Here is a 115,343-nt window from a genome sequence, read left to right on the forward strand (position 1 = left end):
GGGTGCAGCCTGGGCGGCCGCCGCGGCCGGCTCGGCAGCAGCGCTGGCCGCATCCTCGGGCTTCGCCTCGGCCTCGGCGGGCTCGGGCTCGGCGGCCGGTGCCTCGGGCGCCTCGGCGGCCTCGGGCTCAGCGACCGGTGCCTCGGGCTTCGCCTCGGCCGTGGCGGCCTGAGCCTCAGCCGGGGCCTCAGCCGGGCGGGGGTCGTTGACCGGCTCGGTCACCGTAGCCTTGGCTTCGGTCTCGTTGGCAGCTGCTGCCACTGTTTCGTCGGATTGCTGACTGTGTGTCACCGCTAGAAGTCTTTCGCTTGGAGGGAAATACCGGCACCGCGGCCACGAGGGCCCCGGCTGGCTACTTCAGAGAGAACGAGTCTATCGTGACTGGTTCCACCGGGGCGCCGTCCGTGGCGCTGGCACCCGGTTTTACGCCGGCTGCCGCGATGCTGCTGACGACATCCAAGCCGGACGTAACCTTGCCCACCACGGTGTAGCCGCCGGCGGCGTCGGCCGGGATCACGGTGTCCTTGTAGACGATGAAGAACTGCGTTCCGTTGCCGTACGCGTTTCCGCCGGTCCGTGCGACCGCGATGGTGCCGGCCGGGTACTTGTTATCGGCCGGGGTGTTCTCCAGCGGACCCCAGCTGTAGGCGGGATCGCTGTTGCCGTCGCCGGTCTTGGAGCCACACTGCAGCACACCGAAGGTGTCGGCAGTGGTGAGCCGGTGGCAACTGAGGCCCTTGTAGAAATTCTGGTCCGCGAGCGACTTGAACACGGCGGCTGCCTGGGGCGCCTTCGTACCGTCCAGTTCGATCCCCAGGGTGCCGCGGTTGAGGGCAAGCTCGCCGGAAAAGGTCTTGCCCGCCGCGGTGTCCGGCTTCGGGATATTCGCGCCGTTGCTCGCGCTGGCCGTCGGCGTCGCGGACGCCGACGGGCTGGCCAGCCCGGCCTCCGCGGCCTTGAACTGGTCCTCGGTCGGATTACCCGCAAACACGGTCAGCTGCAGCACGATGGCAAGGACCAGGACAGCGGCACCGCCGGCCGTGGCGAGGATATTGTCCCGCCTCCGGCGTTTGTCCTGCGCCCGGCGCAGCTCACGCTTTGCCTCCATCTGCTGGATGCGCCGCTTGGCTTCGCGGGCGCTCCGTGAACTGGCCGCCAAAAGTCCTCCTGGGTGTAGGGCCGCATCCCGGGCCGTGCCGTGGGCACAGATCCGGGGTGCAGCGCGCAAGCTGTTGGCAACGCTGCCCGCCGCGTTCGCATTAGAGATGCACGCGTCGAAAGCATAAACTGACTGCCGCACACAGTTTATGCACGACCGGCCGGTCGGCGCGCGACGCCGCGGCTGTTCGACCCGCCGTCGTAATCAGAGGAGAAAATTCCACCATGGCACGCACCGCCTCCCTGTCCGGATTCCCCGAGTGGCTTCCAGAGGAGCGGCTGGTGGAACTGCATGTGCTGGACACCCTGCGGCGGACCTTTGAACTGCACGGCTTTTCCTCGATCGAGACGCGCGCGGTGGAAACGGTCGGGCAGCTGCTCCGAAAGGGCGAAATCGACAAAGAGGTTTACGGCCTGAGCCGGCTGCAAGACGACGACGGCGCCGGCGACGCGACAACCGCGGATACTGCCGCCGCGCACAAGGGCGACCCGCACGCGCTGGCCCTGCACTTCGACCTGACCGTGCCGTTCGCGCGGTACGTGGTGGAGAACGCCGGTTACCTTGCGTTCCCGTTCCGCCGCTACCAGATCCAGAAAGTCTGGCGCGGGGAGCGTCCGCAGGAAGGCCGCGCCCGCGAATTCACCCAGGCGGACATCGACATCGTCGGCGACGGCGCGCTGCCGTTCCGCTACGACGTCGAGATCGCGCTGGTGATCGCCGAAGCGCTCGGGGCGCTGCCGATCCCGGACTTCCTGCTCCGGATCAACAACCGCAAGCTCGCCGAAGGCTTCTACAACGGCATCGGTCTTACCGACACCGCCGGCGTACTGCGCAGCATCGACAAACTCGAGAAGATCGGACCGGCCAAGGTGGCCGAGCTGCTCCAGGCCGAGCTCGGTGCCACCGCGGAGCAGGCGCAGGCCGCGCTCCACCTGGCCGGCATCCGCACCCCGGACACCTCCTTCGTGCAACAGGTCCGGGCGCTGGGCGTCAGCAACGACCTGCTGGAGGAAGGCCTTAACGAGCTGGAGCAGGTCATTGCCGCCGCCGTCCAGCGCGCCCCGGGCAAGGTCGTCGCGGACCTCAGCATCGCCCGCGGCCTGGACTACTACACCGGCACCGTGGTGGAAACCGTCCTGGTGGGGCACGAGCAGCTGGGCTCGATCTGCTCCGGCGGCCGCTACGACGCCCTGGCGAGCAAGGGCAGCAGGACCTTCCCCGGCGTCGGACTCTCGATCGGCGTGACCCGGCTGGTATCCCGGATCCTGAGCCAGGACCTGGCCAAGGCGTCCCGTGCGGTGCCCACTGCCGTGCTGGTGGCGCTCAGCAACGACGAAAGCTGGGGAGCGGCGCAGGACGTGGCCGCGCAACTGCGCTCCCGCGGGATCGCCACGGAGGTCGCGGCGAAGGCCGAGAAGTTCGGCAAGCAGATCAAGTTCGCGGACCGCCGCGGCATCCCCTTCGTCTGGTTCACCGACGACGACGGCAAGCACCAGGTCAAGGACATCCGCACCGGCGAGCAGGTCGACGCCGATCCGGCCGTTTGGGCGCCGGCAGCGGAGGACCTCCACGTCAGGATCCTCAAGGGCTAACGGTGTCCATCGCCGTGGCTGCGGCGTAGAATTTGCCTTGCGCGGCTGGGGTTGGCGCAGCGGGATCCACCGAGGAGGATTCGCAATGCAAGACGGAAACTACGCCGTTGATGACGTCCTCGTGGACCCCCAATGGCTGGAAGACCACCTCGGCGATCCGCTGCTTCGGCTTGTCGAAGTCGACGTCAATGCGGCCGCCTATGACGCCGGGCATATTCCCGGCGCCACCCTGTGGAACATCTACCGGGACCTGAAGGACGCCGACTACAAGCTGATGGACCAAGCGGTCATCGGGGACCTGCTGGCGAAGTCCGGGATCACGCCGGACTCGACGGTGGTCTTCTACGGCTACGCGCCGGCAATGGGCTTTTGGCTGATGAAGCTCTACGGCCACGCCGCGGCCCGCATCCTCGACACGTCCAGGACCTCCTGGCAGCAGGCGGGCCGGCCATGGACGACGGAGCCGTCCGCGCCTGCCGTGACCGAATACCCGTTGCCCGGCCCGGACCCGCGGCTCCGGGCCGTACAACCGGACGTGGCGGACGCCGTCGGGCGGCCGGGAATCACCCTGCTGGATGTCCGCACCGGGGCGGAATTCCGCGGCGAACGGTTCTGGCCTTCAGGGGGCGCCGAGCCCGGCGGCCGCGCCGGGCGCATCCCCTCGGCGACGCACCTGGAGATCGACGGATTGCGCACGCCCGACGGCGCCTTCCGCAGCGGCGCAGAGGTGCGCCGGCTCTTCGCGCCGGTGGCGGATTCGGGCGGCGAAGTCATCACGTACTGCACGGTCGGTGCGCGCGCGTGCACGGCCTGGTTCGCGCTCACCTACCTCGCCGGGCGGGAGCAGGTCCGGGTCTACGACGGCTCCTGGGCCGAATGGGGCCGGATGCCGGCCACCCCCGTAGACGCCGGCTGATCTGTCCGGGCCGCTGCGGCCTTTCAAACGGGTAAACTCGAACGGGACCGCTCCAGTAGCGGTCCTGATATCTGTACCTGTTGGACCTGACTTTGATTTTCCCTCTGTCTTCTTCAGAAAGGCGTGCTGTGCTGCGCACACATGACCTCGGATCCCTTCGCTCCGAGCACATTGGACAAACCGTAACCCTCGCCGGCTGGGTCGGCCGGCGTCGTGACCACGGTGGTGTCGCATTCGTTGACCTGCGCGACGCTTCGGGCGTCGCCCAGGTGGTCGTCCGCGAGGAAGAGGTCTTCCACGGCCTCCGCAACGAATATGTGCTGCAGGTGATCGGCACCGTGTCCAAGCGACCCGAGGGCAACGAGAACCCGTCGCTGGCCACCGGGGAGATCGAGGTCATCGCCGAGAAGGTCATCATCCTCAACACCTCGGAGGCCCTGCCGTTCCAGATCGACGAGCACGTCGAAGTCGGCGAAGAGGCCCGCCTGAAGCACCGCTACCTGGACCTGCGCCGGCCGGGTCCGGCCCACAACCTGCGCCTGCGCTCCGAAGCCAACCGGGTGGCGCGCGAGCTGCTGCACCAGGACGGTTTCGTCGAGGTCGAGACCCCCACGCTGACGCGGTCGACGCCGGAAGGCGCCCGCGACTTCGTCGTCCCCGCCCGCCTCGCGCCGGGTTCCTGGTACGCGCTGCCGCAGTCGCCGCAGCTGTTCAAGCAGCTCCTGCAGGTCGGCGGCTTCGAGAAGTACTACCAGATCGCCCGCTGCTACCGCGATGAGGACTTCCGCGCGGACCGCCAGCCGGAGTTCACCCAGCTCGACATCGAAGCCAGCTTCGTGGAACAGGATGACATCATCCGGCTCGGCGAAAACATCGTCAAGGCGCTGTGGAAGCTGATCGACGTCGAGATCCCCACCCCGATCCAGCGCATCACCTACCACGACGCGATGGCCCGGTTCGGCTCCGACAAGCCGGACCTGCGCTTCGGCCTTGAGCTGACCGAGCTCACCGAATTCTTCAAGGACACCAACTTCGGCGTCTTCAAGGCTCCCTACGTCGGTGCCGTCGTCATGCCCGGCGGCGCCTCGCAAGCCCGCCGCGCGCTGGACGCCTGGCAGGAATGGGCCAAGCAGCGCGGCGCCAAGGGCCTCGCCTATGTCCTGTTCAAGGAAGACGGCGAACTTGCCGGCCCCGTGGCCAAGAACCTGACCGAGACCGAGCGCGCCGGCCTCGCCGACGCCGTCGGCGCCAAGCCGGGCGACTGCATCTTCTTCGCAGCCGGCGAGAAGTCGCCGTCCCGTGCCCTGCTCGGCGCGGCCCGCGTCGAGATCGGCCACCGCACCGGCCTGATCAACCCCAGCGACTGGGCCTTCTGCTGGGTAGTCGACGCGCCGATGTTCGAACCGGCCGCAGCAGCCGTCGCGTCCGGTGACGTCGCCGTCGGCGGCGGCCAGTGGACGGCCGTGCACCACGCCTTCACCTCGCCGAAGCCGGAGTTCATGGACAGCTTCGACAAGGATCCGGAGTCGGCCCTGTCCTACGCCTACGACATCGTCTGCAACGGCAACGAGATCGGCGGCGGATCAATCCGTATCCACCAGAGCGATGTCCAGGAACGGGTCTTCGAGCTGATGGGCCTGGCCAAGGAAGACGCCCAGACGAAGTTCGGCTTCCTGCTCGAGGGCTTCAAGTTCGGTGCGCCCCCGCACGGCGGCATTGCCTTCGGCTGGGACCGCGTTGTCGCCCTGCTGGCCGGCGTGGAGTCGATCCGCGACGTTATCGCCTTCCCGAAAACCGGCAACGGCTACGACCCGCTGACCGCGGCGCCTGCGCCGATCACGGCGCAGCAGCGCAAGGAAGCCGGCGTCGACTTCAAGCCGGAAGCCAAGAAGGCCGACTAGCAGCCCACTGTCAGAGGCTCCCCGGGAAACCGGGGGGCCTCTGGTGTTTTGCAGGGTTCTTGCGGAGGACAGATTATGGGCGCAGCAGTGCGCGGCCTCGAGGCGCTGATGGATGTGGCGTGGGCCGCGGCGGAGCGGGAGGAGTCCGGCGGGTGGGTGCTGCGGGCATCCTCCGGCGTGACGCAGCGGGGGAACTCGGTCTGGGCGCCGGTGCCCAGTGACGATCCGCACCGGCTGGTGGCAGCGCTCCGGGACGCCCGGCTCTGGTACCGGGGCCGCCGCCAGCCGCTGATCTTTCAGGTCTTCGAGGACTCCCGCTACGCGGCGCTCAACGCCGTTCTGGACGCCGAGGGCTTCACCCGCCAATCCGAGACCTTGGTGCTGGTCCGGGACGGCGGGATCGACCTGCCGGCTGCCGACGTCCGGGTTGAGGTGTCGGCCGAACCCTCCCCGGAGTGGTTGCGGCTCTGGTGGAGTGTGGACGGCCGTGGCGACGAGACGGCCCTCGCCATCGCCCGCGGCATCCTGGCAGGGTGCCCCTCGCTGTACGCCCTCCTGGGGGATGACGACGGCGTGCCCGCCGCCGTCGGACGCCTTGCCTTGCCCGAAACAGAACCCGGCAGTCCGCGCCGGGGCGGCCTGTACTGCATGGCGACCCGCACGGACGCACGCCGCCGGGGCTACGCCAGCCTTGTCCTGCGGTCCCTGCTCGGCGAGGGGACACGCCTTGGCCTGGCCGGCTACTGGCTGCTGGTCACCGTGGCCAACACCGGTGCCCAGGAGCTCTACGCCAGCGCCGGCTTCGAAACTGCGGGCCGGTACGTCTACCGACAGGAACGCCCGACGCGGCACCTGACGGGCTGCTGAGACCCTACCCTGCGCGCCGTTTCGACGGTTCCCTGCCCCCTCGACGTTTCGCAACGTGGGAGCGGCAGGGAACCGTCGAAGCGGGCGTTGGCCGCCTCCTCTACGCCGGCGGGTCAGTGACCACAATCCGCACGGCGCAGGCGTCAGCGGCGGCCTTCTTCAGGACCGCCGCCCGCGGATCAGGGACGTCGAGGAACGCCAGCCGCACCAGCGCGGCGTAGCGTTTCAGCGCGGGTTCGGCCAGCACCTGCTCGGCCAGGGTGCGGTCCCCGCCCGGGACGAGGTACTCCACGCTGTGGTCCGCGAAAATCCGTGCGGCATGGTCCGCGACGGCCTCCACCAGGGCGTCGGCCTGGTTGGCGCGGCGCCGGGCGAAGCGCTGCTGTGACCAGCCCCCGGCCGCGGTGCGGGACTGCACGTGCCGGGTGCCGGTTTTGCTGGCCAGCACCCGCCCCTCGGACACGACGGCCACGGAGTACCCGCCGCGGCGCACCAGGACCAAGCCAAGGTGCCGGGGCTGGGCGGCGAGGGATGCCAGCCGGGCGACGGGATCTGCGCCACGGCCAGGGCGGCCACCGTCCGGCCACGGCGGGAGCAGCAGGGCGGCGGCGCCGTCGGCCGCCAGCAGCTGCACACCGGCGTCGTGCCGTTCCGTCCGCGGTTCGCCGTGGCTCGCGGCGAACCGCTCCACCCAGCCGGGCAGCCGGGCGCCGGTGACAAAGGCCACGCGGGTCTCGGGGCTGGCCATGGCGCGGGTCTCCGTTGTCGTCACTGCAGGGCGGTGGCCGTGTCAGGCCGGGTAAGGAACTAGAAGTAGCCTATCTATGTGGATGATCTCTTTGGCGCAGGGCAGGACAACGCGTCCGCAAACGACGACGTCGACGCCCAAGAGCCCGGCGGCGACGGCACCCCAAGCGGCACACCCGTCCGCGCCGCGCCGCGCAGCCCGCTCGCGGTCCGGATGCGGCCGCGCAGCCTCGACGACGTCGTGGGCCAGCAGCATCTCCTGGGTCACGGCTCGCCGCTGCGCCAGCTCGCGGCCGGCAGCGACGCCACCGGGCCGGCCGGTCCGAGCTCGCTGATTCTTTGGGGACCGCCGGGCACCGGCAAGACCACCCTCGCGCACGTGATCGCGAAGGGCCCTGGCCGCAAATTCGTGGAGCTCTCCGCCATCACCGCCGGGGTCAAGGACGTCCGCCGCGTCATGGACGAGGCCCTCACCGCGCGCGACCTGTTCAAGACCACCACCGTGCTGTTCCTGGACGAAATCCACCGCTTCAACAAGGCCCAGCAGGACGCCCTGCTGCCGGGCGTCGAGAACCGCTGGGTGGTCCTGGTCGCAGCCACCACGGAAAACCCCTCGTTCTCCGTGGTGTCCCCGTTGCTGTCCCGCTCCCTGCTGCTGACACTCAAGCCGCTCACCGACGCCGACGTCGAAGGGCTGCTGCAGAAGGCCGTCACCGACCACCGCGGCCTGAACGGCTCGGTGGAGCTCGGCGACGAAGCCCTGGCCCACCTGGTGCGGCTCTCCGGAGGGGACGCACGCCGGGCCTTGACCGCGTTGGAGGCCGCGGCCGGCGTCGCGTTCGGGGACGCGGACGACGCCGACGGGCCAGCCGGGGGAGACGGTGAGACGCCGGTAAAAATCGAACTCAAGCACACCGAACGGGCCCTGGACGTCGCCTCGGTGCGCTACGACCGCGCCGGCGACCAGCACTACGACGTCGCCAGCGCGTTCATCAAGTCCATCCGCGGCTCCGACGTCGACGCCGCGCTGCACTATCTGGCCAGGATGCTCGAAGCGGGAGAGGACCCCCGGTTCGTGGCCCGGCGGATCGTGATCTCGGCGGCCGAGGATGTCGGCATGGCCGACCCCACCGCATTGCAGACAGCGGTGGCCGCAGCCCAGGCGGTGCAGCTGATCGGCATGCCCGAGGGCCGCATCATCCTGGCCGAGGCGGTGGTCCACCTGGCCACCGCGCCGAAGTCGAACGCCGCCTACCTGGGCATCAACCAGGCGATCGCCGACGTCCGCGCCGGCCTCGGCAACGGCATCCCCGCGCACCTGCGGGACGCCCACTATCCGGGGTCGAAGCAGCTCGGCCACGGCAAGGGCTACAAGTACGCCCACGACGCCCCGCATTCAGTGGCCAGCCAGCAGTACCCGCCGGACGACCTCGTGGGCCGGAACTACTACCAGCCCACCGCCAACGGCGCCGAACGCGAGATCACCACCCGGCTGGAGCGGCTGCGAAAAATCATCCGCGGCAAATAGCGCAGGTATGGTCCGTGGTAGGATGGTTCGTTGTCTGGCAAGGCACGGACGCACAATCCCTTAAATTATCGGCAGGTTCTGCTGAATCGTGGGTTGGCCCTGTGCCCAGTAGCAAAAGGCAGCGGTTGGCCGATGCTCTCCATCGTGGAGGCCAGTAACACTGACACACCGCAGATATTGGAAGGACACAAGTGGCTAACAACACTCGTGCTCGCCGTACCGCACGCCTCTCGCGTGCACTCGGCATCGCTCTGACCCCCAAGGCCGCCAAGTACATGGAGCGCCGCCCGTACGGCCCCGGTGAGCATGGCCGTGCCCGCAAGAAGCAGGACTCCGACTACGCCGTACGTCTGCGTGAAAAGCAGCGTCTGCGCGCCCAGTACGGCATCCGCGAAGCCCAGATGACCCGCGCCTTCGAAGAAGCGCGCCGGACCAAGGGCCTGACCGGTGAAAACCTGATCGAACTGCTCGAAATGCGTCTCGACGCCCTCGTGCTGCGCGCCGGTTTCGCCCGCACCATCGCCCAGGCCCGCCAGCTGGTTGTGCACCGCCACATCCTCGTTGACGGCATCCGCGTTGACCGCCCGTCTTTCCGCGTCGGTGAGGGCCAGCTGGTCCACGTCCACAGCCGCAGCGAGACCATGCCTCCGTTCCAGGTCGCAGCAGCCGGCGCCCACCGCGACGTCCTGCCGATGGTTCCGGCCTACCTGGACGTCAAGCTCGACGCCCTGCAGGCCCGCCTGGTCCGTCGCCCGAAGCGCTCCGAGGTCCCCGTGACCTGCGAAGAGCAGCTCGTTGTGGAATTCTACGCACGCTAGATCCAGCGCGACACCTTACAAAGAAGCCCGTGGCAAGCGCCGCGGGCTTCTTTGTATGTAAGGTACTTGGGGGAGTTCTCCGTATGCCGTGCGCGGCGGCCGGAGGACACTGCAGGAATCCACGTAGTTTCAAGGAGATGAACGTCTATGTCTGGTGGCGATATTGCCGGCCTGATCGCGGCCGGGGTGTTTGCACTGCTGGTCCTGCTGCTCGCCGTACCCATCCTCAAGCTGGGCGGCGTGTTCGATGAGGTGCGCAGCAGCATCCGCTCGATCAGCGACGGCGCCACCCCGCTCATGGATGAAGTCACCGCCACCGTCTCCACCACCAACCAGCAACTGCAGAAGGTCGACGGGATCGCCGCCAACGTCTCCGACGCGTCGGCCAACATCTCGGCGTTGTCCTCGCTGGTCGCCGCGACGGTCGGCTCCCCGCTGATCAAGGTTGCCGCGTTCAGCTACGGCGTGCGCTCCGCGCTCTCCGCCCGCAAAAAGCCCGCCACCGGCCGTCGCAGCCGCTGACCAGGCTGACAGGAGCTGACATGAACAGAATCATCTGGATGGGCATTGGCGTCGCAATCGGCGTGATCGCCTTCCGCAAGATCACCGCGGCACAGTCCGCACTCGGCCCCGAGGGCCTGAACCGGGCCGTCGGCCGGCTCGCCGACGGCGTCTACGACTTCGCCGACGCCGTCCGCGTTGGCATGCGCGAGCGCGAAACCGAGCTCCGCTCCGCTCTTGGCGTGGACACCGCCGCAGATGCCGGCGCCGGCGCGCCCGCCCGGGATGCGGTCCGGCGCTAGCCGCGAGACAATGAGAAGCACGGCGCCTCCGGGCGCCCCTGCCGGACCGGACCGGCGCAGTCAAGCATTCCCCCGAGGCTGACAGAGCGGCGCCCCGCGCCCCGTACAGCCCCGGAACCAACGACGCTGCGGATATCGACGCAGTGATTGACAACGCAGTGAATGACGCAAGCAGTGCATATTGAAGGGTAAGTAACCACGTTATGAAGTCGCAGGAGATCACCAAGCGCTGGATCGACTTTTTTGTCAGCAAGGGCCACACGGCGGTGCCCTCCGCCTCCCTGGTCTCCAGCGACCCGTCCCTGCTGTTCACGGTGGCCGGCATGGTGCCGTTCATCCCTTACCTGACCGCGCGTGAGGAAGCACCGTACGCCCGGGCCACCAGCGTGCAGAAGTGCATCCGCACCGGCGACATCGAGGAAGTCGGCAAGACCGCCCGGCACGGCACCTTCTTCCAGATGTGCGGCAACTTCTCCTTCGGCGACTACTTCAAGGAAGACGCCATCAAGTTCGCCTGGGAATTGCTCACCACCGGCGTTGACGACGGCGGCTACGGCCTGCCGCCCGAGCGGCTGTGGGTCACGGTCTACGAAGAGGACGACGAAGCCAAGGAACTCTGGCTGAAGAACACCGGCGTGCCGGCCGAGCGGATCCAGCGGATGGGCAAGGCGGACAACTATTGGTCCACCGGCCAGCCCGGCCCTGCCGGCCCCTGCTCCGAGATCTACTACGACCGCGGACCGGCGTACGGCATCGAGGGCGGCCCGCTGGCCGACGAGACGCGGTACATCGAAATCTGGAACCTCGTTTTCATGCAGTACCAGATCGACAATGTCCGCTCCAAGGTGGACTTTGACATCACCGGCGAGCTGCCGAAGAAGAACATCGACACCGGCCTCGGCATGGAGCGCCTCGCGATGATCCTGCAGGGCGTCGAGAACATGTACGAGACCGACCAGGTCCGACCCGTCATCGACAAGGCAGCGGCCCTGTCCGGCAAGGAGTACACCTCCGCCGAGACCCCCGAGGACCCGCACCACACGGACGACGTCCGGATGCGCGTCGTGGGAGACCACATCCGCTCCGCCCTGATGCTGATCGCCGATGGCGTGACGCCCTCCAATGAGGGTCGCGGTTACGTGCTGCGCCGCCTGATCCGCCGCGCCGTGCGCTCGATGCGCCTGCTCGGCGTCGAACAGGCCTGCCTGCCCGAGCTGCTGCCCGCGTCCCGGGACGCCATGAAGGGTGTCTACCCGATCGTGGAGACCGACTTCGACCGGATCAGCCGGATCGCTTACGCGGAGGAGAAGGCATTCCTGCGCACCATCGCTTCGGGCACCGCGCGCCTCGAGGACGCCGTGAAGGAATCCAAGGCCGCCGGCCAGCCGCTCTCCGGCGCCGACGCCTTCGCCCTGCACGACACGTATGGCTTCCCGATCGACCTCACGCTGGAAATGGCGGAGGAAGCCGGGCTCAAGGTTGACGAGCCCGAGTTCCGCAAGCTCATGCTGGAGCAGCGCCAGCGGGCCCAGGCTGACGCCAAAGGCAAAAAGGGCGGCCACGCGGACCTCAGCGCGTTCCAGGAACTGCTCGCCGCGGGGGAGACTGTCTTCACCGGCTACACCGAACTCGCCGGCGAATCCAAGGTCCGGGGCATCCTCTCCGCTGGCCGGAAGGTCTCCCAGGCGTCCACCGGCGATGAAATCGAACTCGTCCTGGCGGAGACGCCGTTCTACGCCGAGGCCGGCGGCCAGGCAGCCGACACCGGGCTGATCACCGGTGACGGCTTCGTCGTCGAGGTCCTGGACGTGCAGCGCCCGATCAAGGGACTGAGCGTGCACAAGGCAATCGTCCGCGAAGGCGAAATCGGTGCCGACTCGCAGGTCCTGGCCGCCGTGGACCGGGAACGCCGGCACGCCGCCGAGCAGGCGCACACCGGCACGCACATCGTGCACGCCGCGCTGCACCAGATCCTTGGCCCGGAGGCGCTGCAGCGTGGCTCCTTCAACAAGGCCGGCTACCTGCGCTTCGACTTCGCCTGGGGCGAAGGCCTCAGCACCGCCACCCGCTCCGAAATCGAGGAAGTCTCCAACATCGCCATCCGGAACAACTTCCAGGTGCAGACCAAGGTGATGGGCCTCGCGGAGGCCAAGGCGCTCGGTGCCATGGCCCTGTTCGGCGAGAACTACGGCAACGAGGTCCGCGTCGTGGAGATCGACGGCGCCTGGTCGCGTGAGCTATGCGGTGGTACCCACGTGTCCAACACCTCGCTGATCGGCAGCTTGTCCCTGCTCGGCGAGCAGTCCGTCGGTTCGGGGAACCGGCGCGTTGAGGCCTTCGTCGGCATGGACGCGTTCCGGCACCTCGCCGCTGAGCGCGCCCTCGTCACGGAACTCACCGAAATGCTGAAGGTCCCCTCCGGCCTGCTCACCGAACGGATCGCCAACACCCTGACCAAGCTCAAGACGGCGGAGAAAGAGCTCGAGCGGCTGCGCAAGGAGCAGCTCACCGCTGCCGCCGCCCGGCTGGTGGGCACCGCCCAGGACGCCGCCGGCATCAAGGTCATTGCGCACGACGCCGGCCAGGTCAGCGGCGCGGACGACCTGCGCGGCCTGGCTCTCGACCTGCGCACCCGGCTCGGCTCGGACGCCGCCGCCGTGGCGGTGGCCGGGGTCAGCAATGACCGCCCCATGATCCTGATCGCCACGAACGAAGCGGCCCGGACCGCCGGTGTCAAGGCGGGTGCCCTCGTGCGCCTCGCTGCCGGCATCCTCGGCGGCGGCGGCGGCGGCAAGGACGACGTTGCCCAGGGTGGCGGCACCGACGCATCCAAGGTCGGCGCTGCCCTCGACGCCGTCGTCGATGCCATCACGAGGCGTTAGCCAGGAACCGCGAATGAGTGAATCGGCAGGACCCGACGGCTATCCCCGCGGTGTGAAACTCGGCGTGGACGTCGGCACCGTGCGGGTGGGCGTCGCGGTGTGCGACCGGGACGGTATCCTGGCCACGCCGCTGCGGACGCTGGCCCGGAACGTGAAGAAGAACACCGATGTGCAGATCCTGGCGAAACTCGCCCTGGAGCTGGAGGCGGTGGAGATTTTCGTGGGCCTGCCGCGCACCATGAAGGGCGAGGAGCACGCTTCTGCGCGAATGGCGTCCGAGTATGCCAAGCTACTGGTCGGTACACTCTCGGAGGCCGGATCCGGATTGCCGGTGAGGTTGGTTGATGAGCGGCTGAGCACGGTGACAGCCCACCGCGATCTGCACCAAGCTGGCATGAGCAGCCGGGACCACCGTAAAGTAGTGGATCAGGTTGCGGCCGCAGGTATCCTGCAGCATGCCATCGATATGCAAAAGGCCAGGGGAACGGATGTGGGAAGACGCGTCAGCGCAGACTTCACTCCGGGGTCACCCGGCGACGGCGCTCAGGCCGTCCCGGTAGTACACACGCATTCTGCAGAACGCATTCTGCACAAAATGGAAGGCTACAGTGAGCCCGGTCAACAATGACGACTCCTCTGGTGCTGCCAATAGCGGCGCCGGCCGCCCGCTGACGCGCAAAGAGATTAGGGCCCAGGAAAAGTACCTGGCCACCCAAGGTCACGACATCATCCCGCCCCAGGCCTTCGAGACCGGGCGCGAAACTCCGGCGGCGGCTGCGGACACCCCTGAGGTCGGCCAGCAGCCGGTCCCCGAGCAACCCGTCCACCACGAGCCCGTGGTCGAGGAGCCGGTCCACGAGGAGCCCGTGGTCGAGGAGCCGGTCCACGAGGAGCCCGTGGTCGAGGAGCCCCACCACGAAGAGCATGTTCTCGACGGCGGCCACGAAGAGCACGTCGTCGACGACGGCGATCCCCACGAATACGCCGGCATGTCGCGCGAGGAAACCCTGCGCCGCGCGAACGAACTGCAGTACGGCAGCCCCTCCGCGCACGGCTACGACTCCCAGCACGCTGGCCTGCCCCCGTCATACGCCGACGATGAGGCCCACCATGTTTACGACGACGAAGCCGGCGACGGCCTGATGACCGGAGCCGCCGCCATTCCCACCGCCAAGGGGCCGTCCAAGAAGGTCCGACGACGACGCCGCGTCCTCGCCCTGGTCGTGACGCTGGCCGTCTTTGTGGCCGCGATCGTCGTCGGAGCGCAGTTCATTAAGCCGCTGCTGGGCGGCAACACGGTGGCAGACTACCCGGGCCCTGGCACCGGTGAAGTGACCATCACGGTGCCGGCCGGCGCAGGCCCCAAGTCTGTCGCCGCCGATTTGCAGGCCAAACAGGTGATTGCGAATCCGGACAACTTCATCAAGGCCTTCGCCGCCTCAGGCGGGGCCCTCAGCCCGGGAACCTTCACGATGCGCAAGGAGATGAACAACGCGGATGCGGTCTCAATCCTCCTGAATAAGGACCAAGCCAAGGTGATGTACTTTGCCCTCAGCGCCGGCATGCGCATCAACGACTCCCTCCAGGCCATCTCCGACGGCACCGGCGTCCCGGTGCCGCAACTCAAGGCGCTCAGTGACTCCCCGGCCCAGCTCGGCGTGCCGGCCAAGGCCAAGAACCTCGAAGGCTTCCTCTTCCCGGGCGAATACCGGTTCCCTGTGGGCACGTCCGCCAAAGACATCCTGAGCAAACTCGTCGGAAGCACCCTTGACGAGCTCAAGGCACAGGGAGTCACCGATCCGGCGAAGCAGTACGACGTCGTCACGGTCGCCAGCATCGTGCAGGCCGAAGGCGGCCAGGCCGATTACGGCGACGTGGCCGGCGCCATCTACAACCGGCTCAAGCCCAACAACACCGAGACGAACGGCCTGATCCAGTCGGACGCCACCGTGACCTACGGGCTGGGAATCCGGAGCTTCCACATCGACGAGGCGCAGAAGGCGGATAAGTCCAACCCGTACAACACGTACGCGAATGTTGGCCTGCCGGCCGGTCCGATTGGATCCCCGGGCAAGACGGCGATCGACGCCGCCGCCAAGCCCAAGACCAACGACTACCTCTACTGGGTGACCATCAACCTGGACACCAAAGAGACGAAGTTCGCCAAGACCCTGGCGGAGCACAATGTCAATGTGGCCAAGTACAACGCCTGGTGCGACGCCAACCCGAACCGTTGCGTGTGACCCTGCGGGCCGCCGTCCTCGGGCATCCCATCAGTCACTCGCAGTCCCCGGCGCTGCACCGCGCCGCGTACGCCCGGCTCGGCGTCAACATCGCCTACGAAGCAATTGACGTGACCGTCGAGGGACTCCCGGCCTTCCTGGCCAGGGTCCGCGGCGACGGCAGCTGGCGGGGGCTGTCGGTGACAATGCCGCTCAAGGCCGCCATGGCCGGTGCGGTCGATGAGGTCCGCGGCGTTGCCCGCGAACTGGGCGTCGTCAACACCGTCGCCTTCGACCCGGCGGCGCCCGGGGACGCCCGGGCCAGGCTGGTGGGTTACAACACCGACGTCGCCGGGATCGTCAACGCACTTCGGTACGCCGGAGCGTCTGCCCAGCCTTCCGCGGCCGTCCTTGGCGGCGGCGGAACCGCGGCCGCGGCCGCGGCCGCCCTGAAGGAACTCGGCGCGCCGTCGGCCACCGTCTACGTCCGGGACGTCAACCGCGCCGCGGAAGTCCGCACGGCCGCTGCCGCCGTCGGCCTCAGCCTGCAGGTGCGGCCGCTTGCCGAGGCGGCCCGGGCCCTCCCCGGTCTCGACGTCGTGATCTCCACTCTGCCGCCGCGGGCTGCGGACGGCCTGGCGGAGCAACTGGCCGGGACGGGCTCGAAGGCGCACGGCGTGCTCCTCGATGTCGCCTACGATCCGTGGCCCAGCCGGATCGCCACCGCCTGGTCGGAGGCGGGCGGCCTCGTGGTCCCGGGCCTTGAAATGCTGCTCTACCAGGCCGTTGAGCAAGTGCGGTATTTCACCGGCCTCGAGGGTCCCGTTCCGGCCGAAGTCATAGATGTGATGTGTGACGCAGTCGGGGCACCTCGGCGGGTGTTCTAGGTGCCATGCATGGCAGGATGGAATCTATGTTGCGTTGGTTGACTGCCGGAGAATCCCATGGTCCGGCCCTGGTCGGAATTATCGAAGGCGTCCCCGCCGGTGTTGAGCTCACCAGCGCCCGGATCGTCGAGGCATTGGCCCGGCGCCGGCTCGGCTACGGCCGCGGCGCCCGGATGAAGTTTGAACAAGACACGGTGACGGTCCTCGGCGGTGTCCGCCACGGATTGACCCAAGGCGGCCCGGTCGCCATCCAGGTCGGCAACACCGAATGGCCCAAGTGGGAACAGATCATGTCCGCTGATCCGGTGGACGCCGACATCCTCGCCGACCAGGCCCGGAACGCGCCGCTGACCCGGCCACGGCCCGGCCACGCGGATTTCACCGGCATGCAGAAATACGGCTTCGACGAGGCCCGGCCGGTCCTGGAACGGGCCAGTGCCAGGGAAACCGCCACCCGCGTCGCCCTGGGCGCCGTCGCGGCCGCCTTCCTCAAGCAGCTGGGCATCGAACTGGTCTCACACACCGTGTCCATCGCCAGCGTGTCCGTTCCGGAAGGCCGGCCCCTGCCGTCCCCGGACGACGTGCTGGCCCTCGACGCGGACCCGCTGCGCTGCTTCGACCGCGAAACCTCCGACGCCATGGTCGCCGAGGTGGACACGGCGCACAAAGAAGGCGAAACCCTCGGCGGCGTCGTCGAAGTCCTCGCCTACGGGCTGCCCCCTGGACTCGGCAGTTACGTGCACTGGGACCGGCGCCTTGACTCACGCCTGGCCGCCGCCCTGATGGGCATCCAGGCGATCAAGGGCGTCGAAGTCGGCGACGGCTTCCGCACCGCCGCACGCCGCGGCTCGGCCGCGCACGACGAAATCGTCAAGGACGCGGACGGCCGGATCATCCGCACCTCCAACCGGGCCGGCGGCGTCGAAGGCGGCATGAGCATCGGCGACGTACTCCGGGTCCGCGCCGCCATGAAGCCCATCGCGACGGTGCCGCGCGCACTCAGGACCGTGGACGTCAGCACCGGTGAGGCGGCCAAGGCCCACCACCAACGCTCGGACGTCTGTGCGGTCCCGGCAGCCGGCGTCGTGGCCGAGGCCATGGTGGCCCTGGTCCTGGCCGAAGCGGTCACGGAAAAGTTCGGCGGCGACTCCGTGCAGGAGACGGCCCGCAACATCAAGGGTTACCTGGACAACATCCCGGCGTCCCTGGACTCGATCGGGCACTAGTGCCGGCCCGCAACGCGCCGCGTGAAACGCCGCCCAAGGAACTGCGTAAAGGATTGAGTGAAGGACTGCGCGAAGTGCTGAAACGCCCGGTCGCCCTGATCGGCCCGATGGCGGTCGGCAAGTCGGCGATCGGTCATCAGCTTGCCCAGCAACTCGGCGCCCGCTTCGTCGATACCGACGTCGAAGTGGTCGCCCGGCACGGCACCATCGCGGAGATCTTCGCCGGTCGGGGCGAGTCCGCGTTCCGCGAACTCGAGGCGCGGGCGGTGGCCCAAGCCGTGGAAGACGCCGCCGACAGCGCCACGGTGATCTCCCTCGGCGGCGGCGCCGTGCTGGACTCGGGCACCCAGCAACTGCTGGCCAACTGCACGGTGGTCTACCTCGAATGCGACGCGGATACCGTCTCGGAGCGGATCGCCCGGAACTCCGGGCGCCCGCTCCTGGCTGGCGACGCGATGGAACGCTGGCGGGTCCTGTTCGCCACCCGGCAGCCGGTGTACGAACGGCTCGCCAATCTGACCCTCGATGTCCGGAGCGGTTCCGTTCCGGACCTCGCAGACCGGCTCCAAGATGCGCTGGCGCAACGGGCAGCGGCCCACACCGGGACGGCCGCCACCCCGGCGGCAACAAAGAAAGTTGAAATGTGAGCACCGAATCAACCGTCATCAAAGTCACCGGCCAGGCAGCGGGTGACAACTACGACGTCGTCGTCGGCCGCCGGCTGCTGGCCCGCCTTCCCGGCCTCCTGGGGGAGCGCGTCAAGCGCGTCCTCGTCATCCACCCGCGCGCTCTGCGGCTCACCGGTGACGCGGTCAGAGAAGAGCTGGCCACCGCCGGCTTCACCGCGCTGACGGCCGAGATCCCGGACGCCGAGGAGGGCAAGCACATCGAGGTGGCCTCGTTCTGCTGGCAGGTGCTGGGCCAGAACGACTTCACCCGCTCCGACGCAATAGTCGCCGTGGGCGGGGGAGCGGTGACCGACCTGGCCGGCTTTGTTGCCGCGACCTGGCTGCGCGGCGTCAAGGTCATCCACATGCCCACCAGCCTGCTCGGCATGGTGGACGCCGCCGTCGGCGGGAAGACCGGCATCAACACCGCCGAGGGCAAGAACCTGGTGGGCGTCTTCCACCCGCCGGCCGGCGTCCTCGCGGACCTGGACACGCTCGACACGCTGCCGAAGAACGAGCTCATCTCCGGCATGGCCGAGGTCATCAAGTGCGGTTTCATCGCGGACCCGGCCATCCTCGACCTGATCGAAAAGGACCCCTCCGCCGTGTCCGATCCCCGCGCGGACACGCTGCGCGAACTCATCGAACGCGCCATCACGGTCAAGGCCCGGGTCGTCTCCGAGGACCTGTTGGAAACCGGACAGCGCGAGATCCTCAATTACGGCCACACCCTGGGCCATGCGATCGAACTCGCCGAACGCTACTCCTGGCGGCACGGCGCCGCCGTTTCGGTGGGCATGATGTTCGCCGCCGAACTGGCGCGCAGCGTCGGCCGGCTCAGCGACGCCGACGCCGACCGGCACCGGAACATCCTGGAAAGCCTCGGACTGCCCATCACCTACCGGCGCGACCGCTGGCAGGCACTGCTGGACGGCATGCGGCGGGACAAGAAGTCCCGCGGCGACCTGCTCCGCTTCGTGGTCCTCGACGGCGTCGCCCGCCCCGGCATCCTGGACGTGCCGGACACCTCGCTGCTCTTCGCGGCCTACCAGGAAATTGCCTCCTGATGATCAGCGACTCCGGCGGCACCAGCGAGTGGCCGGACGGCGGGTTCCCCGGCATCCGGATCAACCCCGAAACCCTCATGCCGCAGCTGGTCAACGAGGACGCCTGCGCGGCGGCACTGGCCGCCTCGACCGACCCCACCGACCTGATCTTCGTGCGCCTCGTGCAGGGCCACCCGGGCGAGGCTGCCGACCTACTGGCCGAGGCCCGCTACAAGGACCCGGACTCCTTCCGGCTGCGGATGTTCGAGGCGGAGGTCCTGCGGGTATCGCACCGCTTCGACCGCGCCGTTGAGCTCTACCGCCAGCTCCTGGCCGAAGCCCACGGCACCCCGGCTGAGGCCGTGGTCCGGCAGCACCTCGGCCGGTCCTATTTCGCCGCCGGCAACATTGCCGCCGCCGTCGAATCCTTCGCCAAGGCGCTGGATCTGCGCGTCGCGGACTCCGCTGACGCCGCCCTGATCTACTCCTCGACCGTGGCGCTGCAGCGCGCCCGGAACGTCCTCGACCTCGCCTGCTGATTGCCCCGTCCGGCGGCCCGTCCGGCAGCAGGCCGGCGGAACCGGTAGAATAGTTTTTGGATTTTTGATAAATACGCGCTGGCAGGCCCGACCGGCATGCCTGCCTGGCATAAGCGGCTGGTGGCTTGAAACCAGCGGACAAAGAAACCAGAGGATATTGTGGCAACGACTAACGACATCAAGAATGGAACCGTGCTGAAGCTTGAGGGCCAGCTCTGGAACATCATCGAGTTCCAGCACGTGAAGCCCGGCAAGGGTGGTGCGTTTGTCCGCACCAAGATGCGCAACGTGATGTCGGGCAAGGTCGTCGACAAGACCTTCAACGCCGGCCTCAAGATCGAGACCGCCACGGTTGACCGCCGCGATTACCAGTACTTGTACCAGGACGGCGCCGACTTCGTGTTCATGGACACCTCGGACTTCGACCAGCTCACCGTCCCCGGCGCAACCGTCGGCGACGCCACCAACTTCATGCTCGAGAACCAGATGGTGAACATCGCCATCCACGAGGGCAACCCGCTTTACATCGAACTGCCGCCGAGCGTCGTGCTGGAAATCACCTACACCGAACCCGGCCTGCAGGGTGACCGCTCCTCTGCCGGTACCAAGCCCGCCACCCTGGAGACCGGCTACGAGATCCAGGTGCCGCTGTTCGTCGAGAACAACACCAAGGTCAAGGTCGACACCCGCGACGGCAGCTACCTTGGCCGGGTCAACGACTAGTGAGCGCCCGCGGTAAGGCCCGCAACCGGGCCCTGGATGTTCTCTTTGAGGCGGAGCAACGCTCCGCTTCAGCCTTCGATGTGCTGCGCTCCCGTCGCGAACAGACGGATCAAATCATCAACCCCTACACCCTGGAGATCGTCGAGGGCGTCGTCTCCCACCAGGCGGCGATCGACGAGTTCCTCGAAACCTATTCGCAGGGCTGGTCGCTGGAGCGCATGCCCTCGGTGGACCGCATCATCCTGCGGATCGGAACCTGGGAGCTGCTCTACAACGACGACGTCCCGGACGGCGTCGCCGTGAGCGAGGCCGTCGCGCTGGCCAAAACGCTTTCCACGGACGAGTCGCCGTCATTCATCAACGGCTTGCTGGGCCGTCTGCAGCAGCTGAAGCCGTCGCTGCTGGCCTGACAGATCGCGCCACAGGCAACATCGGGGCCGGTGGCCGCCTTCGGGCGGGCGCCGGCCCCTGCGCTTGACCGCCCAGACCGGGCCGGATGTGACGGACGCCGCCCTATCCGGACGGGGAGTCGCGGCGGCCCCTGTGGTAATTTGGAGGCGCAAATAATCCTTTTTTAATTCCGTCCCGTGAGGCGGGGAAAGGGGAGACGAGCGTTGACTTCTGTCCCAGAAGCACCGGTTCCGGCCAAGGTCCAGCTCAGCAGGGTTGTCCTCAACCAGGCTGATATCGACCGTGCACTCACTCGTATCGCCCATGAGATCCTCGAGTCCAACAAGGGCTCCCAGGACCTGGTCCTGCTTGGCATTCCGCGGCGCGGCTATCCGCTCGCTGTCCGGCTCGCGGCCAAGATCGCCGCCGCCGATCCCACCGTGGATCCTGCCGCGATTGTGGGCCAGCTGGATGTCACCATGTTCCGCGATGACCTCTCCCACCAGGCCACCCGGCCGCCCTACCCCACCCAGTTGCCCCGCACCGGGATCGACAACAAGGTGGTGGTGCTGATCGACGACGTCCTCTACTCCGGCCGCACCATCCGCGCCGCGCTGGACGCGCTCATCGACCTGGGCCGCCCCCGGATCGTCCGCCTCGCAGTCCTGATCGACCGGGGCCACCGCGAGCTGCCGATCCGCGCCGACCACGTCGGGAAAAACCTCCCCACCTCTTCCGCGGAGAAAGTCCGCGTCCGGCTCGAAGAAACCGACTCGGCCGCCGACGGTCGCGACGGTACACCCGTGAATGAAGTGGTCATCGAGGCCACCGCATGAAACACCTGCTCGCCACCGAAGACCTCGGCTACGCCGACGCGATCCGCATCCTCGATACCGCCGAAGAGATGGCAGCGGTGGGGGAGCGCGAAGTCAAGAAGCTCCCCGCGTTGCGCGGCCGCACGGTAGTGAACCTCTTCTTCGAGGACTCCACCCGCACCCGGATCTCCTTCGAAGCCGCCGCCAAGCGGCTCTCCGCGGACGTCATCAACTTCGCCGCCAAGGGTTCCTCCGTCTCCAAGGGCGAATCGCTCAAGGACACGGCCCAGACGCTCGCCGCGATGGGGGCCGACGCCGTCGTCATCCGGCACTGGGCGTCCGGCGCCCCGCACCGGCTGGCCGCGACCGACTGGATCGACGCCGCCGTCATCAACGCCGGCGACGGCACCCACGAGCACCCCACCCAGGCGCTGCTGGACGCGTTCACCATGCGCCGGCACTGGTCGAAACTCGCCGGCACCCCCTCCGCCGGCGCGGACCTGCAAGGCATGCGGGTCGCGATCGCCGGGGACGTGCTGCACTCCCGGGTCGCCCGCTCCAACGTCTGGCTGCTGCGCACCCTGGGCGCCACGGTGACCCTCGTGGCGCCGCCCACGCTGCTCCCCGTCGGCGTCGAACAATGGCCCTGCGAGGTCAGCTACGACCTCGACGAGACCCTCGCCGGCGGCGTCGATGCGATGATGATGCTCCGTGTCCAGGGCGAGCGCATGAACGCCTCCTACTTCCCGAGCACCCGCGAGTACTCGCGGCGCTGGGGCTTCGACGACAACCGCCTCCGTTCCCTTGACCGGCTGGGCCTCAAGGACACCATCATCATGCATCCGGGCCCGATGAACCGCGGGCTGGAGATTTCCGCGGCCGCCGCCGATTCGCCCCGCTCCACCGTGCTGGCCCAGGTGCGCAACGGCGTTTCCATCCGGATGGCAGCCCTCTACCTGCTGCTCTCCGGGGACACCCGTGGACCTGCCGGCCCGGCCGCCGCCGCACACTCCGCCACTTCGAACAGGGAGAGCCACTGATGGCATCACAGCAACTGGAGACCGGCAGCACCGGTACCTACCTCATCCGGGGAGCCGCGATCCTCGGCGGCGCCGCTGAAGACCTGCTGATCCGCGACGGCCTGATCGCCGCCCGCGGCGCCGGACTCGACGCCGCGGGCGCCACCGTGATCGACGCCGCCGGGCTCGTCGCCCTCCCCGGCATGGTGGACATCCACACCCACTTGCGCGAACCCGGCCGCGAGGACGCCGAAACGGTCGAGACCGGCACCCGCGCCGCGGCCTTGGGCGGCTACACTGCCGTGCACGCCATGGCCAACAGCACCCCGGTGGCGGACACCGCCGGCGTCGTCGAGCAGGTCCTGAGCCTGGGCCGCGCGGCCGGCTGGGTGGATGTCCGCCCGGTCGGTGCGGTCACCGTGGGCCTCGCCGGGGAGCAGCTCGCCGAGCTCGGCGCCATGGCTGACTCCCGTGCCCGGGTCCGGGTCTTCTCCGACGACGGTGTCTGCGTCAGCGACCCGGTCCTCATGCGCCGGGCGCTCGAATACGTCAAGGCGTTCGACGGCGTGGTCGCCCAGCACGCGCAGGAACCCCGCCTTACCGCCGGGGCCCAAATGAACGAGGGCGTCGTCTCCGCGGTGCTCGGCCTCACCGGCTGGCCAGCTGTCGCCGAGGAAAGCATCATCGCCCGGGACGTGCTGCTCGCCCAGCATGTCGGGTCGCGGCTGCACGTCTGCCACGTCTCCACGGCCGGCTCCGTGGAGATTGTGCGCTGGGCAAAGTCGCGCGGCGTCAACGTCACGGCGGAGGTCACCCCGCATCACCTTTTGCTGACGGACGATCTGGTCCGCAGCTACGACCCCGTCTACAAGGTCAACCCGCCGCTGCGCACCGAGACGGACGTCCAGGCCCTCCGTGCCGCGCTGGCGGACGGCACTATCGACGTCGTCGGCACCGACCACGCCCCGCATCCCAGCGAACACAAGGAATGCGAATGGGCTCAGGCGGCAATGGGCATGACCGGACTGGAAACCGCCCTCTCAGTGGTGCAGCACACCATGATCGACACCGGGCTGATGGACTGGGCCGGTTTTGCCCGGGTGACTTCCACCACGCCGGCCGAGATCGGCCGGCTGACAGACCAGGGCCGGCCGCTGGAACCCGGCGAACCTGCCAACGTCATACTCGTGAACCCGGCTGCGCGCTGGACGGTGGACCCTTCTAAGATGGCAACCATGGGCCGTAACTCTCCGTTTGCCGGCCGGGAACTCCCGGGCAAGGTGGTGGCCACCTTCTTCAAGGGTCATCCAACCGTCCTGGACGGGCAGCTGAACACCCCGTACCGGTGGCTCCCGGAGACCGCAGACAACGCAACAGGAACAGCAGCGGCAGGCCGCCCCTGATGGTCAAGGAACTCTCCCTCATCCTCACCCTGGTCCTGGTCGTCGTCGCGCTGGCCCTGATCGGGATCGGCTGGCGGAACCGCCTGCGCCGCCAGGCCGACGTCGAGCCGCTGCCCGCGGTGCCGGCGGAGCTGGGCGCGCCGCTGGCCGGTGCCGACGGCCAGTATGTCGCCTCGACCACCGCCGGTGACTGGCTGGACCGGATCGCCGTCCACCGGCTGGGCCTGCGTACCAACGCCGGGCTCAGCGTCCATCCCGAAGGTGTGCTCTTCGACCGCTCCGGGGCCGGCCCGGTTTTCATTCCGGCCGGCCGGCTGACCGGTGTCCGGCAGGAAAGCGGCATGGCCGGAAAGTTCGTCGAAAAGGACGGGCTCCTCGTGGTCAGCTGGATGCTCGGCAGCCGGGAGCTGGACACTGGCTTCCGCACCCGCCGGGCCGAGGACAAGGCAGCGCTCCTGACCGCCCTCGAAAATTTGATCTCCGCAGCCCCTCAGGCAGAAGCCGATAGTGGAAAGTAAAGACGTGACGGAATCCAACGAAGTGACTGCAACAGAAGTGTCAGAAGAAACAGTGATTGAAAAGACAGTGACAGCAAACGCCGCAACAGCCTCCACCCCCGCCGTGCTCGTCCTCGAGGACGGCCGGATCTTCCGCGGGACCAGCTACGGCGCCACCGGCACCGCGCTGGGCGAAGCGGTTTTCGCGACCGGCATGACCGGCTACCAGGAGACCATCACCGACCCCTCCTACGCCCGCCAGCTTGTGGTGCAGACCGCCCCGCACATCGGCAACACCGGCGTGAACCGGGACGACGCCGAATCCCGCCGCATCTGGGTAGCCGGCTACGTCGTCCGCGACGCCGCCCGACGGCCGTCCAACTGGCGCTCCGAACGCAGCCTCGACGAGGAACTCGTGGACCAGGGCATTGTGGGTATCCAGGGTGTCGACACCCGGGCCATCACCCGTCACCTGCGTGAGCACAAGACCATGCGCGCCGGAATCTTCTCCGGCGAGGCCGCCGGCGCCACGGACAAGGAACTCGTGGCGAGAGTGCTGGCCAGCGCGCCGATGGAAGGCTCCCGGCTCGCCGAGGAAGTCAGCGTCGATGAGGCGTACACGGTTGAGCCCGGCGACTGGGGCTGGGACGGCGAACCGCGGTTCAGCATCGCCGCGATCGATCTTGGCATCAAGCGGATGACCCCGATCCGTTTCGCCGAACGCGGCGTCCGGGTCCACGTGCTGCCGGCCACCGCCACCCTCGAGGATGTCAAGGCTGTCAACCCGGACGGCGTGTTCATGTCCAACGGGCCCGGCGACCCCGCCACCGCCGACAGCCAGGTCAACCTGCTGCGCTCGGTGCTGGATGCCAAGCTGCCCTACTTCGGCATCTGCTTCGGCAACCAGATCCTGGGCCGGGCCCTGGGTTTCGGGACGTACAAGCTCCGTTACGGCCACCGCGGGATCAACCAGCCGGTGATGGACCGCCGCACCGGCAAGGTCGAAATCACCTCGCAAAACCACGGCTTCGCCGTCGACGCCCCGCTTGAGGGCGCCACGCAGGCGCCGGAGGGGCGCTTCGGCCGCGTCGAGGTCAGCCACGTCAGCCTCAACGACGACGTCGTCGAGGGCCTGTACTGCCTGGACATCCCCGCTTTCTCGGTGCAGTACCACCCGGAAGCCGCCGCCGGCCCGCACGACGCCGCGTACCTCTTCGACCGCTTCATCGAGTTGATGGCGGACGCTTCTTCAAAGACTGCCACCGAGACCAAGACTGAGGACAAGAAGTAATGCCCAAGAGAACTGACCTTAAGAGCGTCCTGGTCATCGGTTCCGGCCCGATCGTGATCGGCCAGGCGGCCGAATTCGACTACTCCGGCACCCAGGCACTGCGTGTCCTCAAGGACGAAGGCCTGCGCGTGATCCTCGTCAACTCCAACCCGGCCACCATCATGACCGACCCCGAGTTCGCCGACGCCACCTACATCGAACCGATCACCCCCGAGGTGGTCGAGAAGATCATCGCCAAGGAACGCCCCGACGCGCTCCTGCCCACCCTGGGCGGCCAGACCGCGCTCAACACCGCGATCGCGCTGGACAAGAACGGCGTACTGGAGAAGTACAACGTGGAGCTCATCGGGGCCAACATCGCCGCGATCGAACTCGGCGAGGACCGGGAGAAGTTCAAGGGCGTGGTGGAACGCTGCGGCGCCGAATCCGCCCGCAGCCACATCATCCACACCATCGACGAGGCCCTCACCGCAGCCGTTGACCTCGGCTACCCGATGGTGGTCCGGCCCTCCTTCACCATGGGCGGCCTCGGCTCCGGTCTCGCCTACGACGAGAACGACCTCCGCCGGATCGTCGGCCAGGGCCTGCAGTACAGCCCCACCACCGAGGTGCTGCTCGAAGAGAGCATCCTCGGCTGGAAGGAATACGAGCTCGAGATGATGCGGGACAAAAACGATAACGTGGTTGTCGTTTGTTCGATCGAGAACTTCGACCCGGTCGGCGTGCACACCGGCGACTCGATCACGGTCGCCCCGGCTCTGACCCTGACGGACCGTGAATACCAGCGGCTGCGTGACATCTCGATCGCCGTCATCCGCGAAGTAGGCGTCGACACCGGCGGCTGCAACATCCAGTTCGCCGTCGAACCCGACACCGGCCGCGTCGTCGTGATCGAGATGAACCCCCGCGTCTCCCGCTCCTCGGCGCTGGCCTCCAAGGCCACCGGCTTCGCGATCGCCAAGATCGCGACCAAGCTCTCGCTCGGCTACACCCTGGACGAGATCCCGAACGACATCACGCAGAAGACGCCGGCCTCCTTCGAACCGACCCTCGACTACGTAGTGGTCAAGGTTCCGCGCTTCGCCTTCGAGAAGTTCCCGGCCGCGGACCCCACCCTGACCACCACCATGAAGTCGGTGGGCGAGGCCATGGCGATCGGCCGCAACTTTACCGAGGCCCTGCAGAAGGCGCTGCGCTCCCTTGAGCAGAAGGGCTCCCAGCTGGACTTCGGCCCGGTCCCCGAATGGGAAGTCCCGGAGCTGATCGAAAAGGCCAAGCGGCCCACCACCGAACGACTGCACCAGGTCCAGCGTGCCCTGCTCGGGGGCGCCACCGTGGAGCAGCTGTTTGAGGCCACCAAGATCGACCCGTGGTACCTGGACCAGCTGCAGCTGCTGAACGAGATCTCCCAGGAGATCCGCCGTTCCAGTGCCCTGAGCACGGAGATGCTGCAGCGCGCCAAGCGGCACGGTTTCTCCGACGAGCAGATCGGCGCCCTTACCCACCACTCGGAGGACGTCGTCCGCGGCGTCCGGCAGGCCCTCGGCATCCGCCCGGTCTACAAGACCGTGGATACCTGCGCCGCAGAATTCGCGGCCTACACGCCGTACCACTACTCCTCCTACGACCAGGAGGACGAGGTGGCGCTGCACGCCAAGCCGTCCATCATCATCCTCGGCTCCGGTCCGAACCGGATCGGCCAGGGGATCGAATTCGACTACTCCTGCGTGCACGCCTCGATGGCGCTGCGCAAGGCCGGCTACGAGACCGTCATGGTCAACTGCAACCCGGAAACCGTCTCCACCGACTATGACGTCTCCACCAGACTGTACTTCGAACCGCTCACCCTCGAGGACGTGCTCGAGGTCATCGCGGCCGAGGAGCGCACCGGCGGCGTGATGGGCGTGTTCGTCCAGCTCGGCGGCCAGACCCCGCTCAAGCTTGCGCAGCAGCTCGCCGACGCCGGCGTGCCGATCCTCGGCACCTCACCGGAGGCGATCGACCTGGCCGAGCACCGCGGCGCCTTTTCCCGGGTGCTGGACAAGGCCGGCCTGGTCGCCCCGAAGAACGGCACCGCCGTCTCCTTCGAGGACGCCAAGAAGATCGCCGACGAGATCGGCTACCCGGTCCTGGTCCGCCCCTCGTACGTCCTGGGGGGCCGCGGCATGGAGATCGTCTACGACGAGCCGAACCTCTCGCGCTACATTGCCAACGCCACGGAGATCACCCCGGACCACCCGGTATTGATCGACCGCTTCCTCGAGGACGCCGTGGAGATCGACGTCGACGCCCTCTACGACGGCAAGGACCTGTACCTTGGCGGCATCATGGAACATATCGAGGAAGCCGGGATCCACTCCGGCGACTCCGCCTGCGTGCTGCCGCCGATCACCCTGGGCAACAACGTGATCGACCGGGTCCGGACCGCCACGCGGGCCATCGCCGACGGCGTCGGGGTCCGCGGCCTGATCAACATCCAGTTCGCCCTCGCCTCCGATGTGCTCTACGTGCTCGAAGCCAACCCGCGCGCCTCCCGCACGGTGCCGTTCGTGTCCAAGGCCACCGGCGTGCAGATGGCCAAGGCGGCGGCCCTGATTGGCACCGGCGTCACCATCCACCAGTTGCGCAGCGCCTACAAGATGCTGCCGGAGTCCGGCGACGGCTCCACGCTGCCGATGGATGCCCCGGTGGCAGTCAAGGAAGCGGTCCTGCCGTTCAGCCGCTTCCGCACGCCTGAAGGCAAGGTGGTGGACTCCCTGCTGGGCCCGGAAATGCGCTCAACCGGCGAAGTCATGGGCATCGACAAGCACTTCGACACCGCGTTCGCGAAGAGCCAGGCGGCGGCCAACAACCCGCTGCCCACCGAGGGCAAGGTCTTCGTGTCCGTTGCCAACCGGGACAAGCGCGCCTTCCTGATGGCCGTCAAGCGCCTCTCCGACCTCGGCTTTGAGATCGTCTCCACCGGTGGCACCGCCGACGTGCTGCGCCGCAACGGACTGCAGGCCACGACGGTCCGCAAGGTCGCCGAAGGCTCCAGCGCCGAGGGCGAAGGCACCATCGCGGACCTGATCATCGCCGGCGAGATCGATATGGTCTTCAACACCCCCTCCGGCGGCGAAGCCCGCGGTGACGGGTACGAAATCCGCGCCGCCGCGACGTCGATCGGGATCCCGTGCATCACGACGGTGGCCGAGTTCAACGCCGCCGTCCAGGCCATCGAGGCGATGCGGACCTACGAGTGGTCCGTCACAAGCCTGCAGGAGCACGCAGCGGCCCTCGCCGCCTCCCAGGCGGCAGCCAGGACCGCCGCCGCGGACGCAGTGCCCCAGCATGCCTGAGGCGGGCAGTGCCGGACCGGCCGGCCGGGAGTCCTTTGGCTCCCGGCTGGGCCGTGCCATGGCGGAGCGCGGTCCGCTCTGCGTCGGGATTGACCCGCACCCGGCGCTGCTGCAGCACTGGGGCCTGAACGACGACGCCGCCGCGCTGGAGCGCTTCTCGCTCACCGTACTCGACGCCGTCGCTTCGCTCGCTGCCGCGGTGAAGCCCCAGGTGGCACTGTACGAACGCCACGGCTCGGCCGGCATGGCCGTGTTGGAACGCGTCCTGGCCGCGTCAGCCGACGCCGGGGTGCTCAGCATCGCCGACGCCAAACGCGGGGACATCGGCTCCACCATGGCCGCCTACGCCGACGCGTGGCTGCGCGACGGGTCGGCTCTGGCCGCGGACTCGGTGACGCTGAGCCCGTACCTCGGCTTCGAATCGCTCCGGCCGGCCCTGGACCTCGCGGCGCAGACCGGCCGCGGCGTCTTCGTCCTGGCCCTGACCTCCAACCCCGAGGGCGCCTCCGTGCAGCACGCCGGCGGGGCGGACTCGGTGGCCCGGCGCATTACCCGGGCCGCGGCCGCCGAGAACCTCAGGTACGCCGGTGAGCTGGGATCCGTGGGCCTGGTCGTCGGCGCGACCGTCGGCTCAGCGCTGACGGACCTGAACCTGGACCTCGCGGCGGTCCGCGGGCCGATCCTCGCGCCGGGGCTCGGCGCGCAGGGCGCCACGGCGGCCGACCTGCGGCGCACCTTCGGCAGCGCCTACGGCCAGGTCCTTGGCACCTCCAGCCGGGACATCCTCGGCGCCGGCCCGCAGACCGCGGACCTGCGGGCCGCGGCGCAGCGCACGCTCGATGAACTTCGCGGGGCCTAGGCCGCTCCGCCCGCGGCGGGTTGACGGCGGCGTCGTTCCATTGATTTTCTGCGCCTCCAGAGGGTAGGTTCGGGACAGCTACGCAGGGAGGACCTCAGTGAGCTTGCGACCCCTCACGCCGCAGGAGCGTGCCGATGCCCTGCACAAGGCCGCCGCGGCGCGCTCGGCCCGGGCGGCGGCCAAGGATCGGCTGAAGTCCGGGGAACTGTCGGTCGCGGAGCTGCTCAGTGCGGGGGAGACGGATGAGGCGATCGCCCGGATGCGGGTGGTAGAGCTGCTGGAGGCGTTGCCGGGGATAGGCCAGGTGCGTGCAGCGGCCATCATGGACCGTCTCGGCATCGCCGCCTCACGCCGAGTGCGGGGCCTGGGAATCCACCAGCGCCGGGCGCTGGTAGATTTTATAGACGAGAAATAGCTTGGTCCGCCGAGCTTCCCCCACCGCCCAAAGGAATACGTGAGCAAGAAACCGGGACTGACAGTCCTCGCCGGTCCGACGGCTGTTGGCAAAGGCACCGTGTCCACCTATATCCGGGACAACTATCCCGAAGTCTGGCTTTCAGTATCGGCAACGACCCGCCCGCCGCGGCCCGGTGAGATCGATGGGGTGCATTACTACTTCAAGTCCAAGGATGAGTTTGAGGCCCTCGTGGCGGCCGGGGAATTGTTGGAATGGGCCGTGGTGCACGGGCAGAACACGTACGGGACCCTCAAAAGCACCGTGGACGCGGCGATTGCCGACGGCCGCTCGGTGCTGCTGGAGATCGACCTGCAGGGCGCCCGCCAAGTAAAGCAAGCCGTTCCCGATGCCCAGTTCGTCTTTCTGGCCCCGCCCAGCTGGGAGGAATTGGTGCGCCGCCTGGTGGGCCGCGGCACGGAATCGGCCGAGGAACAGCAGCGACGACTGGAAACCGGTAAAGTAGAACTAGCCGCTGAACCGGAGTTCGATCACACCGTCATCAATGATGACGTTCGTCGGGCAGCGGACGAGCTTGTTTCACTCATGGGGCTGACCCCGCACCCGCACTAACCGCAGGGGCGGATCGGCCCGCTAGAATTTGGAGAATTCGTGTCCACGAACCTTGAAGGCATCATCAACCCGCCGATCGACGAGCTGCTGAAGGCTGCCGATTCGAAGTACGGCCTGGTGATTTTCGGTGCCAAGCGCGCCCGTCAGATCAACGCCTACTACGCCCAGCTGCACGAGGGCCTGTTCGAGTACGTCGGCCCGCTGGTCGACACCAAGCTGAACGAAAAGTCGCTTTCGATCGCGCTGCGCGAAATCAACGAAGGCAAGCTCGTTTCCACTCCGATCGAAGCCGCAGCAGAGTAACAACTCGGCTGCCTGACGGAGGTCACGTGCGCATAGTCCTCGGAGTCGGGGGAGGGATTGCCGCCTACAAGGTGGCGTCGCTCCTCCGGCTTTTTACTGAAGCCGGCCATGACGTCACCGTCATCCCCACCGACGCCGCCACCCGGTTCGTCGGCGTGGCCACCTGGGAGGCCCTGTCCGGGCATCCGGTCAGCAACAGCGTCTTCGACGAGGTGCACACCGTCAACCATGTCCGGCTCGGCCACGAGGCGGAACTGATTGTCGTTGCGCCGGCCACGGCAGACCTGCTGGCGCGCGCCGCCTCCGGACAGGCCAACGACCTGCTGACCAACACGCTGCTGATGGCGGGCGGCCCGGTGCTGATGGCCCCGGCCATGCACACCGAAATGTGGCGCCACCCGGCAACTCAGGCCAACGTCGAGACCCTCCGCAGCAGGGGGATCACCGTGCTGGAGCCCGCCACCGGCCGGCTCACCGGGGCAGATTCCGGGCCTGGCCGGCTGCCCGAGCCGGCGGCGATTTTCGACGCTGCGCTGGCCCTGGCCGGTGCGGCCGAAGTCCCCAACGCGCCGGACCTGCCGGCGTCGGCGTCCGGTTCACCGGCAGCCGCCGGGACCGGGCCGCTGGCGGGGCTCACCGTGACGGTCAGCGCCGGCGGCACCCGCGAACCTCTGGACCCGGTCCGGTTCCTGGGCAACCGGTCCTCCGGCAAGCAGGGTGTGGCGCTGGCTGTTGCCGCCCGGGCGGCAGGCGCCCGGGTCCGGCTGCTGGCAGCCCACATGGAGGTCCCGGCGCCTGAGGGCGTCGAACTGGTGCAGGTCGAGACCGCGCTGGAACTGCGCAAGGCCGCCCTGCACGCCGCCGCGGATTCCGACGTCGTCATCATGGCCGCCGCCGTGGCGGACTTCCGCCCGGCAGACGTCTCCGGCACCAAGATCAAGAAACGCGACGACGCCGCCGACCCCGTGATTTCGCTGGTCCGCAACCCGGACATCCTGCGTGAACTCGTCGAGGTCCGGGACGCGGCCTCCCGGAACCAGTTGATCGTCGGGTTCGCGGCCGAGACCGGCGACGCCGACGGGGACGTCCTCGAATACGCCGCGGCCAAGCTGCGCCGCAAGGCCTGCGACCTGCTGGTGGTCAACCAGGTGGGGAAGGACCGGGTCTTCGGCCAGGACAGCAACGACGTAGTCATCCTTGCGCGCTCCGGCTCCGAACCCCAACAGGCGTCGGGTTCCAAGTCCGACGTCGCCGCCGCCGTGATTGACCGGATCAGCGCCGAGTTGAGCAGGCTTGTCCCGCCCGCCTGAGCGTTGCCGTAATCAAAGTCTCCTTCGCAGGGGGACACACGCCGCCGGACGTCCGTTTTCCAACCAGTAAGGTAGTTGAGTGACTTTACCGCTGCACATTCCAGACTTTCACGGGTCCACGCCCGCCGCGCTCCGGCTCTTCACGTCCGAGTCGGTGACGGAAGGACACCCCGACAAGATCTGCGACCAGATCAGCGACTCGATCCTCGACGCCCTGTTGGCCAAGGACCCGGAGTCCCGCGTTGCCGTGGAAACCCTTGCCACCACCGGCTTGGTGCACGTGGCCGGCGAGGTCACCACTGACGCCTACGTCGAGATCCCGCAAATTGTCCGCGAGACCATCCTGGGAATCGGCTACGACTCCTCGGCGAACGGCTTCGACGGCGCCCGCTGCGGCGTCTCCGTCTCCATCGGCCAGCAGTCCAACGACATTGCCGGCGGCGTCTTCAATTCCCTCGAAGCCCGCGAAGGCCGCCAGGAAGACGACTACGACCTCCAGGGTGCGGGCGACCAGGGCCTGATGTTCGGCTACGCCAGCGATGAAACCCCGTCCTACATGCCGGTCCCGATCTGGCTCGCACACCGCCTGTCCGAGCGTCTGACCGAGGTCCGCAAATCCGGGCTGCTGGACTACCTCCGGCCCGACGGCAAGACGCAGGTCACCGTGGGTTACGACGGCGACCGGCCGGTCTCGGTCGAGACCATCGTGATCTCCAGCCAGCATGCCGAAGGCGCCAGCCTCGACCAGCTCCGGGCGGACCTCGCCGAGCACGTGGTCGACCCGGTCATGGCGCTGTCCAACCTGGACACCTCCCGGTCCCGGAACATCCTCAACCCGGCCGGCGCCTTCGTCATCGGCGGCCCGGTGGGCGACGCCGGACTGACCGGCCGCAAGATCATAGTCGACACCTACGGCGGCATGGCCCGGCACGGCGGCGGTGCCTTCTCCGGCAAGGACCCGTCGAAGGTGGACCGCTCGGCCGCGTACGCGATGCGCTGGGTTGCCAAGAACGTGGTGGCCGCCGGCCTCGCGAAGCGCGCCGAAATCCAGATTGCGTACGCGATCGGCCAGGCCCGCCCGGTGGGCACCTACGTGGAGACCTTCGGCACCGAAACCGTCGACCCCGCCAGGATCAGCGCCGCGATCGCCGAGATCTTCGACCTGCGCCCCCGCGCCATCATCGACGCGCTGGACCTCAAACGTCCGATCTACGCCAAGACGGCCGCCCACGGCCACTTCGGCCGCGAGGATCCGGACTTCACCTGGGAGCGTCTTGACCGGGTCGACGAGCTGAAGGCGTTCTTCAACGCATAGGCCTCGGCAGCGACGTTTAGTGTGCAGGATCTGAACGAGCACCGCTCTGAACGACCACAGCTCTTAAATGTCCCAGCCCTGTGATGTGCTGTAGCCAGGCCGCCAACCGGCGGCCTGGCTACAGTCTTAACTTGCCCGTTGAGTCGATCGCCAACGTTTCCGTGACCAGCCGCTGAAGGGAGGCAGACGCCATGAATCCACCACATGGCCGCCCGGCAGCGCCCGAGGAACCACTCCAGCTCTCGCTGCTGCACGGCTTCCCGGCCTCCGCGGCTGCCGCTGGGCCGGCGCTGGCCGCGGAACTTCCGGTCGCCCGGGTGTTGCTGGAATCGTCCCTCCCGCACCTGGACCGGCCGTTCGACTACAGCGTGCCGGCGGAGCTCGATTCGGCCGCCCGGCCCGGCGTCCGGGTCAAGGTAAAATTCAGCGGCCAGGAACTCGGCGGCTACCTGCTCGAACGCACGGCGGACTCCGACGCGGGCCACCCCCTGGTGCCGCTGTACAAGGTTGTGTCCCCGGTCGCGGTGCTCACCCCCGCGGTGGCCGAACTGGCCGGAAGGGTTGCCGCCCGCTACGCCGGGACCGTCAGCGACGTGCTGCGCGTCGCGGTCCCGCCGCGGATGGCCAGGCTGGAAAAGGACTTCGCGCCCGGCGGCCTCTTGGACCCCGCGCTCTTCGACGCCGCCAACGAGGACCCGGACACCCAGCCCGCGGCTCCGCCGTCCTGCTGGGTGGACTACCACAACGGCCCCGCGTTCCTGCAGCACCTGGCGGCGGGGGAGTCGCCGCGCGCAGTACTGAGCGCCCTGCAGGGGTTCGGTGACCGTGGCTGGCCCCGGCTGGTTGCCGAGGCGGTCGCCGCCGTGCGCCGCTCCGGGCGCGGCGCCGTCGTCGTGGTGCCTGACTACCGCGACCTGGACCGGGCCGAAGCGGCCCTCCTGGAGCTCCTTCCCGCCGGGGATGTCGCCCGGCTCACCGCCGACGACGGCCCGACCCCGCGGTACCGCAGCTTCCTGCGGGTGCTCAGCGGGGCGGCCGGCGTCGCAGTGGGCACCCGCTCCGCCGCTTACGCCCCGGTGCACAACCTGGGCCTCGTGGTCTGCTGGGACGACGGCGACGACCTGCACATCGAGCAACGGTCCCCGTATGCCCACGCACGCGAAGTGCTGCTGCTCCGGGCCGCGCACGAAGGGGCCGCCTGCCTGTTCGCCGGACACGCGCGCAGTACCGAGGTGCAGCGGCTGGTGGAGTCCGGCTGGGCCAGCCCGGTCGAAGCGGGGCGCGCCGTGCTCCGCCGGACCGTGCCGCGCGTGCTCAACACCGCCGACAGTTTCGAGCAGGAACGCGACCCGCTGGCCCGGGTCGCCCGGCTGCCCGGCGCCGCGTGGCGGGCCGCAAAAGAGGGCCTGGAACGCGGTCCCGTCCTCGTCCAGGTGGCGCGTGCAGGCTACGCGCCATCGCTGGCCTGCGAACGCTGCCGGGAACCTGCCCGCTGCACCACCTGCAACGGGCCGCTGGCCATCGCCGGACCGGCCGGGAGTTCCGCGGTGCCGCTCTGCCGCTGGTGCTCGGTGGCGGCCCCCGGGTGGCGTTGCGTGCACTGCAACGGAGACCGGCTCCGCCGCGGGGCCACGGGGGCACTGCGGACGGCCGAGGAACTGGGCCGGGCATTTCCGGGCAAGCCTGTGATTACGTCGTCGGGTGACCGGGTCCTGGCCACAGTTCCGGACGCGAAGGCACTGGTTGTTGCCACAGTCGGCGCCGAGCCGGTCGCGGCGGGCGGCTATGCCGCAGCGCTGCTGCTAGACGGTGACTCGCTGCTGCGCCGGGAAAACCTGCGCGCGGGGGAGGACGCGGTGCGGCGCTGGTTCAACGCCGCCGCACTGGTCCGGCCTGTGGCCGACGGCGGCCTCGTGGTGATCACCGCCGAGGACACGGCCGGGGTCGGTGCCCTGCTGCGCTGGGACCCGGCCGGCTATGCCGGGCGCGAACTCGCCCTGCGGCAGGAACTGTCACTGCCGCCGGCAGTTCGGATTGCGTCCGTGACCGGCGGCCGGACCGCCGTCGCACATTTCGGCCAGGCCGTGGCAGCGGCGCTGGCCAAACAGGCCATTGTGCTGCGGTCGGCCGGGCCCGCTCTGCTGCCGCGCGCCGGCGGGGCCGGCTCCGGGTCGCCGAGGGACGGCGGATCCAGCGCCGCGTCGCCGGGCGCGAGCGATCGGCGCGGCGGCGAAGACGTCCGGACCCTGCTGTTCATCCCTTACGCCCAGGCCACCGAGGCCACCAAAGCCATGCGGGCGGTGAAGGCGGCCGCCGCAGCGAGGCGCACGGACGACCCCGTGCAGCTGCGGCTCGACGGCGTCGACGTGCTGTAGCGGGGCCATTTCGACGGTTCCCTGCGCATTAGACGTCCGCGCGCGTCGAATTGGCACGGAACCGGCGAAACGGCGGGGTTTAGCGGCGTTTGCGACCGCGCAAAGCCACAGCCTCCTCGGCTGCGTCCAGCAGCCTTAGGGCGGACTGATCCCAACTGAACTCGGCCGCGCGCTGCACGGCCCGGCTGGAACGCTGCTTCCACAGTGCCGCGTCCTCCAGTGCGTGCACCGCCGCGGCAAACGCCGACGGTGAGTCCGGGTCGACGTAGCTGACCGCGTCGCCGCCCACCTCGCGGAAGATCGGAATGTCGCTGGCGATCACCGGAGTGCCGTGCGACATCGCCTCCACGAGCGGCAGGCCGTAGCCCTCCGCCTTCGAGAGGCTCACCAGCGCGGTGGTGCGGGCCAGCAGCTCTTCGTATTCGGCATCCGTCACTCCGTTGTGGAACACGATGTTAGCCCCGGCCGGGGCCAGCGCCGCGAGCTCCGCCCGGCGCTCGGGCGTGATCCGGCTCAACAGGTGCAAGGTCATCTCCGGCAGTTCCGCCATGCCCCGGACCATGGTCTCCACGTTCTTGTACGGCATGAAGGAGCCCATGTAGAGCAACGTCTTGTCCGCGCCGGCACCGGGATCCCGCGGCGTTAGCCCCGGCTGCGGGGCGTTGCCGACGATCCGCACCGGACGCTTCGTGAGCCGGTACTTCGCAATCAACGCCTCGGTGGTGGAGCTGATGGTGGCGACGACGTCGGCGCGGTTCAGCAACACCCGCTGCGGCCAGAACGCCTTGTGATACAGCCGCCACAGCACCCGCACCGGGGCCGGCAAGAAACCGGGAGGGGCCGGGTGCTCGTAGTAAATCAGGTCGTGCAGGGTCAGGACCAAGGCGTATTTGCGTCCCCAACTGCCCATCGTCTGCATCGGGCACACCACGACGTCGGCGCCGAGACGGTTGACTTTGGCCGCCACAAACAGCTCCGCCGGGGAAAGCGGGCTGTTGATCAGCGTGTAGGGGACGTCGGGCAGCAGCGCCAGCTGGCGGACATCGCTGATCAGCATCGAAACATCCGCGATTTTGGCGGCGGCGGCGATGAGGCTGGAACCGTAGCGGCTGATCCCGTCGTGATGGTCGAGCCTGGTGAAGCGGGCGTCAATCAGGATTTTCACGCGGCGTGGCCCTTCAGGAAGCGTCGGATGAAGCCCGCGGCGGGTTCCGGGGTTTCATAGTGGATCAGATGCCCGACGCCGGGAATGACTTCGAGGGTTCCGTCCGGCAGCAGTGGAAGCAGTTTGTGCTGGTCCGGCAGGGTGGCGATCTCGTCCTTCTCGCCGGCCACGAGCAGGACGGGCAGCGCGAGCATCGGCGCCACCTCGGCGACGTTGCTGCTGACCGAGGCCTTGAACGCTTCGAGAAGGCTGTCGCGGTCGGCGAAGGCGGAGAAGTACGCGCTGTGCTGGGCGTGGACGAACTGCCGCAGCGCCTTGTCCTTGGTTTTGGCCATGGTCTCGCTCATGACCCGGACAATCAGCTGGTTCCGCAGCAGGGCATTGCCGATGCTGCGGGGAAGCCGAGCCGCCGCCTCGTAGTAGAGCACCGCAGCCTTGGTCATGAGTCCCTTGGGCCCCTCGAGCGCGGGCGCGGCAATGGGATTGATCAGGATCAGTTCGCTGACTGCACCCGGATGCTCCGCCACGAAGTGGCTGGCGATGATCGAACCGAAGGAGTGGCCCAGCAGCACGGTGTCCGGCCCCAGCCCGAGGGCGGCCATGAAATCACCGACGAACCGGCCGTAGCCGCTGACGCTGTGGCCGCCTGGCGGGAAGGCGCCGGAGATGCCGAATCCGGGCAGGTCCGGCATGATCAGGCGCATTTCCGGCAACTGGTCGACGACCCGCAGCAGCCCGTGGTGGTCGCCGCGGAAGCCGTGGATCACCAGTATGGTTCGGGTCGCCGCGGTCTCCTGGACCGGCGCGTAGGTCCAGTAAGCGACGGGAGTACCGTCCAGTTCCACCGTGGCGGAGCTGCTGCGGGTTTCCAGTTCCGTGCTGAGCAGGGGAGGCAAGGGGGATGACTCGGTGGCCACGTGTTCCATTCGGTCGGATCCTAGTTGACGTTGTCGGGGTTCGAGCCGGTGCGGAATCCCCGCTCCAGGCCGGCCAGGGCATCCAGATCCGCGGTGCTGAGGCTGAAACCGAAGATGTCGTGGTTCTCGCGGATCCGGCTGGAGGAGCTGGCCTTGGGGATGACCACGTTGCCCAGTTCCAGGTGCCAGCGCAGGATGATCTGCGCCGCGCTCCGGCGGTGCGCCGCGGCGAGCTCCATTACGACAGGGTCTTCCAGCACCTGGCCGCGGCCCAGCGGGCTCCAGGCCTCCGTGGTGATGCCCAGAGAGGCGTGCAGGGCACGCAGCTCGGCCTGCTGCAGCCAGGGGTGCAGCTCGATCTGGTTGACCGCCGGCACGACTTCGGCGCTTTGGAGCAGACGCTCGAGGTGTGCCGGCTGGAAGTTGGACACGCCGATGCCGCGGACCCTGCCCTCGCGGTACAACGTTTCGAGGGCGCGGTAGCTTTCGGTGAACAAGCCGCGCTTCGCGCACGGCCAGTGGATCAGATACAGGTCCACATATTCGAGGCCAAGCCTGGCGATGGAGTCGTCGAAGGCTCGCAGCGTCGCGTCGTAGCCCTGGTCGTCGTTCCAGAGTTTGGTGGTTACGAACAGGTCCTCCCGGGCGAGCGCAGGGTGCAGTTCGCCGGAGCCGCCCGCGGAGCCGTCAAAGGCGGACAAGGCCCCGATCGCTTTCCCCACACCCGTCTCGTTCCCGTACATGGCCGCCGTATCGAAGTGGCGGTAGCCGGCTTCCAGCGCCGTGGTGACGAGCCCGGCGGCGTCGGCCGGGGGCACCTTGTAGAGCCCGAACCCGAGACGGTCCATCAGCACACCGTTGTTCAAGGTCAGCCGGGGGGAGATTCTCATAGCAACGACTCTACCCAGTCCGAGCAGCCCGGCCGTCAGGACAAGCCGTCAGTGCTGACCAGGCGCCGGGCACTGGCTTCATCGAGGATCAAGTCGGTGGCCAGGCCAGCGGCCAGCGCGCCACGCAGTCCGTTGATCTTGGACGCGCCGGACACCACGCAGATCCGGCGTCGGACCTGCCGGAGCTGGGCGAGGTCCGGCCCGGTGGAGCGCTCATTGAGGGTGATCCCGTCGGATGAGCCGTCGGCGCGGAAGAAGACCGTGGCGACGTCGCCCACGACCTCGGAACCCGCCAGCACGCCGAGGTCATCCTCGTCCAGGTAGCCGCCGGCGTAGACGTGGCTGGGATAGTCGGCGTCGACCGATCCGACGCCGAAGATGGCGATGCTCATCCGCGACTGCAGCCGCAGGATGCGTTGAACGCTACGTTCATTCCACATCGCCTTCTTGGTCGCCGCGTGGTCAAAGAACGCAGGCACCGGGAACTGTTCCACCCGTGCGCCGTAGGCGCTGCCGAAGCGCCGCATGATGTCCGAGGCGTAGGTGATGCCCGTGGTTTGCATATTTCCGGCGCCGTTGAGCTGGACGATGATGCTGTCGTGCGTGAGCTTCCGGGTCAGGTGCCTGCTCACCGCACTCAACGTGGAACCCCACGCCACCCCAATGATCGCGTTCGAATCGACGAGCGGGCCGATCGTCCGGGCTGCCTGCATCGCCACGCGGTCCAGCGTCTCGGCCTCATTGAGCGTGTCCACGACCGGGACGACGTGTACATCGACCTTGTACTGGGCACGGATCATGCTGGCGAGTTCCGGTCCGGTGTCAAGGGGGCTGCGGATCTGGATCTGAACCAGGCCGGTTTCCCGGGCCGCGGAGAGCAACCGGGAGACGGTCGAACGGGAGGTCCGAAGCTCCCTTGCGATGGCGTCCATGGTCAGGTCCTGAAGGTAATACAGCTGGGCGGCGCGGAGGGTATCTGATGGGCGGGTCGGCGACATTCCATTTCCGATCTGCACGTTTGTGCATAGTCCTTGACTCCATTTTCCATTAGTCCAAACAATAGTCTTGAACGGCGACGTGCCCGGTGGCGCGCCGCGCAGTACCAAGCCCCAAGGAGCAGTTTTGGGAAACAAGGATTCATCCGGCCAACCGGCATCGAGCACACCGCGCACATCCGTGCATCGGTTGCGGAGCCGGCCGCACGCCCAGGTGCTCATCATCGGCGGTGGCATCAACGGAGTCGGAACCTTCCGCGACCTGGCCCTGCAGGGCGTGGACGTCGCACTCGTTGAACGGGGCGACTTCTGCCAAGGCGCCAGCGGCGCATCCTCGCACATGATCCACGGCGGCATCAGGTACCTCGAAAACGGCGAATTCCGCCTCGTACGGGAATCCGTGGTTGAACGCAACCGGCTCCTTCGTATCGCCCCGCACTACGTGAAGCCGTTGCAGACCACCATTCCGATCTTCAGCACGTTCTCCGGCATCCTCTCGGCACCGCTGCGGTTCCTCACCCACAAGCAGGGCGCCCCCACCGAACGCGGCGCCTTCCTCATCAAGCTGGGCCTGAGCATGTATGACTTCTTCTCCCGCGACGGCGGCACCGTGCCGCGCCACCAGTTCCGTGGGCGCAAGCGGGCCCTGGCAGAACTGCCGCGGCTGCATCCAGGGATCAAGTACGCCGCGACCTACTTCGACGCCTCCGTCCACAACCCGGAACGGCTCACCCTGGACGTGCTCCAGGACGGCGAGAAGGCCGGCGAAGCAGGCGGCAACGGTGCCCGCGCCAGCAACTACCTCTCGCTCGTCTCGATGGGCGGCGGCCCGGCAGCTGACGGCGCGAAGGCCGGCACCGTCCGGCTCCGCGACGAACTGACCGGCGAGGTCTTCGATTTCAGCGCCGACGTCGTGGTCAACACCACCGGCGCCTGGGTGGACCTTACCAACGAGGCGATGGGCGCCGCCTCGGCCTTCATGGGCGGCACCAAGGGCTCGCACATCGTGCTCGACCACCCGGAACTGCTTGAGGCCTGCCAGGGACGGGAGATCTTCTTCGAGCACACGGACGGCCGGATTGTGCTGATCTACCCGATGGGGGACCGCGTGCTGGTCGGGACCACAGACGTCGACGCCGATATGGCCGAGGACGCCGTCTGCACCGACGCCGAAATCGACTACTTCTTCGACCTCATCGGGCACGTCTTCCCGGACGTGGCGGTGCACCGGGACCAGATCGTCTACACCTTCTCCGGTGTCCGTCCGCTGCCCCGGCACGACGCCACGCAGCCCGGATTCGTCAGCCGCGACTACCGGATCGAGCGCCGCGGCCCCGCCAAGGGCGAAGCCGGCCCCGCCGCCGGCGCGGGACAGCGCGCAGTCGCGGGCGGCGTCGTACTCAGTCTCGTGGGCGGCAAGTGGACCACCTTCCGGGCCCTGGCCGAGCACCTCAGCAACAACGTCCTTGCCGAACTCGGCCTGCAGCGGAAGGTCTCGACGGCGAAACTCGCCATCGGCGGCGGCGCCGGCTTCCCGGACACCGAGGACGGCGTCCAGCGCTGGATCAAGGAGCACATGGCCCCCGGCCGCGATGCGGCCCGGACCGCCGGCCTGCTCACCCGCTACGGAACGCGGGCCGTGGACGTCATGTCCCACCTCGACGCCGGGCCCGACCGGCTGCTGCACTCCACCCGCGAACTAAGCGTGCGGGAACTCGAATTCATGGCACAAAACGAGCAGCTCGGACACCTGATCGACGTGCTGGTCCGCCGCACCTCGCTCGCGTTCCGCGGGCTCGTGACCGGGGAGTTGCTAAACGAAGTCGCCGATATCCTGTCCGGTCCGCTGGGCTGGGACACGGTGGCTCGGACCGCCGAGATCGACCATGCCCAGGAGGTGCTGGAACGTTTCCACGACGTCCAAGTCCACAGCCTGGTCGCCTGACAGTTTGCGTGCCCGGGCGGGTTTGCCCGGGCACGAAGACCGCAGGGCCCTTCCGGGGACCGGCGGTGGCTGGACCGGCAGCGTGAAACCGCTGCCGGTCCAACGGCCCTTCAAACTCGCGAAGGGCTGACAACAGAAAATAGAGGAGTCAAAGATGTCTCTTGGAATTGTTTTCCTGTCCGAAGTATTCGGCACCGGCATGCTGACCCTGCTGGGTTGCGGCGTGGTGGCCAACGTTGCGCTTAAAGGCACCAAGGGCAACAACGGCGGGTTCCTGATGGTCACCTGGGGATGGGGCATCGCCGTCTTCTGTGGCGTCTACGTTGCCGCCAAATCGGGCGCTCACCTGAACCCGGCCGYCACCCTCGGCCTGCTGCTCAACGGCAAGAAGGAGTACGCCCCCGGTGTCGCGGTGGACTTCGGCTCCACCCTGACCTACTTTGGCGGCGAACTGCTCGGTGCTTTCCTGGGCGCGGTCGTGATGTGGCTGGCGCACCGGCAGCACTTCGACGTCGAGCCTGAGCCCGCCAGCAAGCTGGGCGTTTTCTCCACCGGCCCGGCCATCCGCTCCACCCCGTGGAACCTGATCACGGAAATCATCGGCACCTTTGTCCTCGTGTTCGTCATCCTGACCTTCGGCGGGACGCCTTCCGGACTGGGCCCGCTGTCGGTGGCCCTACTGGTTGTCGGCATCGGCGTTTCACTCGGTGGCCCCACCGGATACGCCATCAACCCGGCCCGTGACCTTGGCCCGCGCATCGCCCACGCGCTGCTGCCGATCAAGGGGAAGGGTTCCTCCGACTGGAGCTACTCGTGGATCCCGGTCGTCGGACCGCTGGTCGGCGGCGCCCTCGCCGGCATCGTCGCAGCAGTGGTTCCGATCATCGCCACGGCCGCCGCCTCGTAACGCCGCCCGATTCGCATCAATTCAACCCAGGCCATCTAACCAAGCCCATCAGACAAGGACGTCAGCATGAACCAGTATGTAATCGCCATTGACCAGGGAACGACGAGCACCCGCGCCATCGTGTTCGACCATGACGGCAACATCGTTTCCAGCGGGCAGAAGGAGCACGAGCAGATCTTCCCCAAGGCCGGATGGGTGGAGCACGACCCGGCGGAGATCTGGGACAACACCCGCGAGGTGATCGGATCCGCCCTGTCCAAGGCGAACCTCACGCGGCACGACATTGCCGCCGTCGGCATCACCAACCAGCGTGAGACAGCCGTCGTCTGGGACAAGACCACCGGCAAGGCCGTCTACAACGCCATCGTCTGGCAGGACACCCGCACCCAGCCCATCGTCGACGAACTTGCGGCGGACGGCGGCGTGGAGCGGTTCAAACAGAAGGTCGGCCTGCCACTGGCGACCTACTTCTCCGGCACCAAGATCAAGTGGATCCTGGACAACGTGGACGGCGCCCGCGCCAAGGCGGAGGCCGGGGACCTGCTGTTCGGCAACACGGACAGCTGGGTCACCTGGAACCTGACCGGCGGGACCGACGGGGGCGTGCACATCACCGACGTGACCAACGCCTCCCGGACCATGTTCATGGACCTCGAAACGCTCAGCTGGGATGAGGAGATCCTGGCCGCGTTCGGTGTGCCGAAGTCCATGCTGCCCGCGATCAAGTCCTCTTCCGAGGTCTACGGAACGGTGCACACCTCGCAGCTGCTGCGCGAAGTTCCCGTCTCCGGAATCCTGGGCGACCAGCAGGCGGCGACCTTCGGCCAGGCCGCGTTCGCGAAGGGCGGGGCCAAGAACACTTACGGCACCGGCAACTTCATGATCGTCAACACCGGCGAGGAGATCGTGCACTCCAAGAACGGTCTGCTCACGACCGTCTGCTACAAGATCGGCGACGCGAAGCCGGTCTACGCCCTGGAAGGTTCCATCGCCGTCACCGGTTCCCTGATCCAGTGGCTCCGGGACAACCTCGGTATGATCTCGTCCGCACCGGAGGTGGAAACGCTGGCGAAGACGGTTGAGGACAACGGCGGCGTGTACATCGTTCCGGCCTTCTCTGGCCTGTTCGCCCCCTACTGGCAGAGCGATGCCCGCGGAGTCATCGTGGGACTGACGCGCTTCGTCAACAAGGGGCACATTGCCCGGGCCGCCCTGGAAGCGACGGCATTCCAGACCCGCGAGGTCCTCGACGCCGCCAACGCCGATTCCGGCGTGGACATGGAGGACCTGAGGGTCGACGGCGGAATGGTCGCCAACGACGCGCTGATGCAGTTCCAGGCCGACATCCTGGGCATCCCCGTCATCCGTCCGAAGATCGTTGAGACCACCGCGCTGGGTGCTGCCTACGCGGCGGGCCTGGCCGTGGGTTTCTGGAAGGACACCGAGGAAGTCGGCAAGTACTGGGCGGAGGACAAGCGCTGGGAACCCAAGATGGAAGCCGGTGAGCGCGACCGTCAGCTGCGCCTCTGGAAGAAGGCCGTCACGAAGTCCATGGGCTGGGTCGACGAGGACGTGAAGTAGGCCTTTCGAGCCCCGAAAAGGGGCCGGTGACTCCCGCCCGCCCGCTTCGCGGTGCCCACCACACCATGGCGGGGAGTCACCGGCCCCTTTTCGTCCGATGGGGAGTTTGTCTGTGCGCTAAAGTGGTCCTATGCGTGCGATCACCCTGCTTAGCTAGCCGCCCGGCATCCCGACGAAAACCGGATTGCCGAGCGGCAGCCCCTCCATGTCGAGGGGCTTTTGTGTGTCCGGGAGATTTGCCGGCCCGCAGCAGGGGACCAAGAGATCAGGCAGGACAGTCCTGATCAACAAGATCGAAAGAAAAGAAGAGGCCAGCAGTGAGCGTTCAGCCGGAGACAGAGACCGGATCAGCAGCAGCCGTCGCGAACGATGGCCCCGAAGAGGGTGCCTACAGCTTCGCGGCCATGGAGGCCAAATGGCCCCAGGTCTGGGAGGACCTCAAGGTCTTCACGCCCCTGGATGACGGCTCGAAGGAACGCCGCTACGTGCTGGACATGTTCCCCTACCCCTCCGGGGACCTCCACATGGGCCACGCCGAAGCCTTCGCAATGGGCGACGTCGTCGCTCGTTACCTGCGCCAGCAAGGTTACGACGTGCTGCACCCGATCGGCTGGGACTCCTTCGGCCTGCCCGCGGAGAACGCCGCCATCAAGCGCAACGCACACCCTAGCGAGTGGACCTACGCCAACATCGACACCCAGGCGGCGTCGTTCAAGCGCTACGCCATCTCCGTGGACTGGTCCCGCCGGCTGCACACCTCGGACCCCGAGTACTACCGTTGGACCCAGTGGCTGTTCAAGCGCTTCTACGAGCGCGGCCTGGCCTACCGCAAGAATTCCCCGGTCAACTGGTGCCCCAAGGACCAGACCGTGCTGGCCAACGAACAGGTGGTCAACGGCGCCTGTGAGCGGTGCGGCACCGCCGTGACGAAGAAGTCCTTGAACCAGTGGTACTTCAAGATCACCGACTACGCCGACCGGCTGCTGGACGACATGGACGAGCTGCGCGGCCACTGGCCCGAGCGGGTCCTGGCCATGCAGAAGAACTGGATCGGCCGCTCCGAGGGCGCACACGTCAACTTCGCGATCGAGGCCGACGGCGGGAAGCCCGCCCAGGACGTCACTGTGTTCACCACCCGCCCGGACACCCTCTACGGTGCAACCTTCTTCGTGGTCGCCGCGGACGCGCCGCTCGCCGTCGAACTGGTCACCGACGAACACGCCACGGCCCTTGAGGCCTACCGCGAGCAGGTCAAGGCGCTCTCGGAAATCGAGCGTCAGGCCACCGAACGCGAAAAGACCGGCGTCTTCACCGGCCGCTACGCGATCAACCCGCTCAACGGCGAAAAGCTGCCGGTCTGGGCGGCCGACTACGTGCTGGCCGATTACGGCACCGGCGCCATCATGGCCGTCCCGGCCCATGACCAGCGCGACCTGGACTTCGCCAAAACCTTCGGCCTGCCCGTGCGGGCAGTCCTCGACACGGGTGAGGAAGACCCGGCCGTCACCGGCACTGCGACCGCCGGCGAGGGAACGCTGATCAATTCCGGCGCTCTGGACGGACTGCCCAAGGCCGAGGCCATCCCGGCGGCCATCGAGATCCTGGAGCGGCAGGGCACCGGCGAGAAGTTCGTCAACTTCCGCCTGCGTGACTGGCTGCTGAGCCGCCAGCGCTTCTGGGGCACACCCATCCCGATCATCCACTGCCCGGACTGCGGCGAGGTCCCGGTCCCGGACGACCAGTTGCCCGTCACCTTGCCGGAGAACCTGCGCGGCGAGGACCTGTCCCCGAAGGGCACCTCCCCGCTGGCGGCTGCCGAAGCCTGGGTCAACGTCGAATGCCCCGCCTGCCACGGCCCGGCCAAGCGCGACACCGACACCATGGACACCTTCGTGGACTCGTCCTGGTACTTCCTGCGGTTCGTCTCGCCGGAGTACACCGACGGGCCGTTCGACCCGGCCAAGATCAACGACTGGATGCCCGTAGGCCAGTACGTCGGCGGGGTGGAGCACGCCATCCTGCACCTGCTGTACGCCCGCTTCTTCACCAAGGTCATCCATGACCTGGGCCTGATCGAAGCGGACGAACCGTTCCGCGCGCTGCTGAACCAGGGACAGGTGCTCAACGGCGGCAAGGCCATGAGCAAGTCCCTCGGCAACGGCGTGGACCTGGGCCAGCAGCTGGACAGGTTCGGCGTCGACGCCGTGCGCCTCACCATGATCTTCGCCTCTCCGCCGGAGGACGACGTCGACTGGGCGGACGTGTCGCCGTCGGGCTCCGCGAAATTCCTGGCCCGGGCCTGGCGGCTCGGCCAGGACGTCACCAGTGAACCGGGCGTCGACTTCGCCGGCGGTGACCGTGCGTTGCGCACGGTCACCCACCGCACCATCGCCGACGCCGAGGCGCTGCTGGACCACAACAAGTTCAACGTGGTGGTGGCAAAACTGATGGAACTGGTCAACGCGACCCGCAAAACTATTGACAGAAATACAGGCGCGGACAACGGTGCCGGCGGCGCGGACCCGGCCGTCCGCGAGGCGGTGGAGGCCGTCGCAGTCATCCTGAGCCTGTTCGCCCCCTACACCGCGGAGGACCTGTGGAACGTGCTGGGGCACCCGGCGTCGGTGGCCAACGCGGGCTGGCCCACGCACGATGAGTCCCTGCTGGTGCAGGACACAGTCACCGCCGTCGTGCAGGTACAGGGCAAGGTGCGCGACCGGCTCGAGGTCTCCCCGGGCATTTCCGAGGACGAGCTGCGCGAACTGGCCCTGGCTTCCGACAACGTCCAGCGCGCGCTGGATGGGCGCGGAATCCGCACCGTGATTGTGCGGGCGCCTAAACTGGTCAACGTCGTGCCGGCCTAGCCGGACAGGCCATTCGTCACCGGCCGCCGGCGTCAGCCGGCGGCCGGAACTCTTTCCAGGAGGTGCTTCGTGCCCGACCGTGAGCCCCCCGGCTGGCTGTGGCTGCGCGAGCGCCTCGCCAGGCTGCGCCAGGCCACCAGGCCAGGCGCGGCCCCCGAAGTGTTGCCCGCAGTGGCGCCGCGGACGGCCGTGGTCACCGACTCCGCGGCAGCGCTGCCGGCGGAGTGGGTGCGCGACTTCGCCGCGGACGGCCGCTTGACGGTGGTCCCGATGCCCGTCATGGTGGGCTCCGAGATCTACGGCGAGGGCGAGGACGACATCGCCGAGACTATCGCCGTGGCGCTGGCCAGCGGCGTGCCGGTCCGGACCTCCCGGCCCTCACCCGGCCAGTTCGAACAGGCGTACCTGGCCGCGGCGGCACGCGGCTTCGAGGCAGTGGTCTCGATCCATATCTCCGGCGACCTCTCCGGCACCCCCGAGTCCGCGCGGCTCGCCGCCGCCAGGGTGGGGATTCCGGTGGAGATCCTGGATTCCCGCACCGTTGGGATGGCGCAGGGGATGGGCGTGCAGAGCGCCGTCGTTGCGGCCGCCGACGGCCGGAGCGCGCAGGAAGTCAGTGCGTTCGCCCGGGAGCGGCTGGACCGCACCAGAGTGTACTTCTACGTGCCGAGCCTGGAACAGCTCCGCCGCGGCGGACGGATCGGTCCGGCCGCCTCGCTCTGGGGCACCATGTTCTCGATCAAACCGATCCTGGCGGTCGACGGCGGCAAGGTCGTGCCGCTGGAAAAGGTCCGGTCGGCGGCCCGCGCCATCGCCAGGCTTGAGGAGGTCGCCGCCGCCGATGCGCTGTCCCGACCTAAGGGGGAGGCGAGGATCGCTGTGCACCACTTCGGCAACCCGGCCGAGGCGGAGCAGCTGGCGGAGCGGCTGGGAGCCTTGCTGCCGGAATGTCCTCCGGCGCAGATCAGTTCTCTGCCCGCCGTGCTGGCCGCCCACGCCGGACTCGGGGTGCTGGCCGTGATCGTGGGGGAGAGCAGCACCCCGCTGCCCGTTACCGGCGGCGGCGCCTCGGCTTCCGCGGGCCCTGCGCCACTGTCCACATAGCCGTTCCGGCTCCTGTCGTCGGACGCGCGGGGGTCCCTAGGCTGGGACGCATGCCGCGCCACTGTCCGGGAGCCGAAGCCCGCAGCGGATCGGGGCTGGCCCGGCACCGCTGGGCCGCCAGCCTCGGTCCGGTGCGGGACGCTGACTTGCTCGGCGATGTCCTGCGCGATGAGGTGCTGCGCGATGAGGTGCTGCGCGACGTCGTCCCGGCCGCGGAAGCTGTGCCCCCGAACGCTGCGGCAGCCGACGCCACGGCGCCGGCGGCGTTCCGTTGGCGGACGGGACGGCGTGCCGCGGCGCTGCTGGGGCTGATCTGCGTGCTGCTGGGCGGCTGGTTCTGGTGGCAGGCGGCCGACGGCGCGCCCCGGGTCCACCCCCTCGGGGAGCCTACCGCCGGGCCCGCCGGTACTTCAGGACCGACTGATCCGGCCACTCAAGATCCCGTTGCAGCGGCGGGCGGCAGGATCGTCGTGCACGTCGCAGGCGCAGTGGCCAGCCCCGGCGTGCTGGAGCTGCCGGGCGGGAGCCGGCTCCACGAAGCCATCAGGGCCGCCGGCGGGAGTACGGCCGCCGCGGACCTGGACCGGCTCAACCTTGCCGCCGTCCTTGAGGACGGCCAAAAGATCCACGTCCCGGAGCGCGGCGGCCCGGAAGGTGCTGGCGCCGCCGACGGGGCCGCACCCTCCGTCGGAACTGGTGGAACAGGCACCGAAGGGACAGGAAGCGGCGGCGGCAACGGACCGCCCGCGGCGAAAATCAACCTGAACACCGCCGGGGTCGAAGAGCTGGCCACGCTGCCGCGCGTCGGCCCGGTTTTGGCCCAGCGCATCGTGGACTGGCGTAAACAGCACGGCCGGTTCCGCAGCGTCGAGGAACTGGACGCTGTCGAGGGGGTCGGCCCGAAGCTGCTCGCGGCCCTCCTGCCACTCGTGCGGATCTGACATGTCTGCAGAGCGGCAGCCGCCCCGCTGGCAGTCCTTGCGGGACGCTGCAACCGCATCCATGGCCCGGAACACCGTCCCACCTGGCCAGGGCTCCGGGCAGCCTGCGGCAGGGCCCGCGGGGCCTCCTCACCTGCTGGCAACTGCCAGAACCACCCTGGCCACGCTGGAGCACCGCGTCCGCGAAGCCTTGCGGGCCCGCCGGACCGCCGCCCTTCCGCCGTCGTCCGATGCTTCGTCGGGCAGCCGGCGCCGGACCGACCTTCGGCTGGTGCCCGCGGCGCTGCTCGTCTGGGGGACTGCCCTCGCGGGAGGGTGGCTGGCACCGACGGCCCTTGCCTTCGGCTGCGCCGCTCTGGCCACTGCGGCCGGGATATTGCTGGCGCCACACTGCCGGCGCCGGAAGGCTGGTGCCCGGAGCCTTCGGGGCACCGCGGCCGCGGCCCTGCTGCTCTCGTGCGCGGCCGGCGCCCACGCGGCGGTCGCTTCGGTGCCGCGGAATGAAGGTGGGGTCGCGGAAGCCGTTGCCGCCGGCGCCTCGGTAGTGGCCGAAATCGAGGTGAACGGCACGCCGCGGCGGCTCGCCACCCCGGGCAGGGTGGGGCTGTCGGACCGTTGGGCGGTGCCCGCCACGCTGCTGGTCCTGATCTTTGACGGCCGCCGGGTGGAGGCACATGCCGGGCTCCTCGTGCTGGGCGGGGCGGATTGGGGCGACGCCGCGTCCGGGCAGCGGATCCGTGCCACGGGCAAGCTGAAGCCGTCCGGTGCTGGCGAGGCCGAGGCCGGGATGCTGTCCGCCTCCGCTGCCCCCGTGCGCCTGGCCGCAGCAGGCAGCTGGGACCGCGGCCCGGCAGCTCTGCGGAGCGGCTTCAGCGCCGCCGCCGCCGGGTTGTCCGGTGATGCTAAGGGGTTGCTGCCCGGGATGGTGACCGGCGATACCGGAGCCCTTGATCCGCAGCTCGCCGCTGCCATGAAGACCGTCGGCATGACACACCTGACGGCCGTCAGTGGCGCCAACTGCAGCCTCGTCCTCGGCGTGCTGCTGCTGGCTGCCCGCAGTGTGCGGCTTCCCCGCCCCGCGGCCGCCGGCCTGGCCCTCGGCGGCTTGGGCATGTTCGTGCTCATGGTGGGTCCGGACGCCAGCGTACTCCGGGCCGCGTGCATGGGGGCGATCGGCCTCTCAGCCCTCACCTTCGGCCGGGCAGGTCACGGGCTCAGCCTGCTGTGTGTGGCCAGCACAGCGCTGCTGCTGGCAGAGCCCGCGCTGGCCGCCGACTACGGCTTCCTGCTGTCCGTCCTGGCCACCCTCGGCATTGTCGTGGCCGGCCGGCCGATCATGGGCTGGATGCCGGCCGTCGTGCCCCGCGCCGTCGCCGCCGGCCTCGCGGTTCCACTGTCCGCCCAGTTGTTCTGCGGCCCCGTCATTGTGCTGCTCCAGCCGCAGTTCTCCAGCTACGCCCTGCCCGCAAACCTGGCAGCCGCCGCGCTGGTGGCGCCGGTGACCGTCGCGGGCACGGCGGCTGTTCCGCTGGTTCCGCTGCTCCCGGCCCTCGCGGCAGTCCCCATCGCCGTGGCCGGCGCCTTCGCGACCGCTGTGGCCGGAATCGCCCGCTACTTCGCAGCACTGCCCGGTGCGGTGCTGCCCTGGCCGGAGGGCGCCTACGGGTCGGCCACGATGGCGGCGCTCTCGGTGCTGTCCCTGGCGGGCGTCTGGCTGGTCACCCACCCGGCTGGCGCCGGGCGCCTGCTGCTCAAACTACAGGAGCGCACCGCGTTGTCCCTCGGCCAGATGCTGGATCGCAAGGCCCTCCCTACCGGTGCTGCCCGCAACCGCCCGACACGGCGGGGCCGTCAGCGGGCCAGCCCGTGGGCCGGGCGCCGTGGCTTGGTGGACCGTCCCCGCCGTGGCAGGCTTAGAGTCTGCAAACCAACTTCCCGGAGGATACACGAGTGGCTGCTGCCCAGACCCAACGCACGAGGACGACGGCGACGAAGACCGCCACCTGGCGCGATGTGACCCCGGCGCCGGTGGTGCTGGTGGGCGGCCCCGAGGACTACCTCGGCTCCCGGGCCATGGACCGGATCCGTTCCCAGGTACGCGCCGCCGCCCCTGACGTCGAAGTCACCCGGCTGAACGCTGGCAGCTACGAACCCGGAACCCTGGCCATGAATGTCAGCCCGTCCCTGTTCGGCGAGCAGAAGCTGATCGAAGTCGAAGGCCTGGAGGCTATGAACGATGCCTTTCTCACCGACGGCCTGAAGTACCTGACAAGCCCCGAGCCCGACGCCGTCCTGGTGCTGCGCCACGGCGGGGGAGTCCGGGGTAAGAAACTTCTCGACGCGATCAAGGCGGGCGGCTGGCCCGTGGTTGACTGCCAGCCGCTGAAGAAGGACGCCGACAAGGCGGCATTTGTCACCACCGAGTTCAAAGCCGCCTCCCGGCGGATCGAGCCGGACGCCGTGCACGCCCTGGTCAACGCCGTCGGCGCCCACCTCGCGGAACTCGCCGCTGCCTGCAGCCAGCTGATCGCGGATGCCACCACTGCGGTGGATGCGGACCTGGTGGACCGCTACTACGGCGGCAGGGTGGAAGCCACCGGCTTCAAGGTGGCCGACGCCGCGATGGCCGGCAACGCCCCGTTGGCACTCTCCACGCTTCGCCACGCCCTCGACACCGGAGCCGATCCGGTGCCGATCGTGGCGGCCCTGGCCGCGAAGCTCCGGTCCCTCGCCAAAGTGGCGGGGGCGCAGGGCTCCTCGACGCAGATCGCCAAGCAGCTCGGCATGCAGCCGTGGCTGGTGGAGCAGGCCCAACGTGACGTCAGGCGGTGGACCCCGGAAGGCCTGGCCCGGTCCATCCAGGTCACGGCGGAGGCCGATGCGCAGGTCAAGGGGCTCTCCCGGGACCCGGTCTACGCCGTCGAGCACGCCGTGACGGTGATAGCGGGCGCTGTCCGCCGCTGACCGGCCGCCGCTGACCCGCCGCACGCCCGAACCGGCGCGTGGCGTGCCGGGCTGCCGGAGCGGTTGCCGCTTTAACTGGCTGTGGCCGGCACCCTGAGGGTACCGGCCACAATCATCAGTTCAGTTGAACTGGAAAACCTTAGAGTGCGTTGACCTTTTTGGAGATCGCGGACTTGCGGTTTGCAGCGTTGTTCTTGTGAAGAACACCCTTGCTGACAGCCTTGTCGAGCTTCCGGCTGGCAGTAACCAGTGCAGTAGCAGCGGCATCCTTGTCGGTGGACTCAACGGCGGTGTTGACAGCGCGGATGGCCGTCTTCAGCTCGGACTTGACTGCGTTGTTGCGCAGGCGAGCCTTCTCGTTGGTAAGGATGCGCTTCTTCTGGGACTTGATATTAGCCACGTGTGAACTCTCTTTTTCAATGCGGAAAATGGTCTAGAGGGCTTTCAGATTGGCCATTGACTGAGCGGCGTGGGGATACCTATGGCGACCAACCATCTGTGGCCGTCGACCTGCACGGACACACAGCTGTCAATAATAGCAGAGACGCCGGGCCGGTGGCGATTTCCGGCCTCGGAAGGCGTCAGGACCAGCCGTGCCGGCCGCGCAACGCGGTGGCGATGGTGCCGAACCGCCCGGCGTCGAGGATGGCGCCCTCACGCCGAACATCCCGCGGGTTGATCTGCAGCACGCGGTCCAGTCGGGCCTCACTCGGGCGCCACTGCCGGTCCCAGGGGCCAGTGCCGATGTCGACGTAGTCGTCCGCGCGTCGAGCCTCGCCGTCGTGGTCCTTACTGGTCAGCATCAGTCCGAGCAGGTAGCGGCCGTGGCTCCCCACCAGGAGCACAGGCCGGTCTTTGCCGCGGCTATGGTCCTCTTCGAACGGCACCCAAGTCCAGATGATCTCGCCTGGCTCCGGCAAGCCGTTAGCCGCCGGGGTGTACCGCACCGTGGCTTTCCCCCGGAAGTCGCCGGGGTAGGTACCGGTGAGGCCGCCGGTAGCGCCGGCAGGACGCCCGGCGGGCCGGCGGACCGGGGGCGCGCCGCCACCGAGCCGGTCCAGGAAGCGCAGGGTGCCGCGGAGGGCGTTGCCGAGGGAGCGACGATTCAGGGCCATGGGGCAAACCCTACCGGGATGCGGGGCCACGCCCCCGGACGTGGGAGACTAGGGGGACGAGAAATGCGGCCTGCCCGCAGCCAGGTGGAACAAGCGATTGTCGAACACCGGCTGCCTGAGTCCGCAGTACAGCCCATCAGCATTGCCCATCAGTACAGCCCACAGGTTGTGCCAACAGTAAGGACCCTGCGTGTCTCCCATGGCCCGCACCGCCCCGGTGCCTGCCGCAACAGATCCGGCCCTCATCCGGAACTTCTGCATCATTGCGCATATTGACCACGGCAAGTCCACGCTGGCCGACCGGATGCTTCAGTACACCGGCGTCGTCCAGTCCCGCGACATGAAGGCCCAGTACCTGGACCGGATGGACATCGAGCGCGAACGCGGCATCACCATCAAGTCCCAGGCCGTCCGGATGCCGTGGGAGCTCGACGGCACCAGCTACGCGCTGAACATGATCGACACGCCCGGCCACGTCGACTTCACCTACGAGGTCTCCCGTTCGCTGGCCGCGTGCGAAGGCGCCGTGCTGCTGGTGGACGCCGCCCAGGGCATCGAAGCCCAGACGCTCGCCAACCTGTACCTGGCGATGGAAAACAACCTCACGATCATCCCGGTCCTGAACAAGATCGACCTCCCGGCTGCCCAGCCGGAGAAGTACGCGGAAGAACTGGCGAACCTGATCGGCGGCGACCCGGACGAGGTGCTGCGCGTCTCCGGCAAGACCGGCGCCGGCGTCGAGGTCCTGCTCGATAAGATCATCCGCGACCTGCCCGCCCCGGTCGGCGACCCCAACGCCCCGGCCCGCGCCATGATCTTCGACTCCGTCTACGACACCTACCGCGGCGTGGTCACTTATGTCCGCGTGGTCGACGGCATGCTGCACCCGCGCGAACGCATCCAGATGATGTCCACCCGCGCCACCCACGAACTGCTCGAGATCGGCGTCAGCTCCCCGGAGCCCACCCCGTCCAAGGGCCTGGGCGTCGGCGAGGTGGGCTACCTGATCACCGGTGTGAAGGACGTCCGGCAGTCCAAGGTCGGCGACACCGTCACCAACCTGGCCAAGCCGGCCACCGACTCCCTCCCGGGCTACGCCGACGCCAAACCGATGGTCTTCTCCGGCCTGTACCCGCTGGACGGCACGGACTACCCGGTGCTGCGCGACGCGCTGGAGAAGCTGATGCTTAACGACGCCGCGCTGGTCTACGAGCCGGAAACCTCGGCCGCGCTGGGCTTCGGCTTCCGCGTTGGCTTCCTGGGGCTGCTGCACCTGGAAATCACCCGTGAACGGCTCGAACGCGAGTACAAGCTGGACCTGATCTCCACCGCCCCCAACGTGGAATACGAGGTGACGCTCGAGGACAAGAAGGTCGTCCACGTCACCAACCCCAGCGAATACCCCACCGGCAAGGTTTCCGAGGTCCGCGAACCGATGGTCTCCGCCACCATCCTGGCGCCCAACGAGTTTGTCGGCGCCATCATGGAACTGTGCCAGAGCCGCCGCGGCGTCATGGGCGGCATGGATTACCTCTCCGAGGACCGGGTGGAGATCCGCTACCGTCTGCCGTTGGCCGAAATCGTCTTTGACTTCTTCGACATCCTCAAGTCCAAGACCCGCGGCTACGGCTCGCTGGACTGGAAGGCCGACGGCGACCAGGTCGCCGACCTCGTCAAGGTGGACATCATGCTCCAGGGCGAACAAGTAGATGCGTTCAGCGCCATCACCCACCGGGACAAGGCTTACGCGTACGGCGTGATGATGACCGGCAAGCTGCGCGAACTCATCCCGCGGCAACAGTTCGAGGTGCCGATCCAGGCCGCCATCGGCTCCCGGATCATCGCCCGCGAAAGCATCCGCGCGATCCGCAAGGACGTCCTGGCCAAGTGCTACGGCGGCGACATCACCCGAAAGCGCAAGCTGCTGGAAAAGCAGAAGGAAGGCAAGAAGCGCATGAAGATGGTGGGACGCGTCGAAGTCCCGCAGGAAGCCTTCATCGCCGCCCTCACCACCGAAGAGTCCAAGGACAAGGCCAAGAAGTAGCCATGCCAAGCGTGCTTCCCCTCGGTGATCCGGCGCCGTCGGACGGGCTGCTGCCCGGCCAGGCGCTGGCGGGCGCCGCGGACCGGGCCTTCGGCCTGTACGTGCACATCCCGTTTTGTGCCGTGCGCTGCGGCTACTGCGACTTCAACACCTACACCGCCACGGAGCTCGGCGGCGGCGCCTCGCAGGACGCCTATGCCGGCACCGCTGTGGCCGAGGTGGACTTTGCCGGCCGCGTCCTGACGGCGTCCGGCCTGCCCGAGCGACAGCTCAGCACGGTGTTCTTCGGCGGGGGGACGCCCACGCTGCTGCCCGCCGGGGACCTTGCCCGCATCCTGGCGGCCGCGGTGGACACCTGGGGCCTGGCACCCGGCGCCGAGGTCACCACGGAAGCCAATCCGGACTCCGTCACGCCCGAGTCGCTGCGGGTGCTGGCCGACGCCGGCTTCACCCGGGTGTCTTTCGGCATGCAGTCGGCCGTGCCGCACGTCCTCAAGGTCCTGGACCGCACCCACACGCCCAGCCGGGTGCCGCAGGTGGTGCAATGGGCCCGCGAGGCCGGCCTGGCTGTCAGCCTTGACCTGATCTACGGCACACCCGGCGAGTCGCTGGAGGACTGGCGGTACTCGCTGGAGACGGCCCTGTCCTACGGCCCGGACCACATCAGCGCCTACGCGCTGATCGTGGAGGACGGCACCAAGCTGGCCGCGCAGATCCGCCGCGGCGAAGTGCCGGGGATCGACGACGACGACCATGCCGCCAAGTACGAACTGGCTGACGAGCTGATCTCCGCCGCGGGCCTGGGCTGGTACGAGGTCAGCAACTGGGCCCGCACCCCGGAGCAGGCCTGTCGCCACAACCTGGCCTATTGGCGCGGGGACGACTGGTGGGGCATCGGGCCCGGCGCGCACTCGCACGTCGGCGGGGTCCGCTGGTGGAACGTCAAGCACCCGAGCGCCTATGCAGCCCGGCTGGGGTCGGGCGCCTCGCCCGCGGCCGGCCGGGAAACGCTCGACGCCGAAACCCGCAACGTCGAACGCGTCATGCTCGAGGCCCGGCTCGTCACCGGCCTGGCCATCCCGAGTCTTGGCGGCCTGGGAGACACCGGGCGCCATGCTGTGGCCGGATTGATCGCGGACGGGCTCGTTGAGCCGGGGGCGGCCTTCCAGGGCCGCCTGGTGCTCACGCTCAAGGGCCGCCTGCTGGCCGACGCGGTGGTCCGCCGGATCCTGCCGGACTAGCGCCCTGGCGGGCAGGCTCCTGGTCCGGCTTACCTCTCGTCCGGCCCAGTTCCTGCCGGCAAAACTGTTTGTCCGGCTAGCGCCGGTCTACTTGATCCAGCGGAGGTTGAAGTCGTAGCGGTGCGGCTGGCCGCGGTTGACGTGGATGCCTGCGGCCACGGAGAAGCAGGCCAAGGCAATCCAGATGAGGGTGGCCAGTACCGCGAACAGGTTGCCCACCACCGGGACGAAGACCAACAGGTTGGCGACCACCGCGGCGATTGTGGGGGGCAGCGTAAAGTTCAGCGCTTCCTTCGACTCCTGCGCCGTGAACGGGCCGCGGTCCTTGAAGATCAGGTAGATCAAGAGCGACGGGATGCAGCCGAGGATGCCGCCAAAGTGCGCCAGGGTGGCCCACTGCCGGTCTTCCCGTGCCGTCAGCGGCAGGGCATTTGCGGGCACGCCATGGTACGGCGACTGGCCATGGCCGGCCTGATGGTCCGTGTGTTCGCGTGCGTTTTCTGCCACGTGTCGTCCTTTGGATTGCGGTGGAGCGTTGGTACCGGGAGAAGCCGCGGCCGCAACAACAATGCAACGGCCGCCGTACCCAGAATACTGGCATGGACCGCGAAGTGAAGCACGGAGAGCCGGTCAGGGCACCGTGAGGAAGTCGATGACCTCTTCGACCCGGCCCAGCAGGGAGGGCTCCAGGTCCGCATAGCTGCGGACGGCGCCGAGGAGTTTTTGCCAGCCCAGGCCAACGTCCTCCTTGGTGCTGTGCGGCCAGCCAAACGCCGTCAGGATGCCGGTCTTCCAATCAATGCCGCGGGGAATTTCCGGCCACCGTTCTATCCCCAGCACCGCCGGCCGGATGGCCTGCCAGACGTCCACGTAGGGGTGCCCGACGATCAGCACGTTGCCGGCGGCGCCGGGGGAGGCCATGACGGCGTCGGCGATGCGGGATTCCTTCGAGTTGGGGACGAGGTGGTCCACCAGCACGCCAAGACGGCGGCCCGGGCCGGGCCCGAAATCCTGCACAGCGGCCGTGAGGTCGTCGATGCCGTGCAGCGGCTCGACTACGATGCCCTCGACCCGGAGGTCGTCGCCCCAGACCTTTTCGACGAGTTCGGCGTCGTGCTTGCCTTCCACCCAGATCCGGCTGGCCTTGGCCACCTGGGCGCGCTGGCCGGCCACCCGGACGGATCCGGAGGCGGTGCGGGTGGCGACGGCGGCGCCGCCGGCAGGGAGCCGCGGCGCGGGCGGCATCAACCGGATCGGCTGGCCGTCCAGCAGGAAACCGAAACCCAGCCGGAAGGAGCGGGACTTGCCCCGCCGGTCCTCAAGGGCCACCACGTGCATGCCGCCGGACTTCTCCACCCGGGTTACGGCGCCCACCCAACCGGATTGAACGTCTTCCAGCACCATGCCGCGTTCCACCGGGATTTCGGGCAACTGGGCTTTGGCGGGCGCGGAGAGCTCTTGCGGGCCCCAATTTTGGTACGACATCGGCTACACACTGCTTTGCACTCGAAAAGTTTGAACTCGGAAAATAGCTTGCGAAATAGTTGGGCCGGGATCCCGTGATGTGTCCGGAAACACCGGTCCGACGGCAGGGCCCGCAGTGAATCCAATGCTAACAACGCGGGACTCATATTAGACTGGTTAGCACTTAGGCATGTCGAGTGCTAACCGTGGGTGTTGTCGGGCCGGTCCTTCCCGGCCGCCCGGCACCCGGTGAACCGGATAAGGGTCGATTGGAGGTGGGGCGTGAGCGAGCCACGGAAACTCGAAGTGCTGCGCGCCATCGTCGAGGACTATGTTCACTCCCGTGAACCCGTAGGATCCAAGGCGCTGGTGGAGCGGCACCATCTGGGCGTCTCCAGTGCCACGATCCGCAACGATATGGCGGCCCTGGAAGACGAGGGCCTGATCACGGCGCCGCATACCAGCGCCGGCCGGATCCCCACCGACAAGGGCTACCGCCTGTTCGTGGACCAGATTTCGGCCGTCAAACCGCTGTCCCCGGCGGAACGCCGCGCCATCCAGGCCCTGCTGGAGGGGTCCGATGACCTTGACGATGTGCTGGACCGGACCGTGCGGCTGCTGGCGCAGCTGACCAACCAGGTCGCCGTCGTGCAGTACCCACTCCTCAGCCGGGCGCGCGTTCGGCATATCGAGTTCGTCCTGCTGGCTCCGCGCAAGGTGCTGACCGTGCTGATCGTGGACAGTGGCAAGGTGGAGCAGAGGGTGATCGACGTTGGCCAGGATTTCGGCGACGAGGCCCTTGCGGAAATCCGCAGCTTGTTCTTGTCCAGGCTTTCCGGCACGCCCTTGAGCCTGCTGCCGCAGTCGCTGCAGGCCGTGGCGGACAGTTGCCCGCCGGTGCGCCGCACCGCCGCCCGGGCCTTGGCCCGGGGACTCGAGTCGCTGGCGGCGAGCAGCCGTGAGGAACGGATGGTCATGGCCGGGACCGCCAACCTGGCCCGCTCCAACGTGGATTTCCCGTTGAGCATCGGACCCGTGCTCGAGGCACTCGAGGAACAGGTGGTGATGCTCCGGCTGCTCAGCGACATGGCGCAGGACCCGCGCGGCGTCACCGTGAGCATCGGACGGGAAAACCCCTACGACGGACTTTCCGAAGCCTCCGTGGTCGCCACCGGCTACGGCCCGGATGCCACGGCCAAGGTCGGGGTACTCGGACCGACCCGGATGGACTATCCCACCACCATGGCCGCCGTCCGTGCGGTGGCCCGCTACCTTTCCAGGATCCTCGGGCCCTAAGGGTCCGGCCCGGGCGCGAACCCCACGCATCACACTTCTTGCCCATTACCGGCAGTACAACCAGGAAGAGATACACATTTTGAGCAGCCACTACGACGTTCTTGGAGTCTCCCGCGAAGCGACGGGGGAAGAGATCAAGAAGGCCTACCGCAAGCTGGCGCGAACCCTGCACCCGGATGTGAACCCCGGTGACGACGCGTCCGAACGCTTCAAGGCGGTGACGCACGCCTACGAGGTGCTGTCCGACCCGCAAAAACGCCGGATCTATGACACCACGGGCAACGAGAACGGCAACGACAACGGCTTCGGCGGCGGCTACGCCGGCCAGGGCTTCGCCTTCCAGGACATCTTCGAATCGTTCTTCGGCGGCGCCGGCGGCCAGGCCGGCCCGGCGTCCCGGGTCCGCCGCGGCCAGGACGCCCTGATCAGCGTCAGGATCGAACTCCGCGACGCCGTCTTCGGCGTCAACAAAAAGCTCGAAGTCGACACCGCCGTGACCTGCCCGACGTGTGAAGGCTCCTGCTGCCGGCCGGGCACCCACCCTGAACGCTGCGACATCTGCGGCGGCAGCGGCCAGGTCCAGCGCGCGGTGCGTTCCATCCTCGGCCAGGTCATGACCACCGCTCCGTGCGGCAGCTGCGAAGGCTTCGGCACCGTGATCAAGGATCCGTGCAATGAATGCGCCGGCCAGGGCCGCATCCGCAGCCGCCGCTCACTCACCGTGAAGGTCCCCGCAGGCGTCGCCACCGGCACCCGCATCCAGCTCTCCGGGCAGGGTGAAGCGGGACCGGCCGGCGGACCGTCCGGAGACCTGTACGTGGAGATCCGGGTCAACAATGATGCCACCTACGTCCGCGAGGGCGACGACCTGCATGCCAGCCTCAACATCCCGATGACCGCCGCGGCCCTGGGCACGGAGCTGACCCTCGAAACCTTCGACGGCGAACAGGAAATCGACGTCAAGGCCGGCACCCAGTCCGGCGAGGTCATCACGCTCCGCGGCCTCGGTGTGACGCACCTGCGCGGCTACGGCCGGGGCGACCTCAAGGTCCATCTGCAGGTGGACACCCCGGCAAAGCTCGACGCCGCCCAGGAGGACCTGCTGCGCCAGCTGGCCAAACTCCGCGGCGAGCAGTTCACCGAGGGCAAGCTGGCCGCCAGCGGCGGCGTCTTCGCCAAGCTGCGGGACCGGCTCGGTAACCTGTAGCGGTGAGTAACCCGGTCTTCTTCACCCCGGCAGGAAGCCTCGACCAGCAGGTTCCCGGCGCAATCTTCGTCCTCGAAGGTCCCGAAGCGCGCCACGCGGTGACCGTCAAGCGGCTGACCGTGGGGGAGCCGGTCGACCTCGCCGACGGTGCGGGCAAGCGCCTGACCGGCACCGTCACCGCCGTCGCGCCCCAGGAGCTGACCGTTCAGTGCAGCGGGGTCAGCTCGGAGCCCCGGCCCGATGTCCGGCTGGTGCTCGTGCAGGCACTCGCCAAGGGGGACCGCGACGAACTGGCCGCCGAAACCGTGACGGAACTGGGAATCGACGCCGTCGTCCCCTGGCAGGCGGAGCGGTCGATTGTGCGGTGGAAACCCGAACGCGCGGCGAAGGCCCACGCCAAGTGGCAGTCGGTGGTGACGGCGGCCGCGAAGCAGGCACGCCGCGCCTGGATCCCGGAGGTCCGCGCCGCCGTCGACGGCGCCGGCCTGCAGGCCGCCGTCGCGGCCGCGGATCTGGCGGTGATCTTGCACGAAGACGCGGTGCGGCCGCTGCGGCAGGTGCTGGAAGCCTGGCACCGGCCACAGCACAACGACGGCGACGCCGGCGGACCCCGCGAGGTGCTGCTGATTGTGGGACCCGAGGGCGGCATCAGCCCCCGCGAGGTCACCCGGCTGTGCGATGCCGGAGCAGTGACCGCCCTGCTGGGCCACCACGTGCTGCGCTCCTCCACCGCGGGTCCCGCCGCCACTGTGTTGGCCAGCGACATCCTGGGACGCTGGTAGGGCGCCAGGCCTCAAGTTTCAGGCAGTCACGGCCCGGCCGGGCAGGCCTTCCGGCACTCCCTAGTGCACGGTGAAGCCGCGGGTATCCACGTTCAGGTCCGGGACGTTGCTGCCCGGATCGATCTGCGAGACCCGCGCCTCATAGCTCCCGGGCCCCAGGTTCACCGCAATGTTAAAGAGGCCGGTGGCGGCGGCATCTGCCGTGACCGTCCCGTTCAGGTAGGGGGTCTTGGCGGTGCCGTCCACCCGCAGGATCTCCCAGTGCAGCTTGCCGGCCGGGACGGTGCTGCGGCCGGAAATCTTCACCGCGCCTTCGGGGAACTGGACGCCCTCCTGCGGATCGATAATCCAGACCGGCCCCACCATCCCGGCGCTGCGGGATGTGGGGGAGCCCAACCGGACCCGGTTGAAGGCGACGTAGTCGGTATGTCCGTCAACGAGGATCACCACCTGGATCTGCTGCCCGGTATCGGTTAGGCCGGCGCTGGCAGCGGCCGCGGTGGCGGTGTAGACGAGTTGCTGGATGGCGCGTTCGGCCATGTCGGCGTCCAGGTTGCTGTTGAACGCGTCGGCGGAGACGTCCACCGTGATGACATTCTTGCCGGAAATTGAGGTAGCGAGCTTCTTCGGGTTCTGCCAGGGGGTGAAGAAATCCGGGTCCAGCGGCTTCTGGGACATCATCACCCGCAGCGCCCGGGTCACGGGGTTGTCCTGATCGGACGCGTCCCGGAACTCGCGGTACAGGAAGACGTTGTTGTTGCTGCGTCCGATCCAGTACACCGGAGTCTTGTTCGAAGCCTGCGAAGATTCGAGCGGCGCGCTGGTGGTGGCGACGCCGGCAGCCGGGCCCGGCACCGTCAGGGACGGAGTGTCCGAATTCGTGATGCCCGGCTGGGAGGTTGCCACGCAACCGGACAGCGCCAAGGCAACGGGCAGCACCAGCAGCAGGACGCCGCGGTACGCGCGCCGGCCCACTTCCGCCTTGTTCGTTCCACCCTGGCTGATTGCAGTTTTCCCTTCGCTGTGTGCCGGTGACCTCGGTGCCGCTCGTATTGCCCGCACTGGGGACAGCGGCCGCGGCCCCGGGATGGCCCAATCCAGCATTACACAGGGCGCCGGAGCTCCGGACGGCTTTACGGCCCGCCCGGCGAACTGCAACGTGAACGATATGAGGACGATATGAAGTTGATACCTAACTCCCGGGCGGCACCCAGCCGCCGAGGTGCGAGGCTGTGCTGGCGTAAGATAAGAAAACCATTTCCCAACTGGAGGGGACCAGAGGCCCACGGGCCACCACCATGACTGAAGCAGCCAACGGCAAGGCACGGATCAGCCCGGGCGGACGCACCGCAGGGGACTTTCCCCACTCCCTCCCGGGTTTGCGGACTGAGGTGGTCCTGTTCGACAACTCCGACCAGATGGTGCAGTCCCTGGGCAGCCACGATGAAGCCCTGCGCTTCATCGAAAGCCAATTCCCCGCCGTCGACTTCCATGTCCGCGGCAATGAGCTCTCCATCAGCGGCCCGGCCGCCGAGGTCCCGCGGATCATGCGGCTACTCAACGAGGTCCGGGGCCTGGTGGCGCGCGGCACCGTCATCACCCCCTCGGTACTGCAGCAGCTCGTGTCACTGCTGCGCAGCCAGTCCCTGCAGAACCCGGTTGAAGTGCTGACCCACAACATCCTGTCCAGTCGCGGGAAGACCATCCGGCCCAAGACCTTGAACCAGAAGAACTATGTGGACGCGATTGACGCGAACACGGTGATTTTCGGCATCGGCCCGGCCGGCACCGGCAAGACCTACCTCGCCATGGCCAAGGCCGTGCAGGCCCTGCAGCAGAAGGAAGTCAGCCGGATCATCCTGACCCGGCCGGCCGTCGAGGCCGGGGAGCGGCTGGGTTTCCTGCCCGGCACGCTCAGCGACAAGATCGACCCGTACCTGCGTCCGCTGTACGACGCGCTGCACGACATGATGGACCCGGAATCGATCCCGCGGCTGATGGCCGCCGGCACGATCGAGGTGGCGCCGCTGGCGTACATGCGCGGCCGCACGCTCAACGACGCGTTCATCATCCTGGACGAGGCCCAGAACACCACACCCGAGCAGATGAAGATGTTCCTCACCCGGCTGGGCTTCGGCTCCAAGATGGTGGTCACCGGCGATGTCACCCAGGTGGACCTGCCCTTCGGCACCCGCTCCGGGCTGCGCATCGTCGAAGACATCCTGCAGGGCATCGAGGACGTCAACTTCACAGTCCTGGACGCTTCCGACGTCGTCCGCCACCGGCTGGTGGGCGACATCGTGAACGCCTACAGCATCTGGGACGAGACACAGAGGAACCGGGTCAAGCATTCTGTCGCCCGGGATAACCGGGGGGAGCACGCATGAGCATCGAGGTCAACAACGAGTCCGGCGTCACGGTCGACGAAGCCGAGCTGGTGGCGCTGGCGCGGTTCGTTTTCGAACGGCTGTTCATCCACCCGCAGGCGGAGCTGTCCATCCTGCTGGTCGACGAGCCCGCGATGGAGAAGCTGCATATCGAGCTGATGGACGAACCAGGATCCACGGACGTGCTGTCCGTGCCGATGGATGAGCTCACCCCCGGTACGCCGGACAAGCCAACCCCGCAGGGCATGCTGGGCGATATTGCAATCTGCCCCCAGGTGGCCGAGGTGCAGGCGAAGAACGCCGGGCATTCCACCCAGGACGAGATGCTGCTGCTGACTACCCACGGCATCCTGCACCTGCTCGGCTTCGACCACGCGGAACCGGAGGAAAAGGAGGAGATGTTCGGGCTCCAGCGCGAACTTCTTGCCGGCTTCACCGGCAGGGACGCCCCGGCAGAGACGATTCAGTGACCCCACTGATCCTGGCCGGCATGGCGCTGGTCTTCCTCGGCTTTGCGGCCGTACTGACCGCGGCCGAGGCCGCCTTCAACTTCCTTCCCCGCCACGACGCCGAGCACGCGATCCTGCATAGCCGCGGCACTGCGCTGAAGCGGATCATGGCCCAGCCCGTGGCCCACATGCGGGCCCTGCGGTTCTGGCGGGTCTGGTTCGAAATGGCCTCCGCGGTGGCCGTGACCGCGCTGCTGCACAGCCTGCTCGACAACGTCTGGCTCGCCGGGCTGGCCGCCACCGGCATCATGGCCCTGGTCGGCTTCGTCATCGTCGGCGTCTCGCCGCGCCAGCTGGGCCGGGTGCACTCCGCCGAGGTCGTCCGCTATTCCGCCCCGCTGATCCGCTGGCTCTGCTGGGTGCTCGGGCCGATTCCGGGCTGGCTGGTCACCCTGGGCAGCGCCGTGGCGCCCGGGGCGCCCGCAGACAACGAAGCTTTCTTCAGCGAAGAGGAGTTCCGCGAACTCGTCGAACGCGCCACCGAGTCCGACGTCATCGAGGACAATGAGGCCGAATTGATCCAGTCGGTCTTCGACTTCGGCGACACGCTTGTCCGCTCCGTGATGGTGCCCCGGACCGACATTCTGAGCATCGACTCCGGCTCCAGCCTGCACCGGGCCATGTCACTATTCCTGCGCTCGGGCTACTCCCGGATCCCGGTCATCGGAGACAACACCGACCAGGTCCTCGGCATCGTCTACCTCAAGGACGTGGCCGCCGTGATCCATAACCTGGCCCCGGGCGAGGAACCGCCGGTGGTCGATAAGCTGGCCCGCGTGGTCCGCTACGTGCCGGACTCGAAGCCGGTGAGCGAGCTGCTCCGTGAGCTGCAAAAGGAATCCACCCATGTCGCGATCGTCATCGACGAGTACGGCGGCACCGCCGGCCTCGTCACGCTCGAGGATCTGATCGAGGAAATCGTCGGCGAGATCGTGGACGAATACGACACCGAGGCCGCGGAAGCCGTGGACCTCGGCGACGGTAGCTACCGGGTCAGCGCCAAGATGAGCATCGATGACCTCGGGGAACTCTTCGACCTGGAACTCGACGACGACGAGGTCGACACCGTGGGCGGCCTGCTCGCGAAGGCGCTCGGCCGGGTGCCGATCGTCGGCAGCACCGTCGCCGTCGACGGCGTCACTCTCCGGGCCGACCGGCTCGAAGGCCGCCGCAACCGCGTCAGCCACATCATTGCGGCCGCAGCGCCGAAAGCAGAAACTGACCTTGAAGACCTTTTCGACGAGGCCGAATCAACGCAACAGGGAGTTCCACGTGAGCAAGCAGAATAAGTCCGACGGCGAAGCGCCCTTCGGCGGTTACCGGGCCGGTTTCGCGGTGCTGGTGGGACGACCGAACGCCGGCAAATCCACCCTCACCAACGCCCTCGTCGGGCAGAAGGTCGCCATCACCTCGGCCAAACCGCAGACCACCCGGCACACCATCCGCGGCATCGTGCACCGCGACGATGCACAGCTGATCCTGGTCGACACGCCGGGCCTGCACCGCCCCCGCACGCTGCTGGGCAAGAGGCTCAACGAGCTCGTCGCGGACACCCTGGCCGAGGTCGACGCGATCGGCTTCTGCCTGCCCGCCAACGAAAAGATCGGCCCCGGGGACAAGTACATCGCCGCGCAGCTCGCCGCCGTCGGGAACAAGCCGGTGATCGCCGTCGTGACGAAGGCGGATACCGTGGACCGCCAGGCACTGACCGAGCAGCTGCTCGCCGTCGCTGCTCTGGGCCGCGAGGTGCTGGGCGAGGAAGGCTGGAAGGACATCGTCCCGGTCTCCGCCACTGACGGTTTCCAGGTCGGTACCGTCGCCGACGTGCTGATCAGCCACATGCCGCCGTCGCCGCCGCTTTACCCGGACGGGCACCTGACGGACGAGCCGGAAGCGGTGATGATCGCCGAACTCATCCGCGAGGCTGCCCTCGAGGGCGTCCGCGACGAGCTTCCGCACTCCCTGGCCGTGGTGGTCGATGAGATTGTCCCGCGTGAGGGCCGTCCCGAGGACCGGCCGTTCCTGGATGTCCGGGTCAACCTCTACGTGGAACGGCCGTCACAGAAGGCCATCATCATCGGCAAGGGCGGCGCACGCCTCCGCGAGGTCGGCACCACCGCCCGCAAGGCGATTGAAGCCCTGCTCGGGGCCCGGATCTACCTGGACCTGCACGTGAAGGTCGCCAAGGACTGGCAGCGCGATCCCAAGCAACTGGTCAAGTTGGGCTTCTAAGTCCGAACAAGGCCGGCGGGGGCGGCGCCCCGCTTGCCGACAGCGTGACCGGGCCGGGGAGAGAACCCGCGGTCCGGCTCCGGCATGCCCGTCGGGGTTTTCCCAGTTTGGGGCACTAAAATAGCTAGACTCCCGTTCGCTAAGGAAGGCACCACCAGTGGCTCGACCCCGTGACAAGCGCGCCGACGGAACCGGCCCCCCGGTTCGGTCCGGCGCCGCTGCCCGGCACACGGCAGATGATTCCGTCGGGCCCGCGCGCCACCTCGGTGCCGCCCGGCGGATACCGGTGTGGCTGAAGGCCACCACCATCATCATCTCGGTGCTCCTCGTCGGTGTCATCGCGTTCGGCGCCTACTGGTTCATCCGTTTGCAGGGAAACATCTCCACCCAGGCGCTCGGCGCCGGCAACGCCCGGACCGAGGCCGCCCCCGACGACGCGACCGGCCGGATGCAGATCCTGATCCTCGGTTCGGATACCCGTGACGGCAAGAACTCGCAGTACGGCGGCGCAGCGGATTCCACCGGCTACGGCCACTCCGATGTCATGATGCTGATGGACATCTCCGCAGACAACAAGCGGGTCAACGTCATCAGCTTCCCGCGGGACCTTCTGGTGGACATCCCGAAGTGCAAGGACCCGAAGACCAACCAGGAGTATCCGGCCCAGACCGGGGTCATGATCAACGCGGCGATGTCCGAGGCCGGCATCGGCTGCGCGGTGGACACCGTCAACAAACTCACCGGGCTTGAGATCGACCACTTCATGATGGCCGACTTCAACGCCGTGAAGGAACTCTCGAATGCCGTCGGCGGCGTCGACGTGTGCGTCAGCGACGCCATCTTCGACCCAGACTCCGGGCTTCGGCTGCCCAAGGGAACGTCCTCAGTGCAGGGCGAGCAGGCGCTCTCCTTTGTCCGCACCCGGCACGCCTTCGGCGACGGCGGCGACCTGGGCCGGATCAAGGCCCAGCAGGGGTTCCTGAGTTCCCTCACCCGCAAAATCAAGTCCGACGGCACCCTCACCAACCCGGCACGGATGCTCGGTATCGCGGACGCGATCACCAAGAACCTGACGATCGACGACGGCCTGGCCTCCGTCCCGACCCTGCTGACCGTCGCGAACCGGCTGAAGACCATCGACGTCGGCAAGGTCGCCTTCGTGGCTACTCCGACAGAGCCCGCGGCGTCTGACATCAACCGGCTGCAGCTGGCGGAGCCCGCCGCGTCGCAGCTGTTCGCGGCGATGCGCAAGGACGTGGACCTGACAGACCCCACCGCCACCCCGACGGCCGCCGCGGGCGCCACTGCCGGTGCCTCGGCCAGCGTCCAGCCGACGGCCAGCCAGACGCCTGCCGCGCCTGCCTACAACAAGGCCCTGCAGCCCGTCACCGTGGCCAACGGCTCCGGCGACCCGGCGCGGGCCAAGGAACTGCTGGCCGCGCTCAACGCGGGCGGCTTCACCCAGACGGGCCAGCTGACCGCCAAGGCCGTGGCGACCACCGCCGTGTACTACGGCGCGAACTTCGCCGACGTGGCCGCGGACGTGGCCACGCTGCTGGGCATCCCGGCCTCGCAGGTACTCCCGGCAGCCGGCGTCGCGGGCGTCCAGGTCTACGTGGGCAGCGACTACACCGGCGGGGCCCAGCAGGCGGACGCGCCGGTGGCCTTGCCCAAGGACATCGTCAACCAGACGGCCGGCGATACGGTCTGCCAGCAGGCGAACCCAGCGCTGATCACGCGCTAGCCCCAGGGGCCGGCGCTACCAGATGCTGACGCGCTCCCCGGGCGCCAGCCACATGCCGTCCTGCTCCGAAGTCCCGAACGCCGCGTGGAAAGCATCGAGGTTCCGGGCGATGTCGTTGGTGCGGAACTCATTGGGGGAGTGCGGATCGGTGGCGAGCCGCCGGACCGCCTCCTCGCTGCGGATCACCTGCCGCCAGATCGCTGCCCAGGAAGCGAAGAAGCGCTGGGCGCCGGTCAGCCCGTCCAGCACCGGCGGCTCCTGCCCGTCGAGGCTGAGCAGGTACGCCTTGTACGCGATGGCCAGACCGCCGAGGTCGCCGATATTCTCGCCCAGCGTCAGCTTGCCGTTCACATGCTGGCCCGCTGCCTCCGCCGGGGAGAGGGCGTCGAACTGCGCCACGAGCTTCGAGGTCAGCGCCTCGAAAGCCGTCCGGTCCGCCTCGGTCCACCAGTTCCGGAGCAACCCGCTGCCGTCGTACTGCGAGCCCTGGTCATCGAAGCCGTGGCCGATCTCGTGGCCGATCACCGCCCCGATGCCGCCGTAGTTCACGGCGTCGTCGGCGTCGGCGGTGAAGAACGGCGGCTGCAGGATGGCGGCCGGGAAGACTATTTCGTTGAGCAGCGGGTGGTAGTAGGCGTTCACCGTCTGCGGTGTCATCAGCCACTTCTCCCGGTCCACGGGTTTGCCGACCTCGTCCAGGTGCCGGTCCACGTCGGCGCTGTGCGCGCGTTCCACGTTGCCCAGCAGATCCGCCGGGTCGATCTCGACCGCTGAGTAGTCGATCCACTTGTCCGGGTAGCCGATCTTGGCGCGGAAGGAATCCAGCTTCTTCAGGGCCTCCAGCTTGGTCTCTTCACCCATCCAGGCCAGGTCCGAGATGGAACCCCGGTACGCCTCGGTCAGGTTACCCACCAGCGCGCGCATCGACGCCTTGTGGCTTTCCGGGAAGTGCCGGGCCACGTAGATTTGCCCGACGGCCTCGCCCAGGGCGGCCTCGACGACGGCGACGCCCCGCTTCCAGCGGTCCCGGTTGCGGGGGGTGCCGCTGAGCGTGGTGCCGTAGAAGGCAAAGTTCGCGTCTACGAACGCGGCGGAAAGATAGGGTGCCGCCGCGCTGACCACCCGCAGGGCGAGCCATTCCTGCCAGACGGCCAGCGGCACCGATTCCAGCAGCCCCGCCGCGCCCGCGAAGAAGTCCGGGGTGCTGACCACCAGCTCGCTCCGTTTCTCCGGGGCGATGGCAGCGGCATCGAACCAGGCGGAGAGCAGCGGAAAGAGCTGAGCGACCTCCTCGGCCGACTTCAGGTTGTAGGTCTTCTGCGGGTCGCGCAGCGTGACCTTGTCCCAGTGGTGCGAGGCGAGGGACGTCTCCAGCTCTATAACCCGGGCGGCCGCCGCGTCGGCGTTGGCGACGCCGGCCAGCCCGAACATGGTGCCGATGTGCTGGCGGTAGGCCTGGACAATCGGCGCGAACTTCTCGTCGCGATAGTAGGACTCATCCGGCAGCCCCAGGCCGGCCTGGCCGGTGTAGAGCAGGATCCGGTCCGGGTTGCCCGCATCCGGTGCAGGGTAGATGTAGAACAGCCCGGAAACGTCGGCCCGGAACAGCCGGCCGGCGAGCTGGACCAGTTCGGCCACTGAACCGGTGGCGAATACCTCGGCCAGCCGTGCGCGGATCGGCTCCGAGCCTTTGGCCTCCACTGCGGCTTCGTCCATGAAGCTGTTGTACAGTTCGCCGATCTTGCGTTCGATCCCGGTCGCGGCGTCGCCCCGGCCGGCCGCCGCCAGGATGATTTCCTTGACGGCCACTTCCGAGTCGTCGCGCAGCGCCGTGAACGTGCCCTCCAGCGGCCGGTCGTCCGGTATGGCGGTGCTCTTCAGCCAGCCGCCGTTGAAGTGCCGGTAGAGGTCGTCCTGGGGGCGGACTCCGGCGTCAATAGAGGTCTGGTCGATCCCGGAAAGCGGCACTGCTGCTCCTTCGAAGGGGGAGCTGTACTCGGCCTGGGACCGGTACAGCGTCTGCATGGTGGACGTGTATGAGGTATGGCCCCTTCATCTTACGCACCCGTGTTACTGTGAAAATGTGCGTGCAGAACTGCTCCTTCTTAGCTGCCGCAGCGAGGCCTCGGACGCAATCCAGCGCTAGGCCAACCCTCGCTGCGGAGTTAGTGTTGCCCCGGCCTCCCCTCAACAGGAATCAGAGAATAGGCCCCGAAAGTCATGCGAAACGCACAGCAGCCCTCAGGAATGCCAGTCCACCGCTACGTCCCGTTCCAGGACCTGATCACGGTCGAACTGCCGGACCGCACCTGGCCCGACAAGGTCATCACCAAGGCCCCCCGCTGGTGCGCGGTCGACCTGCGTGACGGCAACCAGGCCCTGATCGATCCGATGAGCCCGGCCCGGAAGATGAAGATGTTCGACCTGCTGGTCCGGATGGGCTACAAGGAGATCGAAGTCGGCTTCCCCTCCGCCTCGCAGACGGACTTCGACTTCGTCCGCCAGCTGATCGAGGGCAACCACATCCCGGACGACGTCACCATCCAGGTGCTGACCCAGGCCCGGGAACACCTGATCGAGCGGACCTACGAGTCCTTGCTCGGCGCCAAGCAGGCCATCGTGCATCTGTACAACTCGACGTCGGTGCTGCAGCGCCGGGTCGTCTTCAACCAGGACGAGGACGGCATCCTCGACATCGCGCTGCAGGGCGCCCGGCTGTGCAAGAAATACGAAGAGACCCTCGAAGACACCCACATCACCTACGAGTACTCGCCCGAGTCCTTCACCGGCACCGAGTTGGCCTACGCCGTGCGGGTCTGCAACGCGATCGCGGACGTCTTCGAGGCCTCCGCCGACCGCCAGGTCATCATCAACCTGCCGGCCACCGTCGAAATGGCGACGCCCAACGTCTACGCCGACTCCATCGAGTGGATGAGCCGCCACCTGCACCCGCGCGAGGGCATCATCCTGTCCCTGCACCCGCACAACGACCGCGGCACAGGTGTCGCAGCGGCCGAGCTGGGCTACCTGGCCGGGGCCGACCGGATCGAGGGTTGCCTCTTCGGCAACGGCGAACGGACCGGCAACGTCGACCTGGTCACCCTGGGCCTGAACATGTTCGTGCAGGGGGTCGACCCGATGATCGACTTCTCCGACATCGACGATGTCCGCCGCACGGTGGAGTACTGCAACCAGCTGCCCGTGGCGGAACGCTCGCCCTACGGCGGCGACCTGGTGTTCACCGCCTTCTCCGGTTCGCACCAGGACGCCATCAAGAAGGGCCTCGAAGCCCTGGAGAAGGACGCCGCAGCCGCCGGCAAGGACGTGGCGGACTACGAATGGCAGGTCCCGTACCTACCGGTCGACCCCAAGGACCTCGGCCGCAGCTACGAGGCGGTGATCCGGGTCAACTCGCAGTCCGGCAAGGGCGGCGTCGCCTACCTGCTCAAGAACGAGCACAACCTGGACCTGCCGCGCCGCGCGCAGATCGAATTCTCCGGCGTGATCCAGCGCCGCACGGACACGGTGGGCGGCGAAGTCAGCGGCGCCCAGCTGTGGCAGGTGTTCCAGGACGAATACCTGCCCTCCGCCGCGGCGGAAGCCCAGTGGGGACGCTACGCCCTCGGCGCGGTCAGCACCGAGTCGGACGAGGACGGCGTCATGACGTTGACCGCCGCGCTCAAGGTGGACGGCAAACCGCTGCGCCGCACCGGGACCGGCAACGGCCCGATCGCGGCCCTGCTGAGCATCCTGCGGGAGGACGGCGTCGACGTCCGCGTGCTGGACTACAGCGAGCACGCCCTCTCCGAGGGCGGCAGCGCCCAGGCCGCCGCCTACGTCGAATGCGCCGTGGGGGAGCGGGTGTTGTGGGGTGTCGGGATCGACGCCAACACGTCCATGGCGTCGCTTAAGGCAGTCATTTCGGCCGTCAACCGCGCCATCCGGGACGCCCGCGCCTGAGCGATCCCGCCGCCACCCGCTGCGCCGCCGGATCACCGACGGCGCAGCGTGGGGTTTTCCGATGGCGGCGTTTCCCGACAGTCAGTGCGAAGATTAGCTGTGGCCCAACCTTCCTCCTTTGCCGCCCGCGCCTACCGCGACGACGCCGTGGTCCTGCGCACCCATAAACTGGGCGAAGCGGACCGCATCATCACCCTGCTCACCAAGCACCACGGCCAGGTCCGGGCGGTCGCCAAGGGGGTCCGGCGCACCAGCAGCCGTTTCGGTGCCCGGCTCGAGCCGTTCATGGTCGCGGACCTGCAGCTCATCTCCGGACGCACCCTGGACGTGGTGACGCAAGCCGTCGCGAAGGGCGCCTACGGCTCCAGCATCGCCGCCGACTACGGCCGCTACACCGTCGCAGCCGCGATGACCGAGACCGCGGAGAAGCTCACCGACGTCGACGGCGAGGCGGGAACGGCGCAGTACAACCTGCTGGTCGGGGCACTGGCTTCGCTGAGCCGCGGCGACCACGCCGCCGAGCTGATCCTGGATTCCTACCTGCTCCGTGCACTGTCCACCGGCGGCTGGGCGCCCAGCTTCACCGACTGCGCCCGTTGCGGCGCGCCCGGGCCGCACACCGCGTTTTCCGCCCCGCTGGGCGGCATGGTCTGCCCGGAGTGCCGGCCGCCGGGCTCGCCCGCGCCCGCCGCGGAGACAGTGCTGCTGCTGGGAGCGCTGCTGACCGGCAACTGGCCGGCCGCGGACGCGTCCCAGCCGGTGCACCGCCGCGAAGCGGCCGGGCTGGTGGCAAGCTACCTGCAGTGGCATCTGGAACGTGTCCTGAAATCCCTCAAACATGTGGAGCGAACGTAAAAGTGGCATTGGGAAGAAGCTTGGGAAAAAACCTGGAGAAGAGCCAGGCGAAGCAGGCGGGCGTCCGCCGGCGGAGCGCCCCGGTGGTGGCGCCCTACCCGCATGCCTCCGGCGCCGTTCCGCCCGCCATCCCCGCCGAGTTCATTCCCCGGCACGTCGCGATCGTGATGGACGGCAACGGCCGCTGGGCCAACCAGCGCGGCCTGCCCCGGATTGAGGGCCACAAGGCGGGCGAGCCCGCCCTGCTTGACGTCATGGCCGGGGCCATCGAACTGGGCATCGAGCACGTCAGCGTCTACGCGTTCTCCACCGAGAACTGGCGCCGTTCGCCCGAGGAAGTGCGCTTCCTGATGGGATTTAACAAGGACGTGCTGCGTCGGCAGCGGAACCAGCTCGATGAGTGGGGCGTCCGGATCCGCTGGTCCGGGCGGCGGCCCAAGCTTTGGGGCTCGGTGATCCGGGAGCTCGAAGAGGCCGAGGATTACACCCGGGCCAACACCACCTGCACCTTGAACATGTGTGTTAACTACGGTGGCCGGGCGGAAATCGCGGACGCCGTCTCCGCCATCGCCGAAGAGGTCGCCACCGGCCGGCTCAAACCCGGTGCCATCACCGAACGGACCATCCAGAAGTATCTGGACGAGCCGGATCTGCCCGACGTGGACCTGTTCCTGCGCAGCTCCGGCGAGCAGCGGCTCTCCAACTTCATGCTCTGGCAGTCCGCCTACGCCGAATTCGTCTTTCTCGACACGCTGTGGCCCGACGTGGACCGCCGCACCCTGTGGGACGCCGTCGAAATCTACGCCAGGCGGGACCGCCGCTACGGCGGGGCGGTGGACGCCGCGGCGCCGGCCGCTCCGGCCGGCCCGGCCTGAGTCCGGTACAGGTCCAGCCAGAGCAGCAAGTCGCCGTGGGCTTCCTCCCGCACTCCGCGGCGGGAGAGGAAGACGTCGTGGATGGCGCCCGGGTAGCGGAAGACCGCGGCCCGGCGGCCCAGCCCTAGGGCCCGGCGTGCCGTCTCCTCCACGTCGATCACGGCGTCGACGTCCATCAGCGCTTCGGACCATTCGGCCTGGATCCGGGTGCGGCCGGAGAGCATCACCAACACCGGTGAAGTGATGTCAAGCCGCCGCTGCACGGCCGCGTGGCCGGCCAGGACCGCCTTCGTCCAGCCGGGCCGGATCGGGAACGATGCCCTCGGCCGCCAGTGCGGGTCCAGGTCCCATTCGCCGTGGGACGTGCTGCTCACGCTGTCCCAGTAGCCGGGCATGCCGGGCAGCAGCAACGGCCGCCGCGGGTCCGCTCGCGCCAGCGGTTCCACCAGCTGCATGGCGATGTTGCGGATCAGGCTGCTGCCCTGCAGCTCCAGCCACGGCGCATTCAGGATCAGGGTGCCCAGTGCCCCCGGATTCCGGTCCGCCCACAGCGCCGCCACCAGGCCCCCCAAGGAATGCGCGAGCAGGTGGACCGTCGGCGCGCCGGAATGGCCGGTGCGGGCGGCGACGTCGGCCGTGATGGCGGCAAGGGCGGCCGCGAGGTCCTCGTCGTAGACCGCCAGGTCGGCCGTGTAGCCGGGGGTCTGCCAATCCCGCAGGCTGCGCCCGAACTTGCGCAGGTCCAGGGCATAGAAGTGGAAGCCGCCGGCCACCAGCCGCTCGGCGAGTTCGGTTTGCAGGAAGTAGTCGGCCCAGCCGTGCAGGTAGAGGACCACGTTCGGCGGTGCATCCGTGGCCGGGCGGCCCGGGGCGGCAGAACGCACCAGGGTGGCGACGACGGGCCCTTCGTCGTCCGGGCACAGGCCCAACTCCAAGGACTCGAAGCGTCTTCCCAGCGCATCCTCCTGCCAGCGCGGCTGCGCCGCGGGGCCCCTCACGCCTGGACCTCTCACGTCCGGACCCCTCACGCGGTGCCGCCGTCGGCCGGGCCGTAGGCGCGGATCCAACGAGCCAGCCGCGCGTAGGCGTCGGCGCGGACTGCCGGCGCCGAGAGGAACACATCGTGCAGGGCGCCGTCGATCCGTTCCAAGGTCACGGTGCGTCCCAGGCTCAAGGCGCGCAGGGCGATCGTGTTGACGTCCAGGACCGCGTCGGAGCGCCGCATCGACTCCTGCCAGAACATGCCGTTGGCGCTGGCGCCGGAGATCAGCACCAGGATGGGCGCATCGATCTTCAGCCCCCGGGCCACCCGGGACTGGCCGGCCAGGACGGCGCTGAGCCAGCCGGCCCGCACCGGAAAGGCCTGCGGTGGCCGGTAGTTGTCATCCAGGAGCCATTCGCCTTCGGCGGCGCTGCTGATGCTGCGCCAGTAGAAGGCGCGCTCGGGGAGCCTGATCACGGACTCGGGCCGGAAGCGGGCCCACGGCCCCAGCATGGTCTTCGCGGCCCGCCGGAGGGCCGGGCTGCCGTGCATTTCGAGCCAGGGGCTGTCGAGGACAAGCTGGGCGACGCCTCCCGGGTGCCGGCTTGACCACAGGGCCGCGATGAGTCCGCCGGTGGAGTGCCCCATCAGGGTCACCGGCGGGGACGGTGAGCCCTTCGGTCCCAGCGCTTCGATGATGCCGAGCGCGGCGGTGATCTCGGCGTCGTAGTCGGCCAGATCCGCCACGTAGCCGCCGTGGGTGCCGGGCCGCAGGCTCCGGCCGTGGTTGTGCATGTCTAGCGCGAAGAACGCGAAGCCCTGGCCAGTCCAGAACTTCGCGAGCTCCTCGTTGAAGAAGTAGTCGCTCCAGCCGTGCAGGAACAGCACCGCCCGCCGCGGAACCCGGCCGGCGCCGGCGGCGGGGACGTGCCGCACCAGCGTGGCCGTGCGTACGACGCCGTCCGGACCTGCCGCCTCGAAGGCGCAGGCCGCGAAGTCGTCGCCCAGGATGTCGGTGTGCCACTCCACCGGTGTTCTCCCCGAACCCCGGTCAGAGGGCGGCGGCCGCGGCGCGGCCCGCCGCCCGGCCGGAGAACAGGCACCCGCCCAGGAAGGTCCCTTCCAGAGCGCGGTAGCCGTGGATGCCGCCGCCGCCAAACCCCGCGGCCTCGCCGGCGGCGTACAGCCCGGCCACCGGCCACCCGGAGCCGTCCAGAACCCGCGACTGCAGATCCGTCTGGATCCCGCCGAGGCTCTTACGGGTCAGGACGGAGAGGCGCACCGCCAGCAGGGGCCCGTGCTTGGGGTCGAGCATCGGGTGCGGCGGTGCGACCCGCATGATCCTGTCAGTGGTGAACCGCCGGGCCGCCCGGATGGCCGCGAGCTGCGGATCCTTCCCGAGCCCGCTGGCGAACTGCCGGTCCCGTGCCCGGATCAGCCGGTCGAGCTCGCCGGGCTCGATCAGCGGCGCCCCGGTGAGCGCGTTCATCTTCGCGGCGAGGTCCGTGGGGCTGCCGGCCTGCAGGAAGTCCACGCCCCGGTCCAGGAAGCGTTCCAGCGGGCTGTCCCCGGACGGTTTGAGACGGGCTGCGAGGAGCGGGACGTCCTTGCCCGTCAGGTCGGGGTTCTGCTCGGATCCCGAGAGGGCAAACTCCTTCAGCGCGATGGCCTTGTTCAGCACGAACCAGGAGTGGGTGTGCCCGGTGCCGAGGATATGCCGGAGGGCGCCGAGTGAGTCAAAGCCCGGGAACAGCGGCGCCGGGAGCATCCGGCCCGTCGCGTCGAGCCAGAGCGCCGAGGGCCCGGGCAGGATCCGGATGCCATGCCGGGGCCAGACCGGGGAGTGGTTGTGGACGCCTTCCGGGTAGTGCCACATCCGGTCGCCGTTGATGAGGCGGCCGCCGGCGCGGTGAACGGCGTCGAGGAAGCCGCCGTCCACCGACGCCGGCACGCCGCTGAGCATGGAGGCGGGAGCATCCCCGGCCGGCCACTGCCGGCGGACCGCCCCGTGGTTCCCGCCGATGCCGCCGCTGGTTACGACCACGGCCCCGGCGGCGGCCTCGAAGGCGCCGGCGGCGGTGCGGGAAGACTGTTCGCCGCGCGCGGCGGCGCTTGCGGCGAGCACCTCGCCCCGCACACCGCTGACCCGGCCCGCCGTCGTCGTGAGTTCGGTGGCCCGGTACCGGAAGTGAAAGGACACCCGGCCGGCGGCTTCGCCTTCGCGCAGTTTGGCAAGGAACGGCTCGACCAGTGCCGGGCCGGTGCCCCAGGCGACATGGAACCGGGGCACTGTGTTGCCGTGGCCATCCGGGCCATAGCCGCCGCGCTCGGCCCACTGCACGAGTGGAAACAGTCCGACGCCGAGGGACGCGAGCCAGGCGCGTTTCTCGCCGGCCGCGAAGTCTACGTAGGCTTCGGCCCACTGGCGGGCGAGGGCATCCTCGGGACGGTCGAAGGCGGCCGAAGAGAGCCAGTCGGTGAGGGCCAGTCCGGCGTTGTCGCGGACGCCGAGCCGCCGCTGTTCGGGTGTGTTGACCAGGAAGAGGCCGCCGAAGGACCAGTGCGCCTGGCCGCCAACGGAGGCTTCGGGCTCCTGGTCCAGGACCGCCACCCGCCGGCCTGCCGCATACGCCTGGGCCGCGGCCACCAGCCCGGCGAGCCCGGCGCCGACAACGACGACGTCCGCTTCGATCCGGTGGCTGGGGGCTGCATCGTCGCTGGTCATGGCTTCATGCTAGTGCCCGTCGGGGTTCCTCTTGCCGCGATTGGTGTGTCCGGTTCGGGCCGGGATTTTGGTTTGCGCAGCAGGAACCGGAAAACTAGGGGCATGCGCGTATATCCCACCTTCTTCCGGTTTGCCTTCTCCTGGATGGACGCCGAGCGCGCCCACCGGATTGGGTTCCGGGCCATCCGGCTGGCCAACCGTTGCGGCGCCGGCCGGCTGCTGCAGCGCCTCACCGCCCCGGCGCCCTCGCTGCGGACCGAGGCCTTCGGCTTGACGTTTCCGTCCCCGTTCGGGCTGGCCGCGGGGTTTGACAAGGAAGGCCACGGGATCGAGGCACTTACCGACCTCGGCTTCGGCCATGTCGAGGTGGGCACCATCACGGGGCAGGCGCAGCCGGGCAATCCTGCCCCGCGGCTCTTCCGCCTGGTCCAGGACCGCGCGGTGATCAACCGGATGGGCTTCAACAACGACGGCGCCGCGGCCGTGGCGCCGCGGCTGCGCTCGGCACGCGCCGCCCTGCAGCGCCGCTATCCCGCGGTTCGCCCGGTGATCGGCGTCAACATCGGCAAGAGCAAGGTGGTGGAGCTGGAGGACGCGGTGGCGGACTACCTGGTCAGTGCCCGCAGCCTGGCCCCGGCGGCGGACTACCTGGTGGTCAACGTCAGTTCCCCGAACACGCCCGGGCTGCGGCTGCTGCAGGACGTCGAATCCCTGCGCCCGCTGCTGGCCGCCGTGGGGGAGACGGCAGACACCGCGGCCGGCCGCCACGTGCCGTTGCTGGTGAAGATCGCGCCGGACCTCAGCGACGACGACATTGACGACGTCGCCCGGCTGGCCCTTGAGCTGAAGCTGGACGGCATTATCGCCACCAACACCACTGTTGCCCGCACCGGCCTGGTCTCCGGCGCGGAACGCATCGCGGCGTGCGGGGCCGGCGGTCTCTCCGGCGCCCCGCTCAAGCAACGTTCGCTCGAAGTGCTGGCCCGGCTCAGGGCCGTGACCGGCGGCGCGATCACCCTGGTTTCGGTCGGTGGCGTGGAGTCCGGCCAGGACGTCCGGGACCGGCTCGCGGCCGGCGCCACCCTGGTGCAGGGTTACACCGCGTTCCTCTACGAGGGCCCCTTCTGGGCGGCGCGGATCAACCGTGAGCTGGCCAAGGCGCCCAGCCGCCGCTGACGGGGCAGGTGCAAACAGGGCCGCGCGGCAGAAAAGCCCCCGGCAGTTCAAAAACTGCCGGGGGCTTCAGTCTGGCCAAGTTCTACACTGGCGGAAGTCAGGCGGGGTACTCGCCGCGCTTGACTTGGGGCTTGGGAAGACGCAGGCGGCGGAACTGCAGGGAGCGCATCGAGCCGTACCAGACGGTGCCGCGCTCAACCTCGTCGAACTTCTCACTCAGGCGCGCCTTGAGCTTCCGGGAGAGGATGAAGACGTCCACGAACACCGCCAGGAACATGACCCAGAAACCACCGAGGACGTAGATCATCTGCTCGCTGCTCGCCGGAACCAGGAGCGAAATGACGACAAACACGAGGGCACCGAACATCAGGTACTCGCCCAGGCTGAACCGGGCGTCGACGTAATCGCGGGCGAAGCGTTTCTGCGGGCCCTTGTCCCGGACCGGCAGGAACTTCTCATCCCCGGTGTCCATGGCGCGGCGCATCTTGAGGCGCTGGTCCGCAACCGCGGTGCGCTCGGCCGCCCTGGAGGCCTTCCGGTCCTCCGGAACCAGCGGCCGCTTGCGGGCGGCCACCTGGGCGCTCCGCTTTGGTGTGGGCGCGCCCTTGCCGATGACGGCGTTCCGGGCTGCTGCCTCGGCCACTTGCTGGTCAACTACGTCCTGCGCCGAGGGCGCTTCCTTTTTACGTCCAAACACCCATACAGAATACCCTGCGGGGGCGGGCCCGAGACCCAGCCCACAGCGGCCCCCGCACGGGTAGTGTTTTGGCCATGACTTCATCTTCCGCGGGGATCCCGCAGCCCTCAACCGTCGGTTCGATCAATGCCGATGCCCTCCGCCACGCCGTCACCGATTCCTTCGACGCCACGGTCGCACAGCTCAAGGAACTCGTAGCCATCCCGGGCATCGCCTGGCCCAGCTTCGATCCTGCTCCGCTGAATGCCAGCGCCGACGCCGTCGCCGGACTGGTCCGCGCCAGCGGGTTCGAGGACGTCCGGATCCTGCGCTGTGACAAGGAGGACGGCACCCCCGGCGGCCCGGCCGTCGTCGCACGACGTCCCGCCGCGGCCGGGAAGCCCACCATCCTGCTCTACGCCCACCACGACGTCCAGCCCACCGGCGACCTGGCGCTCTGGGAGACCGAGCCGTTCACCGCCGTCGAGCGCGACGGCCGGCTATACGGCCGCGGCGCGGCGGACGACAAGGCAGGCATCCTCGCGCACGTCGCCGCTTACTCCGCCGTGACCCGGGTGCTGGGGGAGGAGCTGGGCCTGGGCGTGACCTTCTTCTTTGAAGGTGAAGAGGAAGCGGGATCGCCGACCTTCCGCGCCTTCCTCGAAGCCCACCGGGAACTGCTGCGCTCGGACGTGATCGTCGTCGCCGACTCGTCCAACTGGAAGGTAGGCATCCCGGCCCTCACCACCAGCCTGCGGGGCCTGGTGGACGGCACCATCGAGGTGAAGGTCCTGGACCACGCCGTCCACTCCGGCATGTTCGGCGGACCAGTCCTGGACGCCCCGACGCTGCTGGCCCGGCTGATCGCCACCCTGCACGACGATGAAGGCAGCGTCGCGATCGAGGGCCTCGTCGGCCGCGACGACGTCGCCGTCGACCTCACCGAGGAGGAGTACCGCGCCGACGCCTCGGTGCTCGACGGCGTGCGGCTCGCCGGCACCGGAAGCATCGCTTCGCGCCTCTGGACCAAGCCCGCGCTGTCCATCATCGGTTTTGACGCGCCCGCCGTGGACGTCGCCTCCAACACCTTGCTCCCGCGCGCCCGCGCCAAGTTCAGCCTGCGGCTCGCCCCGGGCCAGGATCCGGCCGAGGCCATGGAGGCAGTACGCCGGCACGTCGAATCACACGCGCCGTTCGGCGCCGAAGTGGTGTTTACCCCGGGGGAGACCGGCAGCGCCTTCAGCACCGACACCACATCGGCCGCCGCCAGCATGGCGATGTGGGCCCTCGGCGAGGCCTGGGGTGTACCGGCGGTCGAGACCGGGATCGGCGGTTCCATCCCGTTCATCGCCGACCTGACCGAGCTGTACCCGGACGTGCAGATCCTCGTCACCGGCGTGGAGGATCCTGACTCGCGGGCACACAGTGCCAACGAGTCGCTCCACCTGGGCGACTTCCGGAACGCGATCATCGCTGAGGCGCTCCTGCTGGCCCGGCTGAACGCGGAGGGCCTGGCCTGAGCTGGCCGCAGATACTGCCGTCGGTCGGCTGCCACGCTTTTCGCGTTTGTCGGGGAACACCCAGCCGGCATGGACGGTTACGTCAGGAGTTAGAGCTACACCGCGGATCGACGTAGCATGTAGCTATAGCCCATACCGTTAAGTAGGGGCGGGCGCCGCGCAGGCGGAGCCGCCACGACCGTCGTAAGAAGGTAGGCCATGAGCACTACAACCAATGAACACAGCGCCGACACCACCGTCCAGGCGGACCAGGAACTGGCCAGCCACGAGGTCCAGCTGACCGACGTCGCGGCCGGCAAGGTCCGCAGCCTGCTGGAACAAGAGGGCCGCACTGATCTTCGCCTCCGCGTGGCCGTGCAGCCCGGCGGATGCTCCGGACTGATCTACCAGCTGTACTTCGACGAGCGCCTCCTCGAGGGCGACGCGGTCCGCGACTACGACGGCGTCGAGGTGGTCGTCGACAAGATGAGCGTCCCCTACCTGAGCGGGGCCAGCATCGACTTCGAGGACACCATCTCGAAGCAGGGATTCACCATTGACAACCCGAACGCCGGCGGATCCTGCGCCTGCGGGGATTCCTTCCACTAAGGACTAAGGCCGGGCCGCCAGCCCGGCCTTAGTGCCGTCCGGGGGTGGTTGACTACAACCCGAAAATCGCCCGCCACGCACGGCGCGGACATGTGGGCGAAAACTCGTGCGGAGCGGTAAGCTCTACACCGAGTAGTAAAACTTTTAGTGTGCCCGGAACGCTGCGGCGGCCGGGCGACAGCAACAAGTAGGAAGGGCCGTCTGTGAGTTCGCAGAACCGAACCGGCAGCCGACGCAAACAGATCACTACGATCACTGGCTTGGCACTAGCCGGCGCGTTGGCTTTGACTGGATGTTCACCAGAGGTACAGAAAGGGTGGCTGCCCACTGAGCGTGGCACCACCAACCACACTGACCGCATCATGGACCTCTGGGTCAACTCATGGATTGCCGCCCTTGTCGTGGGTGTCATCACCTGGGGTTTGATGATTTGGTGCATCGTCGCGTACCGGCGGCGGAAGGGGACCGTCGGGTTCCCCCGTCAGAACAGCTTCAACCTGCCGCTCGAGGTCTTCTACCTGACGATTCCGGTATTCATGGTCCTGGTGTTCTTCTACTTCACCGACCGTGACCAGCAGGCGATCGACAACCGCGACCAGCCGGCCGACGTCGTCGTTGACGTCCGAGGCAAGCAGTGGGCGTGGGACTTCAACTACAAGAAGGGCGACGTCATCACCGACGACGTCCACGAGGCCGGCGTCCAGGCGCACCTCACCGGCAACGACGTGGACAAGGAAAAGCTGCCCACGCTGTACCTGCCGGTCAACAAGTCGGTTGACGTGGAGCTGAACTCCCGCGACGTCATCCACTCCTTCTGGGTTCCCGCCTTCCTGCAGAAGCGCGACATGATCCCGGGCAAGACCAACTACATCCGGTTCACCCCCACCAAGGAGGGGACCTACGACGGCAAATGCGCCGAACTCTGCGGTGAGTACCACTCCGAGATGCTGTTCCGTGTGAAGGTCGTCTCCGAATCCGAGTTCAAGTCTCACCTGGACCAGCTGCGCCAAAGCGGCAACACCGGGCTGCTCGGCGACGAGTATGACCGTAACCCGGCCCCGACCCCGACCGCGACTAAGTAAGGGGAGCGCGACGTGGCAACAACCTACTCTCAGCCCTCAGGGACCCTTGAGGCTCCCGTAGTACCCAAATCCAAGGGACGCATCGTCGTCAACTGGATCACCTCGACCGACCACAAGACCATCGGGTTCATGTACCTGATCGCGTCGTTCGTGTTCTTCTGCTTCGGCGGCGTGATGGCCCTGCTGATCCGGGCCGAGCTTTTCGAACCGGGAATGCAGATCCTGCAGACCAAAGAGCAGTACAACCAGCTCTTCACGATGCACGGCACCGTCATGCTGCTGATGTTCGCGACACCGCTGTTCGCCGGCTTCACCAACGTGATGATGCCGCTGCAGATCGGTGCTCCCGACGTCGCTTTCCCTCGGCTGAACGCGCTGGCCTTCTGGTTCTTCCTCTTCGGCTCCACGATCGCCGTCTCCGGCTTCATCACCCCGCAGGGCGCAGCCTCGTTCGGCTGGTTTGCCTACGCGCCGCTGTCGAATACCACCTTCAGCCCGGGAATCGGCGGTGACCTCTGGGTCTTCGGCCTGGCCCTCTCGGGCTTCGGCACCATCCTGGGTGCCGTCAACTTCATCACCACCATCATCTGCATGCGTGCCCCGGGCATGACCATGTGGCGGATGCCGATCTTCACCTGGAACGCGCTGATCACCTCCATCCTGGTGCTCATGGCATTCCCGCCGCTGGCCGCTGCCCTGTTCGCCCTCGGTGCGGACCGCCGCTTCGGCGCACACATCTTCGATCCCGAAAACGGCGGAGCCGTGCTCTGGCAGCACCTCTTCTGGTTCTTCGGCCACCCCGAGGTGTACATCATCGCGCTGCCGTTCTTCGGCATCGTCTCCGAGATCTTCCCCGTGTTCAGCCGCAAGCCGATCTTCGGCTACAAGGGCATTGTCTACGCGACGATCTCCATCGCTGCCCTCTCCGTAACGGTGTGGGCACACCACATGTACGTCACCGGATCGGTCCTGCTGCCATTCTTCTCCTTCATGACGATGCTGATCGCGGTTCCCACCGGCGTGAAGTTCTTCAACTGGATCGGCACCATGTGGCGGGGTTCCATCACCTTCGAAACCCCGATGCTGTGGAGCATCGGCTTCCTGGTGACGTTCCTCTTCGGCGGCCTGACCGGCATCATCCTGGCCTCACCGCCGCTGGACTTCCACGTCTCCGACTCCTACTTCGTGGTGGCCCACTTCCACTACGTGGTCTTCGGCACCGTGGTGTTCGCGATGTTCGCCGGCTTCTACTTCTGGTGGCCCAAGTGGACCGGCAAGATGCTCAACGAGCGGCTCGGCAAGATCCACTTCTGGATGCTGTTCCTGGGCTTCCACGGCACCTTCCTGATCCAGCACTGGCTCGGCGTCGAGGGCATGCCCCGCCGCTACGCGGACTACATGCCGCAGGACAACTTCACCTGGATGAACCAGTTCTCGACCTATGCGTCCTTCCTGTTGGGCGCCTCGCTGATCCCGTTCTTCTGGAACGTGTACATCACCTGGCGCAGCGACCAGAAGATCATGGTCGATGACCCTTGGGGCTTCGGGGCCTCGCTCGAATGGGCGACGTCCTGCCCGCCGCCGCGGCACAACTTCACCTCGCTGCCGCGGATCCGCTCGGAGCGTCCTGCCCTGGACCTGCACCACCCCGAGCTCGCCCAGCACTACACCGCCGCCTCGCCTGCCCCGGCGGCAGCGACGCTCGGTAACGCCGACCAGAAGGATCAAGCGCTGTGAAGATCGAATCACGGATTTTTGGACTCGGAGCCTTCTTCTTCATCCCGGTCTCGGTCATCTACGGATTCCTGACGCACTGGTCCGAGTGGGTCGGCATCCTTGGGGTGCTGCTGCTCGGCGGCCTGGCCGGAATGATCGGCGCCTACCTGGGCTTCACCGGTCGACGCGTGGGCATGCGCCCGGAGGACCGCAGCGATGCGGAGATCCACGAGGGTGCCGGCGAGCAGGGCCACTTCAGCCCTTGGAGCTGGTGGCCTCTGGTCCTCGGCCTGGCCTGCGCCGGTGGTTTCCTGGGGATTGCCATTGGCTTCTGGATCACCTTCATCGCCGGTGGCCTGGCTATCGTCGCGCTCATTGGCTGGGTCTACGAATACAGCCGCGGAGACCACGCACACTAGTACACGCACTCGATCGACGACGGCGGGCCCCACCAAATGGTGGGGCCCGCCGTCGTTTGCGTGTGTGCTGCGGCACCGCGCTGTGCCGGGCGCGCGGGACGGCCGGGTCAGCCCGACTGCGACTCCAGCAGGGCGCACAGCGCCGCCAGGACGCGCTCAGCAGTCCCGGGGCCGGCGCCTGCCGGGACGGCCTCGGCAGCAACGGCCAGCTCCACTTCGCACCCGCAGGAAAAATCCTCGGTCATGACCTCCAGCAGGGAACGGGCATCGACGCCCGGCCGGCCCTGCTTACTGATCGTGACGGGCAGTCCGCTCTGCGTTACGGCGCGGACGAAGGCCGCCGCCGGCCGGGCGTGCAGTCCGACCGACGCCTGGACGACCGCCTTGCGTGCTGGCAACTGTGCTCCCTTATCGGAGGTCGCCGGGCAGGCCGGCAATGGGTGCTGGGGTGGGCCGGACGTCTTCGCGCCGCGGCCGCCGTTTACGGCCTTCCCAGCGTAGCCGGGGGAGGAGCGGTGAGCGAACCCGGACACGCCTGTGGTCTAGACCTGAGGGCGCCGTGACCTACGCTTTAGGTATGAAGCACTTCAGCAGGCCTTTCCGTGGAATCTAAGGCGGCCCGGATGGCCGGCGAGATTGACCGGCACAGCGGCGTCCCCATTTACGTGCAGCTCCGGGAGATCCTCCGCGCGCACATCGCGAGCGCGTGTCCGCCCGGATCGGCGCTCCCCTCCGAACGGGACCTCTCGGAACGGTTTGGTTTGGCCCGGATGACCGTGCGCCAGGCCATCGACGCGCTCGTCGGCGAAGAGGTGATCGAGCGCGTCGTCGGCCTGGGCACCTTCGTGCGCAAGCCCAAGCTGGACCTGCAGGTCAAACTCACGTCCTACAGCGAGGAAATGCAGCGCCGCGGCATGGTTCCGGCGGCCAAGGTGCTCAGCTTCGAACAGATCGGCGCCAGTGCCTTCCTGGCCCGGGAGCTGCAGCTCGAGGAGGGGACCCAGGTGGTTCGGTTCCGGCGCCTGCTGCTGGCCGACAATGAGCCCATGAGCGTCGATGAAAACTTCATCCCTGCGCACCGGGTGCCTGGGCTGCTCGACGGCGAGCCGCCGACATCGCTCTACAACGTGCTGAGCGAGCGCTACGGCCTGGTCATGGAGTGGGGCGAGGACATGATCGAGGCGACGGCGGCGTCGCCGTCCACGGCCCGCCTGCTGAATGTCGAGGTCGGGTCGCCGCTCCTGAAGATCCAACGGCACGCCTTTGTCGCCCGCGCCATGGTCGACTACTCCGTCTCCTATTACCGCGCCGACCGCTACAAGCTCTGGGTGCCCCTGCAGCGGCCCGGCGTCCGGCCGACGCGGAACTACGCGAACGGCTACCGCCCCTGACCCGTCGGTCGCGGTGGAACGCACAAAAGGCCCGGTCCTGGTGGACCGGGCCTTTTCGCTGACTCTGGCGGTGCTTAGTGGCTGAGGCTCTTCTGCTCAGCAGCCACATCGATCGCCTCGTGCTCGCCGTGGTGGCTGTGCGCCGCCGCGAGCTCGGACGGGGTTGCCGGGGCGACCCGGTCCTCGAAGAACCACTTGGAGAGCATCGCGCGGCGCTTCTCCTTGCGGTCGACGACGCCGTTGCTGTTCGGCTGGGCCGGCAGCACGGTCGGGGATTCGAAGCCGACCAGCTTGTAACGCTTGTACTCGTCCAGCGGGGCGTGCACCTCGATGAACTCGCCGTGCGGCAGCCGCACGATGCGGCCGGTCTCCCGGCCGTGCAGGGCAATCTCCCGGTCCTTGCGCTGCAGGGCCAGGGCGACGCGCTTGGCAACGATGAAGCCGAGGATCGGTCCGATGAAGAACAGCGCGCGCAGCCAGTACGTGACGTCGTTCAAGGACACGTGGAAGTGCGTGGCGATGAGGTCCGAACTTGCGGCGGCCCACATCACGCAGTACCAAACGAAACCGGCGACGCCGATGCCCGTCCGGGTCGGGGCATTGCGGGGACGGTCCAGGACGTGGTGCTCGCGGTCGTCCTTGGTGATCCAGCGTTCGATCCACGGGTAGGTAAACATCACGGTGAACAGGATGCCCGCCGGGACCAGTGCCGGCAGCAGCACGTTGAAGCTGAACATGTGGCCGAACCAGATCTGCTCGACGTGCCAGTTCCCGAAGGTGCCCGGCATCAGGCGCAGCGCGCCGTCAACGAAGCCGATGTACCAGTCAGGCTGGGTACCGGCCGAGACAGGGGAGGGGTCGTAGGGACCGTAGTTCCAGATCGGGTTGATGGTGAAGAACCCGGCCATCAGGGCGATGACACCGAACACGATGAAGAAGAAGCCGCCAGCCTTCGCCGCGTAAACCGGGCCGAGCGGGTAGCCGACGACATTGCCGTCGTTGCGTCCCGGGCCGGGGTACTGGGTGTGCTTGTGCACGACCACCATGAACAGGTGGGCGGCGATCATCAGCAGGATGAGCGCGGGGACCAGCAGGATGTGGAGCATGTACAGCCGCCCGATGATGGCGGTGCCGGGGAATTCTCCGCCGAACAGGAAGAACGAGATGTACGTGCCGATGACCGGGATGGACTTGATCACGCCGTCGATGATGCGCAGGCCGTTGCCGGAGAGCAAGTCATCGGGGAGGGAGTAGCCGGTGAAGCCGGCAGCCATGGCCAGGATCAGCAGGACGCTGCCCACCACCCAGTTCATTTCACGGGGCTTGCGGAAGGCGCCGGTGAAGAAGACGCGCAGCATGTGCACGCTCACCGAGGCGACGAACAGCAGGGCCGACCAGTGGTGGACCTGGCGCATGAACAGGCCGCCGCGAATATCGAAGGAGATGTTCAGCGACGAGTTGTAGGCCACCGACATTTCGACGTTGTTCAGCGGAAGGTAGGAACCCTGATAGTGGGTTTCGGCCATCGACGGGTCGAAGAAGAACGTCAGGAAGGTACCGGAGAGCAGCAGGATGACGAAGGAATACAGCGCCACCTCGCCGAACATGAAGGACCAGTGGTCGGGGAAGACCTTACGGCCGAATTCCCGGAGAATTCCGGATCCTCCGACACGCTGGTCAACGAAATCGGTGATGCGGCCGCCCTTGGTCTTGGCGACGAAAGTGGGGGTGTCAGCTGTTGATGTTGCGCTCATGCTCATCACGCTCCCAGTAGCTAGGTCCGACAGGTTCTTTGAAGTCGCTCGTGGCGTAAAGGTAACCCTCGTCGTCGACGGCGATGGGCAACTGCGGGAGCGGACGGCTGGCCGGGCCGAAGATAACCTTGCATTCCTGGGTCAGGTCGAAGGTTGACTGGTGGCACGGGCACAGCAGGTGGTGGGTCTGCTGCTCGTACAACGCAACAGGGCAACCAACGTGGGTGCAGATCTTGGAGTAGGCAACGATGCCGTTGTAGCTCCAGTTCTCCCGGCCCGCGGAGGGGTTAAGGGAGTCGGGGTTCAGGCGCATGAGCAGGACGACGGATTTGGCCTTCTCGTTCAGTTTGCCTTCTTGCAGCTCGTTGAGGCCTTCCGGAATCACGTGGAAAGCCGAGCCGATGGTGACGTCCGCTGCCCTGATGGGGGTGCCATCGGGGTCGCGGGTGAGACGCTTGTGCTTGCCGTCCACCGGCGCCCACATGGTGTGCGCCAGCGTCTTGTCCGGCCGCGGGCCCAGGTCGCCGAAGACCGCCAGGGCGGGCAGCGGAGCCAGCGCGACGGCGCCAAGCAGGGTGTTGCGGATCAGCGGGCGGCGCTTGATGCCGGTTTCCTCGACGATGTCGTCGACGATCCGGACGGCGGCCAAGCGGTCGTCTTCGGTCCGGATGGCGTGACGCTCTTCGGAAACCTCGTGGTCCGGCATGAGGGCCTTGGCCCAGTGCACGATGCCGGTGCCGATGCCGAGCATGGCAAAGGCGGTGCCGATGCCGAGCAGGGTGTTCTGCAGCCGGATGGTGCCGATCGAGGAGTCAGGTCCTAGATCGATGGCGAAGTACGCCACCAGGAATATCAGGGTGCCAACGACCGAGGCACCGAACAGAATGGCCACCTGCCGTTCCGCTCGCTTCGCGGCTCTCGGGTCCGTGTCGGCCAGGCGCAAACGATGCGGGGGAATTCCAGGATCCTGGAACTTCTCCACCTCATTCTGACCAGCCGTAGCTACGGTGCCCGAGTGGTTCGGACTGCCGTCACTATGGTTGCCCATAATTCGCCTCATCCTTCTCTCGTCTCGACCAGCGTCGAGTTAGTTTTCAATTCGACCTGCTGACGGATCAGCAGACAATTCTTACAGGTGACGCGGGTGTCTAGGACGTCCGCGAAGTCAGCCAGATGGTGAAGGCGATGATTACGCCCAGGCCGGCAATCCAAACAAACAGGCCTTCGGAAACCGGACCCAGACCGCCCAGGTCGTTGCCGCCCGGGGAGCCGTTGGATTCAATCTGCTTCAGGAACGTGATGACGTCGCGCTTGCCCTCGGGCGAGATGTTGGCGTCGGAGAAGACCGGCATGTTCTGCGGGCCGGTCACCATGGCCTCGTAGATGTGCTTGCCGGAGACGTCGGCGAGGGCCGGAGCGAACTTGCCCCTGGTCAGCGCGCCGCCGGCTGCAGCAGCGTTGTGGCACATGGCACAGTTGGTGCGGAACAGTTCGCCACCCTTGGCGGCATCACCCTTCTCGTCGAGGACACCCGCTTCGGGGATGGACGGGCCGGGGCCGAGCGAAGCAACGTACGCCGCAAGCTGGTGGGTCTGCTCATCGTTGAACTGGGCGGGCTTCTTGTAGGCCTGCGGGCCGTTCATCTGCATGGGCATACGGCCGGTGCCAACCTGGAAGTCAACGGCGGCGGCGCCGACGCCAACGAGCGACGGACCCGTGGCTGAGCCGCTGGCACCCATGCCGTGGCAGGTGGCGCAGTTAGCGGCGAACAACTTGCCGCCTTGCTCTGCGTCGCTTGCACTGAAGCTGGTGGTGTCGGCCTTGGCCTGGTTGACGGTGGTGGCGACGGCGTACAGCCCACCAGTGATGAGGAGTCCCATCAGCAACAGGGCTACTGCTGCCAGTGGGTGACGTCGCTTCTGCGAAAGTGCCTTCACGTGGTGGTTCCTTTTTTCGATCCTGCGTGGGCTCCGGGAGCCGCTTGTTGAAATTCTGCCTCTTGTAGAAAGAGAGTCAAGGCTTGGCTACTTGAGGACGTAGATGACCAGGAAGAGGCCGATCCACACGACGTCGACGAAGTGCCAGTAGTAAGAGGTGACGATCGCCGAGGTTGCCTCAAAGTGCCCGAACTTCTTCGCCGCGAAGGACCGCCCGATGATGAGCAGGAACGCCACGAGGCCGCCGATCACGTGCAGGCCGTGGAAGCCGGTGGTGATATAGAACGCGGAGCCATAGGCATTCGAAGAGAGCGAGACGTGCTCGGAGACGAGCATGGCGTACTCGGTCGACTGGCCGGCCACGAAGAACGCACCCATGATGAATGTGAGCGTGAACCACTCGTTCATTCCCCAACGGGTGAAGCTCAGGGGCCCGCCAAGCCTGCGCGGCTGGAGCCGTTCGGCGGCGAAGACGCCCATCTGGCAAGCAAAAGAACTTGCCACAAGGACGATGGTGTTTACGAGCGCAAACGGGAAGTTGAGCTTGGCTGTCTCTTCAGCCCACATCTGTCCGGAAGTCGAACGGAGTGTGAAGTACATGGCAAAGAGACCGGCGAAGAACATCAACTCACTGGACAGCCAGACAACGGTTCCAACGGAAACCATGTTCGGGCGATTCAGCGTCGGGTGCGCCGGGGTACTGGGGGCATGGGTCGCAGATGTCACATAGACATTATGTCTGTAAAAGTCCTGAGTGCCCAACGCAAACCGCGTTTCGGAAGGACTTTTTCTACAAAGACGCGAAATTGCGCGGAAAAGTTCCCCGGCCCCCTCACATTGGGCATTGCGGCCACCGGCTCGATAGCATCAGAACGTGACTTCTCAGGCATCTGCTCAGGCGGTAGGAAAGACTTGGCCGCGTCTCATCGGCGCCCTTATCAACGGAACGGACCTAACCGCGGACGAGACTGAGTGGGCCATGGGTTCGATCATGTCCGGCGAGGCCAGCCCCGCGCAGGTGGCCGGCTTCCTGGTCGCACTGCGGTCCAAGGGTGAGACCGTGGACGAACTGGCGGGACTGGTCGAAGCGATGATCACCAACGCCAATCCGATCGAGATAGCGGGCGAGAAGCTCGACATCGTCGGAACCGGCGGAGACCAGCAGAACACAGTCAATATCTCGACGATGGCCGCCCTGATCTGTGCCGGTGCGGGGGCCAAGGTGGTTAAGCACGGCAACCGTGCGTCCTCGTCCACCTCCGGTTCCGCCGACGTCCTTGAGGCGCTGGGCGTGCGGCTGGACCTGCCGATTCCGCGGGTGGCCCGGAACGCGGAGGAAGCCGGAATTACCTTCTGCTTCGCCCAGGTGTTCCATCCCTCCATGCGGCACGCCGCCGTCGCGCGCCGGGAGCTCGGCGTTCCCACCGCGTTCAATTTCCTGGGCCCGATGATCAACCCCGCCAACGTGCAGGCCTCCGCCGTCGGAGTGGCCAATGAACAGATGGCGCCCCTGGTAGCCGGGGTGCTGGCCAAGCGCGGCAGCCGGGGACTCGTGTTCCGCGGCAACGACGGCCTTGACGAACTGACCACCACCGGCCCGTCCCACGTGTGGGAAATCCGCAACGGCGAGGTCGTCGAGCAGATTTTCGATCCCCGCGAGCTGGGGATCCGCCAGGCGACGCTGGCCGAACTGCGCGGCGGGGACGCCGTGGCCAACGCCGCCGTCGTCCGTGCCGTCCTGGCCGGCGAGCCCGGTCCGGCACGCGACGCCGCGTTGCTCAACGCCGCCGCCGGGTTGGTAGCGTTCGACCTCGACGCCGTCGGTCCGCTCACCGAGCGGATGGCCGCTGCCATGAAGCGGGCCGAAGAGTCGATTTCCTCCGGTGCGGCGGCCACGGTGCTGGACCGGTGGGTGGCCCTAACCCGGGGCTGAGGTCCGTCGGCCAATAGTGCTGCGGCCGCAAGGCGCAGTTGCAAAACGCAGCCGCAAAACGCAAAAGCGGGGCCCGGCTGGTTTGCCGGGCCCCGCTTCTGTCTGTGCCTGTTACTCGAAGCCGAGGGCGAAGGCCGCGTCGAGGTCGTGCTGCGAGTAGGCGCGGAAGGCGATCTGGGTGGTGGTGTGCACCACGGCCGGTACCTTGGAGAGCTTGTCCGCTATGACATCGGCCAGGTCCTCGTGCTTGGCGACCCTGGCGATGGCAATCAGGTCCCATTCTCCCGTGACCGAATAAACCTCGCTGATGCCCTGAATGGCGGAAATCTCTTCCGCGGTCTCGGGGATACGGGAGGCCTCTGTTTTGATCAGGACGATAGCGGTGACCACGTGTAAACCTTTCGGGACCTGTTGCGCCGGTTCTGGCTTCTTGCTTGCCCCAGGAGGGCCGGACCATGTGCTTGCTAGCCTAGTCCATCAGCTCCGCTGACGGCGGCCCCGGAGCCGCGTTGCCGCTGCCGCCAGCGCCCGGTAGCCCAGCAGGAACACGCCGAGGCTGAGCAACGCCACGATCACGAAAGGCAGGACCACTGTCTGCCCGGTAACAGCGCGGAGCGCCATGCCGACAGCCACCGTGCCGATCCAGACGGCGACGCCCGCCGGCCACAGGGCGAGCGGCCCGCGCCACAGACGCAGGGCCAGCCACGCTACGGCGGCGCCCGCGAGGAACGGCCACGCCGTCGCGAACACGCCGGTGATGATGTCGCCGCGCTGGTGGGCATCCCGGCCGATCGCGGCGAAAAGCAGGATCAGGACAGCATCGGCGGCGGCTGCGGCCACCACGGGGCGCGGAGCCGACGACGGGTGCGGCGAGGGGGAAGTCTTAGGGGACATGCTTCCAGCCTAGCCGCGCCCGTTGCCCTGCGAATGCCACGGGGCTAGGCTCGGCTCACGTTCCAACCAGGAGGAGACGGCCATGACCACGCTGCCGGATCGGCCCAACACGGCATTGCTGGTGATCGATGTGCAAAACGGCGTGGTGCAGGGTGCGCACCAGCGCGACACCGTTGTCGCCAACATCGCCGCACTGGTGGAGAAGGCCCGGGGTGCAGCGGCCACGGTCGTCTGGGTTCAGCACAGCGACGAACGGCTGGAGCGGGGGAGTGAGGCATGGCAGTACGTCCCCGAACTGGACCCGCGGGAGACGGAGCCGCTGGTGCACAAGTCGTACGCCGATGCCTTTGAGGGAACGGTCCTTGAAGAGGTGCTCGCCGCCGCCGGCGTTGGACACGTGCTGGTGGCCGGCGCGCAAACCGACGAGTGCATCCGGTCCACGATCCACGGCGCCTTCGTCCGCGGATACGACGTGACACTCGTGGCCGACGCCCACAGTACCGAAGACCAGACCGCCTGGGGCGCGCCGCCGCCAGAGCTGGTGATTGCACACACGAACCTCTACTGGCAGGACCAGCGGGCGCCCGGCCGCACGGCAGGGGTCACAGCGACCGAAGCGGTGACCTTCGGCGCCGCTGGCAACGTTCCTGCCGGCCCGTGACCCTGGCGGGGGAGCGGTGGGAGCGGCCGCTAGCTGTACTCAGCTAGCGGCTGTCGCTGGCCGGCTGCGGTGAAACCCCCGCGGAGGCGGTCCGTCTTGTCATGGCGGGATCAGGGGGACGCGTCCACCGGCTGCGGGCCCCATCCGCGGGCTCCCTGCTGGACCGGAACAGCGGTGGAGGGAAAGATATACACGGGGTCAGCAGGAGGATCATCTGCAGCCGGCCACAGCGCCCCGCGCAAGTACCTTCGGGCCCGTAGTGAAAGGACAACGATGGATGTCACCGATGTGATTCTTAACGACCACCATGACCAGCGCCGCATGTTTGCGATCCTGGATGAAATGCAGGTTTCCCCGGCCTCCGACCTCGAGGCGGTCTGGTCCCGCCTCCGCATCCTGCTGGAGGTCCACGCGAAGGCAGAGGAGGAGTTGTTCTATCCCGAACTTCTCGCGCTGGGGGCGGGTGCCGGCGGGAAGGACTCACCGGAGGATGAGACGACCGACGCAATTCATGACCACAACGAGATCCGGGACGCCATCGCCGGGGTGCAACCACACCCGGCCGGCTCGCCGGAGTGGTGGCATGCGGTGGCGAAGGTAAACGAAGTCAACGGGGACCACATGGCCGAGGAAGAACGGGAGGGGCTGACCGATTTCCGCCGCCACGCCAGCCTGGATCTCCGCCACAGCCTGGCTTTGGCGTTTTGCTCCTTCGAAGCAGCCCATGCCGGTGGATTTACGGGACACGACGTGGACCCCGACACCTACGTCCGAGAGAACAAATAGTAGTCATCGATTTGCGGCGGATCCCGGCGTCGACGGTGCGCGCAGTCCCCGTCCCAAATCAGGTGGTTTGGGACGCCGCCGCAGACGGTTCGAGGTCCGAGAGGGTGAGCGGGTGCGCGGGGGAGTCCGGGAAGGGAAAGGCAGTGGTGATTCCAAGATCCGGACCCACGTGCACCAGCTCCCCGGGCGCCACCGCGTGCCAGCCCGGGTTGTGATCCATCGGTTCCGTGGCGACCAGGACGTGTGGGGAACGGGCGAGGTCTTCACTGCGGGCGCGGATACGGTGGCTCCGGGCTTCCAGCGGAGCCGCCGGTCCGTAGACGCCCGCAGGGTCGCTTTGCAGGATGTAGAGCTCGTGGGTGGCCGGGAACCTGACCGCCCAAAGATCCGTCGCCGTCGTCAATATGAGGTTCAGGCTGTAGACCGGCAGTCGCTCGGCGATCCACGTGATGGCCCGGGTGATGCCTTCCGTAACGTCCCCGCCAGCCCTGCGGCTCTCGGCGGTAATAAGGGCGAAGAGCCGTTCACTGTCGGTCTCGCCGTGAACGAGGTCCGCGACCCCGAGCCCGGTCAGGTGTTGATCGAGCTGTCCGAGCCCATGGAAGGCGCCGTTATGGGCGAAGAGCCGGCCGTCCTGCTCAAACGGATGCGTGTTGACCAGCGTATGCGCGCCGGTGCTGGCGTAGCGCACGTGGGCCAGGAATGTGGTGCTCTTGAGGTTCCGGGCCTCGCGTGCAAAGGCGTGGTCCTCCCAAGCGGCGAACGGCTGCTTGGCCACATGTGCTCCACCTTCGGCGTCAAAGGTGCCGATGCCGGTACCGTCGGGCTCCTTCCGGCTCTGATTTGAGAGACTGTCCGGGGCGTCCAGGAGCCAGAACGTTGCACGGACCGGTTGGGGGCCTGCATGCAGTCCAAACAGTCGGCACACGTTGTGGTTCCTTTGTCGGTGTCTGCTGGCTAGTGGTGGAAAGCTTGCGTTGTGCCGCTGGAGGGCATCGGCGTGGTGAGCGCGTCCAGGTAGGTGACTTCCTTTTCCAGGTCCGCCAGGAAACTCGAGGCCAGGTCGCGGGTGAAGCCGTTACGGACAACAATCCGTTGGACGGTGATCTCGCTCAGTCCGTCGGGCAGCGGGTAGGCCGGGACGAGCCAGCCGTTCATGCGCAGTCGTTCGGAGAGGTGGTGCAGGTTCCAGTTGCTGGTGTGGCCCTCGCTGAGTTGCCACGCGAAAACCGGGATGTCGGATCCGTCGCTCCACAAGGTGAAGGGCTCCATCGCCCCGATTTCGCCGGACAAGTAGAGCGCAACGTCCCGGGACGTTGCCTGGACCGACCGGTACCCGGCGAAGCCGAGGCGCAGGAAGAGGTAGTACTGCATGAGGACCTGGGCGCCGGGTCGGGAGAAGTTCAGCGCAAAGGTGGGCATGTCCCCGCCCAGGTAGCTGACGTGGAAGACCAGGTCGTCGGGGAGCGCTTGTTCGTCCCGCCAGACAACCCAGCCCAGGCCGGGGTACACCAAGCCGTACTTGTGGCCCGACGTGTTGATCGAGGCGACCCGGGGGAGCCGGAAGTCCCAAATCGTCTCCGGCTGCAGGAAGGGCGCAATCATGGCTCCGGAGGCGCCGTCGACGTGAATCGGAACGTCCAGGCCGCGGCGGGCCTGGATGACGTCCAGGGCCGCCGAGATTCTCTCGACTGGTTCGTAGGCGCCGGTGTAGGTGACGCCCATGATGGCAATGACACCGATGGTGTTCTCGTCGACATACGCGTCCAGGTCGTGGCCGTCCAGCGTCTGGTGTTCCTCCGACACCGGAACGTAACGGGCCTCCACCTCCCAGTAATTGCAAAACTTCTCCCAGCACACCTGCACCGCGGAGCTGAGAACCAGGTTGGGTTTGTCCGTAGAGAGTCCGGCGGCGCGGCGGGCGTGCTGCCACCGGCGCTTCAAGGCGAGCCCGCCGAGCATGCAGGCCTCGGAGGATCCGATCGTGGACGTGCCGATAGTTGCGGCCGGATCGGGCGCGTTCCACAGGTCCGAGAGCATCCGCCAGCACCGCGTTTCGATCAGTGCAGTCTGCGGGTATTCGTCCTTGTCGATCATGTTCTTGTCGAACGTCTCGGCGTAAAGCTTCACCGCTTCGGGTTCCATCCACGTCCCAACGAACGTGGCCAGGTTCAGCCGGGAGTTACCGTCCAGCATCGCCTCGTCGTGGACAACCTGATAGGCAGTCGAGGGGAGGGACTCCCCGTCGGGAATCGTAAAACGCGGAAAGGTGGTGGATTCGCCCGGCCGGCTGAACAACGGGTTCAACTCGATGACCGTGTCGTGATCCTGAGCCGATGTCCGGTGTGACCTGCTCATGGTTCGCTCCCTAGAATTTCCTGCGGCGGCGGCGCGGTCTGCCCCGGCTCACGCTACCGGCAGCATGCACAGAACCCAAGCCGTGCCCACCAGCACTGAACCTGCAGACCCCCGGGATCGTCTATTAGTCGAGCCGGACGTCCCTGTCGGGCGCTATCCGAGGAGAGCACGATGAAGAATCCCCGCCCAGTGTTGGTCAGCGCAACTCTGGGCGCCACCCTGCTGCTGGGAGCCTGCTTTGGCGGACAACCGGTGGCTCCGTCGCCAGGTCCGTCCACCGTCACGACAGGTCCAGCCGCCGTAACCCCGTCTCCGCAGCCCAAAGCGGGGACAGCGTATCCGGACCCAACACCGCCGCCGGTTGTTGCCCCGCCCGCGCCGGCCGTCCCAACACCGCCGCCGGTTGTCGCCCCGCCCGCGCCACGTGCACCGATGGGAAACGACCATGACGCGGACAACAACGGCGGCGCGGGCGACGGTGACGGCAACAAGTAGGGGTCGGGTGCGCCGCACCCCCGAGTGCGCGGGGCCAGCGGGCCGCAACAGGACCGGACTCTGCCTGGCAGGCGGTCGACTCCTATCCGGCCAGGCAGGTGGCGCCGAGACTGACCGCTAGCCCGGCGAATGCAGGAGCCGCGACTAGCCGCCGGCGCTGGTGGCTTGGCAGGTCTGATCGTTAGCCGTCTGGGCGACCACGCCGCCGGAGTCCTGGGCCGCCGGCGGGGTTGGTTTTGTGCCGGTTGTGAAATCCTCGCCGGCGTAGAACTGGACGCCCTGGACACCTGGCACCTGCTGAACGCTCGTGGGCGGAAGACCGAAAATCCCGGCGATGTCCGCGGCGACGTCGGCGAAGCCGGCCCCGTAGTACACCATGCTTTGCGCGCGGGGCTGGGCCTGGATCCGCGCAAGCTTGGTGAACCCGGCCCCGGTGATGAGTGCGCCGATTTCGCTGCTCCGGCCCGTCACGCTGGTCCCGTTGGCCACCGTGACGGGCTGGAGCGCCTTGTTATAAGCCGGCGCTGCGGCCGTGCTGGGCGAATCCGTGGACGGGGCAGCTGCAGGGGCACTCTGGGTCAGGTCGGCGCTGCGGCGCAGGGCGGCGAACAAATCCGTGGCCGCGGGTTCGTTCAGGGCCAGCCGGTTTGGATCCGACGGGGCAGGCACGGTGGGAACGGTGATGAAGTTAACCTTGGCTGGATCGATGTTCTTGAGCCGGCCGGCGAGGGTCAGCATCGTGGGGACCGAGGCGAGCCCGTCATCCACCGTCAGGTTCTTGGTCATGGTGTCGGCGATGCTGAGGACCTTCTGGGGGTCGCCCAAGGTCCCTTCCGTCTTCAGTTTGCGGGTGAGGGAGGCCAGGAAAGATTGTTGGGCCTTGATTCGGCCCAGGTCTCCGCCGTCGGCAAAGGCGTGACGGGTGCGCAGGAACGCCAGGGCCTGGTCACCCTGGACCTTGGACGTCCCCTTGGGCAGTCGGAGGCCGGAGTCAGGGTCGGAGACGGCAGTGTTGACGCAGACGTCGACGCCGCCGACTGTATTGGAGAGTTCCTTGACGGCATTGAAGTCGGCCATCATGAAGTGGTCCACTTCCAGACCGGTGAGTTTGTTTACCGTGTCCACGGCGCAGCCGATGCCGGCGTCGGCCATGGCGCTGTTGATCATGACGCTGCGGCGCGCTTGGTGTTGCTGGTTGGTGGTGTGGTCAGTGCAGGCCGGCACGTCAACAAGAAGGTCCCGGGGAAAACTGATGACGTTTACGTTGTTGTTGTCGGCGGAGATATCCAGCAACATCATGACGTCTGACTGCCCGTACCCCGAGGAATCGGCCGTGCTCCCGTACTGCCCGTTCTTCCCGGTCCTCGTGTCACTTCCCAGGACGAGGATCTGCAGGCGGTCCTTGCCGTCATCGACTGGCCCCTCAGTCCGGACGCCGCCGGCACCGAGTGCGGAGGTGGTGATATTCGACTGCAGGCGCCACAGCCAGTAGCCGCCGAAAGCCAGCACTCCCAGCAGCAGCACAGCTGCGGCGATGCCCGTGATCTTCACCCAGCGGGGCCGACGCCGACCTGCATGATTGCGGCTGCCCTCAACCAGGGTGCCGTATCCAGGGTAGGGGACAGGGGAGGACCGTTCCGATTTCGGGCCAGGCATATTAGGACTCACTGTGATTACACCTCTCCGGGGACCTTGCAACCCGCCCATGATACTGACCGCTACTGGGAGCTTCCTTCATGCGGCGTTGGCGGTGTTGCGCGGGACAACGGATGAGGCAGAACACAACCAGAGATAAGAAGAACGGTTTGGCTGTTGCGGCGACCTTTGCCCTGGAAGTGGCCGGAATTAGCACTACTTGACATAATGTTGATTATCGGCACTTATTCAGGGGCGCCGGGAGGGGGTCCAACCCAACAGACCCTTGGACCCTTCCGCGGCGAAATTGCCGGGCCTACACTCGAATACCTGATCTCGAGCAAGAGGAAGAAGTCAGGCATGCGGCTCGTCGTCGATCTCACCAAATGCCAGGGTTACGCTCAGTGTGCTTTTCTTGCGCCGGACGTTTTCACCATCCAAGGCGACGAGGCACTCACTTACGACCCCGACCCCGACGCCGCACAGCGCACCAGGATTCGGCGGGCCGCGGCGGCCTGCCCGGTTCAGGCCATTCAGCTCGAAGAGCTGGACGGCTCGGGCGAACCGCCGCAAGGTCCGGCCGGAACGGGCCCGCTGCGGCCAACTCTCGCGACAGGGACGCTTCCCGGTGCAGCTGCCGGCGTCCAGGGTAACGGCGGCGCGTTCAAACGGAGCGGACGGATCGTCATCGTCGGTGCTTCGGTGGCGGGCCTGCATGCAGCGGAGCGGCTCCGCGAGGAAGGGTTTGCCAGCTCGTTGACTCTCGTCGGCGAGGAACCGCACGAGCCCTACGACCGGCCCCCGCTCTCCAAACAGGTGCTCGCCGGGTCGGTGCCGTCGGCGGACACCTCGCTCCCCCGCCACCGGGACATTGATGCCCAGTGGCGGCTGGGTGTCGCTGCGACCGGCCTGAATCTGGCCGGAAAGCAGGTGCAGCTCGCCGACGGCGCACGGATCGGATTCGACAAGCTGCTGATCGCCACCGGCGTGCGCGCCCGCCCTTGGCCCAATGCGGCGGAGGCCGCGCTGGCAGGCGTCCTGACCCTGCGCACCAGGGAAGATTCTGCGACACTCCGGGCGCTCCTGGCGGCGCGTCCCCGCCGGGTGCTTGTCATCGGCGCCGGCTTCATCGGTTGCGAAGTCGCGTCCGTGTGCCGCGAACTCGGCCTGCCGGTCACCGTGGCCGAAGCCGGCTCCGCACCGCTCAGTGCAGCGCTTGGCGGGGTGATCGGCGGAATCGCGGGGGAAATTCAGCTGGAAAACGGCGTGGATCTGCGTTGTGGCGTCCGGGTTGTGTCCCTCGAAGGCGACGCCGGCGGCCAGCTGCGCCGGGCCCAGCTGTCGGATGGCAGCTCACTGGAGATCGACGTGGCGGTCGCGGCGCTGGGGGCGGTCCGCAACGTCGAATGGCTCGCCGATTCCGGACTGGCCTGCGGTCCGTGGGGCGTTGCGTGCGACGCCGGCTGCCGAGCCTTCGACGCCAACGGCCTGGTCACCGACGACGTCTTCGTCGCCGGTGACGTTTCTCGCGCGCCGCAGCCGATGTATGGCTACCAGTTCCTCGCCGTCGAGCACTGGGGCAACGCGATCTCGCAGGCGGAAGTCGCGGCGCACAACATGGTCAGCGGCGAAACGGAACGGTGGCCGCACTTGGCGGTACCCAAATTCTGGTCCGTCCAGTTCGGTACCGAAATCAAGAGCGTCGGTGTGCCCTCAGCCGCAGACCAGGTCGCGATCGTCCAGGGATCCGTGGCGCTGCGGCGTTTCGTGGCCGCCTATGGCTACAAGGGCCGCATCGTGGCGGCCGTGGCGTTCAACCAAAACAAGTGGCTCGAATTCTACGAGCCGCTGATCGAGCAAGCCGCTCCCTTCCCGCCGTCGTTCCACCACGTCGACTGCCCAGACGGCGGGCAGCCGGTGCCGGCCGGCTTCCAGCCGGCGTTCTCCCCCACCCAGGACGCGACCGTCGTCGTGACCGGTCACTACCCCAATGAACGCCGTGCCCGACTCACCCAGCCCCGCCGTCCGTGACACCCCGCCGTGACACACCAGCGCTCCGGCACTCACTGCGGCGAAAACCGTCCCACCCCCAAAGGAGGCTTCACGATGACCGAGCCTAACGTCTGGGAGCAGATCCTCGACTACTCCAACCGGGCCAACCCGTACCCGCTCTACGCCGAGCTCCGCCGGACCCCGGTGACGCGGTTGCCGGACGGGACCTACCTTGTGAGCACCTACGCGGAGATCGCCGCGCTCCTGCACGACCCGCGGGTCAGCTCCGACATCACCCGCAACCCCGCTGCCGCCGCGGCCGGTGTCACCGCAGGCGGCGGCAGCGGCGAGGACGCTGAGGGCGCCGGCCCCGGCATGACGCCCACCTTCCTCAGCATGGACCCGCCGGATCACGATCGATTCCGCCGGCTGGCCATGCGCCACTTCGGACCGCCTACGACGCCGGGCCGGGTCGCCGGGATGGAAACGCGGATGAGGGACATCGTCGCCGGGCTGATCGACGACATGGCCGGCCGCCGCAGGATCGACGTCGTCGACGACCTGGCTTATCCGCTCCCGGTCACCGTCATCTGCGAGCTCCTGGGCGTGCCTGCCGGTGACGAACGGCGCTTCCGGATCTGGGTGGACATTGCGCTGCAGTCAACGGATCCCCGGCTTGACCCGGAAACGCAGCAAAAGAAGAGGGCCGAGGCCGGTGCGGAACTGCGCTCGTACATGGAAGAGCTGGTCGAAGCCCACCGGCAATCGCCGGGCACCGACCTGCTCTCGGCGATGGCGGCCGACGACGGCCCTGAAGGCCGCATGGAGGGCGACCAGCTGGTCAGCACCGGGCTTCTCCTGCTCATCGCCGGACACGAAACCACCGTGAACCTCATCTCCAACGGCGTCCTGACCCTGCTCCGCCACCCGGAAGAGCTCCAGAGACTGCGTGATGACCCCGAGCTGGCGATCCCCATGGTCGAGGAGCTCCTGCGGTACGAACCGCCCGTGCATTTCGTCCCGTTCCGCACCGCCCTGGACGACATCGACGTCGCCGGGACGACCATCCCCGCAGGCTCCTCGTTCACGCTGCTGCTGGCCGCAGGCAACCGCGATCCCGCCCACACCGCCGACCCCGACGTCTTCATTCCGGGCCGGCGCAACAATCAACACCTCGGCTTTGGCGGCGGCATCCACCTCTGTTTCGGCGCGCCGCTCGCCCGGTTGGAAGCCCAGATCGCCCTGGGTGAATTTGCCCGCAGAGTCGGGAACCCGCAACTGGTCGACGACCCGCCCCCGTACCGGCCGAGCCCGTTCCTGCGCGGACCGTCCCACCTTCTGGTGGACATCGGCGGGATTGCGCCCAAGACAGGCGGTCAGGCCGCTCCGACGTAGGCCGCCAGATGCTCACCGGTGAGGGTCGACCTGGCGTCGACCAGGCCGGCGGGCGTGCCCTCGAACACGATCCGGCCGCCTTCGTGGCCCGCGCCGGGGCCTAGGTCGATGATCCAGTCGGCGTGCGCCATGACTGCTTGGTGGTGCTCGATGACGATCACCGACTTGCCCGAGTCGACCAGCCGGTCCAGCAGCCCCAGGAGGTTCTGGACGTCGGCAAGGTGCAGCCCGGTGGTCGGCTCGTCGAGGACGTAGACCTCGCCCTTCTCTGCCATTTGGGTGGCCAGTTTGACGCGCTGCCGCTCGCCGCCGGACAGTGTAGTGAGCGGCTGGCCGAGCGCGAGGTAGCCGAGCCCCACGTCCACGAGCCGGCCGAGGATCTTGTGGGCCGCCGGCGTCCGGGCCTCCCCGTCGCCAAAGAACACGTCGGCCTCGGTCATCGACATTGCCAGCACCTCGGCGATGTTGCGGCCGCCCAGGGTGTATTCCAGGACTGACGCTTGGAACCTCCTGCCCTCGCAGTCCTCGCAGGTGGACTCGACGGTAGCCATGACGCCAAGTTCGGTGAAGATGACGCCCGCGCCGTTGCAGGTGGGGCAGGCGCCTTCAGAGTTGGAGCTAAAGAGCGCCGGCTTCACGCCGTTGACCTTGGCGAAAGCCTTGCGGATCGGCTCGAGGAGGCCCGTGTACGTCGCCGGGTTGCTGCGCCGGGAACCCTTGATGGCACCCTGGTCGATCACCACGACACCGTCGCGGCCGGCGACCGACCCGTGGATCAGTGAGCTCTTGCCCGACCCCGCGACACCGGTGACGACGCAAAGGACGCCGAGGGGAACGTCGACGTCGACAGCCTTGAGGTTGTGCGTCGAGGCGCCACGCACCTCGAGCGTGCCGGACGGCTTCCGCACCGAGTCCTTGACGGCCGCCCGGTCGTCGAGGTGGCGGCCGGTGATGGTGTCACTCTGCCGCAGCCCTTCCACGCTTCCCTCGAAGCAGACACTGCCGCCTTCGGTGCCTGCGCCGGGACCGAGGTCAACAACGTGGTCAGCGATGGCGATGGTCTCCGGCTTGTGCTCGACGACGAGCACGGTGTTGCCCTTGTCGCGCAGCTGCAGCAGCAGCTGGTTCATCCGCTCGATGTCGTGCGGGTGCAGCCCGATCGTTGGCTCGTCAAAGACGTAAGTGATGTCCGTGAGGGACGAGCCGAGGTGCCTGATCATCTTGGTGCGCTGCGCCTCGCCGCCGGACAAGGTGCCCGCTGGCCGGTCCAGCGAGAGGTAACCCAGCCCGATGTCGGCGAACGAGTCGAGCAGGTGCTGCAAACCGTGGAGGAGCGGTGCGACCGAGGGCTCGTTGAGTTCGCGGACCCAGCCGACGAGGTCGCTGATCTGCATCCCGCAAAGGTCAGCAATGTTTTTGCCCCGGATCTTCGCGGACCTGGCCTCGGGGCTGAGCCGCGTGCCGTCGCACTCGGGGCAGGACTGAAACGTGATGGCGCGCTCCACGAAGGCCCGGACGTGAGGCTGCATCGCTTCCACGTCCTTGGAAAGCATCGATTTTTGGATCTTGGGGATCAGCCCCTCGAACGTCAGGTTGATGCCCTCGACCTTGATTTTGGTCGGTTCCTTGTACAACAGGTCATGCATTTCCCTTTTCGTGAACCTAGCGATCGGCTTGTCCATATCGAAGCCGGCGCCGCTGAAGATGCGGCCGTACCAGCCGTCCATGCTGTAGCCGGGAATCGTCAGGGCACCCCCCGCTAGCGACTTGCTGTCGTCGTAGAGCGCCGTGAGGTCGAAGTCGGAGACCGAGCCCATGCCCTCGCATCGCGGACACATGCCGCCCAGGTAGACCGCGTTCTGCACCACGCTTTGCTCGACCCTGCCGCCCTTCTCGGTGCTCATCACCCCGCTGGCCTTCCGCGTCGGGACGTTGAAGGAGAAAGCCGTCGGGGGCCCCACGTGCGGGGACCCCAGCCGGCTGAAGAGGATCCGCAGCATCGCATTCGCGTCGGTGGCGGTGCCGACGGTGGACCGGGGATTCGAGCCCATCCGTTCCTGGTCAACGATGATCGCCGTCGTCAGTCCCTCGAGGAGGTCGACATCCGGCCGGGACAGCGTCGGCATAAAGCCCTGGACGAAGGCGCTGTACGTTTCGTTGATCATCCGCTGCGACTCCGCGGCAATCGTGGCGAACACGAGCGAGCTCTTCCCCGAGCCGGAGACGCCGGTAAAGACCGTCAACCGGCGCTTCGGGATTTCCAGGCTGACGTCCTTGAGATTGTTTTCCCGCGCGCCCTGCACGCGGATCAACTCATGAGTATCGGCGACGTGCTGCGCGGGCGGCCGCGTCTCCGCCTGCCCCGTTCCGGTGGCCGTGCTCATCTTGTCTCCCTTTGTGCGGCGGCGCAGTGTCTGCGGTTCCGACGGCGCCGCCCGGCTCGTTGTGACCAGCTTAGGGCAGTCGGTGGACTGACTTTCCGCTGCCGGGAATCCATTGTGATATCCGGCGGCCTCACTGAGAATGAACCATGACGGTCTACCTGAAGTCCCTGGAAACTGCTGTCCCGCCCACCGTGTTGGTCCAAAGCGAAGCGCGCGAGGTGTTTGCCGCCCAGCCAGGGCTCAGCAGGCTCGGCTCCCGGCTCGTCAACACCTGCTTTGACTCCGCGGCAATCGACACCCGCTACACCGCCGTCGGGGAACTGACCACCCGCAGCCGGGCCGAGAACCCGCAGTTCTTCGACCCGGCCACGGGCCTGCTGCTGAGCCCCAGTACCAAGGTCAGGAACGACATCTTCGCCACCGAGGCCACCAAGCTCTTCATCGCGGCGGCGGAGCAGGCGGTTGCCGCCTGTGCTGGCATCGTTCCCGGGGACATTACGCACCTGATCACCGTCTCCTGTACGGGGTTTTTCAACCCCGGACCGGACTACAAGATTGTCCGCGCACTCGGACTGAACCCCGCGGTGCAGCGCTACCATCTCGGCTTCATGGGCTGCTACGCCGCCTTCCCGGCCCTGCGGGCCGCCAAATCGTTTTGCGACGCCAATCCGGAGGCCGTGGTGCTCGTGGTCTGCGCGGAACTCTGTTCCCTCCACGTCCGGACGTCCAACGACCCGGACACCATAATGGGGTCCGCGCTGTTCGCCGACGGCGCCGCCGCCGCCGTCATCAGCGCCCGGGACATACCGGACCAGCCCGCGCTGCTGAGCCTGGACCATTTTGAGACGGTCCTGACCCCGGTCGGCGAGGAGGCGATGGCATGGAACATCGGGGACGAGGGCTTCGAAATGGTCCTCGGCACGTATGTCCCGCACATCATCGACGACCACATTGTCGGCGCCCTCGAACCGCTCCTGGCCAGGGATGCGTCGTTGAGCGGGCTCCCCTACCGGGACATCCGGCACTGGGCCATCCATCCCGGTGGCCGCAGCATCCTGGACAAGGTGCAAGCCAGGCTGGAGCTCAGCGATGAACAGCTGCTGCCGGCCCGGGAAACCCTCCGCAACTACGGCAACATGAGCAGCGCCACGGTCTTGTTCGTGATCCGGCACATCCTGGATCTCCCCGCGGGCGCGGAGGCGGACGGTCTCGGAAACCGGCAGGAAACGGACGACGCCGACGGCGGCGAACGCATCTGTTCGATGGCTTTCGGGCCAGGCCTGACGGTGGAGACCGCGCTGTTCACCAAGATCACCGCACCGCGGGACGCCCGTCCCGCCGACGCCGACGACGCCGCCGCCGACGCCGCGCACGCTTCGCCGCGAGGGATCCTCCGGCCGGAATCAGCCCTGGCCTGAGCGGCGGCATCATGCTGCTGCTGCGAAACCGCGCCGTAAGCGCCGTCGAGGAGATGGACCGCGACGACTGCGATCCCGCCCGGCTGGCCCGGACCTACGCCCAGTTTGCCGTAATCAACCGCGCAGTATCCGGCTGGAGGGGGATCTACCGGCAGCGTCTCAGGCCGCTGCTGTCCGCGGAATCCGGCACCTCCCTGCTGGACATTGGCTGCGGCGGCGGCGACGTGGCCGTGCTGCTGTCCCGCTGGGCGGCCCGCGACGGGCTTCGCCTCACCGTCACGGCCATCGACCCGGACCGCCGGGCTGCGGCATTTGCCGCACGCCGGCGCCGGCGCGCCGGCGTGACCTTCCGGCGGCAGACGGGGGCCGAGCTGCTGCACGACGGTGGCCACTTCGACGTCGTGGTGTCCAACCACGTGCTGCACCACCTGCGATCCGACGAGCTGGCCGGCTTCCTCGCCGAGTCCGCCGCCCTGAGCACCGGCACTGTTATCCACAACGACCTCCGCCGCAGCGCGGCCGCCTATGCGCTGTTTTTCGCGGGCGCCTTGCCTTTCCGCGGCTCCTACATCAGGCAGGACGGCCTGACCTCGATCCGGCGCAGCTACACCCTGGCCGAATTGCGGACCGCCGCTCCCCCGGGCTGGACCGTGCAGTCGCGCTCCCCGTTTCGGAACCTGCTCATCCTCGAGCAGGGCCGCGGGCGCAGCGCCGGGGCCGGCGCATGACCGACGTCGTAATTATCGGCGGCGGCCCGGTGGGGCTGTTTATGGCCGCTTTGTTGCTGCAGGACGGAGTCGACGTCACTGTGCTGGAGCAGCGGACCGGCCCGGAGCCGCACTCGAGGGCCATCGGCATCCATCCGCCGGCCCTGGAAGCCCTGGCGCGGATCGGGGTGGCCGAGGAGCTGGTCCGGCGCGGTGTCCCGATCCGGCACGGCCTCGCCATCAGCGGCGGCGCCACGCTGGCGCAGATGTCCTTTGCCCGGGTTTCCCAACGCTTTCCCTTCGTGCTGTCCCTGCCGCAGGGCTCAACCGAGGCGGTCCTGGCACAACGGGTGCACGGGCTCCGACCGGAAGCCCTGCGCCGCGGCGTGCAGGTCACGGGGCTGCACGACGACGGCCGCCGGGCCACGATTGAAGCGTGCGTGGACGGATCCGCGGTCAGCTATACGGCGCGCCTGGTGATCGGTGCCGACGGGGTGCGGTCTGTGGCACGGGCGGCACTCGGCGCGCCGCTGCGGCGCAGGCAATACCCGGACCGGTACCTGATGGGCGACTTCGCCGACAGCACGGGTCTCGGGCCGACGGCAGCGCTCTTCCTGGCCCGCGACGGGATCGTGGAGTCGTTTCCGCTGCCGGGGATGTTACGGCGGTGGGTGGTCCGGCTGGGCCCTGCCGGGGCCGCGCCGGACGCCGCGTGGCTGGCCCGGGAAGTCCGGCGGCGGACCGGCGTCGGCGTGGACGCGGGGAGCAACAGCATGCTCAGCGGTTTCGGCGTGCGTTCCGGTCTGGTCCGCCGGATGGTCACCGGACGCGGCATCCTGATCGGCGACGCGGCACACGAGATCAGCCCGATTGGTGGCCAGGGCATGAACCTGGGCTGGCTCGACGCACTGGCACTGGCACCGCTGGTGCCGGCAGCCGTGGCCGGCAGCAGCGCCGGCAGCAGCCTTGCGGCGTTCGAGCGGAACCGGAGGCGGCAGGCGGTCCGGGCCGTGCGGCAGTCGGAGATCAACATGGCGCTGGGCCGGCCGCTGCGGGGTGGGCTGCTGGCCGCGCGCGACGGCGCCGTCGCCGCGGTCGCCGCCGTTCCAGCCGCCAACCGGATGGTGGCCCGCCGCTTCACCATGCAGTAGCCGCAGCGGCAGCGGACGGTGAACGCATGCCGGCCGTACCGACGGCCGGTACCGCGGCCTACACTGGCCGCATGGGCAGCCTTCCCCCGACCCTCCGCTGGTCCGCCGTGGTGCTGGCCGTGCTCGCGTCCGTCTCGTGCAGCGCAGCGCCCGGCAGTGTCACTTCAGGCGCCGGCACGTCTGGCGCAGTCACTGGGGGCGCCGCCGCCCCGGGCAGCACGGCCAGCGGCAGCGGATCGCCGTCTGCGTCGGCCGGGTCCGGTCCCCTGACCGCGGCGATCAACCAGTTCCGCGACAACTACAGCAAGCAGATCATCGAGATCCAGCTGACCAATACCGGCAGCGAACCCGTCACCGTGCTCGCGGCCGGGCTGAAGAGCCCGCTATTTGCTGCCGGCATCAACTGGACGTCGGCGGCAGCCGGAACGGAACTGCCGCCTGGCCAGACCAAAAGCCTGCCCGCCCAGCTCCCTGCCGCGTCCTGCGGTCAGGCCCCGCAGTCCAGCCAGGCCCCGCAGTCCAGCCAGGCGGCGCCACCGGCCGCCGTCGTCGAGGTCCGGCTCGCATCCGCCGGGGCCACGGGCATCCCGGTCACGGCGGCCGCGGTGGACCCCTTCGGTGTCCTGGCCCGGAACAATGCCGAACTGTGTGTGGCCCAGGCCGCCGCCGCGGTCGCCGACATCCGGCTCAGCCCGGACCTCGAACTCGCACCGGGCGGCCGGACCGCCGTCGTGCGGCTCCTGGTCACCCCGCAGAACCCGTCGGGCGGCGCTGCCGGGGCAGACGGGACCCTGACCATCAACAGTGTCGGCGGGACTACGCTGCTGGAAGAGGATCCGGGCGTTCCCTGGCCCAGCGGGGTGCGCGTCGACGCCACCGGACCCGGGCGGGAGCTGCGGCTGGGCATCCGCCCGGCACGTTGCGACGCGCACGCCGTCGCGGACGACAAAGTAGGAACGCTGCTGCCGGTGCGGGTGACGGTCGCCGGCCGGGACGGAGAACTCAAGATTGATGCCGGCGCTCAACTGCGCGGACGCATTTACGATTTCGTCACTTCCGCATGCGGACACCAGTAGTCTGTTTCCATGTCCCCAGACACCAGGAACCCCACTGGCCACAACGCCCCCACCGCGGATGTCAGCGCCGAGCGCATCCAGGAAATTGTTGACCAGGTCCTGAACGCCGGGGTGTTGCCGCCCATCGTTCAAGTGGGCCACCCGGTGCTCCGCCAGCAGGCGGTCCCGTTCACGGGCCAGCTCGACGACGACGAGCTGGGCCGGCTGATCGACCTGCTGCGCCGGGTCATGCACAAGGCGCCGGGTGTCGGCCTCGCTGCACCCCAGATCGGCATCCCCCTGCAACTGGCCGTCCTGGAAGACCGGTTCGACGTCGACGCCGAAGTCGCGGCGGTCCGTGGCCGGGAAGCCTTGCCGTTCTTCGCCATGCTTAACCCGCGCTATGAGCCGCTGGGCACGGCGCAGAAGGCCTTCTACGAGGGGTGCCTGTCGCTGAACGGGCTGCAGGCGGCCGTGCTGCGTCCCGAATCCGTCCGGCTGGACTTCACCGCGGTGGACGGCACTGCGCAGCAACGTGACTTCACCGGCTGGCAGGCACGCATTGTGCAGCACGAGACCGACCATCTGCACGGCATCATCTATCTCGACCGGGCGGAGTTGCGTTCGCTCAGCAGCAACGCCGAATACACCGAGCGCTGGGCCCAGCCGGACATCGCACACGCCCGGCAGGGCCTGGGGTTCTTGCCGGACGAACCCGCCGGTTAGTCCGCCGGCGCCGGGTTGGCCGCCGTCGGGAGATGGCGGGACCACCACTGCAGGATCTGATCGAACCGCTGCCGGCGGTGATGCGGAGTGCCGGCGCGGGACAGCTCGTGGTTTTCGCCGGGGAAGACCAGGAAGGCGGCCTCCACCCCGAGTTGCTTGAGTGCGGTGAAATAGCGCTGGCCCTGCTCCACCGGGCAGCGCAGGTCCTCCTCGCTGTGGATCACCAACGTTGGCGTTTGAACCTGGTCCACCCGGGCCATGGGGCTCTGCGCCGCCATCTGTTCGGCCGAACGCCCGGTGTACTCGCCGCCGAAGAACCAGCCGATGTCAGAGGACCCCGTGAAGCTCACAGGATCCAGGAATCCGCGTTCCACGATGGCGGCCTTGAAGCGGTGATCCTGGCTGATGGTCCAGGCCGTCAGGTAGCCGCCGTAGGATCCGCCCATGATGCCGAGGGCGTCGCCGTCGAGGCCCTCGAACTTCTGCAGCGCCCCGTCCAGGAAGGCCAGCACATCGTCCATATCGACCGTTCCCATGCGTTCCTTGATGGCGCGGCCGTGGGCCTGGCCGTAGCCGGCGGAGCCGCGCGGGTTGCACATCAGCACGGCGTAGCCCGCCGCCGCGTAGACCTGGGCCTCGTCGAAGAGCGCGCCGGTGAACTGGGCGAAAGGGCCGCCGTGGATGTTGAGCAGCACCGGGTGCGGCCCGTCCCCGGCCGGGCTGACCAGCCACCCATGGACCGGATAGCCGTCCGCGGCTGCGAAGGTGAGTTCCTGCGGCGCGATGATCCCGGCCTCACGAAGCGGCGCCGAGAAGTCGGTCAGCACCCGAAGCTTGCCGCCCTCAGAGACTGCCACGTCCCCGGCGGTCTCCGCGTCGGCGAAGCTCAGGATCAGGGTTCCCGCGTTCTCGGCGGCGCCGGTGACCACCCGCTCGTCGTCGAGTACGACACTGCGTTGCCCGCCGGGGCCGAACTCCAGCAGTTGGACGGTGCCGCGTGCGTTGTTCAGAACCAGCACGCCGTCTGCGCCGCGCAGCTCGATCCCACTGCCGCCCAGGTCCGTGGACTCCGGATCGCTCAGCCTAACGGCGTCGCCGCCTGCCGCCGGAATGACGTACAGCGCAGTGTTACGGGCTACGAAATCCAGACCCGCGGCGCCGATGTCCTGGGCCGCGAAGTACAGCCACCGCCCGTCCCGGCTCTGCCGGACCGCCCCGACGGAAAGCCTGCCGGTGTTGCCGCTGCCGGTGCTCACGGGCTCGGGGCCGCCTCCCCCGCCCCCAGGTTCAACAGGGATCCGGTAGATGCCGCTTACCAGGTCATTGTCGCGGCCCTCGTGCAAGGCGGCGACGAAGTAGACGGCGCGGCCATCGGTGCTGAAGCTGGCGCCGTCGTGGTCGGCGGGGGCCGTGGTCAATGCGCGTACAGCCGGCAGGCGCCCGTCACCGTCGCCGCCCTCGGCGGCCTCGGCCGCCTTGACGGCTTTGAGCGCCCGGCCGGCGGGGGCCACCGCGGGTTCCTCGGCCAGGCGGGGGACGTCGATGATGTGGAGCTGGAGGGGTTTGTCCGCTGTGTAGCCGACGCCATTCATCCGGTACTGGTAGTCCGTGATCAGCCGGGCGTCTTCTCCGCCTGCGGCCACCCCGTCGACCGTGCCGTACCGGCCGTCCTCCGGTTTTCTGGCGCTAAAAACGATGCCGCGGGAATCCGGGGACCAGGCGAAGGCACTCACGCCCAGCGGTGCGTCGGTCACGGGAACGGGCTCGCCGCCGGCGGCCTCGACGATGTGCAACTGCGGCTTGCCGCCCGGCACGGCACGGAGGAACGCCAGCACCCGCCCGTCCGGGGAGAAATCCGGTGCCGTGTCACGGAAGCCGCGGGTGAGCCGCCGCGGAGGGAGCGCCGGATCCACCGGTACCTCCCACAACTGGCCCACGTAAGCGTCGGCGTCGAAATCGGGGCGCACCACGGACACGACGGCCCGGGAGCCGTCCGGGTGCACGGCGGGAGCCGAAACGGACTTAAGCAGGGGAAGATGTTCGGGTTTCACGAGTGCGAGCCTAGCCGCTGCCGTCCGGGAGGTGAAATACCTCACACCGGCGCGCCGCTGCGCGCAGCGGCGGCCGGCAGCCCGGCGATGGCCGCGGCCGGCGGCCCTACGATGGAGTCTATGCCCGCAGCCTCCCTTGCCCTCCTCGTGTGTCCCGTGTGCAGGAGTCCCTTCGAGCCGGGCAGTGGCGGCAGGTCCCTTGTCTGCCGCGCCGGCCACAGTTTCGACGCCGCCAAGCAGGGCTACTTCAACTTCCTGACCGGTAAAGGCACGGTGTTCGAAGCCGACTCCGCCGACATGGTGGCGGCCCGTTTCGATTTCCTGTCGGCCGGTCATTACCGGGGATTGGCCGGCGCCGTCGCCGACCTCGCTGCGCCCTTCCTGGCCGGCGCCGGAACCGCGGTGCTGGATGCGGGCACCGGCACCGGCCACTACCTTCGTGCCGTGCTGGACCGGATTCCGGTGCCGGCCGTCGGCCTCGACATCTCGAAATTCGCGCTGCGCCGGGCGGCGCGGCTGAACCCGGAGGCGCTCAACCTCGTCGGCGACGTGTGGCAGCCGCTTCCGCTGGCGGACAACGCCGTCGACGTCGTCACGGTCGTCTTCGCACCGCGCAACGCGACCGAGTTCGCTCGCGTCCTGCGCCCGGGCGGCCGGCTGATCGTGGTCACGCCGCGGCCGGGACACCTGGCCGAGATCGCCGGGCAGACCGGCATGCTGGGCATCGAACCGGCCAAGGAGGAACGCCTCGCGGCCACGCTGGCCGGGCGCTTCAGCGCCCACCCCGGACGGGAGTTGGACCTGACGCTGAGCCTGACGCCCGCGGATGTCGCCAACTTGGCTGTCATGGGGCCGGCCGGGCACCACCTGGACCGGGATGCCCTGACCGCGAGGGTGGCGGCTCTGCCCGCACGCACCGCCGTCTCGGCCCGGTTCCGGATCAGCCTCTTCGAGCCGCTGCCCGCGCAGGAGGAGGCCGGGGATTCAGCCCCCAGGTAACGAGTTGGCCACGTTCGCTGGCTGATAATGGCAGCCCGCCCGCTCCCCTGCTGTCCGGCCTAGGATGGAAGCACGTGACGGGGTCTGCGCCTGCGACCCCGGGCTGAGCGTCAAGGGGGACGAGATGTTTGAATGGCTGGCCGACAACTGGTGGGCCCTGTGGCTCACGGTCTTCCTGGTGTTCGCCGTGGTGGAGATGCTGACCCTCGACCTGTTCTTCATCATGCTCGGCGGCGGCGCCCTCGCCGGCCTGCTCTCCGCATTCGCGGGAGCCGACCTCTGGCTCCAGATCGTCGTCTTCAGCGTGATCTCGCTGCTCATGATCGGCTTCGTGCGGCCCGTCGCGCTCAAGCACCTGCGCAGCAGCCCGGCCGACCAGCGCAGCAACGTCGAACGCCTGATCGGTGAATCCGCGCTCGTCATGGAGCCCGTCAGCGCCAACGGAGGCTTGGTCAAGATCGGCGGCGACGTCTGGACCGCCCGCTCGGACAGCGGCGTCCTGGCCGCCGGCCAGCGCGCCGTCGTCCGAGCCATCGACGGTGCCACCGCCGTCGTCGTCCCGCAGCCGGATTCGGCAGCGGAACGGGAAACGACAGCGCAGTAGCCACAGAAAAAGCTGCCCCGAGGGGCAGACATCCTTCCTGCCGCCGCCACCGGCCGCAGGGGCAGCGGCAGACGAACTGCCGTCGAAGAAGCAAAACCACATATCTGGGGAAAAAGGTGATGTATGGATATCGCAGTCGCAATAGTGCTGCTGGTACTCGTTGCGTTCGTAATAATCGTGCTGGTGCGCTCGGTGCGGATCGTTCCGCAGGCCCGCGCCGGCGTCGTGGAACGCCTGGGCAAGTACCAGCGGACGTTGAACCCCGGCCTCACCATCCTGATTCCCTTCGTCGACCGGCTGCTGCCGTTGCTCGACCTGCGCGAACAAGTGGTCTCCTTCCCCCCGCAGCCGGTGATCACCGAGGACAACCTCGTGGTCTCCATCGACACCGTGGTCTACTTCCAGGTGACCGACGCGCGGGCCGCCACGTACGAGATTGCCAACTACATCCAGGCAGTCGAACAGCTCACCACCACCACGCTGCGCAACGTGGTCGGCGGGCTGAACCTCGAAGAAGCCCTGACGTCCCGTGACCAGATCAACGGCCAGCTGCGCGGAGTCTTGGACGAGGCGACCGGTCGCTGGGGCATCCGGGTCTCCCGGGTGGAGCTGAAGGCGATTGACCCGCCCCACTCCATCCAGGACTCGATGGAGAAGCAGATGCGGGCCGAACGTGACCGCCGCGCAGCCATCCTCACCGCCGAAGGCACCAAGCAGTCGGCCATCCTCACCGCCGAAGGCCAGCGCCAGTCTTCGATCCTGAAGGCCGAAGGTGACGCGCAGGCGGCGATTTTGCGGGCCGACGGTGAGGCGCAGGCCATCCAGAAGGTCTTCGACGCCATCCACAAGGGCAACCCGGACCAGAAGTTGCTGGCCTACCAGTACCTGCAGACGCTGCCGAAACTTGCCGAAGGCAGTTCCAACAAGCTGTGGATTATCCCCAGCGAGGTGGGCGAGGCACTCAAGGGCATCGGCAGCGTCCTGGGCGGGGTCAACCCGGGCGGGGCGTCAGAAAGCGCGCCGGAGGGCTAAGCCAGGCGGCACGACGGACAAGATGGGGAGGCATCCGCCGCGGCGGGTGCCTCCCCTGTCCGTTTCAGGAGCGCAGCTTTCGGGAGCGCAGCTTCCAGGCGCGGCACGTTCGGGAGCAGCGGCCCTGAAGCCGCTACGCCGGGGGTGCTGGCGTCGACAGGTAGTCTTCGATGGCGTCCGCGGCGGCAGTCGATCCGCCGGCTGAACGGACGTGTTGGCTCATGGCCTGCAGGTTGCGCCGGACTTCCGGATCCCGGTTGAGGCCGGCGGCGGCGGTCAGGATCAGTGCGGCTGAGAGCCCTTCCGCAGGCAGGCGGCGGCCCAGATGCAAGTCCTCGACGCGCCGGGCATTCGCTTCCTGTTCCGGTTGCAGCGGATAGGCCAGCAGGGGCACCCCGAAGTACAGCGCCTCCATCGTGGAATTCATCCCCGTGTGGGAGAGGAAGACGTCGGCGTGCCGCAGGACCTCCAACTGCGGAAAGGCAGGACGGATGTCGACGTTTCCTGGGATTGGCCCCAGCTCCGATACCTCGACTCGGTCGCCGATCGCCATGGCTACCTGCCAAGGGCTGGCGGCGAAGGCCTGAAGGCACATCCGGAAGAAGTCCGGACGGTCGTTCAGCGGCGTGGTCCCGAGCGAGATGAACACCA

General features: G+C 68.0%; 101 protein-coding genes and 1 pseudogene (1 of these 102 running past the window's edge). 72 read left to right on the forward strand and 30 right to left on the reverse strand.

From position 1 onward, the window contains the following. Together AC1DGI_RS12975 and AC1DGI_RS12980 are read right to left on the reverse strand one after the other, a co-directional pair. Positions 1–291: pseudogene (locus tag AC1DGI_RS12975) on the reverse strand (hypothetical protein); the annotation flags it as partial. Between the two features lie 61 nt (positions 292–352). Then, positions 353–1,159 carry a peptidylprolyl isomerase gene (locus tag AC1DGI_RS12980; protein ID WP_441403594.1) on the reverse strand — a complete coding sequence of 269 codons (807 nt, stop codon included), beginning with the start codon at positions 1,157–1,159 and terminating at the stop codon, positions 353–355. Between the two features lie 224 nt (positions 1,160–1,383). On the opposite strand from AC1DGI_RS12980, the gene hisS reads away from it, so the two are divergent. The 4 genes from hisS to AC1DGI_RS13000 all read left to right on the forward strand — a co-directional run bounded on the left by hisS (position 1,384) and on the right by AC1DGI_RS13000 (position 6,435). After that, a complete protein-coding gene (gene hisS / locus AC1DGI_RS12985) occupies positions 1,384–2,751 on the forward strand; it encodes a histidine--tRNA ligase (RefSeq protein ID WP_476899140.1) in 1,368 nt (455 codons plus the stop codon). Between the two features lie 85 nt (positions 2,752–2,836). Beyond that, entirely contained in the window at positions 2,837–3,667 is an 831-nt protein-coding gene (locus AC1DGI_RS12990; RefSeq protein WP_476899141.1) for a sulfurtransferase, read from the forward strand. Between the two features lie 128 nt (positions 3,668–3,795). Beyond that, positions 3,796–5,568 (forward strand): aspartate--tRNA ligase, encoded by a 1,773-nt coding sequence (aspS, locus tag AC1DGI_RS12995; RefSeq protein WP_476899142.1) that lies wholly within the window; start codon positions 3,796–3,798, stop codon positions 5,566–5,568. Between the two features lie 75 nt (positions 5,569–5,643). Next, positions 5,644–6,435, forward strand: a complete 792-nt coding sequence (locus tag AC1DGI_RS13000) for a GNAT family N-acetyltransferase (RefSeq protein WP_476899143.1) — start codon at positions 5,644–5,646, stop codon at positions 6,433–6,435. Positions 6,436–6,535: 100 nt separating this feature from the next. Here the strand turns inward: AC1DGI_RS13000 and AC1DGI_RS13005 are convergent, their stop codons facing one another. Further along, positions 6,536–7,183 carry an acVLRF1 family peptidyl-tRNA hydrolase gene (locus tag AC1DGI_RS13005; protein WP_476899144.1) on the reverse strand — a complete coding sequence of 216 codons (648 nt, stop codon included), beginning with the start codon at positions 7,181–7,183 and terminating at the stop codon, positions 6,536–6,538. A gap of 78 nt (positions 7,184–7,261) precedes the next feature. Here AC1DGI_RS13005 and AC1DGI_RS13010 point away from each other — a divergent pair, with 78 nt between their 5' ends. The 27 genes from AC1DGI_RS13010 (at position 7,262) to AC1DGI_RS13140 (ending at position 36,466) form a co-directional block, all read left to right on the forward strand. Next, complete coding sequence (locus tag AC1DGI_RS13010) at positions 7,262–8,710, forward strand: replication-associated recombination protein A (protein WP_476899145.1); 1,449 nt, start codon at positions 7,262–7,264, stop codon at positions 8,708–8,710. Between the two features lie 191 nt (positions 8,711–8,901). After that, the gene (gene rpsD / locus AC1DGI_RS13015; RefSeq protein WP_354236491.1) at positions 8,902–9,528 is read left to right on the forward strand and encodes a 30S ribosomal protein S4; all 627 of its coding nucleotides are present in this window, start codon (positions 8,902–8,904) and stop codon (positions 9,526–9,528) included. 147 nt (positions 9,529–9,675) lie between these two features. Next, positions 9,676–10,050, forward strand: coding sequence for a DUF948 domain-containing protein (locus AC1DGI_RS13020; protein WP_476899146.1), 375 nt, complete (start codon positions 9,676–9,678; stop codon positions 10,048–10,050). 20 nt (positions 10,051–10,070) lie between these two features. Next, positions 10,071–10,331, forward strand: a complete 261-nt coding sequence (locus AC1DGI_RS13025) for a DUF6167 family protein (RefSeq protein WP_441401508.1) — start codon at positions 10,071–10,073, stop codon at positions 10,329–10,331. A gap of 203 nt (positions 10,332–10,534) precedes the next feature. Continuing rightward, a complete protein-coding gene (gene alaS, locus AC1DGI_RS13030) occupies positions 10,535–13,213 on the forward strand; it encodes an alanine--tRNA ligase (RefSeq protein WP_476899147.1) in 2,679 nt (892 codons plus the stop codon). Between the two features lie 13 nt (positions 13,214–13,226). Beyond that, positions 13,227–13,841, forward strand: a complete 615-nt coding sequence (gene ruvX, locus AC1DGI_RS13035) for a Holliday junction resolvase RuvX (protein ID WP_476899148.1) — start codon at positions 13,227–13,229, stop codon at positions 13,839–13,841. Further along, complete coding sequence (mltG, locus tag AC1DGI_RS13040; protein ID WP_476899149.1) at positions 13,822–15,456, forward strand: endolytic transglycosylase MltG; 1,635 nt, start codon at positions 13,822–13,824, stop codon at positions 15,454–15,456. Before ruvX ends, mltG begins: the two co-directional genes overlap by 20 nt. Continuing rightward, the gene (locus tag AC1DGI_RS13045; protein ID WP_476899220.1) at positions 15,453–16,322 is read left to right on the forward strand and encodes a shikimate dehydrogenase; all 870 of its coding nucleotides are present in this window, start codon (positions 15,453–15,455) and stop codon (positions 16,320–16,322) included. Before mltG ends, AC1DGI_RS13045 begins: the two co-directional genes overlap by 4 nt. A gap of 26 nt (positions 16,323–16,348) precedes the next feature. Continuing rightward, positions 16,349–17,548, forward strand: a complete 1,200-nt coding sequence (aroC, locus tag AC1DGI_RS13050; RefSeq protein ID WP_476899150.1) for a chorismate synthase — start codon at positions 16,349–16,351, stop codon at positions 17,546–17,548. A gap of 107 nt (positions 17,549–17,655) precedes the next feature. Further along, positions 17,656–18,195: a shikimate kinase gene (locus AC1DGI_RS13055; protein ID WP_476899221.1), complete on the forward strand. Its 540-nt coding sequence runs from the start codon at positions 17,656–17,658 to the stop codon at positions 18,193–18,195. Further along, on the forward strand, positions 18,192–19,283 hold the full coding sequence (gene aroB, locus AC1DGI_RS13060) for a 3-dehydroquinate synthase (RefSeq protein WP_476899151.1): 1,092 nt from the start codon (positions 18,192–18,194) through the stop codon (positions 19,281–19,283). The genes AC1DGI_RS13055 and aroB overlap by 4 nt, the downstream gene beginning before the upstream one ends. Then, the gene (locus tag AC1DGI_RS13065) at positions 19,283–19,801 is read left to right on the forward strand and encodes a tetratricopeptide repeat protein (protein WP_476899152.1); all 519 of its coding nucleotides are present in this window, start codon (positions 19,283–19,285) and stop codon (positions 19,799–19,801) included. Before aroB ends, AC1DGI_RS13065 begins: the two co-directional genes overlap by 1 nt. 159 nt (positions 19,802–19,960) lie before the next feature. Further along, a complete protein-coding gene (gene efp / locus AC1DGI_RS13070; protein ID WP_024368580.1) occupies positions 19,961–20,524 on the forward strand; it encodes an elongation factor P in 564 nt (187 codons plus the stop codon). Beyond that, positions 20,524–20,934 (forward strand): transcription antitermination factor NusB, encoded by a 411-nt coding sequence (gene nusB, locus AC1DGI_RS13075; protein WP_441402995.1) that lies wholly within the window; start codon positions 20,524–20,526, stop codon positions 20,932–20,934. The genes efp and nusB overlap by 1 nt, the downstream gene beginning before the upstream one ends. 204 nt (positions 20,935–21,138) lie before the next feature. Continuing rightward, positions 21,139–21,750: a bifunctional pyr operon transcriptional regulator/uracil phosphoribosyltransferase PyrR gene (gene pyrR, locus AC1DGI_RS13080; RefSeq protein ID WP_441402994.1), complete on the forward strand. Its 612-nt coding sequence runs from the start codon at positions 21,139–21,141 to the stop codon at positions 21,748–21,750. After that, positions 21,747–22,769, forward strand: coding sequence for an aspartate carbamoyltransferase catalytic subunit (locus tag AC1DGI_RS13085; RefSeq protein WP_476899153.1), 1,023 nt, complete (start codon positions 21,747–21,749; stop codon positions 22,767–22,769). Before pyrR ends, AC1DGI_RS13085 begins: the two co-directional genes overlap by 4 nt. Continuing rightward, the gene (locus AC1DGI_RS13090; RefSeq protein WP_476899154.1) at positions 22,769–24,151 is read left to right on the forward strand and encodes a dihydroorotase; all 1,383 of its coding nucleotides are present in this window, start codon (positions 22,769–22,771) and stop codon (positions 24,149–24,151) included. The genes AC1DGI_RS13085 and AC1DGI_RS13090 overlap by 1 nt, the downstream gene beginning before the upstream one ends. Beyond that, on the forward strand, positions 24,151–24,669 hold the full coding sequence (locus AC1DGI_RS13095) for a PH-like domain-containing protein (protein ID WP_476899155.1): 519 nt from the start codon (positions 24,151–24,153) through the stop codon (positions 24,667–24,669). Before AC1DGI_RS13090 ends, AC1DGI_RS13095 begins: the two co-directional genes overlap by 1 nt. A 37-nt stretch (positions 24,670–24,706) precedes the next feature. Then, complete coding sequence (gene carA, locus AC1DGI_RS13100) at positions 24,707–25,939, forward strand: glutamine-hydrolyzing carbamoyl-phosphate synthase small subunit (RefSeq protein WP_476899156.1); 1,233 nt, start codon at positions 24,707–24,709, stop codon at positions 25,937–25,939. Then, entirely contained in the window at positions 25,939–29,277 is a 3,339-nt protein-coding gene (gene carB / locus AC1DGI_RS13105; RefSeq protein WP_441401262.1) for a carbamoyl-phosphate synthase large subunit, read from the forward strand. Before carA ends, carB begins: the two co-directional genes overlap by 1 nt. Further along, entirely contained in the window at positions 29,270–30,136 is an 867-nt protein-coding gene (pyrF, locus tag AC1DGI_RS13110; RefSeq protein ID WP_441401264.1) for an orotidine-5'-phosphate decarboxylase, read from the forward strand. Before carB ends, pyrF begins: the two co-directional genes overlap by 8 nt. A 97-nt stretch (positions 30,137–30,233) precedes the next feature. Next, positions 30,234–30,551, forward strand: a complete 318-nt coding sequence (gene mihF, locus AC1DGI_RS13115) for an integration host factor, actinobacterial type (protein WP_441401266.1) — start codon at positions 30,234–30,236, stop codon at positions 30,549–30,551. Between the two features lie 39 nt (positions 30,552–30,590). Further along, a complete protein-coding gene (gene gmk / locus AC1DGI_RS13120; protein ID WP_476899157.1) occupies positions 30,591–31,163 on the forward strand; it encodes a guanylate kinase in 573 nt (190 codons plus the stop codon). 39 nt (positions 31,164–31,202) lie between these two features. Then, complete coding sequence (gene rpoZ / locus AC1DGI_RS13125; RefSeq protein WP_138769242.1) at positions 31,203–31,466, forward strand: DNA-directed RNA polymerase subunit omega; 264 nt, start codon at positions 31,203–31,205, stop codon at positions 31,464–31,466. A 26-nt stretch (positions 31,467–31,492) separates the two neighbouring features. Then, positions 31,493–32,776, forward strand: a complete 1,284-nt coding sequence (locus AC1DGI_RS13130) for a bifunctional phosphopantothenoylcysteine decarboxylase/phosphopantothenate synthase (RefSeq protein ID WP_476899158.1) — start codon at positions 31,493–31,495, stop codon at positions 32,774–32,776. 79 nt (positions 32,777–32,855) lie between these two features. Further along, positions 32,856–34,091: a methionine adenosyltransferase gene (metK, locus tag AC1DGI_RS13135; protein WP_441402798.1), complete on the forward strand. Its 1,236-nt coding sequence runs from the start codon at positions 32,856–32,858 to the stop codon at positions 34,089–34,091. A 191-nt stretch (positions 34,092–34,282) separates the two neighbouring features. Continuing rightward, complete coding sequence (locus AC1DGI_RS13140) at positions 34,283–36,466, forward strand: primosomal protein N' (protein WP_476899159.1); 2,184 nt, start codon at positions 34,283–34,285, stop codon at positions 36,464–36,466. Between the two features lie 79 nt (positions 36,467–36,545). On the opposite strand, the gene AC1DGI_RS13145 is transcribed toward AC1DGI_RS13140, so the two are convergent. Genes AC1DGI_RS13145 through AC1DGI_RS13160 form a run of 4 tightly spaced genes read right to left on the reverse strand, consistent with a single transcriptional unit; the run spans position 36,546 to position 40,436 of the window. Then, a complete protein-coding gene (locus AC1DGI_RS13145; RefSeq protein ID WP_476899160.1) occupies positions 36,546–37,631 on the reverse strand; it encodes a glycosyltransferase family 4 protein in 1,086 nt (361 codons plus the stop codon). Continuing rightward, the gene (locus AC1DGI_RS13150) at positions 37,628–38,557 is read right to left on the reverse strand and encodes an alpha/beta fold hydrolase (RefSeq protein WP_476899161.1); all 930 of its coding nucleotides are present in this window, start codon (positions 38,555–38,557) and stop codon (positions 37,628–37,630) included. Before AC1DGI_RS13150 ends, AC1DGI_RS13145 begins: the two co-directional genes overlap by 4 nt. 11 nt (positions 38,558–38,568) lie before the next feature. Then, on the reverse strand, positions 38,569–39,438 hold the full coding sequence (locus tag AC1DGI_RS13155) for an aldo/keto reductase (protein ID WP_476899162.1): 870 nt from the start codon (positions 39,436–39,438) through the stop codon (positions 38,569–38,571). A 35-nt stretch (positions 39,439–39,473) separates the two neighbouring features. Then, positions 39,474–40,436 (reverse strand): sugar-binding transcriptional regulator, encoded by a 963-nt coding sequence (locus AC1DGI_RS13160; RefSeq protein ID WP_476899222.1) that lies wholly within the window; start codon positions 40,434–40,436, stop codon positions 39,474–39,476. Between the two features lie 124 nt (positions 40,437–40,560). Here AC1DGI_RS13160 and AC1DGI_RS13165 point away from each other — a divergent pair, with 124 nt between their 5' ends. From AC1DGI_RS13165 to holA, 8 genes are all read left to right on the forward strand, one after another. After that, positions 40,561–42,378, forward strand: coding sequence for a glycerol-3-phosphate dehydrogenase/oxidase (locus tag AC1DGI_RS13165; protein ID WP_476899163.1), 1,818 nt, complete (start codon positions 40,561–40,563; stop codon positions 42,376–42,378). Positions 42,379–42,532: 154 nt separating this feature from the next. After that, positions 42,533–43,285, forward strand: a complete 753-nt coding sequence (locus AC1DGI_RS13170) for an MIP/aquaporin family protein (protein WP_476899164.1) — start codon at positions 42,533–42,535, stop codon at positions 43,283–43,285. Between the two features lie 66 nt (positions 43,286–43,351). Continuing rightward, a complete protein-coding gene (gene glpK / locus AC1DGI_RS13175) occupies positions 43,352–44,866 on the forward strand; it encodes a glycerol kinase GlpK (RefSeq protein WP_476899165.1) in 1,515 nt (504 codons plus the stop codon). A 317-nt stretch (positions 44,867–45,183) separates the two neighbouring features. Next, on the forward strand, positions 45,184–47,730 hold the full coding sequence (gene leuS, locus AC1DGI_RS13180) for a leucine--tRNA ligase (protein ID WP_476899166.1): 2,547 nt from the start codon (positions 45,184–45,186) through the stop codon (positions 47,728–47,730). A gap of 69 nt (positions 47,731–47,799) precedes the next feature. Then, positions 47,800–48,834, forward strand: a complete 1,035-nt coding sequence (locus AC1DGI_RS13185) for a DegV family protein (RefSeq protein ID WP_476899167.1) — start codon at positions 47,800–47,802, stop codon at positions 48,832–48,834. Between the two features lie 50 nt (positions 48,835–48,884). Further along, positions 48,885–49,775: a ComEA family DNA-binding protein gene (locus tag AC1DGI_RS13190; RefSeq protein WP_476899168.1), complete on the forward strand. Its 891-nt coding sequence runs from the start codon at positions 48,885–48,887 to the stop codon at positions 49,773–49,775. 1 nt (position 49,776) lies between these two features. Then, positions 49,777–51,792 carry a ComEC/Rec2 family competence protein gene (locus AC1DGI_RS13195; protein ID WP_476899169.1) on the forward strand — a complete coding sequence of 672 codons (2,016 nt, stop codon included), beginning with the start codon at positions 49,777–49,779 and terminating at the stop codon, positions 51,790–51,792. Next, positions 51,726–52,739 carry a DNA polymerase III subunit delta gene (gene holA, locus AC1DGI_RS13200; RefSeq protein WP_476899170.1) on the forward strand — a complete coding sequence of 338 codons (1,014 nt, stop codon included), beginning with the start codon at positions 51,726–51,728 and terminating at the stop codon, positions 52,737–52,739. The genes AC1DGI_RS13195 and holA overlap by 67 nt, the downstream gene beginning before the upstream one ends. Before the next feature lie 139 nt (positions 52,740–52,878). On the opposite strand, the gene rpsT is transcribed toward holA, so the two are convergent. Both rpsT and AC1DGI_RS13210 read right to left on the reverse strand, forming a co-directional pair. After that, entirely contained in the window at positions 52,879–53,139 is a 261-nt protein-coding gene (gene rpsT, locus AC1DGI_RS13205; RefSeq protein ID WP_230119666.1) for a 30S ribosomal protein S20, read from the reverse strand. A gap of 181 nt (positions 53,140–53,320) precedes the next feature. Beyond that, a complete protein-coding gene (locus AC1DGI_RS13210) occupies positions 53,321–53,854 on the reverse strand; it encodes a type II toxin-antitoxin system PemK/MazF family toxin (RefSeq protein ID WP_476899171.1) in 534 nt (177 codons plus the stop codon). Between the two features lie 190 nt (positions 53,855–54,044). On the opposite strand from AC1DGI_RS13210, the gene lepA reads away from it, so the two are divergent. Both lepA and hemW read left to right on the forward strand, forming a co-directional pair. Continuing rightward, the gene (lepA, locus tag AC1DGI_RS13215) at positions 54,045–55,898 is read left to right on the forward strand and encodes a translation elongation factor 4 (protein ID WP_476899172.1); all 1,854 of its coding nucleotides are present in this window, start codon (positions 54,045–54,047) and stop codon (positions 55,896–55,898) included. 2 nt (positions 55,899–55,900) lie between these two features. After that, positions 55,901–57,139: a radical SAM family heme chaperone HemW gene (hemW, locus tag AC1DGI_RS13220; protein WP_441401828.1), complete on the forward strand. Its 1,239-nt coding sequence runs from the start codon at positions 55,901–55,903 to the stop codon at positions 57,137–57,139. An 87-nt stretch (positions 57,140–57,226) separates the two neighbouring features. Here hemW and AC1DGI_RS13225 read toward each other — a convergent pair whose 3' ends face one another. Continuing rightward, positions 57,227–57,646 carry a DUF4870 domain-containing protein gene (locus AC1DGI_RS13225; protein WP_441401829.1) on the reverse strand — a complete coding sequence of 140 codons (420 nt, stop codon included), beginning with the start codon at positions 57,644–57,646 and terminating at the stop codon, positions 57,227–57,229. Between the two features lie 123 nt (positions 57,647–57,769). Beyond that, positions 57,770–58,624, reverse strand: a complete 855-nt coding sequence (locus AC1DGI_RS13230; RefSeq protein WP_476899173.1) for a DUF3097 domain-containing protein — start codon at positions 58,622–58,624, stop codon at positions 57,770–57,772. A gap of 261 nt (positions 58,625–58,885) precedes the next feature. On the opposite strand from AC1DGI_RS13230, the gene hrcA reads away from it, so the two are divergent. The 3 genes from hrcA to AC1DGI_RS13245 all read left to right on the forward strand — a co-directional run bounded on the left by hrcA (position 58,886) and on the right by AC1DGI_RS13245 (position 61,888). Then, positions 58,886–59,899 (forward strand): heat-inducible transcriptional repressor HrcA, encoded by a 1,014-nt coding sequence (hrcA, locus tag AC1DGI_RS13235; RefSeq protein WP_476899174.1) that lies wholly within the window; start codon positions 58,886–58,888, stop codon positions 59,897–59,899. A 79-nt stretch (positions 59,900–59,978) separates the two neighbouring features. Beyond that, a complete protein-coding gene (gene dnaJ, locus AC1DGI_RS13240; protein ID WP_441401832.1) occupies positions 59,979–61,106 on the forward strand; it encodes a molecular chaperone DnaJ in 1,128 nt (375 codons plus the stop codon). Between the two features lie 2 nt (positions 61,107–61,108). Then, on the forward strand, positions 61,109–61,888 hold the full coding sequence (locus AC1DGI_RS13245) for a 16S rRNA (uracil(1498)-N(3))-methyltransferase (protein ID WP_476899175.1): 780 nt from the start codon (positions 61,109–61,111) through the stop codon (positions 61,886–61,888). A 60-nt stretch (positions 61,889–61,948) separates the two neighbouring features. On the opposite strand, the gene AC1DGI_RS13250 is transcribed toward AC1DGI_RS13245, so the two are convergent. Then, positions 61,949–62,863: a GerMN domain-containing protein gene (locus AC1DGI_RS13250; protein ID WP_476899176.1), complete on the reverse strand. Its 915-nt coding sequence runs from the start codon at positions 62,861–62,863 to the stop codon at positions 61,949–61,951. Positions 62,864–63,186: 323 nt separating this feature from the next. Here AC1DGI_RS13250 and AC1DGI_RS13255 point away from each other — a divergent pair, with 323 nt between their 5' ends. From AC1DGI_RS13255 to AC1DGI_RS13275, 5 genes are all read left to right on the forward strand, one after another. Beyond that, on the forward strand, positions 63,187–64,275 hold the full coding sequence (locus AC1DGI_RS13255; RefSeq protein ID WP_476899177.1) for a PhoH family protein: 1,089 nt from the start codon (positions 63,187–63,189) through the stop codon (positions 64,273–64,275). Then, on the forward strand, positions 64,272–64,745 hold the full coding sequence (gene ybeY, locus AC1DGI_RS13260) for an rRNA maturation RNase YbeY (RefSeq protein ID WP_476899178.1): 474 nt from the start codon (positions 64,272–64,274) through the stop codon (positions 64,743–64,745). Before AC1DGI_RS13255 ends, ybeY begins: the two co-directional genes overlap by 4 nt. Continuing rightward, on the forward strand, positions 64,742–66,073 hold the full coding sequence (locus AC1DGI_RS13265) for a hemolysin family protein (RefSeq protein ID WP_441402331.1): 1,332 nt from the start codon (positions 64,742–64,744) through the stop codon (positions 66,071–66,073). Before ybeY ends, AC1DGI_RS13265 begins: the two co-directional genes overlap by 4 nt. Continuing rightward, the gene (era, locus tag AC1DGI_RS13270; RefSeq protein WP_476899179.1) at positions 66,057–67,016 is read left to right on the forward strand and encodes a GTPase Era; all 960 of its coding nucleotides are present in this window, start codon (positions 66,057–66,059) and stop codon (positions 67,014–67,016) included. The genes AC1DGI_RS13265 and era overlap by 17 nt, the downstream gene beginning before the upstream one ends. A 157-nt stretch (positions 67,017–67,173) precedes the next feature. Continuing rightward, on the forward strand, positions 67,174–68,760 hold the full coding sequence (locus AC1DGI_RS13275; protein ID WP_476899180.1) for an LCP family protein: 1,587 nt from the start codon (positions 67,174–67,176) through the stop codon (positions 68,758–68,760). A gap of 15 nt (positions 68,761–68,775) precedes the next feature. Here AC1DGI_RS13275 and AC1DGI_RS13280 read toward each other — a convergent pair whose 3' ends face one another. Beyond that, the gene (locus AC1DGI_RS13280) at positions 68,776–70,728 is read right to left on the reverse strand and encodes a M13 family metallopeptidase (protein WP_476899223.1); all 1,953 of its coding nucleotides are present in this window, start codon (positions 70,726–70,728) and stop codon (positions 68,776–68,778) included. Between the two features lie 252 nt (positions 70,729–70,980). Between AC1DGI_RS13280 and leuA the strand changes: the two genes are divergently transcribed. From leuA to AC1DGI_RS13295, 3 genes are all read left to right on the forward strand, one after another. Continuing rightward, positions 70,981–72,720: a 2-isopropylmalate synthase gene (leuA, locus tag AC1DGI_RS13285; RefSeq protein WP_476899181.1), complete on the forward strand. Its 1,740-nt coding sequence runs from the start codon at positions 70,981–70,983 to the stop codon at positions 72,718–72,720. A gap of 99 nt (positions 72,721–72,819) precedes the next feature. Then, positions 72,820–73,575 carry a DNA repair protein RecO gene (gene recO / locus AC1DGI_RS13290; RefSeq protein ID WP_476899182.1) on the forward strand — a complete coding sequence of 252 codons (756 nt, stop codon included), beginning with the start codon at positions 72,820–72,822 and terminating at the stop codon, positions 73,573–73,575. Between the two features lie 20 nt (positions 73,576–73,595). Beyond that, on the forward strand, positions 73,596–74,450 hold the full coding sequence (locus tag AC1DGI_RS13295) for an isoprenyl transferase (protein WP_476899183.1): 855 nt from the start codon (positions 73,596–73,598) through the stop codon (positions 74,448–74,450). On the opposite strand, the gene AC1DGI_RS13300 is transcribed toward AC1DGI_RS13295, so the two are convergent. From AC1DGI_RS13300 to AC1DGI_RS13310, 3 genes are read right to left on the reverse strand one after another with little or no spacing between them, the layout of a single operon-like run. Continuing rightward, positions 74,396–75,448, reverse strand: a complete 1,053-nt coding sequence (locus AC1DGI_RS13300; RefSeq protein ID WP_476899184.1) for an alpha/beta hydrolase — start codon at positions 75,446–75,448, stop codon at positions 74,396–74,398. The genes AC1DGI_RS13295 and AC1DGI_RS13300 overlap by 55 nt on opposite strands. 26 nt (positions 75,449–75,474) lie before the next feature. Then, positions 75,475–76,461, reverse strand: coding sequence for an alpha/beta hydrolase (locus AC1DGI_RS13305; protein WP_476899185.1), 987 nt, complete (start codon positions 76,459–76,461; stop codon positions 75,475–75,477). 22 nt (positions 76,462–76,483) lie between these two features. Next, positions 76,484–78,157, reverse strand: a complete 1,674-nt coding sequence (locus tag AC1DGI_RS13310; RefSeq protein WP_476899186.1) for an FAD-binding dehydrogenase — start codon at positions 78,155–78,157, stop codon at positions 76,484–76,486. 102 nt (positions 78,158–78,259) lie between these two features. Here AC1DGI_RS13310 and AC1DGI_RS13315 point away from each other — a divergent pair, with 102 nt between their 5' ends. Further along, positions 78,260–79,333 carry a quinone-dependent dihydroorotate dehydrogenase gene (locus AC1DGI_RS13315; protein ID WP_476899187.1) on the forward strand — a complete coding sequence of 358 codons (1,074 nt, stop codon included), beginning with the start codon at positions 78,260–78,262 and terminating at the stop codon, positions 79,331–79,333. 97 nt (positions 79,334–79,430) lie between these two features. On the opposite strand, the gene AC1DGI_RS13320 is transcribed toward AC1DGI_RS13315, so the two are convergent. Further along, entirely contained in the window at positions 79,431–80,030 is a 600-nt protein-coding gene (locus AC1DGI_RS13320; protein WP_441402959.1) for a DUF3043 domain-containing protein, read from the reverse strand. A gap of 74 nt (positions 80,031–80,104) precedes the next feature. On the opposite strand from AC1DGI_RS13320, the gene AC1DGI_RS13325 reads away from it, so the two are divergent. The 5 genes from AC1DGI_RS13325 (at position 80,105) to AC1DGI_RS13345 (ending at position 85,334) form a co-directional block, all read left to right on the forward strand. After that, a complete protein-coding gene (locus tag AC1DGI_RS13325) occupies positions 80,105–81,529 on the forward strand; it encodes a M20/M25/M40 family metallo-hydrolase (RefSeq protein WP_476899188.1) in 1,425 nt (474 codons plus the stop codon). A 198-nt stretch (positions 81,530–81,727) separates the two neighbouring features. Further along, positions 81,728–82,117, forward strand: coding sequence for a HesB/IscA family protein (locus AC1DGI_RS13330; RefSeq protein ID WP_354236247.1), 390 nt, complete (start codon positions 81,728–81,730; stop codon positions 82,115–82,117). Positions 82,118–82,320: 203 nt separating this feature from the next. After that, on the forward strand, positions 82,321–83,199 hold the full coding sequence (gene ctaC, locus AC1DGI_RS13335) for an aa3-type cytochrome oxidase subunit II (RefSeq protein WP_441403585.1): 879 nt from the start codon (positions 82,321–82,323) through the stop codon (positions 83,197–83,199). 12 nt (positions 83,200–83,211) lie between these two features. Beyond that, on the forward strand, positions 83,212–84,936 hold the full coding sequence (gene ctaD / locus AC1DGI_RS13340) for an aa3-type cytochrome oxidase subunit I (RefSeq protein WP_476899189.1): 1,725 nt from the start codon (positions 83,212–83,214) through the stop codon (positions 84,934–84,936). Then, complete coding sequence (locus tag AC1DGI_RS13345) at positions 84,933–85,334, forward strand: cytochrome c oxidase subunit 4 (protein WP_476899190.1); 402 nt, start codon at positions 84,933–84,935, stop codon at positions 85,332–85,334. Before ctaD ends, AC1DGI_RS13345 begins: the two co-directional genes overlap by 4 nt. A gap of 107 nt (positions 85,335–85,441) precedes the next feature. Here the strand turns inward: AC1DGI_RS13345 and AC1DGI_RS13350 are convergent, their stop codons facing one another. After that, entirely contained in the window at positions 85,442–85,732 is a 291-nt protein-coding gene (locus AC1DGI_RS13350; protein WP_441401840.1) for an HPr family phosphocarrier protein, read from the reverse strand. 225 nt (positions 85,733–85,957) lie between these two features. Between AC1DGI_RS13350 and AC1DGI_RS13355 the strand changes: the two genes are divergently transcribed. Then, positions 85,958–86,725: a GntR family transcriptional regulator gene (locus tag AC1DGI_RS13355; protein ID WP_441401839.1), complete on the forward strand. Its 768-nt coding sequence runs from the start codon at positions 85,958–85,960 to the stop codon at positions 86,723–86,725. Positions 86,726–86,799: 74 nt separating this feature from the next. On the opposite strand, the gene qcrB is transcribed toward AC1DGI_RS13355, so the two are convergent. From qcrB to ctaE, 4 genes are all read right to left on the reverse strand, one after another. Further along, on the reverse strand, positions 86,800–88,479 hold the full coding sequence (gene qcrB, locus AC1DGI_RS13360; RefSeq protein WP_476899191.1) for a cytochrome bc1 complex cytochrome b subunit: 1,680 nt from the start codon (positions 88,477–88,479) through the stop codon (positions 86,800–86,802). Beyond that, positions 88,457–89,527, reverse strand: a complete 1,071-nt coding sequence (gene qcrA, locus AC1DGI_RS13365; RefSeq protein WP_441401837.1) for a cytochrome bc1 complex Rieske iron-sulfur subunit — start codon at positions 89,525–89,527, stop codon at positions 88,457–88,459. Before qcrA ends, qcrB begins: the two co-directional genes overlap by 23 nt. Before the next feature lie 100 nt (positions 89,528–89,627). After that, positions 89,628–90,416: a cytochrome bc1 complex diheme cytochrome c subunit gene (gene qcrC / locus AC1DGI_RS13370; protein WP_476899192.1), complete on the reverse strand. Its 789-nt coding sequence runs from the start codon at positions 90,414–90,416 to the stop codon at positions 89,628–89,630. 87 nt (positions 90,417–90,503) lie between these two features. After that, a complete protein-coding gene (gene ctaE / locus AC1DGI_RS13375; protein ID WP_441401835.1) occupies positions 90,504–91,178 on the reverse strand; it encodes an aa3-type cytochrome oxidase subunit III in 675 nt (224 codons plus the stop codon). A gap of 112 nt (positions 91,179–91,290) precedes the next feature. Here ctaE and trpD point away from each other — a divergent pair, with 112 nt between their 5' ends. Continuing rightward, positions 91,291–92,349 (forward strand): anthranilate phosphoribosyltransferase, encoded by a 1,059-nt coding sequence (gene trpD / locus AC1DGI_RS13380; protein WP_476899193.1) that lies wholly within the window; start codon positions 91,291–91,293, stop codon positions 92,347–92,349. 111 nt (positions 92,350–92,460) lie between these two features. On the opposite strand, the gene AC1DGI_RS13385 is transcribed toward trpD, so the two are convergent. Further along, positions 92,461–92,739 (reverse strand): Lrp/AsnC family transcriptional regulator, encoded by a 279-nt coding sequence (locus tag AC1DGI_RS13385; protein WP_441403582.1) that lies wholly within the window; start codon positions 92,737–92,739, stop codon positions 92,461–92,463. 87 nt (positions 92,740–92,826) lie between these two features. Then, positions 92,827–93,243, reverse strand: a complete 417-nt coding sequence (locus AC1DGI_RS13390) for a DUF3054 domain-containing protein (RefSeq protein WP_476899194.1) — start codon at positions 93,241–93,243, stop codon at positions 92,827–92,829. Between the two features lie 82 nt (positions 93,244–93,325). Between AC1DGI_RS13390 and AC1DGI_RS13395 the strand changes: the two genes are divergently transcribed. Then, positions 93,326–93,904 carry a cysteine hydrolase family protein gene (locus tag AC1DGI_RS13395; protein WP_476899195.1) on the forward strand — a complete coding sequence of 193 codons (579 nt, stop codon included), beginning with the start codon at positions 93,326–93,328 and terminating at the stop codon, positions 93,902–93,904. Between the two features lie 273 nt (positions 93,905–94,177). After that, positions 94,178–94,690 carry a hemerythrin domain-containing protein gene (locus AC1DGI_RS13400; protein ID WP_476899196.1) on the forward strand — a complete coding sequence of 171 codons (513 nt, stop codon included), beginning with the start codon at positions 94,178–94,180 and terminating at the stop codon, positions 94,688–94,690. Positions 94,691–94,748: 58 nt separating this feature from the next. Here AC1DGI_RS13400 and AC1DGI_RS13405 read toward each other — a convergent pair whose 3' ends face one another. From AC1DGI_RS13405 to AC1DGI_RS13415, 3 genes are all read right to left on the reverse strand, one after another. After that, complete coding sequence (locus AC1DGI_RS13405; protein ID WP_476899197.1) at positions 94,749–95,618, reverse strand: class II glutamine amidotransferase; 870 nt, start codon at positions 95,616–95,618, stop codon at positions 94,749–94,751. A gap of 29 nt (positions 95,619–95,647) precedes the next feature. After that, positions 95,648–97,048, reverse strand: a complete 1,401-nt coding sequence (gene gad / locus AC1DGI_RS13410) for a glutamate decarboxylase (protein WP_476899198.1) — start codon at positions 97,046–97,048, stop codon at positions 95,648–95,650. Between the two features lie 639 nt (positions 97,049–97,687). Beyond that, positions 97,688–99,094 carry an LCP family protein gene (locus tag AC1DGI_RS13415; protein WP_441403464.1) on the reverse strand — a complete coding sequence of 469 codons (1,407 nt, stop codon included), beginning with the start codon at positions 99,092–99,094 and terminating at the stop codon, positions 97,688–97,690. A gap of 444 nt (positions 99,095–99,538) precedes the next feature. On the opposite strand from AC1DGI_RS13415, the gene AC1DGI_RS13420 reads away from it, so the two are divergent. Beyond that, positions 99,539–101,209, forward strand: a complete 1,671-nt coding sequence (locus AC1DGI_RS13420; protein WP_476899199.1) for an FAD-dependent oxidoreductase — start codon at positions 99,539–99,541, stop codon at positions 101,207–101,209. A 75-nt stretch (positions 101,210–101,284) separates the two neighbouring features. Further along, entirely contained in the window at positions 101,285–102,565 is a 1,281-nt protein-coding gene (locus AC1DGI_RS13425; RefSeq protein WP_476899200.1) for a cytochrome P450, read from the forward strand. On the opposite strand, the gene AC1DGI_RS13430 is transcribed toward AC1DGI_RS13425, so the two are convergent. Beyond that, on the reverse strand, positions 102,547–104,949 hold the full coding sequence (locus AC1DGI_RS13430) for an ATP-binding cassette domain-containing protein (protein WP_476899201.1): 2,403 nt from the start codon (positions 104,947–104,949) through the stop codon (positions 102,547–102,549). The two genes, AC1DGI_RS13425 and AC1DGI_RS13430, sit on opposite strands and share 19 nt — an antisense overlap. A gap of 146 nt (positions 104,950–105,095) precedes the next feature. Between AC1DGI_RS13430 and AC1DGI_RS13435 the strand changes: the two genes are divergently transcribed. The 5 genes from AC1DGI_RS13435 (at position 105,096) to AC1DGI_RS13455 (ending at position 110,006) form a co-directional block, all read left to right on the forward strand. Next, positions 105,096–106,367 (forward strand): type III polyketide synthase, encoded by a 1,272-nt coding sequence (locus AC1DGI_RS13435; protein ID WP_476899202.1) that lies wholly within the window; start codon positions 105,096–105,098, stop codon positions 106,365–106,367. Positions 106,368–106,378: 11 nt separating this feature from the next. Continuing rightward, complete coding sequence (locus AC1DGI_RS13440; protein WP_476899203.1) at positions 106,379–107,095, forward strand: class I SAM-dependent methyltransferase; 717 nt, start codon at positions 106,379–106,381, stop codon at positions 107,093–107,095. Further along, positions 107,092–108,225: an FAD-dependent oxidoreductase gene (locus AC1DGI_RS13445; RefSeq protein ID WP_476899204.1), complete on the forward strand. Its 1,134-nt coding sequence runs from the start codon at positions 107,092–107,094 to the stop codon at positions 108,223–108,225. Before AC1DGI_RS13440 ends, AC1DGI_RS13445 begins: the two co-directional genes overlap by 4 nt. Before the next feature lie 71 nt (positions 108,226–108,296). After that, positions 108,297–109,301 carry a hypothetical protein gene (locus AC1DGI_RS13450; RefSeq protein WP_476899205.1) on the forward strand — a complete coding sequence of 335 codons (1,005 nt, stop codon included), beginning with the start codon at positions 108,297–108,299 and terminating at the stop codon, positions 109,299–109,301. 9 nt (positions 109,302–109,310) lie between these two features. After that, positions 109,311–110,006, forward strand: coding sequence for a peptide deformylase (locus AC1DGI_RS13455; RefSeq protein ID WP_476899206.1), 696 nt, complete (start codon positions 109,311–109,313; stop codon positions 110,004–110,006). Here AC1DGI_RS13455 and AC1DGI_RS13460 read toward each other — a convergent pair. Next, positions 110,003–112,057, reverse strand: coding sequence for a S9 family peptidase (locus AC1DGI_RS13460; protein WP_476899207.1), 2,055 nt, complete (start codon positions 112,055–112,057; stop codon positions 110,003–110,005). The genes AC1DGI_RS13455 and AC1DGI_RS13460 overlap by 4 nt on opposite strands. A gap of 120 nt (positions 112,058–112,177) precedes the next feature. Here AC1DGI_RS13460 and AC1DGI_RS13465 point away from each other — a divergent pair, with 120 nt between their 5' ends. The 3 genes from AC1DGI_RS13465 (at position 112,178) to AC1DGI_RS13475 (ending at position 114,692) form a co-directional block, all read left to right on the forward strand. After that, positions 112,178–113,056 (forward strand): methyltransferase domain-containing protein, encoded by an 879-nt coding sequence (locus tag AC1DGI_RS13465; protein ID WP_476899208.1) that lies wholly within the window; start codon positions 112,178–112,180, stop codon positions 113,054–113,056. A gap of 124 nt (positions 113,057–113,180) precedes the next feature. Further along, positions 113,181–113,660, forward strand: a complete 480-nt coding sequence (locus tag AC1DGI_RS13470) for an NfeD family protein (protein WP_441401777.1) — start codon at positions 113,181–113,183, stop codon at positions 113,658–113,660. A gap of 123 nt (positions 113,661–113,783) precedes the next feature. Next, positions 113,784–114,692 carry an SPFH domain-containing protein gene (locus tag AC1DGI_RS13475; RefSeq protein WP_441401778.1) on the forward strand — a complete coding sequence of 303 codons (909 nt, stop codon included), beginning with the start codon at positions 113,784–113,786 and terminating at the stop codon, positions 114,690–114,692. 133 nt (positions 114,693–114,825) lie between these two features. Here AC1DGI_RS13475 and AC1DGI_RS13480 read toward each other — a convergent pair whose 3' ends face one another. After that, positions 114,826–115,343: the final stretch of a macrolide family glycosyltransferase gene (locus AC1DGI_RS13480; protein ID WP_476899209.1), read on the reverse strand. The gene runs 730 nt beyond the window's last position; the window shows 518 of its 1,248 coding nt (coding positions 731–1,248); its start codon lies off the right edge, out of view — the gene reads right to left on this strand; it ends in the stop codon at positions 114,826–114,828.

The sequence above is a fragment of the Arthrobacter sp. 05N428_2 genome (genome assembly GCF_056397065.1).

Excerpts from the sequence above, each read along its gene's own strand:
- glpK (WP_476899165.1), top strand. The coding sequence starts at position 43,352 with ATGAACCAGTATGTAATCGCCATTGACCAGGGAACGACGAGCACCCGC.
- AC1DGI_RS13195 (WP_476899169.1), top strand. The coding sequence starts at position 49,777 with ATGTCTGCAGAGCGGCAGCCGCCCCGCTGGCAGTCCTTGCGGGACGCT.
- AC1DGI_RS13155 (WP_476899162.1), bottom strand. The coding sequence starts at position 39,438 with ATGAGAATCTCCCCCCGGCTGACCTTGAACAACGGTGTGCTGATGGAC.
- aroC (WP_476899150.1), top strand. The coding sequence starts at position 16,349 with ATGTTGCGTTGGTTGACTGCCGGAGAATCCCATGGTCCGGCCCTGGTC.
- AC1DGI_RS13390 (WP_476899194.1), bottom strand. The coding sequence starts at position 93,243 with ATGTCCCCTAAGACTTCCCCCTCGCCGCACCCGTCGTCGGCTCCGCGC.
- AC1DGI_RS13310 (WP_476899186.1), bottom strand. The coding sequence starts at position 78,157 with ATGACCAGCGACGATGCAGCCCCCAGCCACCGGATCGAAGCGGACGTC.
- AC1DGI_RS13020 (WP_476899146.1), top strand. The coding sequence starts at position 9,676 with ATGTCTGGTGGCGATATTGCCGGCCTGATCGCGGCCGGGGTGTTTGCA.
- AC1DGI_RS13095 (WP_476899155.1), top strand. The coding sequence starts at position 24,151 with ATGGTCAAGGAACTCTCCCTCATCCTCACCCTGGTCCTGGTCGTCGTC.
- AC1DGI_RS13085 (WP_476899153.1), top strand. The coding sequence starts at position 21,747 with ATGAAACACCTGCTCGCCACCGAAGACCTCGGCTACGCCGACGCGATC.
- AC1DGI_RS13355 (WP_441401839.1), top strand. The coding sequence starts at position 85,958 with ATGGCCGGCGAGATTGACCGGCACAGCGGCGTCCCCATTTACGTGCAG.
- AC1DGI_RS13330 (WP_354236247.1), top strand. The coding sequence starts at position 81,728 with ATGAGCACTACAACCAATGAACACAGCGCCGACACCACCGTCCAGGCG.
- AC1DGI_RS13190 (WP_476899168.1), top strand. The coding sequence starts at position 48,885 with ATGCCGCGCCACTGTCCGGGAGCCGAAGCCCGCAGCGGATCGGGGCTG.
- AC1DGI_RS13465 (WP_476899208.1), top strand. The coding sequence starts at position 112,178 with ATGCCCGCAGCCTCCCTTGCCCTCCTCGTGTGTCCCGTGTGCAGGAGT.
- gad (WP_476899198.1), bottom strand. The coding sequence starts at position 97,048 with ATGAGCAGGTCACACCGGACATCGGCTCAGGATCACGACACGGTCATC.
- AC1DGI_RS13090 (WP_476899154.1), top strand. The coding sequence starts at position 22,769 with ATGGCATCACAGCAACTGGAGACCGGCAGCACCGGTACCTACCTCATC.
- AC1DGI_RS13395 (WP_476899195.1), top strand. The coding sequence starts at position 93,326 with ATGACCACGCTGCCGGATCGGCCCAACACGGCATTGCTGGTGATCGAT.
- AC1DGI_RS13475 (WP_441401778.1), top strand. The coding sequence starts at position 113,784 with ATGGATATCGCAGTCGCAATAGTGCTGCTGGTACTCGTTGCGTTCGTA.
- ruvX (WP_476899148.1), top strand. The coding sequence starts at position 13,227 with ATGAGTGAATCGGCAGGACCCGACGGCTATCCCCGCGGTGTGAAACTC.
- AC1DGI_RS13445 (WP_476899204.1), top strand. The coding sequence starts at position 107,092 with ATGACCGACGTCGTAATTATCGGCGGCGGCCCGGTGGGGCTGTTTATG.
- AC1DGI_RS13055 (WP_476899221.1), top strand. The coding sequence starts at position 17,656 with ATGGCGGTCGGCAAGTCGGCGATCGGTCATCAGCTTGCCCAGCAACTC.
- AC1DGI_RS13470 (WP_441401777.1), top strand. The coding sequence starts at position 113,181 with ATGTTTGAATGGCTGGCCGACAACTGGTGGGCCCTGTGGCTCACGGTC.
- ybeY (WP_476899178.1), top strand. The coding sequence starts at position 64,272 with ATGAGCATCGAGGTCAACAACGAGTCCGGCGTCACGGTCGACGAAGCC.
- qcrB (WP_476899191.1), bottom strand. The coding sequence starts at position 88,479 with ATGAGCGCAACATCAACAGCTGACACCCCCACTTTCGTCGCCAAGACC.
- AC1DGI_RS13160 (WP_476899222.1), bottom strand. The coding sequence starts at position 40,436 with ATGTCGCCGACCCGCCCATCAGATACCCTCCGCGCCGCCCAGCTGTAT.
- AC1DGI_RS13255 (WP_476899177.1), top strand. The coding sequence starts at position 63,187 with ATGACTGAAGCAGCCAACGGCAAGGCACGGATCAGCCCGGGCGGACGC.
- AC1DGI_RS13455 (WP_476899206.1), top strand. The coding sequence starts at position 109,311 with ATGTCCCCAGACACCAGGAACCCCACTGGCCACAACGCCCCCACCGCG.
- hisS (WP_476899140.1), top strand. The coding sequence starts at position 1,384 with ATGGCACGCACCGCCTCCCTGTCCGGATTCCCCGAGTGGCTTCCAGAG.
- AC1DGI_RS13425 (WP_476899200.1), top strand. The coding sequence starts at position 101,285 with ATGACCGAGCCTAACGTCTGGGAGCAGATCCTCGACTACTCCAACCGG.
- AC1DGI_RS13315 (WP_476899187.1), top strand. The coding sequence starts at position 78,260 with ATGCGCGTATATCCCACCTTCTTCCGGTTTGCCTTCTCCTGGATGGAC.
- carB (WP_441401262.1), top strand. The coding sequence starts at position 25,939 with ATGCCCAAGAGAACTGACCTTAAGAGCGTCCTGGTCATCGGTTCCGGC.
- hemW (WP_441401828.1), top strand. The coding sequence starts at position 55,901 with ATGCCAAGCGTGCTTCCCCTCGGTGATCCGGCGCCGTCGGACGGGCTG.
- AC1DGI_RS13430 (WP_476899201.1), bottom strand. The coding sequence starts at position 104,949 with ATGAGCACGGCCACCGGAACGGGGCAGGCGGAGACGCGGCCGCCCGCG.
- alaS (WP_476899147.1), top strand. The coding sequence starts at position 10,535 with ATGAAGTCGCAGGAGATCACCAAGCGCTGGATCGACTTTTTTGTCAGC.
- AC1DGI_RS13065 (WP_476899152.1), top strand. The coding sequence starts at position 19,283 with ATGATCAGCGACTCCGGCGGCACCAGCGAGTGGCCGGACGGCGGGTTC.
- AC1DGI_RS13400 (WP_476899196.1), top strand. The coding sequence starts at position 94,178 with ATGGATGTCACCGATGTGATTCTTAACGACCACCATGACCAGCGCCGC.
- AC1DGI_RS13210 (WP_476899171.1), bottom strand. The coding sequence starts at position 53,854 with ATGGCCCTGAATCGTCGCTCCCTCGGCAACGCCCTCCGCGGCACCCTG.
- AC1DGI_RS13005 (WP_476899144.1), bottom strand. The coding sequence starts at position 7,183 with ATGGCCAGCCCCGAGACCCGCGTGGCCTTTGTCACCGGCGCCCGGCTG.
- pyrF (WP_441401264.1), top strand. The coding sequence starts at position 29,270 with ATGCCTGAGGCGGGCAGTGCCGGACCGGCCGGCCGGGAGTCCTTTGGC.
- AC1DGI_RS13150 (WP_476899161.1), bottom strand. The coding sequence starts at position 38,557 with ATGGAACACGTGGCCACCGAGTCATCCCCCTTGCCTCCCCTGCTCAGC.
- AC1DGI_RS13325 (WP_476899188.1), top strand. The coding sequence starts at position 80,105 with ATGACTTCATCTTCCGCGGGGATCCCGCAGCCCTCAACCGTCGGTTCG.
- leuA (WP_476899181.1), top strand. The coding sequence starts at position 70,981 with ATGCGAAACGCACAGCAGCCCTCAGGAATGCCAGTCCACCGCTACGTC.
- AC1DGI_RS13230 (WP_476899173.1), bottom strand. The coding sequence starts at position 58,624 with ATGTCGTACCAAAATTGGGGCCCGCAAGAGCTCTCCGCGCCCGCCAAA.
- AC1DGI_RS12990 (WP_476899141.1), top strand. The coding sequence starts at position 2,837 with ATGCAAGACGGAAACTACGCCGTTGATGACGTCCTCGTGGACCCCCAA.
- AC1DGI_RS13440 (WP_476899203.1), top strand. The coding sequence starts at position 106,379 with ATGCTGCTGCTGCGAAACCGCGCCGTAAGCGCCGTCGAGGAGATGGAC.
- AC1DGI_RS13435 (WP_476899202.1), top strand. The coding sequence starts at position 105,096 with ATGACGGTCTACCTGAAGTCCCTGGAAACTGCTGTCCCGCCCACCGTG.
- AC1DGI_RS13450 (WP_476899205.1), top strand. The coding sequence starts at position 108,297 with ATGGGCAGCCTTCCCCCGACCCTCCGCTGGTCCGCCGTGGTGCTGGCC.
- AC1DGI_RS13420 (WP_476899199.1), top strand. The coding sequence starts at position 99,539 with ATGCGGCTCGTCGTCGATCTCACCAAATGCCAGGGTTACGCTCAGTGT.
- AC1DGI_RS13000 (WP_476899143.1), top strand. The coding sequence starts at position 5,644 with ATGGGCGCAGCAGTGCGCGGCCTCGAGGCGCTGATGGATGTGGCGTGG.
- AC1DGI_RS13025 (WP_441401508.1), top strand. The coding sequence starts at position 10,071 with ATGAACAGAATCATCTGGATGGGCATTGGCGTCGCAATCGGCGTGATC.
- AC1DGI_RS13140 (WP_476899159.1), top strand. The coding sequence starts at position 34,283 with ATGAATCCACCACATGGCCGCCCGGCAGCGCCCGAGGAACCACTCCAG.
- qcrA (WP_441401837.1), bottom strand. The coding sequence starts at position 89,527 with ATGGGCAACCATAGTGACGGCAGTCCGAACCACTCGGGCACCGTAGCT.